The 115343-nt window shown below is 45.2% G+C and carries 94 protein-coding genes, 4 tRNA genes and 1 other RNA gene (2 of these 99 only partly in view); 24 read left to right on the forward strand and 75 right to left on the reverse strand.

The window, feature by feature from the left end:
* The 23 genes from CVV54_01130 to CVV54_01240 all read right to left on the reverse strand — a co-directional run.
* Nucleotides 1–609: the 5' portion of a phospho-N-acetylmuramoyl-pentapeptide-transferase gene (locus tag CVV54_01130; GenBank protein PKL05450.1), read on the reverse strand. The gene continues 357 nt to the left of window position 1, outside the view; 609 of the gene's 966 nt are visible here — the first part of the coding sequence; its start codon is at nt 607–609; its stop codon lies off the left edge, out of view.
* 1 nt (nt 610) lies between these two features.
* Nucleotides 611–2005 carry a UDP-N-acetylmuramoyl-tripeptide--D-alanyl-D-alanine ligase gene (locus CVV54_01135; protein ID PKL05451.1) on the reverse strand — a complete coding sequence of 465 codons (1395 nt, stop codon included), beginning with the start codon at nt 2003–2005 and terminating at the stop codon, nt 611–613.
* Nucleotides 2005–3510 carry a UDP-N-acetylmuramoyl-L-alanyl-D-glutamate--2,6-diaminopimelate ligase gene (locus CVV54_01140; protein ID PKL05452.1) on the reverse strand — a complete coding sequence of 502 codons (1506 nt, stop codon included), beginning with the start codon at nt 3508–3510 and terminating at the stop codon, nt 2005–2007. The genes CVV54_01135 and CVV54_01140 overlap by 1 nt, the downstream gene beginning before the upstream one ends.
* A 73-nt stretch (nt 3511–3583) precedes the next feature.
* Nucleotides 3584–5092, reverse strand: coding sequence for a UDP-N-acetylmuramoyl-L-alanyl-D-glutamate--2,6-diaminopimelate ligase (locus CVV54_01145; GenBank protein ID PKL05453.1), 1509 nt, complete (start codon nt 5090–5092; stop codon nt 3584–3586).
* Between the two features lie 94 nt (nt 5093–5186).
* Nucleotides 5187–6902, reverse strand: a complete 1716-nt coding sequence (locus tag CVV54_01150; protein ID PKL05454.1) for a penicillin-binding protein 2 — start codon at nt 6900–6902, stop codon at nt 5187–5189.
* On the reverse strand, nt 6889–7290 hold the full coding sequence (locus tag CVV54_01155) for a hypothetical protein (protein PKL05455.1): 402 nt from the start codon (nt 7288–7290) through the stop codon (nt 6889–6891). The genes CVV54_01150 and CVV54_01155 overlap by 14 nt, the downstream gene beginning before the upstream one ends.
* Nucleotides 7265–8224 (reverse strand): 16S rRNA (cytosine(1402)-N(4))-methyltransferase RsmH, encoded by a 960-nt coding sequence (locus CVV54_01160; GenBank protein ID PKL05456.1) that lies wholly within the window; start codon nt 8222–8224, stop codon nt 7265–7267. Before CVV54_01160 ends, CVV54_01155 begins: the two co-directional genes overlap by 26 nt.
* A complete protein-coding gene (mraZ, locus tag CVV54_01165; GenBank protein PKL05457.1) occupies nt 8221–8646 on the reverse strand; it encodes a division/cell wall cluster transcriptional repressor MraZ in 426 nt (141 codons plus the stop codon). Before mraZ ends, CVV54_01160 begins: the two co-directional genes overlap by 4 nt.
* A 296-nt stretch (nt 8647–8942) precedes the next feature.
* An RNA gene (gene rnpB, locus CVV54_01170) (RNase P RNA component class A) lies at nt 8943–9292 on the reverse strand.
* Between the two features lie 113 nt (nt 9293–9405).
* Nucleotides 9406–10032 carry a V-type ATP synthase subunit D gene (locus tag CVV54_01175; protein ID PKL05458.1) on the reverse strand — a complete coding sequence of 209 codons (627 nt, stop codon included), beginning with the start codon at nt 10030–10032 and terminating at the stop codon, nt 9406–9408.
* A 16-nt stretch (nt 10033–10048) separates the two neighbouring features.
* Nucleotides 10049–11467 carry a V-type ATP synthase subunit B gene (locus CVV54_01180; GenBank protein PKL05619.1) on the reverse strand — a complete coding sequence of 473 codons (1419 nt, stop codon included), beginning with the start codon at nt 11465–11467 and terminating at the stop codon, nt 10049–10051.
* On the reverse strand, nt 11457–13226 hold the full coding sequence (locus CVV54_01185) for a V-type ATP synthase subunit A (GenBank protein ID PKL05620.1): 1770 nt from the start codon (nt 13224–13226) through the stop codon (nt 11457–11459). Before CVV54_01185 ends, CVV54_01180 begins: the two co-directional genes overlap by 11 nt.
* 50 nt (nt 13227–13276) lie before the next feature.
* Nucleotides 13277–13618, reverse strand: coding sequence for a V-type ATP synthase subunit F (locus CVV54_01190; GenBank protein ID PKL05459.1), 342 nt, complete (start codon nt 13616–13618; stop codon nt 13277–13279).
* On the reverse strand, nt 13605–14621 hold the full coding sequence (locus CVV54_01195; protein PKL05460.1) for an ATPase: 1017 nt from the start codon (nt 14619–14621) through the stop codon (nt 13605–13607). The genes CVV54_01190 and CVV54_01195 overlap by 14 nt, the downstream gene beginning before the upstream one ends.
* Before the next feature lie 13 nt (nt 14622–14634).
* Nucleotides 14635–15225, reverse strand: coding sequence for a hypothetical protein (locus tag CVV54_01200; protein PKL05461.1), 591 nt, complete (start codon nt 15223–15225; stop codon nt 14635–14637).
* A gap of 18 nt (nt 15226–15243) precedes the next feature.
* Nucleotides 15244–15744 (reverse strand): permease, encoded by a 501-nt coding sequence (locus tag CVV54_01205; protein PKL05462.1) that lies wholly within the window; start codon nt 15742–15744, stop codon nt 15244–15246.
* A gap of 62 nt (nt 15745–15806) precedes the next feature.
* Entirely contained in the window at nt 15807–17816 is a 2010-nt protein-coding gene (locus CVV54_01210) for a V-type ATP synthase subunit I (protein ID PKL05463.1), read from the reverse strand.
* Nucleotides 17803–18129: a hypothetical protein gene (locus CVV54_01215; protein PKL05464.1), complete on the reverse strand. Its 327-nt coding sequence runs from the start codon at nt 18127–18129 to the stop codon at nt 17803–17805. The genes CVV54_01210 and CVV54_01215 overlap by 14 nt, the downstream gene beginning before the upstream one ends.
* A 173-nt stretch (nt 18130–18302) precedes the next feature.
* On the reverse strand, nt 18303–22043 hold the full coding sequence (locus CVV54_01220; protein ID PKL05465.1) for a hypothetical protein: 3741 nt from the start codon (nt 22041–22043) through the stop codon (nt 18303–18305).
* On the reverse strand, nt 21931–24804 hold the full coding sequence (locus tag CVV54_01225) for a hypothetical protein (protein ID PKL05466.1): 2874 nt from the start codon (nt 24802–24804) through the stop codon (nt 21931–21933). Before CVV54_01225 ends, CVV54_01220 begins: the two co-directional genes overlap by 113 nt.
* The gene (locus CVV54_01230) at nt 24791–25708 is read right to left on the reverse strand and encodes a hypothetical protein (protein ID PKL05467.1); all 918 of its coding nucleotides are present in this window, start codon (nt 25706–25708) and stop codon (nt 24791–24793) included. The genes CVV54_01225 and CVV54_01230 overlap by 14 nt, the downstream gene beginning before the upstream one ends.
* A gap of 91 nt (nt 25709–25799) precedes the next feature.
* Nucleotides 25800–26543 (reverse strand): ABC transporter, encoded by a 744-nt coding sequence (locus tag CVV54_01235; protein PKL05468.1) that lies wholly within the window; start codon nt 26541–26543, stop codon nt 25800–25802.
* A complete protein-coding gene (locus tag CVV54_01240; protein PKL05469.1) occupies nt 26540–27304 on the reverse strand; it encodes an ABC transporter permease in 765 nt (254 codons plus the stop codon). The genes CVV54_01235 and CVV54_01240 overlap by 4 nt, the downstream gene beginning before the upstream one ends.
* Before the next feature lie 152 nt (nt 27305–27456).
* Here CVV54_01240 and CVV54_01245 point away from each other — a divergent pair, with 152 nt between their 5' ends.
* Nucleotides 27457–28026, forward strand: a complete 570-nt coding sequence (locus CVV54_01245; GenBank protein PKL05621.1) for a flavin reductase family protein — start codon at nt 27457–27459, stop codon at nt 28024–28026.
* A 383-nt stretch (nt 28027–28409) separates the two neighbouring features.
* Here CVV54_01245 and CVV54_01250 read toward each other — a convergent pair whose 3' ends face one another.
* The 7 genes from CVV54_01250 to CVV54_01280 form a co-directional block, all read right to left on the reverse strand.
* On the reverse strand, nt 28410–29183 hold the full coding sequence (locus CVV54_01250) for a hypothetical protein (GenBank protein ID PKL05470.1): 774 nt from the start codon (nt 29181–29183) through the stop codon (nt 28410–28412).
* Nucleotides 29184–29502: 319 nt separating this feature from the next.
* Nucleotides 29503–30687 (reverse strand): acetyl-CoA C-acyltransferase, encoded by a 1185-nt coding sequence (locus CVV54_01255; GenBank protein ID PKL05471.1) that lies wholly within the window; start codon nt 30685–30687, stop codon nt 29503–29505.
* A 1-nt stretch (nt 30688) separates the two neighbouring features.
* Nucleotides 30689–31369 carry a succinyl-CoA--3-ketoacid-CoA transferase gene (locus CVV54_01260; protein PKL05472.1) on the reverse strand — a complete coding sequence of 227 codons (681 nt, stop codon included), beginning with the start codon at nt 31367–31369 and terminating at the stop codon, nt 30689–30691.
* Nucleotides 31353–32042, reverse strand: a complete 690-nt coding sequence (locus CVV54_01265) for a branched-chain amino acid dehydrogenase (GenBank protein PKL05622.1) — start codon at nt 32040–32042, stop codon at nt 31353–31355. The genes CVV54_01260 and CVV54_01265 overlap by 17 nt, the downstream gene beginning before the upstream one ends.
* The gene (locus tag CVV54_01270) at nt 32042–33976 is read right to left on the reverse strand and encodes a hypothetical protein (protein ID PKL05623.1); all 1935 of its coding nucleotides are present in this window, start codon (nt 33974–33976) and stop codon (nt 32042–32044) included. The genes CVV54_01265 and CVV54_01270 overlap by 1 nt, the downstream gene beginning before the upstream one ends.
* A gap of 122 nt (nt 33977–34098) precedes the next feature.
* Nucleotides 34099–35052, reverse strand: coding sequence for a TRAP transporter substrate-binding protein (locus CVV54_01275; protein ID PKL05473.1), 954 nt, complete (start codon nt 35050–35052; stop codon nt 34099–34101).
* A gap of 78 nt (nt 35053–35130) precedes the next feature.
* Nucleotides 35131–36465, reverse strand: a complete 1335-nt coding sequence (locus CVV54_01280; protein PKL05474.1) for an aspartate aminotransferase family protein — start codon at nt 36463–36465, stop codon at nt 35131–35133.
* Between the two features lie 357 nt (nt 36466–36822).
* Between CVV54_01280 and CVV54_01285 the strand changes: the two genes are divergently transcribed.
* Nucleotides 36823–37656, forward strand: a complete 834-nt coding sequence (locus CVV54_01285; GenBank protein ID PKL05475.1) for a hypothetical protein — start codon at nt 36823–36825, stop codon at nt 37654–37656.
* A gap of 34 nt (nt 37657–37690) precedes the next feature.
* Here CVV54_01285 and CVV54_01290 read toward each other — a convergent pair whose 3' ends face one another.
* Nucleotides 37691–41902 carry a 2-hydroxyglutaryl-CoA dehydratase gene (locus CVV54_01290; GenBank protein PKL05476.1) on the reverse strand — a complete coding sequence of 1404 codons (4212 nt, stop codon included), beginning with the start codon at nt 41900–41902 and terminating at the stop codon, nt 37691–37693.
* A 105-nt stretch (nt 41903–42007) separates the two neighbouring features.
* Nucleotides 42008–42364 (reverse strand): hypothetical protein, encoded by a 357-nt coding sequence (locus CVV54_01295; GenBank protein PKL05477.1) that lies wholly within the window; start codon nt 42362–42364, stop codon nt 42008–42010.
* A gap of 198 nt (nt 42365–42562) precedes the next feature.
* Between CVV54_01295 and CVV54_01300 the strand changes: the two genes are divergently transcribed.
* From CVV54_01300 to CVV54_01315, 4 genes are all read left to right on the forward strand, one after another.
* Nucleotides 42563–42919 (forward strand): cupin domain-containing protein, encoded by a 357-nt coding sequence (locus CVV54_01300; protein PKL05478.1) that lies wholly within the window; start codon nt 42563–42565, stop codon nt 42917–42919.
* Between the two features lie 16 nt (nt 42920–42935).
* Nucleotides 42936–43499: a hypothetical protein gene (locus CVV54_01305; protein PKL05479.1), complete on the forward strand. Its 564-nt coding sequence runs from the start codon at nt 42936–42938 to the stop codon at nt 43497–43499.
* Nucleotides 43500–44004: 505 nt separating this feature from the next.
* Nucleotides 44005–45126, forward strand: a complete 1122-nt coding sequence (locus CVV54_01310) for a cobalamin-binding protein (GenBank protein PKL05480.1) — start codon at nt 44005–44007, stop codon at nt 45124–45126.
* Nucleotides 45123–46169, forward strand: coding sequence for a hypothetical protein (locus CVV54_01315; protein ID PKL05481.1), 1047 nt, complete (start codon nt 45123–45125; stop codon nt 46167–46169). Before CVV54_01310 ends, CVV54_01315 begins: the two co-directional genes overlap by 4 nt.
* Before the next feature lie 255 nt (nt 46170–46424).
* Here CVV54_01315 and CVV54_01320 read toward each other — a convergent pair whose 3' ends face one another.
* The 8 genes from CVV54_01320 to CVV54_01355 form a co-directional block, all read right to left on the reverse strand.
* Entirely contained in the window at nt 46425–48716 is a 2292-nt protein-coding gene (locus CVV54_01320; GenBank protein PKL05482.1) for a hypothetical protein, read from the reverse strand.
* A gap of 478 nt (nt 48717–49194) precedes the next feature.
* The gene (locus tag CVV54_01325) at nt 49195–50070 is read right to left on the reverse strand and encodes a hypothetical protein (protein PKL05483.1); all 876 of its coding nucleotides are present in this window, start codon (nt 50068–50070) and stop codon (nt 49195–49197) included.
* Nucleotides 50071–50107: 37 nt separating this feature from the next.
* Nucleotides 50108–50995, reverse strand: a complete 888-nt coding sequence (locus CVV54_01330) for a hypothetical protein (protein PKL05484.1) — start codon at nt 50993–50995, stop codon at nt 50108–50110.
* A 230-nt stretch (nt 50996–51225) separates the two neighbouring features.
* Nucleotides 51226–52227 carry a 3-phosphoglycerate dehydrogenase gene (locus tag CVV54_01335; GenBank protein ID PKL05485.1) on the reverse strand — a complete coding sequence of 334 codons (1002 nt, stop codon included), beginning with the start codon at nt 52225–52227 and terminating at the stop codon, nt 51226–51228.
* Between the two features lie 225 nt (nt 52228–52452).
* A complete protein-coding gene (locus CVV54_01340; protein PKL05486.1) occupies nt 52453–53322 on the reverse strand; it encodes a hypothetical protein in 870 nt (289 codons plus the stop codon).
* Nucleotides 53323–53419: 97 nt separating this feature from the next.
* Nucleotides 53420–54616: a hypothetical protein gene (locus tag CVV54_01345; GenBank protein ID PKL05487.1), complete on the reverse strand. Its 1197-nt coding sequence runs from the start codon at nt 54614–54616 to the stop codon at nt 53420–53422.
* An 80-nt stretch (nt 54617–54696) separates the two neighbouring features.
* On the reverse strand, nt 54697–55503 hold the full coding sequence (locus CVV54_01350; GenBank protein ID PKL05488.1) for an NAD(P)-dependent oxidoreductase: 807 nt from the start codon (nt 55501–55503) through the stop codon (nt 54697–54699).
* Nucleotides 55504–55593: 90 nt separating this feature from the next.
* Nucleotides 55594–56703 carry an aldo/keto reductase gene (locus tag CVV54_01355; protein ID PKL05489.1) on the reverse strand — a complete coding sequence of 370 codons (1110 nt, stop codon included), beginning with the start codon at nt 56701–56703 and terminating at the stop codon, nt 55594–55596.
* 179 nt (nt 56704–56882) lie between these two features.
* Here CVV54_01355 and CVV54_01360 point away from each other — a divergent pair, with 179 nt between their 5' ends.
* Nucleotides 56883–57320, forward strand: coding sequence for a purine-nucleoside phosphorylase (locus CVV54_01360; GenBank protein ID PKL05490.1), 438 nt, complete (start codon nt 56883–56885; stop codon nt 57318–57320).
* A gap of 383 nt (nt 57321–57703) precedes the next feature.
* Here CVV54_01360 and CVV54_01365 read toward each other — a convergent pair whose 3' ends face one another.
* Entirely contained in the window at nt 57704–59005 is a 1302-nt protein-coding gene (locus tag CVV54_01365) for a peptidase dimerization protein (protein ID PKL05491.1), read from the reverse strand.
* Nucleotides 59006–59030: 25 nt separating this feature from the next.
* The gene (locus CVV54_01370; protein ID PKL05492.1) at nt 59031–60152 is read right to left on the reverse strand and encodes an ornithine cyclodeaminase; all 1122 of its coding nucleotides are present in this window, start codon (nt 60150–60152) and stop codon (nt 59031–59033) included.
* A gap of 377 nt (nt 60153–60529) precedes the next feature.
* Here CVV54_01370 and CVV54_01375 point away from each other — a divergent pair, with 377 nt between their 5' ends.
* From CVV54_01375 to CVV54_01385, 3 genes are all read left to right on the forward strand, one after another.
* Nucleotides 60530–61501: a hypothetical protein gene (locus CVV54_01375; protein ID PKL05493.1), complete on the forward strand. Its 972-nt coding sequence runs from the start codon at nt 60530–60532 to the stop codon at nt 61499–61501.
* A 161-nt stretch (nt 61502–61662) separates the two neighbouring features.
* Entirely contained in the window at nt 61663–63069 is a 1407-nt protein-coding gene (locus CVV54_01380; protein PKL05494.1) for a glycerate kinase, read from the forward strand.
* Between the two features lie 30 nt (nt 63070–63099).
* Entirely contained in the window at nt 63100–64371 is a 1272-nt protein-coding gene (locus tag CVV54_01385; protein ID PKL05495.1) for a phosphopyruvate hydratase, read from the forward strand.
* A gap of 59 nt (nt 64372–64430) precedes the next feature.
* Here CVV54_01385 and CVV54_01390 read toward each other — a convergent pair whose 3' ends face one another.
* The 6 genes from CVV54_01390 to CVV54_01415 all read right to left on the reverse strand — a co-directional run bounded on the left by CVV54_01390 (nt 64431) and on the right by CVV54_01415 (nt 70176).
* A complete protein-coding gene (locus tag CVV54_01390) occupies nt 64431–65132 on the reverse strand; it encodes a hypothetical protein (GenBank protein PKL05496.1) in 702 nt (233 codons plus the stop codon).
* A gap of 158 nt (nt 65133–65290) precedes the next feature.
* Nucleotides 65291–66583, reverse strand: a complete 1293-nt coding sequence (locus CVV54_01395) for a C4-dicarboxylate ABC transporter permease (GenBank protein ID PKL05497.1) — start codon at nt 66581–66583, stop codon at nt 65291–65293.
* Nucleotides 66583–67143, reverse strand: a complete 561-nt coding sequence (locus tag CVV54_01400; GenBank protein PKL05498.1) for a hypothetical protein — start codon at nt 67141–67143, stop codon at nt 66583–66585. The genes CVV54_01395 and CVV54_01400 overlap by 1 nt, the downstream gene beginning before the upstream one ends.
* Before the next feature lie 117 nt (nt 67144–67260).
* Nucleotides 67261–68289 (reverse strand): TRAP transporter substrate-binding protein DctP, encoded by a 1029-nt coding sequence (locus CVV54_01405; GenBank protein ID PKL05499.1) that lies wholly within the window; start codon nt 68287–68289, stop codon nt 67261–67263.
* A gap of 52 nt (nt 68290–68341) precedes the next feature.
* The gene (locus tag CVV54_01410; GenBank protein ID PKL05500.1) at nt 68342–69346 is read right to left on the reverse strand and encodes a C-terminal binding protein; all 1005 of its coding nucleotides are present in this window, start codon (nt 69344–69346) and stop codon (nt 68342–68344) included.
* Between the two features lie 38 nt (nt 69347–69384).
* Nucleotides 69385–70176 (reverse strand): carbon-nitrogen hydrolase, encoded by a 792-nt coding sequence (locus CVV54_01415; protein PKL05501.1) that lies wholly within the window; start codon nt 70174–70176, stop codon nt 69385–69387.
* A gap of 431 nt (nt 70177–70607) precedes the next feature.
* Between CVV54_01415 and CVV54_01420 the strand changes: the two genes are divergently transcribed.
* Both CVV54_01420 and CVV54_01425 read left to right on the forward strand, forming a co-directional pair.
* Nucleotides 70608–70805: a hypothetical protein gene (locus CVV54_01420; GenBank protein ID PKL05502.1), complete on the forward strand. Its 198-nt coding sequence runs from the start codon at nt 70608–70610 to the stop codon at nt 70803–70805.
* Between the two features lie 25 nt (nt 70806–70830).
* A complete protein-coding gene (locus CVV54_01425) occupies nt 70831–71178 on the forward strand; it encodes a hypothetical protein (GenBank protein PKL05503.1) in 348 nt (115 codons plus the stop codon).
* 72 nt (nt 71179–71250) lie between these two features.
* On the opposite strand, the gene CVV54_01430 is transcribed toward CVV54_01425, so the two are convergent.
* Nucleotides 71251–73284, reverse strand: coding sequence for a hypothetical protein (locus tag CVV54_01430; GenBank protein ID PKL05504.1), 2034 nt, complete (start codon nt 73282–73284; stop codon nt 71251–71253).
* Nucleotides 73285–73520: 236 nt separating this feature from the next.
* Here CVV54_01430 and CVV54_01435 point away from each other — a divergent pair, with 236 nt between their 5' ends.
* The 3 genes from CVV54_01435 to CVV54_01445 all read left to right on the forward strand — a co-directional run bounded on the left by CVV54_01435 (nt 73521) and on the right by CVV54_01445 (nt 75431).
* On the forward strand, nt 73521–74009 hold the full coding sequence (locus tag CVV54_01435) for a hypothetical protein (GenBank protein PKL05505.1): 489 nt from the start codon (nt 73521–73523) through the stop codon (nt 74007–74009).
* Between the two features lie 84 nt (nt 74010–74093).
* Complete coding sequence (locus CVV54_01440) at nt 74094–74720, forward strand: flavodoxin family protein (GenBank protein PKL05506.1); 627 nt, start codon at nt 74094–74096, stop codon at nt 74718–74720.
* Between the two features lie 36 nt (nt 74721–74756).
* The gene (locus CVV54_01445) at nt 74757–75431 is read left to right on the forward strand and encodes a class I SAM-dependent methyltransferase (protein PKL05507.1); all 675 of its coding nucleotides are present in this window, start codon (nt 74757–74759) and stop codon (nt 75429–75431) included.
* Between the two features lie 145 nt (nt 75432–75576).
* Here the strand turns inward: CVV54_01445 and CVV54_01450 are convergent, their stop codons facing one another.
* The 3 genes from CVV54_01450 to CVV54_01460 all read right to left on the reverse strand — a co-directional run bounded on the left by CVV54_01450 (nt 75577) and on the right by CVV54_01460 (nt 78326).
* A complete protein-coding gene (locus CVV54_01450; GenBank protein PKL05508.1) occupies nt 75577–76728 on the reverse strand; it encodes a saccharopine dehydrogenase in 1152 nt (383 codons plus the stop codon).
* A 65-nt stretch (nt 76729–76793) separates the two neighbouring features.
* On the reverse strand, nt 76794–77567 hold the full coding sequence (locus CVV54_01455; protein ID PKL05509.1) for a hypothetical protein: 774 nt from the start codon (nt 77565–77567) through the stop codon (nt 76794–76796).
* Between the two features lie 210 nt (nt 77568–77777).
* Nucleotides 77778–78326 (reverse strand): hypothetical protein, encoded by a 549-nt coding sequence (locus tag CVV54_01460; protein ID PKL05510.1) that lies wholly within the window; start codon nt 78324–78326, stop codon nt 77778–77780.
* 786 nt (nt 78327–79112) lie between these two features.
* Here CVV54_01460 and CVV54_01465 point away from each other — a divergent pair.
* Nucleotides 79113–79736, forward strand: coding sequence for a D-alanyl-D-alanine dipeptidase (locus CVV54_01465; GenBank protein ID PKL05624.1), 624 nt, complete (start codon nt 79113–79115; stop codon nt 79734–79736).
* Between the two features lie 39 nt (nt 79737–79775).
* Nucleotides 79776–79988, forward strand: coding sequence for a hypothetical protein (locus CVV54_01470; GenBank protein ID PKL05511.1), 213 nt, complete (start codon nt 79776–79778; stop codon nt 79986–79988).
* A gap of 103 nt (nt 79989–80091) precedes the next feature.
* Here CVV54_01470 and CVV54_01475 read toward each other — a convergent pair whose 3' ends face one another.
* Both CVV54_01475 and CVV54_01480 read right to left on the reverse strand, forming a co-directional pair.
* Nucleotides 80092–80391, reverse strand: coding sequence for a hypothetical protein (locus tag CVV54_01475; protein PKL05512.1), 300 nt, complete (start codon nt 80389–80391; stop codon nt 80092–80094).
* A 293-nt stretch (nt 80392–80684) separates the two neighbouring features.
* Nucleotides 80685–81707 carry a hypothetical protein gene (locus CVV54_01480; protein ID PKL05513.1) on the reverse strand — a complete coding sequence of 341 codons (1023 nt, stop codon included), beginning with the start codon at nt 81705–81707 and terminating at the stop codon, nt 80685–80687.
* 438 nt (nt 81708–82145) lie between these two features.
* Here CVV54_01480 and CVV54_01485 point away from each other — a divergent pair, with 438 nt between their 5' ends.
* The 4 genes from CVV54_01485 to CVV54_01500 all read left to right on the forward strand — a co-directional run bounded on the left by CVV54_01485 (nt 82146) and on the right by CVV54_01500 (nt 89434).
* The gene (locus tag CVV54_01485) at nt 82146–83780 is read left to right on the forward strand and encodes a hypothetical protein (protein PKL05514.1); all 1635 of its coding nucleotides are present in this window, start codon (nt 82146–82148) and stop codon (nt 83778–83780) included.
* An 89-nt stretch (nt 83781–83869) separates the two neighbouring features.
* Nucleotides 83870–86374 (forward strand): hypothetical protein, encoded by a 2505-nt coding sequence (locus CVV54_01490; GenBank protein PKL05515.1) that lies wholly within the window; start codon nt 83870–83872, stop codon nt 86372–86374.
* 776 nt (nt 86375–87150) lie between these two features.
* Nucleotides 87151–88287, forward strand: a complete 1137-nt coding sequence (locus CVV54_01495) for a hypothetical protein (protein ID PKL05516.1) — start codon at nt 87151–87153, stop codon at nt 88285–88287.
* Between the two features lie 103 nt (nt 88288–88390).
* Nucleotides 88391–89434 carry a hypothetical protein gene (locus CVV54_01500; protein ID PKL05517.1) on the forward strand — a complete coding sequence of 348 codons (1044 nt, stop codon included), beginning with the start codon at nt 88391–88393 and terminating at the stop codon, nt 89432–89434.
* Nucleotides 89435–89753: 319 nt separating this feature from the next.
* Here CVV54_01500 and CVV54_01505 read toward each other — a convergent pair whose 3' ends face one another.
* The 18 genes from CVV54_01505 to CVV54_01590 all read right to left on the reverse strand — a co-directional run bounded on the left by CVV54_01505 (nt 89754) and on the right by CVV54_01590 (nt 108511).
* Nucleotides 89754–90383 carry a hypothetical protein gene (locus tag CVV54_01505; protein PKL05518.1) on the reverse strand — a complete coding sequence of 210 codons (630 nt, stop codon included), beginning with the start codon at nt 90381–90383 and terminating at the stop codon, nt 89754–89756.
* Between the two features lie 196 nt (nt 90384–90579).
* Nucleotides 90580–91266: a DNA-binding response regulator gene (locus CVV54_01510; protein PKL05519.1), complete on the reverse strand. Its 687-nt coding sequence runs from the start codon at nt 91264–91266 to the stop codon at nt 90580–90582.
* Nucleotides 91259–92752: a sensor histidine kinase gene (locus tag CVV54_01515; protein PKL05520.1), complete on the reverse strand. Its 1494-nt coding sequence runs from the start codon at nt 92750–92752 to the stop codon at nt 91259–91261. The genes CVV54_01510 and CVV54_01515 overlap by 8 nt, the downstream gene beginning before the upstream one ends.
* On the reverse strand, nt 92749–94161 hold the full coding sequence (locus CVV54_01520) for a potassium transporter (GenBank protein PKL05625.1): 1413 nt from the start codon (nt 94159–94161) through the stop codon (nt 92749–92751). The genes CVV54_01515 and CVV54_01520 overlap by 4 nt, the downstream gene beginning before the upstream one ends.
* Before the next feature lie 67 nt (nt 94162–94228).
* Complete coding sequence (locus CVV54_01525) at nt 94229–94897, reverse strand: potassium transporter TrkA (protein ID PKL05521.1); 669 nt, start codon at nt 94895–94897, stop codon at nt 94229–94231.
* Entirely contained in the window at nt 94894–95331 is a 438-nt protein-coding gene (locus CVV54_01530; GenBank protein ID PKL05522.1) for a potassium transporter TrkA, read from the reverse strand. Before CVV54_01530 ends, CVV54_01525 begins: the two co-directional genes overlap by 4 nt.
* Nucleotides 95332–95969: 638 nt before the next feature.
* Nucleotides 95970–96046: transfer RNA gene (locus CVV54_01535), tRNA-Met, on the reverse strand.
* A 651-nt stretch (nt 96047–96697) separates the two neighbouring features.
* Nucleotides 96698–97291 carry a superoxide dismutase [Fe] gene (locus CVV54_01540; GenBank protein PKL05523.1) on the reverse strand — a complete coding sequence of 198 codons (594 nt, stop codon included), beginning with the start codon at nt 97289–97291 and terminating at the stop codon, nt 96698–96700.
* A 64-nt stretch (nt 97292–97355) separates the two neighbouring features.
* Nucleotides 97356–97556 (reverse strand): CsbD family protein, encoded by a 201-nt coding sequence (locus CVV54_01545; protein ID PKL05524.1) that lies wholly within the window; start codon nt 97554–97556, stop codon nt 97356–97358.
* A 241-nt stretch (nt 97557–97797) separates the two neighbouring features.
* Nucleotides 97798–98922 (reverse strand): hypothetical protein, encoded by a 1125-nt coding sequence (locus CVV54_01550; protein PKL05525.1) that lies wholly within the window; start codon nt 98920–98922, stop codon nt 97798–97800.
* Between the two features lie 2 nt (nt 98923–98924).
* On the reverse strand, nt 98925–101723 hold the full coding sequence (locus tag CVV54_01555; GenBank protein PKL05526.1) for a multidrug ABC transporter ATP-binding protein: 2799 nt from the start codon (nt 101721–101723) through the stop codon (nt 98925–98927).
* Nucleotides 101687–102790, reverse strand: coding sequence for a hemolysin D (locus CVV54_01560; GenBank protein PKL05527.1), 1104 nt, complete (start codon nt 102788–102790; stop codon nt 101687–101689). Before CVV54_01560 ends, CVV54_01555 begins: the two co-directional genes overlap by 37 nt.
* 43 nt (nt 102791–102833) lie before the next feature.
* Complete coding sequence (locus tag CVV54_01565; GenBank protein ID PKL05528.1) at nt 102834–104165, reverse strand: TolC family protein; 1332 nt, start codon at nt 104163–104165, stop codon at nt 102834–102836.
* A 383-nt stretch (nt 104166–104548) separates the two neighbouring features.
* Nucleotides 104549–104625: transfer RNA gene (locus CVV54_01570), tRNA-Met, on the reverse strand.
* Between the two features lie 19 nt (nt 104626–104644).
* Nucleotides 104645–104730 (reverse strand) — tRNA-Leu (locus CVV54_01575).
* A gap of 28 nt (nt 104731–104758) precedes the next feature.
* Nucleotides 104759–105436, reverse strand: coding sequence for a DNA lyase (locus tag CVV54_01580; GenBank protein ID PKL05529.1), 678 nt, complete (start codon nt 105434–105436; stop codon nt 104759–104761).
* On the reverse strand, nt 105433–107985 hold the full coding sequence (locus CVV54_01585) for an ATP-dependent protease (protein PKL05530.1): 2553 nt from the start codon (nt 107983–107985) through the stop codon (nt 105433–105435). Before CVV54_01585 ends, CVV54_01580 begins: the two co-directional genes overlap by 4 nt.
* A gap of 322 nt (nt 107986–108307) precedes the next feature.
* The gene (locus CVV54_01590; protein PKL05531.1) at nt 108308–108511 is read right to left on the reverse strand and encodes a cold-shock protein; all 204 of its coding nucleotides are present in this window, start codon (nt 108509–108511) and stop codon (nt 108308–108310) included.
* 333 nt (nt 108512–108844) lie between these two features.
* On the opposite strand from CVV54_01590, the gene clpB reads away from it, so the two are divergent.
* From clpB to CVV54_01605, 3 genes are all read left to right on the forward strand, one after another.
* Nucleotides 108845–111448: an ATP-dependent chaperone ClpB gene (clpB, locus tag CVV54_01595; GenBank protein PKL05532.1), complete on the forward strand. Its 2604-nt coding sequence runs from the start codon at nt 108845–108847 to the stop codon at nt 111446–111448.
* A 141-nt stretch (nt 111449–111589) separates the two neighbouring features.
* Nucleotides 111590–113470, forward strand: a complete 1881-nt coding sequence (locus CVV54_01600; protein PKL05533.1) for a molecular chaperone HtpG — start codon at nt 111590–111592, stop codon at nt 113468–113470.
* Nucleotides 113471–113621: 151 nt separating this feature from the next.
* Complete coding sequence (locus CVV54_01605; GenBank protein PKL05534.1) at nt 113622–114326, forward strand: hypothetical protein; 705 nt, start codon at nt 113622–113624, stop codon at nt 114324–114326.
* 106 nt (nt 114327–114432) lie between these two features.
* On the opposite strand, the gene CVV54_01610 is transcribed toward CVV54_01605, so the two are convergent.
* The 3 genes from CVV54_01610 to CVV54_01620 all read right to left on the reverse strand — a co-directional run.
* Nucleotides 114433–114509 (reverse strand) — tRNA-Met (locus CVV54_01610).
* Between the two features lie 7 nt (nt 114510–114516).
* Nucleotides 114517–114696 carry a ferredoxin gene (locus tag CVV54_01615; GenBank protein PKL05535.1) on the reverse strand — a complete coding sequence of 60 codons (180 nt, stop codon included), beginning with the start codon at nt 114694–114696 and terminating at the stop codon, nt 114517–114519.
* Between the two features lie 72 nt (nt 114697–114768).
* Nucleotides 114769–115343: the 3' portion of a pur operon repressor gene (locus CVV54_01620; GenBank protein ID PKL05536.1), read on the reverse strand. 226 nt of this gene lie beyond the right edge of the window; the window shows 575 of its 801 coding nt (coding positions 227–801); its start codon lies off the right edge, out of view — the gene reads right to left on this strand; it ends in the stop codon at nt 114769–114771.

Genomic DNA, 115343 nt, shown 5'->3' on the forward strand with positions numbered 1-115343 from the left:
TGCAGAACCGATCGAGATGATCACGGAGGGTTCACCACCCAGAAAAGAGAGTGCTCCAAGGAGCGAGATCAGTACAGATCCGGCAGCAAGTCCGTCAAGACCGTCGGTTACATTGACCGCGTTCTGAAGTCCAACACCCGTGAAGGTGATAAGCCCGATCCCCACATACCGGGGTATCAGGATCGTCGGAAAAAGCAGCATAGAGTCAGGTGTGACCCACACAGCCCATGGAATGGTCACTATTATCTGAAGGACAAGTTTTTCCATGCTTTTAAGACCGTCGCTTGATCTTCTGGAATATTTGATCCAGTCGTCCCAGAAACCTACCACTGCTGCTAGCACGGGATAAAGTGCTATTTTTGCAAGTGTATTCAGGTCAGCAAATGTGCTCAGAAAAGATCCTGCATATATGGAAACAAGGAAAACCGGAACAAAAATAATACCGCCCATTGTCGGAGTGCCAGTTTTGGTTTTTTCATGCCATGACGGTCCATAGAGCTTTGTTACCTGCTCTATTTTCAATCCGTGCATTTTCTTTATCCATAACTGCTGAAAAAATATTTCAGCAAAAAAGGACAAAGTGAAGACCATCACAAATTCAGTGTACATATTAACCCTCCGTTAATAGTGCCACAAGCCTCTTTAGTCCGTAAGAGTTTGAACCCTTTACCAAAATCACTGAATCAGGAAAGGATACTGTACGGGTGAGGTTTGTTATTTCTTCGAACGTCCTGTACCGTTGCGCGTTGACAGGCATTTCGACCGTTGGGTCAAACCATTCTTCTCCCAAAAGAATGACATTGCTGAACGCGGGGAGCGACCTGAGTATCTCCATATGCCATTGAGCCGAAGCCCCGCCAAGTTCTCTCATTCCGCCAAGTACGGCATATGCCGAAAGCCCTGAACTCTCTGCCACTTCTATGGTATTTTCGATCGCCGCCATCATTGAGCGGGGATTGGCATTGTATGCCTCATCTATTACCCATTGATTTTGGGGCAGTTTTTTACATATACCTCTACCTGATATTGGCAAGAATTTTAGAAGTATTTCTGTGGCTTCTGAAATTTCCACTCCAAAACTCTGTGCCGCAATGAAGGCATAACCAACATTATACGAATGCTGGGATCCGAAAAGTCCGGTCTTAAGTTCAAAGCGTTTTCCATCAAGATCATATGAAGATATTAGAAGAGCTCCTTCACCCGACAGTGAGATAACAGAATCAACGATTTTAAGTCCGCTTTGTTCTTTAATTCCAACTCCGATTTTCATAATGTTATTATAATTATAAGACAGTTTATTTTTAAGAAGCTCATTATCTGAGTTATATATTATCATTTCAAGTTTTTCCGAGGTACATATCTCCATTTTGGCACTTAGAACGCCTTCAATGTCCTTGAAGCCTTCCAGGTGTGCCGGAGCGACCTCAGTGATGATCGCCAGGTGAGGAGGAAAGAGTGATACCATATCCCTTATCTCGCCAAAATGGTTCGTCCCGAACTCAAGTATCAATATTTCCGTATCTTCAGGCATGGCAAGGATGGTCAGGCTGCATCCGATGACAGTGTTAAAGCTTCTGATAGCGCTGTGGACCTTTTTACCTGGCTGCAGAAGGCTCACTGTTAGCTCCCTGGTTGTCGTTTTCCCCACGCTGCCAGTTATTCCAATTACCTTGGGTGCCTGAACTTTTAGATATTCGCGGGCTATCTCTGCAAGTGCTTTTTCTGTATCGGGAACTGCTATAACTGCAATCCCTGCATATTCGAGCTCCAGAAGCATGAGTTCTTCTATCTTGTCCGAATTTACAAGCAGAAGCTTTGCTCCTCTTTCTACTGCTTTATGCACAAAATTATGCCCATCTGCATTCTCACCTTTTAATGCAACAAACGCATCTCCCGGACCTACTTCTCTGCTGTCATTCTTCCATGAACGGCACAACTGGATATCAGGCCCGTAATGTATTCCGCCTGACCATAAAACAGCATCTGAAACCCTGGACTGTGACATCAGATCACCTCTTTGCCTTTTTCCCTGCACCACTCCAGCATGACGTTTTTATCCAGGAACGGTATCGCCCCATCTTTCAGTATCTGGTATGGTTCAGGTCCCTTCCCCGCTATCAGGAGGATATCATCCGGGCCTGTCCTGCTAAGCCCTTCAAATATCGCTGATTTCCTGTCTACTATAATTGTGTATTCAAGAGAGTGTTTTTTCGCTCCCTCTTCTATTTCGGAAACTATGACGTCAGGATCTTCGCTTCTTGGGTTGTCCGAAGTAATGATGACGGAATCAGCAAGCCTTGCTGCTATCTCACCCATTATGGGACGTTTTGTCTTATCCCTGTCGCCCCCGGCACCGAAGACAACGAAGAGCTTCCCTTTGCAGACGCTTCTGAGGGACATAAGCACTTTTTCAAGGCTGTCCGGGCTGTGGGCAAAATCGATCACACATGTGCCAGAGCCTGATATTATGTAGCGTTCAAGCCTTCCGGGAACCTGTTTCATCAACAGCAGCCCCTCCATTGCAGTTTTGTCGCGTACTCCCAGTGACCAGCATATTGAAAGAGCTTGAAGAGCATTCATGATATTGTACTCTCCCAGCAAAGGAAGCCGTGAAGCAACCGGTATCTTTGAATCCGGTGTGCTTATTTCGACATCCATGCCTTCGATCGAAGTTCCCTTGACCTCAGCAAAGAATCTTGAGTCTTTTTCACTTGTGCCATAACTGATCGCCCTGCTGCCAAGGTCGCTTATGAGGCGCCTCCCATAGCTGTCATCACTGTTTACTGCAGCCATCCAGTTGTTTCGCATATATTTTTCAAAAAGGGTCTTTTTGGCCGTAAAGTAGGATTCCATGTCTTTATGGAAGTCAAGGTGGTCTACTGTCAGATTCGTAAAGCCTGCCCGGTCAAAGAAAACTCCTTCTATTCTTCCCTGAACTATCGCGTGGGAAGAGGTCTCCATTACACATGCGCTGCAGCCGTTATTGACCATCCTGCTGAGCCAGTACTGAAGATCGGAGCCTTCGGGGGTAGTATGTTCGGCATCCACAAATTGATCTCCGTCATCGTAGTATATAGTACCCAACAAGCCTGTTTTGATCCCTGCGTGATCAAGGATCGATTTTGTCATAAAAGTAGATGTAGTCTTTCCGTTTGTACCGGTCAGGGCGATCATCGTCAGTTTCTTTACCGGTTCGTCATAAAGGACCGATGCGACTATCCCCATGTTGCGCCTGATATTCTCAGAAATGATCTGCGGCACCTGGAGGTCGAGCTTCCGTTCGCACAGCAGTACAGAAGCTCCCGATGTGAAAGCTTTTTCAGCATAGTCATGCCCGTCGCTGTGGTCTCCCTTAACGCAGGCAAATATCGTCCCCGGAAGAACCTTTCTGCTGTCTGAAACCAATTGGGAAATTTCAGGGTCATTTTCCGAGCTCCGGTTCTCCGGCAGCCACAATCTGTATTTCAGATCGCTTTTTTCAAGTTTTGCAAGCAATTCTCTTATTTTCACAAAAACACCCCCGCTTACAGGTCAGTTTTCAAATTTTAATATTTAATGAGGAGAGTTGAAAATACAAATATTATCAGATATACTTTCTGCCCCTTTTACTGCACCAAGCATCCATTGCATTCTTATCAGAATATGGGACAGGCCCTTCCTTCAGTATCTGATAAGATTCGGGACCTTTGCCGGCAAGCAGCAGTATATCTCCGCTCTTCAGGTTTTCAAGGCCAAAATCAACTGCTTCGTTTCTGTCGATAATAACACTGCATTCAGCCGCATGTTTTTTGGCTCCCTCAAGTATCTCTGCGGCAATGGCTGCAGGGTCCTCGCTTTTGGGATTGTCAGAGCTTATGATCACTTGGTCAGCAATTCTGGATGCAGTCTCTCCCATAAGGGGGCGCTTACTTATATCGCTCTCTCCGCTTGCGCCGAAAACAACTGTCAGTTTCCCCTCGCATATTGTCCTCAGTGCAGTAAGGATCTTTTCAAGACCGTCCGGGTTATGCGCAAAATCTATTACACATGTTCCGCTCTCTTCAATAAGGTATCTTTCAAGGCGGCCCGGCACCTGCCTCATTTTGACAAGTCCCTCAAGCGCGGCTTCACATCCTATGCCAAGTGTCCAGGAAAGAGAGAGGGCCTGAAGAGCGTTCATAACATTGTAGACGCCAAGAAGCGGAAATTTTCTCTCTGTGGGGTTTTTCAGATCGGGTGTTTTTATCTCTACATCCATGCCTTCAACCGAAACTTTTTTCACACATGCGCAAAAATCCGCCTCGCTGTTCATAAGACTGTATCCAACGCAGCGTATTCCAAGTTCCCGGTGAAGACGATCTCCGTACGGGTCATCAAGGTTAACGGCCGCACGCCAGTCACCGCGCATGTAGTTTTTGAAGAGGCTGCTTTTTACTTCGAAGTAGGATTCCATGTCAAGGTGGTAATTGAGATGATCTACAGTCAGATTGGTAAAACCTGCCCTGTCATAGAGTACCCCGTCGATGCGTCCCTGACTTATGGCGTGGGATGAAGCCTCCATTACACAGGTACTGCATCCGTTTAAGACCATTTTGTGGAGCCAGGCCTGAAGGTCGGAGCCTTCCGGTGTCGTGTGCTCTGCATCTTCTTTCAGTATCCCGTCGTCACACCAGACTGTCCCAAGCAGGCCTGTCTTTATTCCTAAATTCTCCAAAATAGACTTTGTCATGAATGTAGAGGTAGTTTTGCCGTTGGTACCAGTTATCCCAATCATCTTAAGCCTGGAAACAGGTTCGTCATACAGTTTAGAGGCGACCCGGCCCATGTTTCTCCTGACGTCAGGACAGACCAGCTGTGGAATATCGATATCAATTAAGGGGTGTTCACAAAGCAGAGCTGCTGCACCTAAGGAAAGTGCCGCCTGCGCAAAGTCATGCCCGTCTGAATGCTCGCCTTCCACACATGCAAAAATAGAACCCTTTGTGACTTTCCTGCTGTCCGAGACCAAATTATCAACTTCAGTCAGCAAGAGATTTCCGGGATCTGAAGTACTGTGGATCCTGACATCTAGAGGGCTTTTTTTCAACAATGAAACCAGAGTGCTAAACTTCATACAAATACACCTCAATCAGACCCAAAGCGCAATTTTATTACCAATATATTCAAAGGGTCAAGAAATAAATTATCAGTTAATACTCACCGATCTTTCAGTTTAATTCGGTTTTCATAAGATCCTTTTCAGGAGGAGATACCTGCACAATGTCTTCAACAATCGCTTTGAATATAGGTGCCGCTATCTGGCCGCCGTAGTACCTGGCACCCTGCGGCTCACCGAGGCTGATTATCATCACATACTTTGGTTTTTCAGACGGCCAGAAACCCACAAAAGAAGCGACATAATGTCCTTTGGTATATTCGCCACCCGTTGCGATCTGGGCAGTCCCTGTTTTACCCGATATTGAAACTTTTTCCGTAAAAGCAAGTTTGCCTCCACCTTCACTTACAACCATTTTCATCGCGTTCCTCATAAACTCCGCGGTCTTGGGCGACATGACCTGATAGCGTACCCTGCGTCCGCCTTTATGTATTACCTTGCCATCACTGTCCTGTACCTCTGCTATCAGATAAGGTTTCAGCAGCGATCCGCCGTTGGCTATGCTGCCGATCGCCATGACCGCCTGCAGCGGAGTAATCGCGATTCCCTGTCCGATAAAAATATTTGCTGGAACAGTTCCAAGCCACTCTTCGGGGGATTTGATAAGCCCCGACTCCTCTCCCGCAAGCTCGATCTCTGTTTTTTCACCGAAACCGAACTGCCTGAGCATTCCGTATGCCTGATGCCTCGGTACTCCCATAGACATAATGCTCATTCCAATATTGCAGGAATTCATCAATACGTGAGTAAGATCCTGGAGTCCGTGCGCTCTTTTGTTGACTTCGCTCATGGACTTGTCTGCAAGCCTCATGGTGCCTCTGCAGTTATAAGTACTGTTCTTATTAGCAGCAGCTGTTTCGACCGCTATTGACATTGTAATAGGCTTAAAGATCGATCCGGGTTCGAACACTCTTCCTACTGCATTATTCCTTACTGCATTTTGATCTTTAAGATTTTTCCTGTCATTTGGATCCAACGAAGGATAACTTGCAAGAGCCATAACCTCTCCGGTATTAGGATCCACACAGACACCGGCGCCCCATGAAGCTTTTGCGGCTTTTGCCCCTTCGCTCAAACGCCACTCCATTATCTGCTGTATCCGTGAATCTATCGTCAGTCTTATCGAGCCGGAAGTGTTTTTCAGGACTCCTGATTTTCCACCCATGATATCCAATGTTTTTCCTTTGGAATCCCTTGTCATAAATCTTGTCCTGGGAGGCGAGAAAAGTATGTGGTTCCAGGCAAGCTCAACTCCGGCCTGTCCGTAATCATCAATATCACAATAACCAAGAACATGTGATGCTAGCTCTCCATGGGGATAGACTCTGATCCTCTCGCTTATCGTATAGAGTCCCGGAATCTCTTTTTTTAAAAATGCATCTGCTTTTTCTTTTGGAACATTCCTTATGACCCAATGGAATCGGCCCAGAAGATTTTTGGAGAATTTCTTTGCTATGTTTTCGCCGAATGGTTTTGAAAGCAGATCAGCGCTTTTAGGATCCCAATACTTTGGGTCTATAAAAAAACTTGTGGCAGGCACAGAGACTGCCAGCGGGATCCCGTTACGGTCATTTATTTCCCCTCTGGAGGCACTGACTGCCACGCTTGCCCAGTATTGTCTCTGCGACTGCCTTACTACTCTTGTGTCGGGGCTGAGCTGGATCCATGCCGTACCTGCCGCAAGGATTATCAGCACTAAATATACGGCCTTCCACACAGACTTTGACCGTCTGATGTTCTCAGGCTCATTCTTTTTAATTCTTGGCATGTGCCTTCCTTACAAAAGGATTGATGTAATCAAGAAAACCTGTTTTTTCTTCCATAGGATATACGACCGCCTGAGCCACCATGATGTCAGAATTATCTACTTTGACTGTCCTTATATCCTCAGCATTCACCATGCCAAGCTCTTCTCGGGCATAACTGTATATCCTTGCCGGTGAAAGCAGTTCCGAATATTTTTTCGACATGTCGAGATTGGATTCCCTGCATGCTTCGATCCTTCCTGCCGTCTCAGAAATGCGATGTTCAAGATACAAACCATAAAGACGCAGGGTCCCAAGCGCAGCTGCGCATATAAAAACAGATAAAAAGCAAATTACGAAAAGTGATGAATGCGGTCTTTCATTTTCATGTCGGCATTCTGTGTATTGCATCGGCTTTGTCACCTTTCCTGGAAATTTCTGTTTCTGATTCAAAAATCCTGAGTTTAGCGCTTCTTGATTTATGATTGTTTTCTATTTCGGTCTCTGAGGGAGTTATGGCTTTCCTTGGCTTTGCCCGGCCCAAACCTTCCTCCTGCCACTTTCTGAATCTGGTTTTAACTATTCTGTCCTCAAGCGAATGATAAGATATCGTTATGATCTTCCCGCCGGGGGCAAGTATCTTCAGTGATCCATCCAGAGCTTCTTCAAGAGCATTCATTTCATCGTTTACCGCTATCCTCAGCGCCTGAAAGATCTTTCTTGCGGGATGTCCTCCCATTTTTCTCTGGACCGGGGCGGGCAGTATCTTCCTTATCAGTTCGACAAGATCCCCTGTAGTGACGATGCTTTCTCCTGCTTCTCTATTTCTGACGATGCCTCTGGCGATCTGGTACGCATACTGCTCTTCTCCATATTTCCTGAAAACTTCTGTAAGCTCTTTTATTGACCAGCTGTCAAGTATTTCCTTCGCAGTCAGTTCGCTGTTCGTCTCCTCGGCTGCGTCCATTCTCATATCCAGCGGACCGTCCTCCTGAAAAGAAAAACCCCTGTCTGACTCTGTGATCTGCATGTTCGAGACCCCCAGATCGAACAGAACGACTGACGCACCTGTCCATCCCGGTCTCTCTTTTAGCTTTTCAATGTGCCTGAAGTTGTCAGCTTCAATTTCAAATCTTTCCGAAAACCGCGACAGATTGTCCTGAGCTATTATTCTTGCGTATGGATCCTGATCGAATCCTATTACATAGGCACCAGTACAGTTATTAAGAATGAATCCGGAATGCCCTCCCAGCCCCAATGTCGCATCTACCGTTATCCCGACATTTTCCCAGGGCATGAGTGCTTCAAGCACCTCATTCACCATTACCGGGACATGTTCTTTCATATTCCTTCAAGATCCTCAGCGAGATCACTGAAATCCATCAGGACTCCGCTGCGCTGTTCTTCCCATCTGATGCTATCCCATACCTCGAGATGATCTTCAAGGCCGATGAGTGTCACTTCCTGATCCACTCCTGCATACTCCCTGAGCCCTGAAGGTATCAAAACCCTCCCTGAACCGTCTATTTCCAATTCGGTGGCCATAGATAGCAATACTCTTCTGAAATCGCGGGTCTTTTTTTTGAAAGAAGAAAGATCTTTAAGCTTCAGTATCAGCTCTTCCCACCTGCTGACAGGATAAAGCGCTATGCAGCGGTCTATGCCGATAGTCGCAACTATGGAAGAACCCAGTTCTCCCCTGAAGCGAGCGGGCAATACAGTTCTGCCCTTACCATCAAGTTTATGGTTATAACTTCCCACCAGCATAGATAAATCACCCACTTTACTCCACTTTGTACCACTTTGTCCCACATTAAACCCAATGATATCACAATGCAAGACCTTAAAATTTAATCCTATAATCTAAATTAGTCCTATAGAATCAAAATCTTAAAATTGTTTGATTATGACAGGGTTTTGATAGCTTTTTTGTTATAAAAACGCGTATTGGTTCCTCTGTGTATGCATACAAAGAAAAATCATAAAACCTAATATTTTAAATTTATTGTACTTTTTACTTAAAAAAGAGTGGCGACAGGTTTTAAAACCTGTCGCCACTCTTTAAACGGGAGCACTCAATAAGCCGGGTTTTGTAAAGGACTAGGTCCTCTCCAGCCATTTATCTAATTCCGCCCTTGCAGACGGACTTAAGCGGTCGTACCCGGGAGTCAGCGGGCAGCTTCATACTCCCCTATTCGACCTTGCTCCGGATGGGGTTTGCCTGGCCCGAAGGTCACCCTTTCGGCCGGTGGGCTCTTACCCCACCTTTTCACCCTTACCCGCTTTCGCAGGCGGTATATTTCTGTGGCACTTTCCCTGAGTTCGCACCCGCAGGATTTTATCCTGCATCCCGCCCTGCGGAGCCCGGACTTTCCTCCCGCGCATAGCGCCGGCGGCTGGATCTTGTACTCCCAACACAAGTATAGCAGATTTTATCTGCACATAAGACCGACTGGCCCAAAATCAAAGTTAAACTTTGATTCAGGCCAGTCGATAGGGAATGTTGATTTTTAAAATGCAAGGCTGTTAGTGGGAACGGACGATCTCCTTTATGACCATCAGCCTCGAAAGGGTTGAGCGTTCCATTTCCTCGAGCTTCATTGAGATAGAGTGAATTGCTTCAACAAACGAAGGGATCATTACGTGCTCCAGTGCGTTTACCCTTCTCCTTGTCCTCTCTATCTCCAGAGCCATTGACCTGAGGGCTTTCTCTTCAGCGGCAAGTTTTACCAGCCTTGGCATAAGTTTCAAAAACTGCTCAAGTGCAATGTCAAGGCTTCCCGGTGAAGTGCCAAGTCCGTAGTTGAGCTCGACTTTCTGTTCAGGCAGCTCAAACGAAGGGGCGCGTACACTCATTATGTTTACAAAATGTACATTTACTCTCATGTTTCCGCCTGCGTTCATGAGGGTCTGTTCCAGCATTTCCGGCAGAGTCTGTGCTCTTGCAAGCAGGAAACCCGCATAGCAGGAACTGATCTCTTTTTCGATCTCCTGCCTGAGTTCCCAGACAAATTTCGCTTTCGCAAGAAAGGCCTTAACGAGTGCGTCCTGCTTATCTTTCAGCAGTTTGTGCCCCCTCTTGGCTACGACAAGCTGTCTTTTGAGCTTTGAAAGCTCCATCCGGTTGGGGTTGACGTTCAGTGCCTTCGCCATTAGAGGTCACCCCCTCCTATGCTTCTTTGATCTCAAGCGTCTCGTCTTTTTTTGCTTCGACCAGCGGCTTCAGATATTTATCGATATACTCGTCCCTCACACGCTTAAGTTCCTTGGTAGGAACGATGGTCAGGAGTTCCCATCCAAGAAGCAGGGTTTCCTCTACGGTCCTGTTCTCATATTCTCCCTGACGTACATATTTGTCTTCAAAGAGGTCTGCAAACTTGGCGAATGCCTTGTCTTCATCAGAAAGGGCTCCCTCTCCGAGGATGACTGCAAGTTCTTTGGCTTCCTTACCCCTTGAATACGCAGCAAAGAGCTGGTTCATCAGGTCCGCATGGTCCTCGCGGGTTTTGCCTTTTCCTATTCCCTTGTCCTTAAGACGGGAAAGGGAGGGCATGACATCAACAGGCGGATATATCCCTTTGCGGTGGAGTCCTCTTGCCAGAATGATCTGCCCCTCAGTGATGTATCCCGTAAGGTCCGGGATGGGGTGTGTCTTGTCGTCTTCAGGCATTGTGAGTATCGGTAGCTGCGTAATTGATCCCTCTTTGCCGCGAAGCCTTCCTGCCCTCTCGTACATTGTGGCAAGGTCAGTATATAGATAGCCTGGGTAGCCGCGGCGGCCCGGGACCTCTTTACGTGCAGCTGAGATCTCTCGCAGCGCTTCGCAGTAGTTCGTAAGGTCAGTAAGTATTACCAGTACGTGCATGCCCTGTTCAAAAGCAAGATATTCAGCTGCTGTAAGAGCAAGGCGCGGAGTTGAAATACGCTCGATCGCAGGGTCATCTGCAAGGTTTACAAACATTACCGTACGTTCGAGGGCTCCCGTCTTCCTGAAGTCTTCCATGAAGAAAGATGCTTCTTCAAAGGTGATGCCCATCGCTGCGAATACAACAGCAAAATTAGCGTGGCCGCTGATAACCGTAGCCTGGCGTGCTATCTGGGCTGCTATCTGGTTATGAGGCATACCGCTTCCGGAGAATATCGGCAGCTTTTGGCCCCTGACAAGGGGGTTCATTCCGTCGATCGTCGAGATGCCTGTCTGGATGAACTCTGACGGGAAGTCACGTGAGAACGGGTTGATAGGGTCTCCGTTGACATCAAGGTATGCTTCGGGAATTATAGGGGCACCGCCGTCTATGGGGTCTCCCCTTCCGTTGAATATTCGTCCAAGCATGTCCTTTGAGACAGGCAGCTTGAGGACATCGCCCAGAAACCTTATCTGGGTGGTGTTGACGTCTATGCCGGTGCTTCCTTCATAAACCTGAACAAGAGCTTTGGTCTCTGAAATCTCCAGTACCCTTCCGCGCCTGCGCTCACCATTGGCGAGACGGATCTCCGCCAGTTCGTCATAGCTGACATCTTCGATCTTTTCAACCACCATAAGCGGACCGGAGAGGTTGGAGATCGTTTTATACTCCTTAGGCAACATCATCAAGGCCACCTCCAGCAGCGCTCAGTTTCCCGAGTTCAGTCTTTATTGCAGTCTCAAGAACGTCTAAGTTCTCCAGATCACTCTCTTCAATGTATCTCATACGTGCGATATCTTCTCTGATAGGAAGGTCAATAACAGAGCGAAGCATTCCTCCGCGGACGAGTACCTGCATTCCAAGACAATGGAAAGTGAGGATGTTTCTGAGCATTTTGAACTGCTTGTCCATAGATGCGTAGGTGTCTATCTCGTGGAATGAGTTCTGGTGCAGAAAGTCCTCCCTTATTGATTTTGAAGTCTCAAGCACCATTCTTTCTTCCTTGGAAAGGGCATCCAGACCGACAAGGCGAACTATTTCCTTCAGCTTGTCCTCGTCTTCGAGCAGGCTCATCGCTTCAGTTCTGTATGTGCTCCATTCTCCGTCATATATGGCATCCCAGTATTCACCCAGAGTATGGGCGTAGAGGGAGTAACTCGAAAGCCAGTTGATAGCAGGGAAATGTCTCTGGTAAGCCAGCTGTGCGTCCAATCCCCAGAAAACCTTTGTAACGCGCAGAGTGTTCTGTGTGACAGGCTCCGAAAGGTCTCCTCCCGGAGGTGAGACCGCTCCGATAACAGAAATGGCCCCTTCTCTTCCGTCGCTTCCAAAACAGATAGCCCTTCCTGCTCTTTCGTAGAATGATGCAAGTCTTGTCCCGAGGTAAGCGGGGTAACCTTCTTCTCCTGGCATCTCTTCAAGACGTCCAGACATTTCACGCAGAGCCTCCGCCCAGCGCGATGTCGAGTCGGCCATCAGAGCTACAGAATAGCCCATGTCACGGAAATATTCCGCTATCGTGATACCCGTGTATATTGAAGCTTCACGGGCAGCGACAGGCATGTTGGAAGTATTTGCTATAAGAAGGGTCCTCTTCATAAGAGGCTGTCCCGAACGGGGATCCTCAAGTTCAGGGAATTCAAGGAGAACATCCGTCATCTCATTTCCGCGTTCTCCGCATCCGATGTAAACAACTATTTCTGCGTCAGCCCACTTTGCAAGCTGATGCTGTATAACAGTCTTTCCTGAACCGAAAGGTCCTGGCACGCATGCCGTTCCTCCCCTGGCTATCGGAAAAAATGTATCTACAACCCTCTGTCCGGTCGTAAGCGGTATTTCCGGCGGAAGTCTCTTTACTACAGGACGTGGTTTACGTACAGGCCATCTCTGCAGAAGTTTGATCTCGTGGTCATTACCCTTTGCGTCTGTAATGACAGCGATGGTCTCTTCTACTGTGAAATCTCCCTGTTTGATTTCTTTAACCTTTCCTTTGACTCCGTGCGGAACCATGACCTTGTGATCCACAAGGACGGTCTCCTGTACAGAACCAAGGAAATCTCCGACAGCAACTTCAGCTCCGGCTTCAACACATGGAACAAAACCCCATTTTTTAGTCCTGCTCACTGCGGGAACACTTATTCCGCGAAGTATGTACGGGCTGTTAGCCGTTTTTTCGATGCTTTCAAGCGGACGCTGGATGCCGTCGAAAAACTCTTCTATCAGTCCGGGTGCAAGTTCAACACTTAAAGGTTCCCCCGTGCTGACAACAGGCTCTCCGGGCTTCAGTCCGGAAGTTTCTTCATATACCTGAACAGAAGCCGTATCATCTTTCAGTTCAATAATTTCACCGACAAGGCCTGCGTCTCCGACTCTTACAACGTCGAACATGCAGGCTCCGGCCATGCCTTTAGCAATGACAAGCGGACCGGAGATCTTTGCGATGAATCCTGCTATGGCATTAGGAGTAGCCACTCACATCGCCTCCATTTTCATCATTTCACACCAAAGATATCCATGCCAACAGCACGCTCTACGTTGCGTCTGATAGAGCTGAGACCGACTCCCATGGATCCGCTTTGGTTGGGTACTGGAATTATGCACATATCTGTAGATTCGTTGACTTCATCAACAGCTTGCTGGTACTTGGAGAAAAGGGCTTCCTCAACAAAGAGGGCAGCGTATCCCTTAATGGCAAACCTGTTCATGATCTCCCCGATAGAATCCCTGTTCTCATCTGTTATTTCAACAACATCAAGTCCTATAGCCTTAAATGGAAGTATGCTGTCATAGCTTCCGACTGCTGCCATCGGTGAACCCTGATTAGACGTAGCCATGGCGCATAAGCCTCCTTAGATGGTCCTTGTCCCCTTTGTTTCTTTTGGAGACCGTGATCACCCTGATGTTTTTTATTTCCATTTCCTTGGCCCAAAGGTAGGCCGGAATGTTCTCAGGAGCAGAAGGGCTGTATCTTCCTGCGGCGATCTTCTCCATGTAACAGTCATCCAGAACCCTCTCCAGTGAAAGGATGAGGTCTGAATAACCGCCTGACGCATCAATACTCCCTATAATTTTTCCGAAATCGGAGAACTCAATTGCCCTGCCCCAGGTTTCAAACGGTTCAGATATAAGGGATGCCAGCATGCTGACATCAATGGTGCCGCCATCGTGAAGGAATGGAAGCGCTTTTGACGCATCGTAATTGAACCTTTTGAGCCTCAGCAGGGTCCGTATATTCTCTCCGTCAGTCCTTGTCCGGATCCAGCTTATTATCCCAGGCATATCCAGCTCATGAGCTTTTTCAAGCATCACTTCGAACATTCTCTTATCGATAAGTCTCTCAACCTCGAGAACGTCCCTGCTCTGTTCCCAGATCGTTATGCATTTGGGGATCAGAGTGTTGAGGCCGAATGGAAGAAGTCTGTATTCTTCCGATTCGACGTTCATGATGAGATCGTCCAAAGGATAAGATCCCAGCGATGTGAGCAGATCCCACCTCTTTTTACCTCCGGTCCTGACATTGAACATGCTTTTCAGCAGAACTTTCACATTATGGAAGTCATACTGCAGTCTCATAATATCAACCATTGCCTTGTCAGGGACGAAGGTACGAATCTCTTCATATATGCTGTGCAGGTCTGCTTCAAGAACTTTGTCAAAGTCAGACCCGTTTGTCTGGGAAGTAAGCGCGGAGGAATATGATGTCTCCCCAAGTATCTTGAGGATGGACGCAAAATCTTCGGCGTCGATCATTCTCTGCAAAACTCCGGAATCAAGAAGGCGATGCTCCATTGCGCGGATACGTGCAACAGCATAACCGTATGCCCCTTGACTTGACATCAGGCCACCTCCCTCATTCCGCTGATGACGGGAACAAACGTTTTACGACGTCGGATTCCTGCTTTTCCTGAGCTATCTGAATAAGCATGTCCCATGAGCAGTTTGTACTTATCTTTCCTCTCGTGAGTATGAATCCCCCGGCAATATCAGGCTTATCCTCGGAAAAGACAAGTTCGGTCCCATTTTCCTTATTGAAACCGTCAAGCCAGGCTTGATCCAGGTATTTTTCTTCACGTGAGATCTGTATCTCTTCTTTTTTAGTTGTTACTGCGCATTTAAGAAGCACTTCACAGAGTTTTACGTAATCATCCCTATCGATCATCCTCATTTTTCCAAGGGACAGGTCATAAACATCCTGTATCAGATTACGGCTGGATTGAAGCATCATCTTTTTGACATCCAGATTCGCGACTATTTCACGACGACGGAAAATCTCAGGACGCTCAACTTCAAAACGGCGAATAAAGCCAGATTTTATCGAGTCAATTTCCTCTTCCGCTCTCTGTGCTGTAAGCTCAGCCTTGGCCTTGGCCTTAGCCAGTATTTCATCGGCCTCGCGCTGGGCGTCGCTTCTGATCTTTTCTGTTATCTGGGCCAAAGACATGGTCTTCCCCCGTTCTTTTTAAAGCTTTATGCCATTGAGCATCAAAATACTGACAAGAAGCCCAAAGACTGCATATGTTTCACACATAGCCGGGAGGATAACAGCTTTGCCTATCTGCTCCGGACGCTTGGATATCATCAAGATCGAAGCGGCTGAAGATTTACCCTGCCAGATAGCAGAATAGAAACCGGAGATAGCGACAGGAAGGCATGCAAAACAAATACCAAGTCCCTGCCAGACAGTAAGGGTAACACCGCCTGCTCCGAGAAGCCCTGCCTTCTGAAGGGAGAGGACTGCAACAAGCAGACCGTATATACCCTGTGTTCCGGGAAGGGCAAGAAGGACGAGCGCATAACCGAATTTTTTTGGATCCTCAGTCATGACACCGGCGGCAGCTTCATTGGCTATGCCTATTCCCCATGCAGATCCTGAACCTGCAAAACCTACTGCCAGTGCTGCCCCAAGTATTACAAGCATCGGGCCAAGCTGTTCGGAAATCGTTGCGAGCATTGTTTCCATAGTGAACAATTACCTCCTCAGTTAATAAATACTATATTTTTTGTTTATATGCTTCAAAAAACCTATTGTTTTTCTTCTGTCAAGCGGGCAAACGTTGTCACATTGCGCAACGGAGTAAAATCTTTCCCGTTCGCGTCGTAAAACTTACCAAAGAACTCCACATACTGAAGCCTCAGTGAGTGGATGAAAGCCCCAAGAAGGTTGACAGCTATACTGAAAAGGTGCCCTATTACAAAAATCAGTATGGCCAGAGGTATTCCGACATAAGGTGTCCCGGCAACGAGATTTGCAAGCAGGTTTATTACCATTCCGACGGCTGCAGATCCGAGACCCAGGGCCAGCAGTCTGCTGTAGCTGAGCACATCTCCGAGATAGCCTGTTACGTTGTAGAGACTCAAAACACCGGAGAAGAGCTTGCCTGCAATGTTTGATTTTGTCCTTCCCTGCGTCGCAACAAGGACCAGCGCCCCGGCAATGGCAATGTATTTTGAGACGGAAGCCACTGTACCTGTCAGCATCCCGGAAGAACTGAGCCCTGTAAGCAGAAGGCCGCACAGGAACAATATCCATCCTCCGTGATCGGCCAGAGCTTCAAAGTGCTCTCCGTTGGTCCAGCTGTTCTTGAAGGCTATCAAAAGACCAAAGATGACCTGTATGAATCCCAGTCCCAGCGAGATCGCGAGCAGCGTCATGGGATCATTCATCGGATCCAGGAGCTGCAAAGCATCCTTAATTGGCACAAGTGAGCTGAGGAACGGGAATGCCGTAATGCTGTCACCGAACCAGGAGCCGGTAAAAGCCCCGAAAATGACGGAGACTATCATTCCAACAGTAAGCATGATAAAAAATTTGCGCAGTGTAGGTGAAAGTTGGTGTTTAATGATAAAGTACCCGAATATTCCGCTTAATACCAGACCGTATCCGGCATCGCCGAAACACATCCCAAGGAAAAGGAAGAAAAATGGCGCCATTAGAGACGTCGGATCAACTCCTCCATAAGTGGGGGTACCGTACATAAGGGTAAGAGGTTCCATCGAAGATGCCCAGCCCGGATTTTTGAGCAGCGTCGGGGGCAGCTCACCTTCATCAGGTTCTATAAGTGAAAATTCAGAGAGTGACTCATAGGGACGGACAGTTTTCTCTACCATGCCCCGGCAATCCCTGGGCATCCAGAAAGACCAGATAAAAACATCATCTGTCGGTACGCCCGAGATCATGGATTCTATCCTGTCACTGAGTATGCTCCAGTAATCCCCGTAGTAGCGTGCCATATCAAGACCTTCCTCCGCCTTTGATGCGATCTCCGCACAGAGTACTGCTTCTTCCTTCTCTGTTTTTTCTATTTCCGAAGTCAGCTTTACGCGTTCTTCTTCGGCAGTCAGCTCAAAATCTTTAGGTACGTCGAGCCTTCCTGCAGAAAATTCGGAAGCAATGGCCTGTATTTTTTCCAGGTCAGATTTTTTGAAAAGTACTGCAAATGTTGAAACAGGGTCTTTTTCATTTTCGGGGAGCTTCTGGTATTCAACAAAATCGCCAAGTTCTGATCCAAGCCCTGAGACAAACCCGGCAACAGATGACTTTGGTATTGTGTAAACAGCCCCGCCTATCATTTCTGTACCTGTTGTAAAAAATTCCAGAGGATATTTGATCGAATTAAGGAGCATTGACTGCGTAAGAAGACCCTTGAGCCTGGAAATTTCCGCTCTGGTCTCTGTTGCTTTCTTTTCTTTTTCCCGGAGTTCCGCAACAAATGCCCTGAATTTGCCTTCGTCAGCTTTTGCCGCAAGCTCAGAAAATCCAATGGTAGGAATATCGCCCAACATCCTGGCGATCGAACTGCCCTTGTTTACTTCAAATGGTTCAAGAAGGCGCACAGTAAATCTTACATCGCTGAGAAGCTCGTCTATCTGACGCTGCCTGGCCCGAAGCTGGAGCATTGCCGAGCTGTCTATCGCACCGCTGCCCTCTCCTGTAAACTCGCAGCAGCCCAGTGCCTGCAATTTTTCTACAAGCTCATCTGCAACAGATTTATGAACAGCTATCCGCGCCTTACTCATTTCAGCAAGAGCCATAAGTCGTCATCACCTCTTTCACCAGCCAATCGGCCACCTCTGCAGCGGAAGCCTTTCTATCCTCATAGCATTCCTGCGCTTCCTTCTGACCTTTTTCCAGTATCTCTCTGGCTTTCAGTTCTGCATCTTTTTCAGCATTTGCGACAGATTCGCGCCACTGCCTGTGACATTGCTGTTTAGTGTCCTTTATTGATTGTTCTGCCTCTGCCTGAGCCGACGCAATGGTCTTTGCCGCCTCAGCCTTAGCTTCAGCAATAATTGCCTTTGCCAGAGACTCTTGTTCACGTATTTCCTGTGCCAAATTCTCTGTCAACAAACTCACCTCCCCTCATAATATATGGGCCTTGCTTTAAGACAAATACCAAGTGATTTTAACCTCTGCAATTAATTGCGTCAATTTTCACACATTAGAATAAATTAAATACTTGGGCGATAATTTCGTTATAAATTAAATCGCTGCATCAATTTTATCAGTTTATAGTAATGCTAAACATGTTTTTTTGAACAAATATCCCCCCACGGACATCTTGAACAAAGTTCATATCTTGCCTCGAAAATATCCGAAAGTGCTGAGACAGCTGCTCCATGCACTTTTTCACCTGTGCTTGACAACGCTTCTCCGGACATTTCAATTATTTTCTTTTTTTGAGAAGGACTTCTGAGATAATTTATCCCTATCTCGATCATTTTCTCAGGAAGTCCCTTTTCTTTCCTGAAAACGTACATTGCATAGGCATAGAACTTCAGCTGTTCCACATAGTATTCTCCCGGAGCGGTCTCTTCAGTGGTTGTTTTCCAGTCCCTGAGGCATATGCGGTCAGCTTCTTCCCAGAAAATGTCCGTAGATCCCACCATCAGCAAACCGTCGTCGAGGACCCTAAAGGGAGTCTCTCTCCATAATCTGGTCTCTCCCTTCCGGGATAAAAACGCCGAGAGTCTTTTGCCTTCTTCACTCATTGCGTAATCACAGAGAATTTCTCTTATCTGCTTCCTTGAAAGGGCTGATCTGAATTCTTCCCTGACTTCGTACGGGACATTTTTCAGAACCTTTTCGTATGCGCTGTCATTCTCACCGCCAGGAAGCAAATCTGACAAAGTATCATTGGAAAAATCCCACTTTGAGAGCACCCAGTGAGCAAGGCTTCCGAACTCTGAACCTCCGGCTCCCTCGCCGCCCCTCAATGTCCACTGCATTGTCCTCCCTTGCCTGTAGGCTAACCTGTATGCTGTCGGGCACCATGAAAGCATCGCATAGGCGGAGGCCGACAATCTGGCAAGCTTTGCAGGAGATACTATTTTGGGACAGAGCATGTAAGCTGACCCTGTTGACCCGCCGCACGCTCTTTTTTTATTCCTATAAGAAGGGGCAATCTCCTCTTCGGAGCATAACGTCCATTTATCCCCGGCTTCCCGCGAACTGCTTATCATACCGAGGAAGCTCTCCTTTGCTGGGGGCAATTCTTCTCCGCTGCTGCTGTCGGTTTTTGTAAGACCGCAGATGATCAGTTTGTCTCTTGCCCTTGTAGATGCCACATACCAGAAACGCTCATCCTCTTCCAGCAGTGCCCTGGTTTCTCTTTCTTCGTGCCACATGCCGGCGACCGTCAGCACCTCTTTTTTTTCGGGATACTTAAGGAAATCAGGCATCTGTTTTGCGATCACGCCATATCTCACAGATGTGTCTACAGAGGGTGGACCTTTGGGCCGATCCTCAGCTCCGCCCAGCGCAACGACAGGATATTCCAGCCCTTTTGCTGAGTGTATGGTAAGGACATTGACCGCATCGTTATCTTCGTCCGTTATTTCGGGTTCCTCCTGCTGCTTTGATTCTTTGACAGAAAAACGCATATATTCTGCACACCCCGCGAGTGAACGGCCCTGTGAAACTTCGTACTCAGCGGCTATCTCTGCCATGTAAGAGATATTGGCTCTTACACGGCGTCTCTGCTCCGGTTCGTATGAGGTCAGAAATTCAGGTGAACAGAGCAGTTCCCTGATGATTGCAGAAACGCCCCTTAGTTCAGCTCTTTTTTTCATCTCTTCCAGATAAGAGATCAGTTCAGGATGTTCCTTCCTTATAATATCACTAAGCAAAAGGAGATCTCCGCTCTCCCTGCCGGCCTTTGACCTGGCAAGAAATTCTTCTGCGAGTCCGGGAGGCATCCCGCTCAGAGGAGAAGCCATCCAGCCCGCAAGATATGAAGGATCATCCGGTTCAGCAAGAAGCGAGATCAAATTCACCAGATCCGCGATCTCCCCTCTCGTGAAGTAATCCCTCCGTGTACAGAGGACGTATGGTATGCCCTCCGACTCGAAAGCATCTTCGATGGCCTCATAGAAGGTCCTTTTTGGAACGAGCAGAGCGAAATCGCTCCACTTTACAGGTCTGAACCTTTCTTCGTCACCTCTCTTCTTATCCCATATCAATTTTCCTGATCCGTGGATATCTTTGATCCTTGAAGCCAGTTCCTTGTAAAGCCTCACCCTTGTGTCAAATATTTTCTCTTCTTTGACATACTTTTTCTTCTCATCATCAAAGCTTCTTTTCTGCCTTGATATCAGTACCTCAAACTCCGGAGCTATCGGGTTGGCATTTCTCTCTTTCCACCATTCCTCGGATGAGGGAGAACTCAACGGCTCATATTCCATGGACGACCCTTTTTCAATTCCTTCAGCCCATACCGAACCAAAGATGGAGTTAATCTTTTCTACAAGTTTGTCCCTTGTCCTGAAGCTTTTGTGGAGCGTTATATATTTGCAGCAGCCTCCGTGAGGATGTCTGGCTTTATCTATGTATCCCTGGAATATCTTCAGGTTGGCGTGACGGAAACGGTAGATGGACTGCTTGATGTCGCCAACGATAAAAAGAGTGTTGACATCCTCTTTCCATATCTCTTTCAGCAGTTCATCCTGCAGACCGTCCGTATCCTGGAACTCGTCCACCAGTATGTGCTTGAATTTATTACCATAGTCAGGACTCTTCCTAAGCACCTCACCGGCATATTTAATGAGGTCGTTGTTTGTAAGGATCCCCTCTCTTTGCCTTTTGGACTCCCAGCACTGCCAGCCGAGGGCGCTTGTACGGCGTAGCAGCATCATCAGTTCTGTTTCCCTTTCCGAAGGAGGCAGAGCCATCGCAGCAGCCTTTTTCTTTTCATCCCGCCAGTCCTTCAAAGGCATACCAAGTGCCTCGTTGGCAGATGCTATTATTTTTCTGGGGCAGGACTGGAGGTTGGATATTCCCTCTTCAAGGAGGACAGAAGCAAACCGCCTGCACTTTTCCATGTCAGGCAGGACTCCGCGATACTCATACTCTATCTCGCTCAGTCTTGTCAGGCTTTTGCCGGGTTTTTCACTGAGCTCTTTCCTTATTGCGGGAAAGACTCTCTCCTGCCATGTCTCCCATATCTCGGCATATATCTGATCCCGGCTTTCAACATCTGAAAGCAGTTCGTCCATCGACTGGTCCCAAAGGTCGTCGGGGGTCCTTCCGAAGCTGCCTAGCTTCTCCGAGGCATTCCTGGATATTTCTGCCAGTTTTTCCGGACCGTAATGATTCACAAAGTCTTTGAAATGTTCCTCGCTGAAAAGGTTTTCAGCCCTCTCAGCCCATTTTTCTGTAACTGTCATCTTTACCCTGCGAAGCGAAAGCGTATCTATGATCTCGGAAAATGTTTTCCACCAGAGCTCTTCCACAGGTTTTGAAACTATTGAGGCTCCTGGGTCTATGTTGAGGACCAGTCCCGATTCCCTGATGATCTTCATTGCAAAAGAGTGAATGGTCGAAATATAAGCGTCATCGATCCTCTGTATCCTGTTTTTGAGATGAGAAAGTTCCTTTTCGGACCTGCTGTGCCATTGCACCAGTGTCTCTTTTATCCTCTCGTGCATTTCTCGTGCTGCTTTTTCGGTAAAAGTCAGGACCAGTATCTGATCCACCGTGCATTTTTCGTCTGTCGCCAAAAGCCATGCAAAGCGCTGGGAAAGGGTCTGGGTCTTACCCGTTCCCGCACCGGCGCTTACAACTGTGAGCGGGCTCATGCTCGTAACAGCCTCTATCTGTTCAGGCAGCCCCTTCAGGTTGCCGTACATGGTGGAAAGAGGATCTTCTCTATCAGGAATCATCCCCGTACCCCCTGACATCTTCATTCTCCGGATCGTCTCTGTATCCTTCCCTTTTCCGGCATATAACAAAGAATTCACAGAACCTGCACATGGCAGATTCATAGTTTGCAGGAAAGAGACCGGCTTTTAACGACTCAGCCATATCTTCCATAGTCTTTTCTGCAAGGTCAAGAAATTCTTCAATTCGCTTTCTCGGCTTTCTGGAGCGGTAGGCACTTCGCATTGTATCAGAGGCAAAATATCCATAAAAAGATGCGTCTTTGTGTCCTATCCACCCGTAGCCGAGAGGCCTTTCTCCCGTCGTTTTGCTTATTATTACAGAGTATGCCGCCAGCTGCAGTTCGTTTCGGTGGTCATATGATCTGTTGGACTTGTAGTCGATCACAACAAAACCATCATTGAAAAAATCCACCCTGTCAGCCCGCCCTTTGAATATGACACCATCTGCCGCGTATTCAGGAAGTTTGTATTCAAGCTCTGTTCCTGTCCGTTTTTTAAGCTCCTCAGAGCATTCGATACTATCCAGAAGTTCCGCGACAGAGCCCATCTGCTTCATCAGGCTGTCAGCATGCCTTTCCAGCCTCGGATCAGTCAGCAGCTCGGGATAATGGTCGGATGAAGCTTTTTTCCACTCTTCTTTTGAAAGCAGAGTAAAGCTCCGCGGTGATGAAAGGTACTCTCTCCAAGAACGCTCCCACACTGTATGAAGAAGGGAACCGGCCCTAAGCGGGTCAAATAGTTCAATGTCGTGGTCCTGAAGCTTTATGTTGATCCTGCACCAGTATCTGTAAGGGCATTCCTTCCATTCATCGATGTTGCTCAATGAGACAGCAAGAACGTCAGAGGCTGATCCCTCCCCCGTTCTGGGAAAATCGCCCCTCTCTTTTTTCCCGGCAGAAAGAGGAACTTCAGCTCCGCTGAACCAAAAACAGCCGTCAGGGGGGATTACATCAGAGGGGTTATATTCTATGCTTCCTACCCTCTCCCATCCGCCCGGTCCCTTTTGAGGAATGAAAAGAGGATCTATAAACTGTGATCCTCCAAGAGGGCGTCCGCTCTGATCAGTAAGGGAACGTGTTATGACAGTCCCTTCAAGGGAAGTTGCTATAAGCCTCCTGAAGAGGCCTTCCTTCTGCTCTCTTTCTTCATGCAGCTCGGGGATATGAGAAAGATGTTCTCCGGCCCCATCATCAGAAGGCTGGTTTTCATTGAACCTGATCTTGCTTTCGTTATCAAGGAGGGGGGATTCCCGGAGCTTCCCCGGCCATGTGCTGTAGTCTGCGTCCGTCATTATCCAGTACCTGTGAGTCGTAAGCACTGGAGGAAGCCCTGCGTATACCGTCAGGGAACGGCTTTGCGGCAGCCTTATCGGAAGGGTGGCATTCTTTCCCCACTCATGTATGTAGCTGACAGCTTCCAAGCCCTTCAGCAGCACCTTTGAAGCAGGCCCGATATCCTTGCTCATGTCTTCAAGTATTTCTATCTTTTGCTCAAGCTCTTTGATCGAGGATGATGTGTCTTTCAAAATTTCGTCCAGGCTTGGAGTGGTATCAATAAAGCTGCCTACTGCACTCTGGAGATCAAGGCCATTGATAAATTCAAGCCACATCTTCAGTATCTCGGGAGGGGTGCCTCCCGCTGAAAACTGCCTGCACAGCTTTTCAAGATTTTCAAATGTAAGCAGGGACCTTCCCCTGAGCAGAGCCTTCCACGCCCTGCTGCCTTCCGGGAAGGCTGAAAGGGCTGAAGAGAGGTCAAACTCGGGGGATCTTAACAGGGGGTTCGCAAGCAGGAATGCCGTACTCTCTCTTTCCCAGCCGGAGGCGAAGGCGTTCCATATTGCTTTGGGCAGTTCTCCTAATAGTGTATCTGCAACAGTACCCCTTAGCTGAACATTAAATGGAATTTTATACCTCTGAAGAGAATTTTCGATCAGTGAGAGGTGCTGCGTGGTCACCATTATTCCGATATCACCGAAATCATTTATAGATCCCAATGCCGAAAAGGCCCCTATGCCATGCGCCCAGAGGGCTGTCTCCCTTGCTGCCGCATCAAACTGCATCTGGCAGTCTCCCGCTTTCAGCTCAAATATCCTTGAGTGCCATTTAGGCCTCTCCCTATACTCTGCTCCAACCTGAACGATCGAATCATGCAATGAATCCAGACCGGTTTCGGGCAGTAAAAATATAGTTTTAGTAACTTCTTGAAGTTTTTTAATGAGTTTTGACTGGCTTCCGGTGAAAGTAAGAAAGCCTACCAGTACAAAGGTAAGATCTGAAACAGCCTTAACAGATGCTTCTCTGCACAAGCATTCTCTGATCAGCGAAGCCATCTGTGCACTGTCAGCAATGCTATTTTCCTTAAGGTATTCAAGATAATCGGAATAAAGCCTCAGAAGTATGTACCCGGGAGATGCTTCCGGCGGGCCGTTTTCCTGAAAAAGTCTTTCCCTGAGGTCGTCCGGTGATATACCCTCTGTCAGAAGTTCTCTTATGTTATTACCGAGCACCTCTGAAAATCCCCTGTGAAAGACTCCTTCGGGCAGGTCTTTTCTAAGGTCTCCCTCTTCTTCCAGAAATTTATATAAAATGTAAGAAATGATCAAGTCATGGTCTGGGGGGTCAATTACACGCTTTGGGATGAGCTGTGAGGACTGGTAGACCTCCCGGTAGAGGTCGCTCCATGTCCATACGACAGGCCTGGCCCCGAAAAATGAACCCCTGCGGGAAATAAGGTGCAGGATGGCGTCTTTGTCCAGCCCTGACGGGACTATAAAGACAGTCTTGCTTCCGCCGTCCTTATAGAGCCGGGAAAGCCTCTCTTCTTTCTCTGATATGTTGTAATAAGTTTCAACTATGGGCATTTCTTCTCACATAACCAAGATATCCGTCTACACTCTGACGCAGGAAAAAAGCCTCCCTTTCCCTATCCTTTTCGGGAAGCTTGCCGATCTGCGCAAGGGCCGGATCATGTTTAAGCAGCGCCTTGACTCCATCTTCCGTTCCTGCACCAGCAGGAAGTGCTGAAATAATGTCCTTCCAGAAAGCCATCTGTTCCTTAGCCATAACAAGCAGTCCCTTCGGATCGCGGCTGCAGCCCGAATGCGGATAGCATATGAGATCCGCGTCCCCAAGATCTATCAGCTTCTGGAGTGAACCCATCGCAGTTTCATAGAAAAATTTGTGCGGAGTCGCCGGCCTCATGAAGACAGACCCGTCCGGAAGCTCAAAATAACAGCCGGCAGCTTCTCCCGGGAAGAGTATCCTTACTCCGTCAAGGTCATAGAGGTATGAGCTGTGATGGGGAGCATGCCCAGGAGTATCAATTATCTTCAGTCCGTCCAGCTCAATATTTGGATTAGCAAGCGCCTCTTCAGGGAGGGGTATTGGCATTCCGTACACATCGCAGAGGTCCCCCAAATTCTCCCTGCTTCCCTGTATAAGCCTTTCCGGGTCCACAAGGTGGGGACGGCCTTTGAGCGGGGCGATGATCTTTGTGCCGGGGAATTTCTGATGGAACTGTCCTGCTCCTCCCGAATGGTCAAGATGGATATGCGTATAGAGAAGGTAATCAGGTTCGCCGGCATTCATCTGCTTCAGGTCCTCTATAAGCTGAGGAACGGAAGAAGCCGGTCCCGTCTCCATCAGGATCGACCTTCCTCTGGTTTTGTCGTCGATGTGCCATCCTATAATAAAAGATTCAAAACCGCCCCTTGGAACAGGCAGTATTATCTCCGTAAGTCCCTTGATGATTTCTTTTGTGTTCATTTGGATCTCCCCTTTTAAAGATTTCCTTGCCGTCAGAGAATTATCTTACGATGACCAGAGCAAAGAACCGTCCCCGGATTCGCCAGCCTTTTTACTCAGCGTCGTCGAGGGCCGACAGTACTTCATCAAGCAGGGTCTGGAAAGTTTCACAGTGACGGTCCCTTGGATATTCAAGCCCTATCGGGATGGAGGCCTCGATCTTTCCCTTTTTCAGGACGATAACACGTGTTCCGAGCCTGAGGGCCTCCCCTACGTCATGCGTCACCATGAGGAAGGTTTTGCCTCCCTCCAAATATATCCTTACAAGTTCACGCTGCAGTGCCCTTCTGGTAAAATAATCCAGTGCCCCTAGAGGTTCATCCAGAAGGACTATCTCAGGATCACACGACAGAGCCCTCCCTAGGGCGACCCTCTGTGCCATCCCTCCAGAAAGCTGGTGCGGCATCGCATTTCCATATTCCTCAAGTCCAAGCATCTTCAACAGGCCGGTTGCCTTTGAATGCAGATCTTTAGCCCTGTCTTCCGGATGAAAGGGAAAAAGGATATTGTTTTCGACAGAAAGCCAGGGAAGGAGGCGGGGCTCCTGAAAGACCATCCCTACGGGAAGCGGATGTTCCTGATCGCAGACTCTGCCTTTAAATAATATCCTGCCCTCTGTCTGCTGTTCAAGACCTGCCAGTATCCTGAGCAGTGTGGTCTTGCCAGAACCGCTCCTTCCTACTATTACAATGAAGCCGCCTTGATCTATTTCCAGATCGATACCACTTAGGGCATCTACATTCATATCTTCAAGTGAATATTTTTTTTTCAGGTCTTCAATGCTGAGCCAGGTCAAGCTTCGATACCTCTCTTGAGGTAGTGCTTCATTGCCCAGAGAAAACCATAGTCCAGGAAAGCTCCCAGAGCTCCGATCACAAATATGCCCATGAGGACAACGTCTGAACGGGAAAGCTGTTCAGCATCAAGTATCATATACCCCAGCCCTGAAGATGCCGCAACAAGCTCCGCAGCCACGAGTGAGCGCCAGCTGTAACCAAGGCCAAGTCTGAGTCCGGTAAGTATCGACGGTATCGCCGAAGGCAGTATGACAAACTTGAACTGATGCCACTTTTTGTAGCCAAATACCGTTGCTACCTCGATCAGTTTGGGATCGCAGTCCCTTATGCCCTGAAGTGCGTTCATGAACACAGGGAAAAATGTAGCAAGGATTATAAGAATTATCTTCGGAGCCTCTCCTATCCCAAACCAGAGGATAAGCATGGGAATAACCGACATGGGCGGTATATGCCTCAAAAATTCCAGTGTGGGCTCAAGCTGTACCAGCAAGGGCGGGAACCATGAGCAGAGAAGTGCAAGTGAAAGCGCAATGGACGCAGAGAGTCCGAATCCTTTTATGATCCTCTCAAGGCTGGCCCAGACGTGCTTTTGCAGCTCTCCGTTCTGAATCGACAGGACGAAAGAATCAATGACTTTTTCCGGGGAAGGGAGAAGAAAAGCATTCCACCAGCCTGCGTTTGAACCTGCCCACCAAAGGAATAATAACAGTACAGGCAATATCAGACCGCTTTCCAGCAAATTCTCTTTTTCGAATTTCATTCCCTCACGCTCCCGTTATATTGTACATTTTTTTAGCTGATAAGCACAGTAAATGAGCCTGATTTATGTTAATCTATTATTACGAAGATCAGCAGCACCAAAATATGATACTGCATACAGAACTCAGAAATCATCAGAAAGGGGCAGATAAATTGGGAAAAGTGACCTGGAAGCCTGGGACCATGCTTTATCCTATCCCGCCCGTCATGGTCTCGTGCGGTACGATGGAAAGACCCAATGTCATAACAGTAGCCTGGACCGGGATCGTAAATTCCGATCCGGCAATGACCTACATATCAGTCAGACCGGAGCGTTACTCGCACGAACTGATAACGGCTTCTTCAGAGTTTGTAATAAACCTCACTACGGAGGCGCTGATATGGACCGCCGATTACTGCGGTGTAAAGTCCGGAAGGGACATAGACAAATTTTCACTGCCGTCAATAACCGCGATCCCGGCTTCAGAAGTGAGTGCGCCCATGATAGAGGAAAGTCCGCTCAGCCTCGAATGCCGCGTAGATCGCATACTCAGGCTCGGCACTCATGACATGTTCCTTTCAAAAATTGTTGCGGTAAACGCAGATGAAAAGCTTATCGACAGCAATGGCAGACTTCACCTTGAAAAAGCCCGCTTAGTTGCAACAAGCCACGGGAAATATTTCTCACTAGGAAAACAGCTCGGTACTTTCGGCTACTCTGTTAAGAAAAAAAATAAAAAATGACTCCGGGATCATCTGATCCGCTTTAAAATTATTTTTATAATAAATCTGTTCATAAAGGGAGGAATAGAGATGCTGGTTTGCGCTATATGCGGAAAAGCGCTGAAAGAGTGCTGCGACCTTTTTCACGAGGCTGTCACGCCAGACGGTGACACAGTGGTCGTATGCAACGACTGTGCAATAGAAAACGATCTGCAGTTTGAGCCTGATATAAAAGAAAAGTAAAAAGTTAGAGATTGTTTATCATATCCCTCTGTGAGCCTGGAATAATGCTCTTTATGCCCCTTGCAGCAGAGAGCATATTCCCGATCTTTATAGTCTCAGTTCCGGCCGTCAGTTTAAGCGTGATCCTCTGCCGGAGTATCTTCTTTATAATAAAGCGATGGTCATGCCTTGAATTCTTCAAACTCCACAGCTCTGTACTGCTCCGCCGGCTTTCCCGGAACTACTATGGCATGGGCGGGGCAGAACGCCACACACCTCTGGCATGACTCACAGAGATTTTTGTTGATAAATGGATACTCCCCTTTCTTGTCGATAGCTCCTACAGGGCAGTTTTCCAGACACCTATTGCATTTCATGCACTTATCATTATCCACCGTTATCGGGAACATCCTGTAAAAGAACCTCAGTGATCTCCCGCTCGAGACCAGTTTGTACCACATCGACGGAATGAGAGGTATGCCGCGGTTCCAGGAGGCCTTTCCCTCTGAAAGCTTATCGGCAAACGACCTCGCTTTCTCAAGTGCCGCAGAGACCAATTTCTGATTTTTTTCAACAGGGATCACTCCGTTGTTGTAGTTGCCGGGCATCACAAACAATTCTGAGCCAATAGGCTTATAGCCTTTTTGCCTGACAAGCTTTCTGAACTTTCCCTCAGCACCGAGAGCGGAGCCGCCCATCGTAGCGGTCATGAATATCCTTCTCCCCTTCCCCTCAGGCAGTGAAGCAATAAATCTCAGAACAAGAGGATATGATGAGAAAAAAGCAATCGGGAATGCCAGGCCGATAACACTGTCACCAGACATCCTGAAGGAATTAAGCTTTCCTATCATATGGAAGTTGACCTCGTGTCCTTTTTCTTCAAGCCTCCTGCCGACTTCCTTTGCTATCGTAAGAGTATTGCCGGTTCCGGAAAAAACATAATATTCGACTTTCAATTTTTATTCCCTCCCACGCCAGAACAATTATACGAACAGCCATTTTCACATTATCATTATAGCCATTTACTCAGATATAATAACAGTATAAGCAGACATAGAAAAGTAAATATGCCCATACTGAGACCAATTAAGACAAATCAAAAGGCAACAGGTCCGGATTCTCTCCCTGAAGATCAAACTCTTTAATAGAGACCGCCCCTGCAGTTTCATGCGGCAGGGGCGGCCTCTTTTGCAATCATCCTTGCACTCAGCCGCAGTGATCATCAGCACGGCCTGTGCTATGACAGTTAATTCTTATCTCTCCGTTCTAAGCACCTCAGATGAGTCTTACCACCATTGCCACACCCTGGCCTCCGCCTATGCAGGCGCTGGCGATGCCTACACTTTTGCCCTGCTGCTTCAGTGCGTACACGAGGGTCGTCAGTATCTTGGCACCGCTTGCTCCGATGGGATGTCCAAGAGCTATCGCACCCCCGTGGACATTCAGTCGGCCCATATCAAAGGGCATCTTACGGTGACATGCTATTACCTGTGCCGCAAATGCTTCATTTATCTCGATCAGCTCCATGTCATCCATGGTCATACCTGCTTTTTTCAGCGCAATGTCCATTGCCTTTACAGGTGCTATCGGGAAATGTTCAGCGTCGACTGCTGCCGCCGAGTAACTTAATATTTCGGCGATAGGCCTGAGACCCTGCGCTTTGGCCCAATCATCGCCGGCGACCATTACAGCGCTTCCCGCATCACATAGTGCGGAGCTTGAGCCTGCTGTGATAGTACCATCCTTTTTGAAGATCACGGGCAGTTTTGCAAGTGATTCTATCGAGGTATCTTTTCTGGGGATCTCATCTGTGTCTAAGATAAGCTCTCCCTTCTTCCTGTCCTTCAGGATCACCTGCACTATCTCGTCCTTAAAAAGCCCTTTTTCTATGGCATCGACAGCTTTCATATGGCTGTGATAAGAGAATTCATCCTGTTCCTGGCGTGTGATCGAAAATTCCTGGATCACAACATCCTCTGTGATCTCACCCATGAGGCGGCCTGCCAGAGGGCAGATAAATCCATCTGCATGAAGAACGTCTTCGGCCTTTTTCTCACCCATCCTCATGCCCCATCTGGCATCCCTGAGTATGAAGGGAGTATTGGTCGCACTCTCCATTCCTCCTGCCAGTATCGTGTGAGCATCTCCCAGGCGAATCCTGTCAGCAGCGAGCATTATAGTGCGCAGCCCGGAACCGCAGCGGATATTTACAGTGAATGCCGGCACGGACTGGTCTATCCCCGCTTTGAACATGGCATTCCTGGCCGGGTTTGCTCCGACGCCTGCTTGCCAGCCATTTCCCATAATTACTTCTTCGACCGCATCAGCGGATGCGCCTGAACGGATAATAGTCTCTTTTAAGGCAGCTGCTCCAAGATCCACTGCAGAAAGTTTAGAGAACTGTCCTCCGAATTTTCCTCCTGCTGTCCTGCTGGCGCTCAATATTACTGCTTTAGCCATTTCATGCGACCTCCATTCCCTTTATCGGGTGGAGCGGATCAGCCACATCAAACTCAGCCTCGGTATGTTCCCTGATCTGCTCAAGTGTTACTTCGGGCGCTTTTTCGATCAGCGTCATTTTGCCGTCAGCTATTGAAAATACTGCGAATTCCGTCACTATCATACTCGCGACTCCTACTGCCGTAAGGGGAAGTCTGCATTGTTTCAGTATTTTTGCCCCACCCTTTTTAGTGGTGTGTGTCGTCGCTATGTACACTTTTTTTGCTCCTACGACTAGATCCATCGCTCCGCCCATCCCTGGAACGCTTTTGCCCGGAACGACCCAGTTCGCAATATCTCCTGTCTGATTTACCTCAAGCGTGCCAAGTACCGTTGCGTCGACATGCCCTCCTCTTATGAGCCCGAAACTTGTATCGCTTGCAAAAAAACTTCCTCCTGGAAGCATCGATATTATGCGCCCACCGGCTCCAATACATCTGAGATCTGGTTCCGCCGGAGCAGGGCCTATGCCGATAGCTCCGTTTTCAGCCTGAAAAATTATGTGGACACCTTCGGGAATATAATCTGAAACAAGTGTCGGTATGCCTATTCCAAGGTTCACTACCTGTCCTTCTGAAAATTCCAGTGCTATCCGTTTGGCTATTCTTTCCTTTATAATGCATTCATCAAGTTCTGGAAGCATAGTATGAACCTCCTTTCACAACTATCATGTCCACAAGGATCCCCTGTGTTATTATTTCATTCGGATCAAGCTCTCCCACGTCCACCACTGAGTCGACCTCAGCAATAACGATCTCCGCGGCAGTTGCCATAGCCGGGTTGAAGTTCTGGTTGGTGCCTTTGTATATGAGGTTGCCCATACGGTCAGCCTTGTACGCCCTCACCAGGGATACATCGGCCCTTAGGGGGAGCTCCAGGATGAATTTTCTTCCGTTTACTTCGAGCACCTGTTTGCCCTCTTCAACAATCGTTCCCACTCCTGTAGGAGTAAGAAAACCACCGAGGCCGAATCCGCCAGCTCTTATACGTTCAACGAAAGTCCCCTGAGGCGAGAGTTCAAGTTCCATTTTGCCTGAATTGAAATACTCGCCGGTTTTTTTGTTGAGACCGACATGGGATGCAATTACTTTCTTTATCCTGCCTGCGGCGACCAGTTTTCCATGCCCCACATTTTCATATGCGGTATCGTTAGCGATCATGGTCAGCTGATCTGTTCCGGCTTCAAATAGCGCGTCGACAAGCGTGTAGGGTATTCCTCCATAATTGAATCCCCCCACCATTATCGTGTCGCCCGGTTTGATGCATTTCACTGCTTCTTGCGCAGAGACAACCGGTTTGATAATTTTTTTAGTCATCATACGGTTCCTCCTTCAAGTTTATTTTTTTTCTTTCCGAAACCCTTTTGTTTCGCATATACCGCTCCGACAATCACTGCCCCTATTAGATTTGTGAGCATTGTGGGATAAATGATAAGGAAAGGTACCGCAAATAAAAGCAGCCTTTCAATTATGCTGATGTCATCAGCAAAATATCCCTGCACTGCAGCTGAGAGCCCTATGACTGCAATGAGTGCGGTCACGCTTGCAAAAACGATCTCAAAAATGCTCCCCTGCAGCAGAAGACCTGGATTGTATATGAACATATAGGGCACTATAAATCCTGCAGCTGCCACCAAAAGAGCTGTAAATCCAGTTTTCAGCGGTTCCGATTTGGCTATCCCGGCAGAGGCGTATGTAGCCAGCGCTACGGGAGGTGTTACGTCAGCAAGCACTCCGAAATACAGACAGAAAAGGTGGGCAGAGAACATCGGAACTCCCATCTGAGAAAGGGCCGGAGCTGCCAGTGTTGAGGTAATGATATATTGGGCAGTTGTAGGAACTCCCATACCAAGGATTATTGACCCTATCATTGTAAGTATAAGAGCAAAAGGAAGTATACCTTGAGACATGCTCAGAACAAAGGATGAAAAAGCCAGCCCAACTCCCGTAATAGCAATAATACCAATAACGATGCCTGAACAGGCACATGCTGCAGCAACGTCAACAGCTCCGGTACCTCCTGCTATCATGGCGTCAATGATCCTCCTGGGCGTCATGCGGTGCTCTTTGTCTCCGAGCCATGATGCAACAACGAGCGAAACAATGGACCAGAAGACCGCCATCGTCGGCGAATATCCGAAAGCAAGGAATACTACAAGTAAAACTATCGGAAGCAGAAGATGCCATCCCTGGCGTAAGACTTTTTTGACGTTAGGAAGCTGTTCTTCTGTAAGCCTCGGCATACGTTTTTTACCTGCCCTGAAATGGACCATTGCTCCGATGGAAATAAAATAGAGAGTTGCAGGAATGGCGGCACCAACGACTATTTCCCAATAGGATACTCCCAGAAACTGAGCCATTATGAAGGCAGCGGCTCCCATTACCGGCGGCATGACCTGTCCTCCTGTAGAAGCAGCAGCGACTATCGCTCCTGCAAATTCAGGAGAGTAACCTGACTGTTTCATAAGGGGGATCGTAAATGCTCCTGTAGTAACGGCATTGCCGCATGAGCTTCCAGAGACCATGCCCATGAATCCGCTGGCTGTTACCGCCGCTTTTCCTGGTCCTCCCTGACTCTTTCCTGCAAGTCCTACCGCAAGGTCGATAAAGAACTGACCTGCTCCGGACGTACTGAGAAAAGATCCAAAAAGGACAAAAAGGAAGATAAACGAGGCCGAGACGCCAAGCGGTACACCAAAGATACCGTCGGTGCGGAGATACATGAAGGGAGCCAGTTCTTCAAAAGAAAAACCTGCGTGACCAAGGATTCCCGGCATATAAGGACCAAACACGCCATAACACAGAGCAAGGATAGCCATTATCGGAAGCGGCCAGCCCATAGCTCTGCGTGCTCCTTCTATTACCAGTACTATCATTATTACGCCGAGGTAGATGTCAGAGGGGATCGCTGATCCTTCGCGTGCCGCGATTGCATCGTAATTCAGCAAAATGTTTGCACAGCCAATGATCATGAGTACCGCAGGTATCCAGTCCCAGATGTCTATCTTCATTTTGTTGCATTTTTTCTGTGATACTGGATAAATAAGAAATAGCAACGTTCCCATGAACATCCAGTGCCACGCTCTCTGTGTCATTGCTGCAAAAAGCCCGAAAGCCGCTGTATAAAGATGGAAACAGGAAGCTGTTATTGCTATCCCGGCAACAAGGTAAAACTGCCAGCCGGATAATCTCCGTTTTTTACTTTCATCAGGATCTTCAACTATCTCAGGGATAATATCAATCGTTTTCATGTTTTCTGCTGTATGCAGATCAAATTCATCAGCCATCAAACAAACCTCCTGTGATCTAACGCTTCTAAAGTCAACGGGGAGCAGATGCCCCCCGTTGAGATCCAACTATAAGCCGGGGTATCCTACTTAACTGTTATTCCCTGCTCCTTGAAGTACTTGATCGCTCCCGGGTGGAAAGGAATGATACCTACGGATGCCTTCTGAGGAACAAAGTTGACCGCATGCGGAGTTACTTTCATAAGTTCATCTTTTTTGTCAATGAAAGTCTTCAGACAGTCGTATGCAACTTTTTCTGTCATTTTTCCGTTAACTACGAGGAAGTTGGCGTCAGCCACAGTCTTACAGGGCTGATCCTGTTTTGTGTAGGTTCCCTTTTCGATGGTGTATTTCAGGAGGAACTGGTGCTTCTTGGTAACCTTATCGATAACGTCATCGGGAAGAGATATCATGACTACGTCACGAACAGCCGCGATCTCCATGATCGCTGATCCGGGAGCTGCAAAATTGAAGAAAGCTGCGTCGATATTCCCGTCCTTAAGGGCTGTTACTGCTTCGGGCTGAGTAAGCTGCTGCTTGTTGATATCCTTTTCAGGGTCCCAGCCTGCGGCCTCAAGGATCATCAGGGAAAGAAGCTGGTCTCCGCCGCCAGGGGCGCCGAGCGATATTTTCTTGCCCTTAAGGTCAGCGAATGTCTTAATGCCTGTTTTTGTTGTCGTTACAAGGTGCTGGGGAGCTGCATACATGTTCATTAGGGTGAGGAGCGGGAGTTTTCCGTCCTGCTGGAAAGCCTCAGTTCCCGTGTAGGCCTGATAGAGAGTAGAACCCATGGTCATACCTATCTGGGCCTTATTTGATGCTACAAGACGGCAATTCTCTTTGGATGCCGCTGTAGAGCGCGATGTTGCCTTGATGTCCATGCCGCCCTTGGTCAGCAGTTCAGCCATGACTCCGCCCAACGGGTAGTATGTTCCTCCGACTCCGCCTGATCCGATCGTGATGAAGGTCATTGCAGACGCGATCCCTGCAAAAAGCATAACTGTGATAATTCCGAGTGCGATAATATTCCTCTTCTTCATGAAACTTGTACCTCCTTAGAAAATAGTTTTGACGATATGTTATGAATTACCTGTCTTTGTGACAGTGAAGCCCAATTATCATACTAACTTTTTCGCTGCGGCATCGAGGCCTGCTGCAAGTTTTTCAAGCAGTTCGCCCACCTGTTGCTCGTTGATGATAAGAGGAGGAGCGACAATGAAATTGTCTCCCAAAAGTCCGTCCACCTGACCTGAACCGGGATAAATGATCAGTCCCCTGTCCACGCATTCCTTCGTGGCAACATTTGCTGCTCCGGTTTTTTCAAAGGGCTCTCTGGCAGCTTTGTCCTTCACCAGTTCGAATCCCCACATAAGGCCTTTGCCGCGTACATCGCCCACTATCGGGTTTCCTGCTGCTATCTTTTTTACTCCTGCCCCAAGTATCTCCCCCATTGCGGCAGCGTTCTCGACCAGCTTGTGTTCCTTCATGTACTTGAAAACTGCACATACAGCGGCAGCGCTTATCGGGTTTCCGTTATAGGTGTGGCCATGCATAAAAGATCCGCTTCCGTTTTTTATCTCTTCAACAAGACCGTTTCTTGCGATTATCCCGCCTGTAGGCACATAACCCGCGGCAAGCCCCTTCGCAGTCGCGATGATGTCAGGCACCACATTCCAGTGATCGACTGCAAAATTCTTTCCTGTCCTTCCGCACCCTGTCATTACTTCATCAGAAATAAGAAGAACGTCATATTTGGTGCAGATATCTCTTATCATGGGCCAATATTCATCCGGCGGCGTGATCGCACCGACTGTTGAACCCACAAGAGGCTCCGCTATGAAGGACGAAACATACTGGGGACCTATTATCTTTATCATTTTTTCAAGATGCTTTGCACACATCATTCCGCATGAGGGATATTCAGCCCCGAACTCACAGCGGTAACAATATGCGGCAGCTATTTTGGGAGATTCCCTGAACAGCGGCGAAAATACCCTGCGGCGCGCCATGGATCCGGCTATGGCCATAGTACCGATCGTGCTGCCATGGTAAGAATTCCAGCGGCCGATCGTCAGATGTTTGCTTGTGGCAGGTCCGTCCCTTTCAACAAAGTACTGTCTCGCCAATTTGACTGCGGACTCTATCGCTTCGCTGCCGCCGCTTACAAACCAGACCTGGTCCAGGTCACCGGGAGCTGTTTCTGCAACAGCAGATGCCGCCTCTTCAACTATTGAACAGCGCCAGCGTGAAGGATGGGCAAATTCGATCTTCCCATACTGCGCTTTAACTGCATCAATGACTTCCTTATTGCAGTGACCAAGGTTTGAGATCAGAGCTCCGCAGCATCCGTCAAGATACTTTTTGCCTTCGGTATCATATATATAGATACCCTCTCCATGATCCGCTTCGATGTAGTTTGTTTTGAAACTTCGAGGAAATGCGTGCTGTAACATCCTGCGTTCTACCTCCTGCCATAAAATTGAAGGAAATAAATCATAATGCTTTTAAATAGACAAGGTAAGCCAATGAAAAAATATCGGGTAAAAAATGAATAATGATTGCAATCACTTTAATTTCTCACAGTATTCACCTGCGATAACGTTTTTGCATATGAAGGATTTCCTTCAATTTTTTATACCTTATAACATTTTTTTTGTCAACCATTAATCAATTTTATATTTTTTGCTAAATCTGCACATCAACAGCATCAAATTCGGCATTTTTTGTGATAAAGTTAGGATGTTATATTTTCGGACCGGAATTATGACAGTTTATAATGTATAATCTTCAAAACTTTGGGGGGAACGATCATGGGCTGGAGAAACGTTGAGAATAACCTGGGCAGTCTTTCGCCTGCTCAGAGGAAGATCGCAGAATATATGTTAAAGAACAAACTGGAATCGATTTTTTTAACTGCGCTCCAGCTTGGTAAAAACGCGGGATCAAGCGAAGCTTCAGTTATACGGATGGCATCAAATCTGGGGTTTTCAAGTTTTCCCGATTTCATTAAGTCACTGCAGGAAGAGGCCAAAGATCAGCTTTCGACCCTTGGCCGTCTTCAGACACACAAACTTCAGCCTCAAACAGGGGGATTGATAGCCAGGATCATCAACAGCGACCTTGAACAGGCACGGGAATCCCTCTCAACTGTAGATGACGGATCCATAATAACCCTTGCCGAAAAAATATGCGCTTCGGACGCCATCTATATAATCGGACTCAGAAGCACCAGATCACTGGCAGTATATATGGAATATTATCTCTCCTGGTTTTTTTCAAATGTATTTCTCCCCACCACAGATACAATAGGGAACCACCTTGTGGCGGCTCCCCAAAACAGCATTGTCATAGGCATAAGCTATCCGCGTTATACAAGGCAGACCGTTGAATGCATTGCCCTGGCGAAAAAGAGGAAATTCCTTACCGCGGCTATAACAGACTCCCCGTTCAGCCCACTCGCCAAGGCAGCCGATCTGTGCATCGTATCTCCGTGTGCCCACATCGCGCACATAGACTCGCTTCTCATACCGATAGGGCTCATCAACACCCTGCTCATACAGGTTGCTGAGCAGCTTGGGCCGAAGGCGCTCAAGAGGCTTGAAGAGCTGGAGAGCAACTGGGCAGACAGCTCGGTCTACTGCTAGGGGCCTCTGTACAGGATTGCCTCAAAGCATCTTCTCAGGACATCAGCAGCCGGATCCTGTTCATCTGGTTTACGGAGCTTGTTCCTGAGTCGTAGTCCAGGGCAAGGAGACTAGTCCCGCTGTAGCGTCGCCTCAGTTCTTTTATCACGCCCTTTCCCGTAATGTGGTTTGGAAGGCATGCAAAAGGCTGGACACATATAATTTTTTTGACACCGCTCTCTATCAACGAGATCATTTCAGCAGTCAGAAGCCATCCTTCGCCTGCCTGGTTCGCACAGGAAACAACAGATGAAGCAGTATCGGCCATTGCGTATATGTCGTGGAGGCATCCGAACCTTGTCCCCCTTAGAGCGTCCCTGACAGGCCTCCGGATGATCTCAATCGCTGCGATGGCAGCTCTTCCCTTTACAGCGGAACAAAAACTTCCGGAGAGAGACCTGTACCTGTAGACCGGATCAAAAAGACAGTAAAGCAGGAATGAAGCCATGTCAGTCAGAACAGCCTCTCCCCCGCTTGACTCTATAAGATCAACAAGACGCTCGTTCGCGCCTGAGTGGTATTTGACCAGTATCTCACCAACTATTCCGACCTTTGGCTTTTCTATTTCACTTACCTGGATCCCGTTAAAATCGGACACAGTCTCACTCACAATCGAACTGAAGCCCGGTCCGCGGCCATTTGCGATCGCATGTTTATATTTGGATGACCATGCATTGTAGACTTTCGTTGCTTCTCCGGGCCTCAGTTCATATGGTCTGGTCCTCAACAGGAGCCTCATAAGCAGGTCACCGTAGACCATTGCTTTCGCGGTCCGAAATATCACCCTCGTGGGCAAATGGAAGCTTACTGAATTTTTGCCCTGTGAGTTGACTGCCAGCACCCTTACCTCTTCAAATCCTGCATCGTCAAGCGCCCTCCTCAAAAGCGGAACATAATTGCTCGCCCTGCAGGAACCGCCTGTCTGCGCATAGAAACAATCAGTCTTTTGGGGATCATATTGTCCGCTCTTGAGCGCATTCAGAAATTGCCCTACCACTATCATCGCGGGGTAACATGCATCGTTGTTGACATAATTCAGCCCCAGTTCTACCGATTCCCTGCCGCCCTCGGCCAGGACCCTGAAATCATGCCCCTCCGCTCTCATTATGGATTCAAGGAACTGGAAATGATACTGCGAAAGCGGCGGACAAAGTATCGTCCTCTTTCCGGAAGGACATCTGACATGAGTTGTGTTTGGAACTACAACTTTATCAGCCTCTTCACTGACATCATCTTTTGCTTTTACCGCAGCAAGAAGTGAGCGTATCCTTATCCTAACTGACCCGTTATTTTTGCTTTCATCTATCTTGAGGAGAGTGTGGAGTCGTCCCTCATTTTCAAGGATCTTCGCAGCCTGGTCTGCGCTTATTGCATCCAGTCCGCAGCCAAATGAGTTCAGCTGGACCATTTCGATCCTGCTGAAATCAGGATCGTTTGCCACCACATATGCAGTCCTATAAAGCCGCGAATGGTACACCCACTGATCGATTACTTTCAGCCCTTTGCCCGCTTCCGCGCCGATCGATCTCCCGGCGACTGAGTCCTCTGTAAGGACTGCGACGTTGTACCCGTTGATAAGTTCGGGTATGCCGTGATTTACTTCGGGGTCCAGGTGATAGGGGTGGCCGGCGAGGACTATACCTACAATCCCCTTCTCCTTAACGTATCTGACAGCCCTCTCACCCATCGCCCCGATATCTTTTTTAAATTCCTCCTGCGCCTTATATGCTTTTTTGAGAGCCTTCGCTGCTTCATCATGAGTCACGCCTTGACACCTGAACTCTTTTACTATGTGCCCGGCCATTTTCCCCGGTGAATCTATCGGAAAGAAGCTGTGGATATAGCTTACTTTACCTGAGCTTAACCCGTCGACATTTAGTCCGGCGACATCGGGATAGCCTGCCACCACGGGGCAGTTGAAGGAGTCGTCTGCGTCCCTGTACTCCTTTTTTTCCTGCTGTATACCCGGGTAAAAAATAATTTCAGCTCCCCTGTCTATCAGTTCCTGCAGGTGGCGGTGGACCAGCTTGGCAGGAAAACAAAGTGTCTGGGATGGAATAGTGTCAATCGCAAGCGACCCGTCAGGGCGCTCGGAAGAGAGTTCTACCCTGAAGCCCAGATTGGTAAAAAGGGTGAACCAGAAAGGGTAATTCTCATACATGTTAAGTACCCTTGGGATGCTGACGGTACCCCTTGGAGCATGCCCTTCCTCTATCGGCACATAATAATCAAAGAGCCGTTTATACTTTTCGCTGTAAAGATTAGGAGGAAGATCAGGCCTTGCCTGTCCTGCGTTCTCCCCTTTCGAGCACATGTTGCCAGTTACATGACTGCGCTCTCCGCTGAAGGTGGTCACGGTCAGAAGACAATTGTTCCCGCAGCCTGAGCAGCGCCTTGTCTCCGACTTCGAATCGAAGGATAGAAGGGCCTCTCTTGAAATTATCGAGCTTTTCGCGCCGCTTTCACGGTCTGTTGATACAAGCGCAGCCCCGTATGCACCCATGAACTCTGATATATCGGGCCTCAGCACATTGCGCCCGGTAATTTTCTCGAAAGCCCTCAAAAGGGCATTGTTCTTAAATGTTCCGCCCTGCACCACTATATGTTCGCCGATATCCTCCATCTTTCTGATCTTCAACACTTTATAGAGGGCATTGCGTACAACTGAATAGACGAGGCCTGCTGAAATATCCTCTATCGCTGCTCCCTCTTTTTGCGCCTGCCTCACCCTTGAGTTCATGAAGACCGTGCATCTTGAGCCGAGATCTACCGGAGAGCGGGATCTTTCCGCACTCGCCACGAACTCATCCATTCCCATACCCAGAGATTCGGCAAAATTCTGGAGGAATGAGCCGCATCCGGAAGAACAGGCTTCATTCAGAAATATCTGCCTGATGCTTCCCTTCTCTATCTTCAGGCATTTCATATCCTGTCCGCCGATGTCAATTATAAAATCCACATCCGGGTCGATTTGCTTTGCCGCCCGTGTATGGGCAACAGTCTCTATCTCTCCGATATCTATCCCGAATGCCGACTGGATCAGTTTTTCCCCGTAGCCTGTCACACAGCTGTTCTTTATGAAAAGCCCCTCCGGCATCAGAGAATAGAGATCAAGAATGATCTCCCTGACCGTATTTATCGGCTCACTTCCGCCACGCATCCTGTAATCGGAGAAAAGCAAATTTCCATCACCGTCTGTAAGCACGGCCTTAGTCGTAGTAGATCCCACGTCTATGCCAAGATAGGCAGGTCCTGAAGCCGATCCGATCGGCCTTCTTTCGGCAGAGGCATTGCTGTGCCGCTTCTCAAATTCAATTTTGTCCTCGAGGCCGGAAAAGAGCGGCGGGAGGTCAGAACCGCAAGCCATTTTCAATGGAGAGAAATAGGTCACAGACCTGCGGTCCAGTTCGGAGACCGTAACTTCATCATTCTTTTTTCCAAGCAATGCAGCGCCAAGGGCAACAAAGAGGTGAGAGTTTTCTGGTGATATGGACTGGATCGGCAATAACCTCAGCGTTTCTGAAAACCTTTTTCTCAGTTCCGGGAGAAAATAGAGAGGGCCTCCAAGGAATGCAACATTCCCTACGATCCTTCTTCCGCAGGCAAGGCCGCTTATAGTCTGATTTACAACAGCCTGGAATATCGAGGCTGCGATGTCGGCTCTTTCCGCCCCCTCTTTCATCAGGGACTGGACATCGGTCTTTGCAAAGACACCGCAGCGCGACGCAATCGGGTAGACCATCCTGGATCTCGCCGCAAGCTCGTTCAGCCCGGCGGGGTCCGTTCCCATAAGGAGGGCCATGTGGTCAAGAAAAGCGCCTGTTCCGCCTGCACAGGTTTCGTTCATCCTCTGGTCGGCTCCGCTTTCGTCAAAGTATGTAAGTTTGGCATCTTCTCCGCCAAGCTCTATGCAGACATTAGCCTGAGGGATAAACCTGTTCACTGATGCAGAACAGGCAATAAGTTCCTGAGTAAAAGGAAGTCTCATCTCCTCCGCGATCCCCATGCCTCCGGAACCAGCTATCTCCAGTGTTATCCTTGAATTTTTAAAACCATGCCTTATTTCGTTAAAAATTTCACAGACGGTTGTCCGGACATCTGAAAAATGCCGACAGTACCTGCTGTGGACGAGTCTGTCTCTTTCGTCCAATAGTACAGCTTTTGCCGTAGTTGAACCTATATCGAGCCCCATGTGCAAATGCGGCATCAGTTGCTTCCCCCTAACTTTCCTGTCAGAACAAGAGCTGTGCAAGACAGCCCTGACGTTTGAAACTTATCTGAAGTTTTGAAAGTTTAAAAAGGAGAAGTCGGTCTAAATCAGAAGAACAAGATCCAAAACAGGCAGGAAAAGGTGTTCCCTTTCCGCTGTAAGGTTGCCTTTATCAAGAATGTTGGGTAAGGAACGAAATGAGGAATAATCTAACAGATCTTTTTTTAATGTATAAAAGGACTGATTAGCGTTTAAAAGTGAATTCAGCGACCTGTAAAGCCTGGAAAGTGTCTGTCTGTGTGTCGGGTTTACTGCGGCAGAAGATGTTTCGATACTGTTCATCATAATCTTTGCGGAGCTCGGACCAAGGCTGTACCGGATATTGTGTCCGGACAAAACAACAACAGCCGTCTGGAAAATGATCAGAGACGTCAGAAGGATATATGCGTACTTTTTCATAATATTACTGAATCTATACAAACAATACCATCTCCGTTTGCGAAGATTATCACATCTCTGAAATAAATTCCATACCTAATTTTCAGTCAGTAAAATAAGACATGTGATTAAAGCTGATATAAAGATATAATTATGTAAAGGTAAAGTTATTCACCCAAATAGCATGTAATGATCAAACAATCACAAGGAGTGAGATAAATGGTCAGATACATCAAAAACATACCTGTGGAAGAAATTTTTACACTTGCAGATCAGGTGGAATACCTCCCCGGTCAGGTAGTCAGCAGGACTATTTCACAAAACGATGCCCAGAGCCTTACGATATTCGCTTTTGACAAGGGAGAGGAAATAAGCTCACATTCATCCCACGGAGACGCAATGATTACAGCCCTTGACGGAGAGGGCAGGGTAACAATAGACGGAAAGCCATTCGTGCTGCACAAGGGAGAGAGCGTTCTTATGCCCGCAGGCAAACCGCATGCTGTTTTCGCACTTGAAAAATTCAAAATGTTCCTAGTGGTGGTTTTCCCGCTCCCAATAACTCAAAATAAGTGAGAGGTGACCATCTCAGATGAAAATAATCAGGATGCTCTCAGGAGCCTTCACCAACGAGGAACAGATCAGGAATGAAGAGGAGGAAGGCATGAGAGTCCACCCGGCTGCTAAACACGTCATCACCCCATGCGGACATTTGATCTCAAACACTCCGGAAGAGCTTAAGTGCGGCTTTGTCATCGAAGAAAGCTACTTCGAAATGGGCGACCGGATCATCGATAAACATTACCTATTCCTCTATGAAGATGTCGATGAAAAGACTGTCAGGCTCACCTCGTATGATCTGCCGGAAGCTATCAGGACAGAAAATTTCACCGGAAGCAACGATTCGATCAGGTTGGATTTCAGGGATCTTAGGGTCTCTCCAAGGTTTGAGCCGCTGATCCTTGAAAAAAACAATGATGAATACTACGGAGAGAATGTCAGCAGCTTTGGACCCGGAAAGGTATTCCGTTTCAGCCTGAGGGTCTCCGAAAAGGGGTTCGAGGTCAAGGAGCTACTGGAAGCAGACGGCAAAAGATTCGCAGGTTATGATACCCCTGTTGTTTATAAAAGGACTGTGGCTGTAAAGCCACAGTGAGTTTAATGGCTGTGGCTTTTCAAGCCACGGAGAATTTGCGAGAAAAACACTCGCGGTGAATTTACAGCCTTTAGGCTGCGGAGAATTCGCTGAATGAATCCTTCAGCGGTGAATTGGTCCATAATTCATTGAAGATCTGGCCCCTCTTCGTCGTTCCCGAATGCTTAAATCGGGAATCCAGCGGCTTTTATTTTGGTTCTAAAAAGCAAGTAATAACCTGGATTTAGAGCCACTGGGCCCCGGCATCTCAAAGCGCATTCGAAATGGTTCGAGCACCAAGGTCAATTTAAAAAGTTTTCCTGACGGAAAACGGTGTTCTCCCGACAACACCATACAGGGGAGACGGAGAAATGGTTTTAGGTCCCAACAATCGATTTACCATTGATTACCAATTGATTTGCAATAAATTCCAGCGGTATGAATATCTCAGCTGTACCATACGACTGCTCGCCGATGCTTGCCAGTTTTTACAACTGATCAGCGTCATCTTCATGACCGGCTTTACATGAATATCTCGATTTCACGAAAGATGGTGAAAAAGATGTCCCTAATATTCCAGGATCTTCCTGAGAAAATTATCAGCCTTTCAAAAAAAATATATGAGAGGCATTTTGAAGCAGATCCGAAGCTTGCAGACGAGTACGACAACAGGCAGAAGAGAATGATGTACAACGACATCCTCTACAATCTGGGATACCTTGATGCCGCGGTAAGACTAGGGGATGAAAAGATATTCACTGAGTACTCGGTCTGGCTTTACAGGCTACTCTGCCATCTGATGAAAGGCCTCAGCAGGGAGAGGATCCGTGATCAGATGACCGGACACTTCTCCGTTATGAAGTCGGCTGTGCTGGAAGACCCTTTTTTTTATGAAAGGGAAAAGGCCGCAGGGTTCATCGACCTTGCTATAGAGGCCACTGTCAGGGACTGCGATGAGTATTCGGAGTCCGAAGACTTTAGCATGACTGAACACTTCGAGATAAAAAAGAAATACTTGGAAACACTGCTGGACAACGACACAAAGAAAGCGATGGACTATATCAGCGATACTCTGAAATCGGGCGCAAAGCTTGAAGAAATATACAAGATACTTGAAAGCGCAATGCACGACGTAGGCGAACTATGGCACAAAAACAAGATATCCGTGGACAAGGAACACTATATAACCTCAGCAACACAGACAGCCATGTCGCAATTCTATCCTTTAATATATTCGAAAACAGAAAAGAACGGATATCTTCTTCTCTCTTCTGCTGTGGGGAGCGAACTCCACGAGATGGGCGTAAGGATGATATCCGACCTCTTCGAATACCACGGCTGGGACACGATATATCTTGGCGCTGCTGTTCCCATGGGGAATATACTTAACTCAATAGAAGAAAACAGGCCAGACCTGATCGCACTCTCTGTGACCATGCCTCCCCATCTTGTGCTCTGCAAAGAAATAGTCGATTCCATCAGGGAGCTCTACCCGAAGGTTATGATCGCAGTCGGCGGGATGGCTTTCAAATCTACCGAAAAAATATGGGAAAAGTGGAATGTAGACGTATATGCAGAGGATGCCCAACAGCTTCTTGAGTGGGCTCAAAGGGCAATTGCGGAAAAGGCAGCAGGAAAAAGGATTTGATCAGCTTACTGGTATATACAGATACTGACGGGATCATCAATGAGATCAGGCTGAGCGAACCTCCCTATCTCATTTCAAGGCTCAATGTGCCTCTATCAGGAATATTCAATGATGCTGAAAAGGAGAGGTTCAATGACATTCTTACAGGGATCCGTGGGACGAATATAGAAGACCTCCCGATCTTCACACTGAAAGACAAGGGATTGCCCATCAGGCTCCACATATCGGCCGTCGGCAAGAGAAAGATAGTATTCGGGATCGATGATGATTCGTTCCTGCAGATCAGCGAAAATACAACAATGAAAAGACTTCTCCGCGACCTTGTCTCTGCCTTCAACATCAGCTCAGGGGAGATACAGATGCTCGACAAGGACATGGTCCAGATGAACTTCGAGCAGATCCAGATGCTAAACAACAGGCTTGTAAACACGGAGAGGGTCCTGCAAAGGGAACGGGCAAAGCTCCAGGTACTTAACAAGGAGCTAAACAACAGGCTGGTCAAGGATGCACTTACGGGTCTTGTAAGCCGTTACCAGTACCGTGCCGAGATCGAGCATACGATAGCATCGGCCCCAAATGAGAGGGGCATCTTCGTCTTCATCGACATCGACGATTTCAAAAAAGTCAACGACACACACGGACATCAGATAGGTGATATGTACCTGATCGAATTTGCAAACAGGCTTCAGGCGATACCCATAGAGGGCTCTGTCAAAATGAGGATATCTGGTGACGAATTCGGCTTCTTCGCTCACCGGATAACAGGGGACGTAAAAGATGAGATGGCACATATGTGGGAACTCATCAGAAGCCACATACTTTTTGGGCCTATCAAGACAGAAGGCGGCGACATACCTCTGTCAGTAAGCGCCGGCATGGCATGCTACGGCGAAGACACTACTGACATTTACGATCTCATAGAATATGCCGACTTCGCTATGTACATTGCTAAAAGGTCGGGCAAAAACCAATATGCTGTTTTCGATCTGGAAGACTACGAAAAAACAAAAGAAGAAAAAAATCAGGCTCTGGGTCGGATCTGATCTACTCTGGGGATTTGCAGTGTCAACGCTGCGGGGAATTCGCGACATTTATCGCTGGAGAATTGCCTGACTTAGTCAGGCGGTGAATGAAGCCCTTATGAACTGTCGTCCCCGAATGCTTATATCAGTGACGACAGTGTCTCTAGATTCTGGCTATGACTATATTTGTAGGTCTTAAATTCCAAGTCGATGGATTCCGGTTAAATAGCGTATCGGAACGACAAAGAGGTGGCAGATCATCAATGAATTTTGGTCCTATTCACCGCCGGATGGGGCTTCCGGCAAATTCTCCTTGGGTTGAAAAGCCATAGCATGTTCGGGGGCGAGAGGTCTGCTGAAGAAGTAGCCCTGGATGGTATCACAATCAGCACCCACAAGATAATCCCTCTGGGCCTCGACCTCCACCCCTTCAGCTATAACTTTGAGTCCAAGTTTATGTGCCATTGATATGATGTCGGGTATTATGAGTTCTTCTCTTTTATCGACAAGGATTTTGTCGATAAACTGTTTGTCGATCTTGACTATATCGACATTAAGATCGCGAAGTCTGGAAAGGGATGAGTATCCTGTCCCGAAATCGTCCACAGAAATATTTATCCCCATGCTCTTAAGCATACCCAGTTTTTCGTTCGCCATTATAAAGTCATCCATGAAAAGAGATTCTGTAATCTCGAACTCAAGGTCGCTTTTTTCGATGCCACAGACCTCTATCAGGACTTTCATGTCCTCGACAAAATCTGATCGCATCAGGTCTGCTCCAGAGATGTTGACAGCAACACGAACTCCACGGCAGGATCTCTCCTTCATCATCTTTACAAATAATGAGGTTTTTTTCACGATCAGCTTTGTCAAAGGTGTTATCAGTCTTTTTCTCTCCGCTACTTCTATAAATTCAACCGGGGATACGTTTCCCAGCGTATCTGACTTCATTCTTGCAAGCGTTTCAAAACCCGTTACTTTTCCTGTGCCCGCTTCGACCTGCGGCTGGAAGAGAACATAGATACTCCCCTCTTTGCCATCATTTTCATCGTTAATTGCACGGATGATCTCTTTTTCGATAAGGCTTTCTCTTTCGATAACTGCTTCCATCTCCGCGTTGAAATACTGGTAACTTACGCTTCCGTCTTCTTTCGCCCGGCTGATCGCAATAAGGGCTTTTTTGAGTATCCGTGACGGATCTTCCTCTTCTTCAGAAATTTTGGCTATGCCAATTTCTACCGGCATATAAATGTTCTGATCAGAAAAGGTATTTTTTTTAAAAAGATCCTTAACCCTCTCAAGTGAACGGTCCAAAGAATCATTAGTAATGAGATCTTCAGAGTATATGACCAGGCGGTCGCTTGCTATCCTGAATGTTATCCCGTCATCGTCAAAATTCTCTTTAACCTTTTCTGCTATTTCTGTGAAAACTTTGTCAGCGTATTCATAGCCGTAGAGAAGGGCCATATTTGCAAGATGGCTGAAGTTGAGCATAAAAATTGCTCCTCTCCACTTTTTCTGTCTCAAAAGATTATCGAGGAAATACTTGAGTGATTCCTGGTTGGGAAGCCCGGTGTTGGTGTCATAGTAAGCAAGCCTGAGATAATTCCGACCGTTTCTGTATATCATCAGCATTATCCCGCCGGTAGCAATAAAGACGGTTACCAACAGCCAAATACTATTTTTCAGTTCTTCTGCCGCAAAATAAGCTGCTTCTTTTTGCTGTGAGCTTACAAAAAGAGCGCCAACAACTGCGCCTTTATCAATAAGGGGAATAAAAGAGTTGTACAGTACTTCCTTCCCAGATCTGTCAACATAGCTTATCTCTTTTCCTTCGCTGATAGAAAGAGCCGCCTCGGGAATGTCAATTTTTGTGCCTTTCGATTCATGTTTTGAGCTCTCCACAATTATTTGATCCCTGTTGATCAAACTAACCTGGTCGATGTTTGGATCTTCGTTGAGTTCATCCAGCAATTTGCTTATTTCAAATCTGCCTAAGAATTTTTTGACATCTCCCGCGGAGATACCTATCTGGACGAATTCTCCTGACGGAAGTCTGTAATATGCATATTTGTAGTATTCTCCTGAAACCGTGTCTGCCCTTATCTCATCCATTGCTTCCTTTTTACCGCTCTTTATGAAATTATGTACAGGATGTCCTTCCTCGGCTTTCCAGCCAACATATCTGTCAATATTAGAGTACGTGATCACTCCATCTCTGTTATGGACAGATATTTGATCAACGTTCAGGGATGCTGCAAGAGCTTTTACCCCAGCCTGTGAAAACCGCCCATGATACAACATTACAGTTTTACTTGCTGCTATGAGTTTTTCTTCAAGAAGTTCATTTATGATCCTGCTTGCTGCCACTGATTTTTTCAGGCTGTAGGAATAATTTCGCGCAGCATCAATGGCATCCTCTTTGAAGCGATCATAGTTTTCATTTATCTTGCGTTCTACGGAAGAATACATCCCGATCGAAAAAAGAACAGAAATTACTAAAAATGGAATTATAAAAAACCATATGTTGATCTGTTTCAGAAGTTTTTTATCATTCATCATCAGCATCTCCCATTTCGATAGTTAGGGGCGGTCAAGCGATCGTTTAACAATTGTCAAATGATCGTGAGACCCAAAATCACCGTCGTCCCCGAGTGCTTAAATCGGGGATCCAGTGACTTTAAATTAAGTCTGTTACTAGTTTTTAAGGATCCTAAACCAAAGCTGCTGGATTCCCAATTAAGGCATTCGGGAACGACGGAATGGGGTCGATCCTCAGGTCCTCACAGCTGTTTGACAACGTTTGACGATCATTTGACCGCCCTGCAACTGCTTAGCAACCGCTCAGCAATTGCTTAGCAATGTCTTGAAAACAACCGTTTCACCATTGCTTCACTATTGTTTCACGCCGGCAATCTTCCGGCAGTCTCACAATTGTTCTATAAATACATTTTACTTCATAAAATAATAAAAATGACCGCCATTCAAACAGAGGCAGTCATTTTTGATATTTTTAATTTATTAATTTGATACTTTGCAGGACATCTCACCGTTTTGTCGGGATGAGAAGAACAGAAGAAAGGGCCTTTCTGGCAACATTTCCGCTTACGCTTCCAAGGAAAAATTCCTTGACGTATCCCCTGCCCTGGCTGCCCATAACAACAAGCTGTATGACCTGTTCTTCAACTGTTTTTATTATCTCTACAGCAGGGGAACCATATTTAACAAGGACATCGACTTCAATTTCTCCTCTTTCCTGAAGAAGTTTCTTCATCCCTTCAAGCCTTGCCGAATCTATCCTGTTGAATTCTTCAACTTTTTCATCAAGGTGCGGGCTTAGCTTCGCAGAATCCTGGACATGGAGGAGCGTGACTTTTTTAACCCTTCCTGGAGCCATTTCAAGTACCTTTGTAAAAGCTATGTCGGCATTGTTTGAAAAGTCCGTAGGGTATAGCAGATGTTTTGCGACTTCACACCCATCAATACTAATTCCCTCAACGTCGTTCCTCCTCGGCCTCATTATAAGCAGCGGCTTCGATACAGCGTGCATAAGGTCATTAGCCAGAGTACTGAAATAGAGTTCACCGGAGGAGGTCCGCCTCCGTGCTCCCACCACTATCAGAGAATAATCTTCTGCAACTGCTATCTTGTTGATCTCCGTTGCGGGATACCCTGCAAGCACCCTTGTTTCTACTTCAAAGCCCTCTTCGATAAGGTTTTGTTGGTTTTCTTTGAAGACCTCTTCGTATTTATGAAGAGGAAGGTTTGATTGTCCCCTTGTGTAGTCGATGACTTCGTCTACGGTCCTGTATTGGATCAGAAGACATTTTTGCGCATCGTAGGCTTTCAGCCTCCCTACACACCCCATGAGCTCAAGCGAGTCGTCAGACAGGTCAGTAGCTACAATGAACTTTTTAAACACAGCATTCTCCCTCCCTTTGTTAAATCAGCTGACCGGGTCAACGTCTGGTCGGTATCAGAAGCACTGAAGAAGGGCTGAGCCTGGCTATGTTCTGGCTTACGCTGCCAAGGAAAAACTCCTTCACGTAACCCCTGCCCTGGCTGCCCATCACAACAAGCTTAACATCCAGATCTTCGACAAGTCTAAGTATTTCAAGTGACGGTGATCCATATTTCACAACAGTTCCCACTTCGGCCTTGCCTTCCCGCTCAAGCATATCTTTCATACCTTTCAGCCTTGCCTCATCCAGCCTGTTGAACTCTTCGATCTTGCTCTCCAGATGAGGGCTGAGCCTCGATTTATCCTGTACGTGAAGGAGTGTGATCTTTTCTACGCTTCCGGCTGCCATCTCCTTTATATACCTGAACGCCATGTCAGCGTTATCGGAGAAATCTGTTGGATAGAGGATATGGCTGCTGATATCAAGCAAATTTCTTTCTGAGTCATCTTCCTCAGTAACTCCTGCAGGGTCTTCCGTCCTTATCTGCAGAACAGGGAACTGCGCCGAATGTGTCAGATCGTTTGCGATCCTTCCAAAAAATATCTCACTTGACGAGGAATATCTCCTTGACGCTATTACAGTCAGAGAGTAACCCTCTTCCTCACATATTCTGTTTATCTGCGCCGGAGAAAATCCGGGAAGGATCCTGGTCTCGACTTCAAATCCCTCTTTTTCAATCTCTCTCTTTTGTCTTGAAAGCGTCTTTTCATACTCGTAAAGAAGTTCGTTGGAGTATATACCGGAAAAATCGATTATTTCGTTCAGATCTCTGAACTGGACTAAAAGGCATTTCTTTGCTCCAAAAGGTTTCAGTCCGCCAATACATGACATGGAGATTGAAAAGTCTTTCGAGATATCTGTTGCAACAATAAATTTTTCAAACATCTGAATTCCTCCTTTCAGGAGTTGTTTGCCTGCCTAACCTTCTTTGTAATACATAAATGATGTCTCTTTACCCTGTTAGCGTAATTATACCTGTTTTAAACAAAATTGACTAATATATTAAATTGATTTAATGTCGTCATTATTACACAGGGATCAAAAAAACCGGCCCCTCTTATTCCTCATGGGAGGAGTGGGGAGCCGGTATGAATGTTGATTTCTGTCAAATATTATTACTTTTTGATATTTTTTACATACTCCGGGTTGAGCAGGCTGTCTGGAGCAAGCCCTTTAAGAATCTGTATTACGGAGTCCGATGTACCCTGGGTTTCCCTTGCAAGACATTCATTGGTCCATCCTGCCAGGTGAGGCGTACAGATAATGTTGTCCAGTGCAAAGAGGGGGTTGTCCCTTGATGTAGGTTCCACACTGTAAACATCTATCCCGGCTCCCGCGATCCGCTTTTCACGCAGAGCTTCCGCAAGGGCGGCCTCGTCGACCAATGCTCCTCTTGCAGTGTTTACAAGGAATGCGCTTTCCTTCATCTTTTTGAGTTTTTCACCATCAATGAACCCGCGTGTATCATCACAAAGCTGGCAGTGGAGCGAAACAACATCGCTCTGCTCAAGAAGGGTATCCATATCGACAGCCCTTGCTCCTGCCTGTGCGATCCTCTCCGGGTCAGCATAGGGGTCAAAGCAGAGAAGGTCGACATTGAAGGGCTTAAGCATTTCTGCAAGGCTTGAGCCGGCAGCTCCGAGACCTATTATGCCCACGGTCTTTCCGGTGAGCTCTGACGCCTGAAGGGATTCGCTCTTCCATCCGCCGGTCTTCTGTATCTCCGCCGACTTCGGCATAAGCTTGAGGAGGGCCATCATCAGTGTAAGGGCATGTTCGGCAACACTGACCTTGTTGGCGCCGGGGGTGTAGGTAACTGCGACTCCATACTCTGTCGCCGCATCCACATCTATATTGTTCGGAACAGAGCCGCACTTTGCGATTATTTTCAGGTTTTTCGAGGAAGCAATGACGTTCCTGGTGAACTTGCCTCTGGCTGTACATACTACCGCATCAGCATCACCTATCAACTCGATAAGTTCCTTTTCATCCGTGTAGTTGCATTTAGGATCGCCAAACCTGACGTTCCCAACTTCACTCATGAGCATATGGAGTTCACGGACTTCACACTCAACAACAACGATATCAAACATATAAAAACCTCCGGGATCATTCATCTACATTGATCTGAAAAAACTGCAGTAGAATTACACGGCGGTTTTTCAGACAATGCGGGTATATTATCCATCAAAAAGAGGTTCGATGCACATGCCCCCGGACAACTCTGCGGAATATTTATGCAATTGGACTTTGCAGTGAACATTTAAGGACAAATATAAAATAAGGGGAAGGCCCCTTTTCTTCAGGCTCTCCCCTACGGTCATTTTTCAATATTTTAAAAATTACTGTCTTATGACAGGGATAAGCAGTACAGGAACAGGTGACTCGCGCGCTATGTTGTGGCTGACGCTTCCGAGGAAAAATTCATTTACGAAACCCCGGCCCTGGCTTCCCATAATAACCAGCTGCGCAGAAAGTTCCTTTACGCTTTTCAGTATCTCCGAAGAGGGTGAGCCATATTTCAGGACAGTCTCAACATCGGGGCATCCATTATCCAGAAGCACCTTTTTCATTGCTTCGAGCCTACCTGAATCTATCCTGTTGAACTCTTCGATTTTATCGTCAAGGTAAGGCGTTATCCTGTATTCATCCTGGATGTGGATAAGTGATATCTTATTTTTTACCAAAGGTATCATCTCTATCAGATAATTGAACGCAACCTCAGAGTTCTTTGAGAAGTCTGTCGCAAAAAGGACATGGTCTGCGACGCCACCTGAAAGTTTTTGTTTATCATATTCTCCTGCTGATTTCCCGTCAGCAGACTTGAATATGTAGGTCGGTCTCTGGGCGTTGTGTATGAGTTCGTTTGCCATCGAGCTAAAAATATACCTGTCAGATCCCACGCTTATCAGTGAGTAGTTTTCATCCACCGCGATCTTGTTTACCTGAGATGCTGAAAGACCTTCCAGCACTCTGGTCTCAACTTTGAATCCCTGTTCCTCAAGTGTAGTTTTCTGTTTCTGAAGGTTTTTTTCGAAATCTTCGAAGACAGTAGGCTTGTAAAAGCTGTCTACTCCGAGGACATCAAGGGTACCCCAGAACTGAAGAAGCAATATCTCTGCCGTCCCAAATCCTTTCAGGCCTCCCGAAGTGTTGACTAACGCCATCGATTCCCTTGAAAAATCAGATGCGACAATCGCACGTTTAAACATTACGACTCCCCCCTTTTATCAATTTTAGCTCTCTGAAATACTCTTCTATAACATATAACATTGTTATCTGGTTAAAGCAAGAGCATGGATACTTAACCTATGCCAAGGCTTTCTTCATCTCATCAATTTTGGCAAGGATGGAGATAAGGTAAAGCAGCACTATTCCGTTCGCGGTAAGTACCACTCCAATTACCGGCCCGGGAATCAAATTATTTATCAGCATAGATACTCCGAAAACTATCGAAAGAATGTTCAGCGTCGACTGGGTGAGAAACAGCTTTTTTATTATTGAAGGAACATCTGCAGATCCTCTCCCCTTCTTCCCTGATCTTGAGTGGATCATTTTTACCAAGGGTATCACCCCTCCGCCTATGTTCAGCAGGGCGATGATCAAGGTCAGGCAGGGTACAAGTATTCCCGGAACAATGCATGAGATTATCCCCATTGATGCAAAGATGAGTCCCATAAATACCAGAGGCCATGTTCTTGTAAAGGACCTCAGTGGCGTATTTCCGAAGGCTATCATCTGTATGGACATGATCACTACAAGAAGTCCTAACTGTGCGCTGCCCGAAAAAGGCAGAAGGCCAATAGTAACCGGAATGAGCAATATCCCCAGCAGTACCATGAACACTCCCGTTATAAGGATCACCGCACGGTCATCTGAAAGCTGCACACCTGCGGATGGTCTCTCCGCCGCATCTGGATAAAGGGCATATATTTTAAAAAGCACAGCAGTCAACGTAAAAACAAGCACCCCGTAAAGGAGGACTGAAAAGGAGATAAGTCCACCGGAAATATAATTTTTATCGATCAGGAGAATCGATATGAATACCGAAAGGGAATAGACTGCGGTGCAATTGACTGCAAGCGTCATAAGTATCCCGCCCTTTTTCCTCCACAGCGGAAATTTGTCTTTTGAAAAAAACATCTGCAGCAAAAGAAGTATGCCTCCGGGGCCGAAACATATGAATAATATGAACCGTGGGATCCCTTTCAGAAGATCGGGGATAAAACATGTGATTATTCCAATGCAGGCAACAAAGATACCCAGGATAAGAACAGAGAGAGGTCTTTGAGGAACGTCCCCGAAAGGTGTCTTGCCAAGTACCGTGATCTGAAGTGCATATATGAATATCAGAAGTCCGAAAAGACCGTTTTCATAATACGACACTTTGCCTGCGTAAGAAGCAAAAAGCAAAAGCCCGGCGATGACCATGGTCAGGCCAGCAATCACCAGTATGACAAGGTCGATGGGTATATCAGCTTTTTTTGAAGACCATCCGCCAAACATATCCAAGCCTCCTCAGGATCGGATCCGGTTTAAACGATGCGCCGGGCTAACAAATCATCAATTTGAGCAAGTAAAAACTTTTAGCAGTAGGTACCCTTTGTACGGTAGTTTTCCCGTCTTTCATCCGCAAGTTGTTTCATTAACTTGTCGAAATCATCTCTCTTTTCCCTGTAAAGATAGTCAGCTCGCCTCACTGCTTCAGGGAATATGATCATGAGAGATCCTTTCTCGATCTCATCGAATATATATTCCACAGCCTCTTCTACGCTTACTGAATCAGCGGGAGGGTTTACCCCTGCGAATATAGGGGTACGGACATTTCCAGGGCAAAAAACGCTGAACTGCAGTCCATCGTTCTCCAGTTCGTACTGGAGACATTCTGTCATAGATATGACAGCGCTCTTGGTCGCCGCGTAAACAGCCTGATAAGGAATGGGGATCTTTCCGGCGATGGAGCCAGTATTGACAATGTGGCCGAATCCCTGCTCCCTCATTACTGGAATGGCAGTATAGGTCCCGTGGATCACTCCCATCAGGTTAAGGTCTATTATGAATTTCCATATGTCGAAGGTGATCTTTTCTGTCGGCAGGGTAAGGCCCATACCTGCGTTGTTGAAAAGAAAGTCAAGATGACCCGCATGTTTTTTTGCGTCAAATATTAGTTTTTGTACCTGGTCGAGTTTAGTGACATCCGTAAGTATGGGAAAAACTTTGCCGGGATATTGGATGTTCAGCCTATCTGATTCACGCTTGAGCCCTTCTTCATTGAAGTCTCCCATGAAGACTGCTTCAGCACCCCTTTTCAAAAGCTCTTCAGAGATTCCCAGGCCAAGGCCTGACGCCGCTCCTGTAACTGCTGCAACTTTGTGTTCAAAATATCCGCTCATGGCATTCTCCTTCCGAGGATCGTAAGATCCTGCTGCACCTACCACAATGATCTTGAATTACCCACGTTAAATCATTAAACGTAAAACGATTTAATTGAGAAGTTCCTCATGCGCTAAGGCAAGAAGTTCTCTTATCTTCAGCCCCTGCGGACAGTGAAGCTCGCACACGCCGCAGGATACACATCTGTCCGCGCCCCTGCCGGGTTTGAAGAAGACTTCTTTATAATGGTCTTTTACCGATGTGTCCATGGTATTGCGGTATTTGTTATAGAGGGCAAAGACAGCCGTTATCATTACCCCGTGCGAACAGGGCATGCAGTATTTGCAGTCTGTGCAGGGTATGATGACACTGCTCCCGTACTCCTTTGCGATCATGTCGATAAGATTTTTGTCTTCTTTGCTCATTACGCCCGGCGCCGAATCGCTGAAGATCCTCAAATTGTCCTCAAGCTGTTCCATATTGCTTGTGCCGCTTAAGACAACTGATACTTCCTGCTGGTCATAAAGCCACCTGAAACACCATTCTGCAAGGGATCGTTTTTCAAAATATTCCTCGACCAGATCCAGAACGGTCTTTGGAGCATCCTTCAGCAGGGAGCCTCCCCTCAGGGGTTCCATCACAGTTACAGGAAGTCCTTTCGATGAGGCATAACGAAGCCCTTCTACACCGCCGGCCTGATTCTTTTCATCAAGAATATTCAGCTGTATCTGCGTCATGTCCCAGGGATAGTAATCTATTATCTCTTTAAAGGCTTCGAAGCTGTTGTGAAGCGAGAACCCCTTATGGAGTATCTTCCCCTTTATTGCAGCTTTGTCGAGAAAGTCCGCTCCATCGTATTTTTTAACTTTTTCCCATACCGCGGGACTCAGGTTATGGAGCAGATATATGTCTGCATAATCTGTCTGAAGCCTCTTCAGCTGCTCGTCGAGATATCTTTCCATATCTTTCTGACATGAAGACATGGCAACCGGGCACTTTGTAACAAGGCATACTTTTTCCCTGTAACCATTCTTAAGCGCATTTCCGACTATTTGCTCACTCCCGGGATATGTGTATGCCGTATCAATGTAATTGACTCCGCTGTCGATTGCATGCCTGACCATTTGTATCGCTTCTTTTTCATCTGCCGGAAACCTCATACAGCCAAGGCCAAAGCGAGATACCCTTAACCCTGTTTTTCCAAAATCAACATACTCCATAAACATCACCCCAAGTTTGCGATATCCTTTCATTAGTCTTAATAGTATACACTCTAATAAATAAATGAACTGATGTGTTAATAGAAAGACGATTTGGAGGATCAATCCTAATGTTATACTTCTATTAAGACAAATGATAATGACCAATAATATAAAAAAACGGAAGGCTGGAGATCTATTTGAAAATTTTAGTCAGTGCGTGTCTGCTGGGTATAAATTCCAGATATTGCGGAGGAGGCTGCCTCAATGAAAAAATTGCCGCACTGATCGGAAACCACAACCTCATACCTGTATGCCCCGAACAGCTTGGCGGGCTGCCCACACCGAGAGAGCCGGATGAGATAAGGGAAGGAAGAGTCTTTGAGAAAAGCGGAAAAGAGAACACTGACAACTTCCAAAAAGGGGCTGAGGAAACGTTGAGACTTGCCCGGCTTCTTAAAGTTGACATGGCAATACTCAAGCAGAACAGCCCCTCGTGCGGATCTTCCATGATCTACGACGGAACTTTCAGCAGTAAAAAGATCCCCGGCTCAGGCATAACTGCATCTTTGCTTATCGAAAACGGCATCAGGGTGATCAGCGAGGAAGACATTACCGAGTTAAGAGAATTGTCTTAACAATCGTGAAGCGGCAGTGAAGCACTTGTGAAACGGTTGTAGGTGCTGGGAGTCAAGGGGAAGTTAATAGCAAATCTATTGGCAGTCCATACATTAGAACCTCGGAACAAGATCTTAATCGTCTCCTCCGAATGACCCAGCCGGAGATCCAGTGTCTTTAGGTTAAGCCTATGACTGATTTTTCAGGATATAAGCAAAAGCCGCTGGGGCTTAGACAGGGTCACTCAGGGAATACGTAATAGGTTCGCTTCTCAGGACTAAACTACCGCCTAAGACATACTTTCGTCGCACTTCAAGCCAGGATGTTTTTTACTGGTAAATTCACCGCGGCATGCTGTTTGCCGCAGTATTGATGTTTCGAGATCAGAGAATCATTTATTCTCTTACAGCTTAAATTCTTCTTTGCTTAGCTTTGATAAGTTGTTGTATATATGCACATAGCCCAAAAGAGCTTTTTCCATATAATCAATCCTGACCTTGTCCACCGGCCTGTGACAATAATACTCCTGCATCGGCGAATATCCGATCGAAGGAATTTTGTGATGCACTGCAGCTACAGGCAGATCAGTCCCAAAATCCCAGTAACCGAATTTAACTTCCTGACCTGCTTCTGCGAGTCCTTTTGCGCATGCTTTTGCGACAGCGTGTTCTTTCTCCAATTTCCATGCTTCCTTTTTGTTTTCCATTAGTTCTGACTTGCCCGTATATGAAGTTCTCATTACAGCACCGATCTTTACTTCAGCACGAAAGTTCTTGTCTTCTGCAGAAATTTCATCTATTACACGTTCTATCTGTTTTATACAGCTTTCAACAGTTTCATCAGGGGTGAAACGACGGTCATAGGTTATATGGCATCTGTCTGGGACTATGCACATCGATCCGGGTGTGCAGGAAATAACTGTGAGTGCAATGCTTGATTTACCAAGTTCCGGATCAGTGGATTTCTCTTTTTCAACGACCTGTTCTACCTTGTCTATGAATTTGGTGGCAGAATTTACGGCATTTACACCAAGCCATGGTGCGCTGCCATGGGAGGTTACACCCGAAACAGTAACCTGGATTTCGACTCTCCCCCTATGCCCAAGGTAAAGTTTTAAACTTGTTGCCTCACAAGAAATACATACATCGGGAGATATTCCTCTCTGTGGGAAAGTCTCATCAAAAAGTTTCAGCATGCCAAGCATTTCTGCCGGTTCTTCAAGAACAGTCATTGTAAATATTAACCTGCCTGCCAATTTGTATCCCTGTTTTTTTAAGGCAATTAGTGCTGCTCCGGCATAAACCATTGTCGCACCGCCGCCTTTTACATCAGATGCAGCACGTCCATGTATAACTTCTGCATCCTCGGTACCGTTCATATCCTGATTGAACATCCCGCAGACATCTATCTTGCCTCCGTAGGGGTCGTAACCTTCCCATTCACTTAAATCCCCGGTGTCTACATGGTCAAGATGCCCGTTGAACATAATGGAAGGACCGGACAGATCTCCGTTGATAATTCCTACAACATTGCCCCATTCATCTCTAAAAACATCGCTGTAGCCAAGTTTCTTCATTTCGGACAAATAAAGATCAGCTACTCCTTTTTCTTCGCCTGGGAGTGATGGGACTAGTATTAACCTCTGACAAAAATCTATCATTTCCGGTTTCAGCATAGCTGCAATTGCTTTTAGTTCATTCTCCATTTTGGTCCTCCTCATACAATTATATTTAGGAAAGTGCAGGTGCATCCCAAAGCAGCAGCTTCTGTCCTATTCCCTTTTCAAGAGCCCGCCTGTACAGCTCATAGCCCCAGGCAACGTCAAATACAGCCATTCCGCATGCCACAAAAACGATATTCTCTTCATCGTTGGTACGGCCTTCGCCGGCGCCAAGAATTACATGGCCCAGATCGACAGAATCTTTTAAATCAGGAAGTTTATTTTCATCGATCAAATTATAGATCGGACCTCCGATAACTCCGCTGTAATAATTTTTTCTATCTCCGGACACCACTGCTTCTTCTACATATGCTTCATGCAGTCCAATATGGTCATAGACTATTTTGCTCTCAAGCCAGAATTCATCATCTCCTCTGACCGGTCCTGACAGGAGTACCAACGCGCCTTTTTTAAGCCATTTTTTTTCTATGAAAAGCGGCTTTATGCGGGAAGCTGCAACAGTTACAATGTCAGCTTCGCCAAGAAGCACAGGCAGATCGGAAGAAACCTCTGTTTCTACCCCGTATTCTTTCTTTGCCCATTCTGCAATCTCCCTGGCCTTATCTTCAAACAGATCATAAAATATTACTTTCTTAATAGTTTTGGCCTGAGTCATAATGTTTCTATAGCAGGATTTATTAATTGGTCCGCAGCCAAGAAGTGCACAAACTTCCGAATCCTCTCTGCCCAGACGGCGCACCGCCACAGCAGGGATAGCGCCGGTCCTTGCAGCACTTAAAAGATTAGCAGACATGAGACAGAGAGGAGCTCCTGTATCCTTGTCGTTAAGCAAAACAGTAAGGATAGACCGTGGAAGGCCCTTGGAAGAATTGGCTGCATTCGAGCCATACCATTTATTTCCACACACATCAAATCTGCCGCCAAGATATGCCGGCATGGCAAAAAAACGCCTGTCCGGACCCGCAGTGGGCATATTGGGAAATTCAGATTCTTTCGGGAAAATTATGCCAATCCCATGGCTGTTATGGTTGGTACCTCCCATCAAGTAATCTCCCTGCGCAAGAAGTTTGAAAACTTCTTCGCAGACTTCAACACATTCTGAAGCATTATTGACTCCTACTTTGATAGTGTCCTGCTCCGACAGATATAAAAATTCAATTCTTGAGTCCATAAATAATCAGCACCCTTCCATAACTTGATTTGGGAAATCGACTTTTTAATGACCATTTTTCCTATATATGTATAATCTTACTGATCATAAATATCTATGCTTTTGTTAATCGTTTTTCTTGTTATATTAACAGTAATATTTTTTTGACCCTGACAGTAAGATCGTTATATTTTTGCTAAATTAAATTCACAGAAAATACTATTTACCTTGAATACTTGGTGCAGTTCAATAGCTGTAATATGTGACTTGCTGCTTAAATGGGCTTTTATCTATTCTGCAAAATACTTCTGAACAGATAAATAATCACAGGTCAATATAATGATATCGAACTTATAAGCCTTGCACATCATGTACTCTCAAAATATACCTATATATGCATGATAGAATTAAACAAGTGTGAAATAATTTGGACATACGGCAGAAAGGAAAGTGTTAACATGAAGTTTAGGCCGATATTTGTCGACAGCAATCTGCAGGAACTTACTGAGCATGGTACAGCTGATTTCCCGATGTCAATGGATGAACAGCAGGTCTCACTTGAGCACTGCGGTCAGGTTTTGCATTGGCATTATGAAATTCAGATAGCAGTAGTAACAAAAGGAAGTATTTTGTTTAAAACTTCGGATTCTGAATTCCTTGTGAGATGCGGACAGGGTATATTCTTCAATTCGGGCTGTCTGCATGAAGCCATTTCGACTGAAGATCAAAACAGCGTTTATGTCTGTGTAAATTTCAATCCTAAACTAATTTCGGGGCATTCAAATAGTGCTATTCAGCGTGATTACGTAGATCCACTGATATTTTCCACTAAAATGCAGGTTATACCTCTCTATTCTGCAGATTGGCATGAGGAAATCTGCCAATTTGTCCTTGAAATGGCACGAGTAAATGATGCTCAGCAATACGGATACGAGATAGAACTTAAGGTCCTGTTATGCCGTATTTGGATTAATTTGTTAAAAAATAACCGCCAGCTTATTGAAATTAAAGCAGCTGTGACTTTTTCAGAAAAACAGCGTTTGAAAACATTGCAGAATTTCATACATAAAAATTATATGGAACGCATATCTCTCATGGATATAGCAAATACTGTCCATATCAGCAGAGGAGAGTGCTGCAGGATATTTGCCCGTATACTGCACACGACACCTTTTCGTTATCTTATAAATTATCGAATTTCGCAGAGTCTGAAATTGCTGTCGACAACAGATTTAAGCGTCCTTGAGATTTCCGCACAAACAGGATTCGGAAGCAGCAGCTATTTTACAGAATGCTTTAAAAAGGAAATGCTTTGTACTCCTATTGAATATCGTAAACAGGCAAAACATACAAAAAAAATCTCCGGTTAATTTAATGTGCCCGTTCCGCCACCCAAAAGTTACATGCATATAATATTCTATCGTTATTTTACCCTTAAATATCAATATATTCTGTTTAAGTTGACTCTTCAACATTTAGAATAGTATACTGAAAATACTGTTGGAGACTATGAATATTAAGGGTGACAAAAATGAATATTAAGATCAAAAATCGTGATATATTGCTTTCCCATGGAGACATTGAATCAAAGCGTATCGTCCTTGATATTGCAGAAAACACACTCCAGCGACTTGACTCGTACAGACGGATAAAGAGCATCGCACATATGAAAGATGAAATTTTGCATATTGGCACAAAAAGCTGGGACCTCTCTAAAAAAAAGAATGTATATCTTATTGGGGCAGGAAAAGCCTGCAACGCGATGGCAATGGCAGTTGAAGAGATACTTGGAGATCATTTGACCAGAGGGATAGCCATTGTCAAAATCGCGGAAGAAACCGACATCTTTGATAAAACCGAGATATTTGTCGGAGGACATCCGCTTCCAAATGAAAATGGACTTCTTGCATGCAAAAAAATCATAGACCTTGTCGACAATGCAACAGCCGATGATCTGTTTATTGTAGTAATCAGCGGCGGCAGTTCTGCTTTGATGAGTTGTCCTATTGACGGCATCTCACTACAGGACGAAATCGACACAACTGATATTATGCTCAAATCAGGTGCAGATATTTATGAAATAAATTCGATCCGAAGGCATATCTCTCAATTAAACGGAGGTATGCTTGCAAAACGCATCCAAAAATCCGGGGCGGAGCTGATCGGCTTCGGAATAAGTGACGCGGTTGGCAGTCCCGCAACAACAAATATCGGGGAACCTTATCTCAAATACAGAGGAACGCCGATGGGACCCGATCAGACAACACTTGAAGATGCCCGGCGTGTCATTCAGGATTATGATGTCATTGGCAGACTTCCTGGATCGGTAGTAAGTTTTTTGATGACTTCAGGACCTGAAGCAGAGACACCCAAGGCCTTTCCTGATAATACATATTTTTTGATCAACACCTTGCCTGATTCATGCATCTATGCTAAAGAAGCCGCAGAAAAAATGGGGATACCTGCAATCATATTGTCATCGTTCTTAGAAGGAGAAAGCAGGGAAGCCGGAACCTTTTTTGCTGCTATTGCTAAAGAAATCCAGACCTATGGCAATCCTGTAAAGGCACCATGTGTCTTAATAAGCTCAGGAGAAACAACGACCCGGATCCTTGACAACAAGACTATATCGGGTCATGGAGGTCCCGGCCAGGAACTCACTGCCAGTTTTGCTATAGCAGCGGCAGGGGCTGAGGGATGCTGTATGCTTTCAATAGATTCAGAAGGTACAGACGGTACAACCGATGTGGCTGGAGGACTGACAGATTCACAGACATCCCGCCTCGCATCAGAAAAAGGGGTCGATCTTAATGCCTCTTTGCGCAGCCATGCCTGCTACGAGGCATTATATGAGATCGGAGACACAATTTTTACAGGAAATACCGGAACAAACTTATGCGATTTGAATATTTTGTATGTTCCGGAAAGAAAAAAATAGACAAAATCAGTTACAAACGGAGGCTAATTGATGTCAGATCATATTAAATCAGTAAAAGCCAGGCAGATGTTGGATTGCAAATGCCGTCCAATGGTTGAGGTAGATGTCATAACGAACAACGGTGCATTTGGCCGCGGAAGTGCCCCGACAGGTGTTTCTGTAGGACATTATGAGGCCTTTGTTCTTAGGGATAATGATCCGGGATCATACAACGGAATGAGTGTCCACAAGGCAGTCAATAACGTAAATCAGATAATTGCTCCGGCTATCATAGGATTAAACGTTGCTGACCAAAAGGCAATAGACCAGAGGATGATCGAATTAGATGGGACCACTGATAAAAGCAGCCTGGGAAGCAATTCTATTTACAGCACATCCATAGCGTGTTTTCGTGCGGCTGCTGATGCAAAAAAAATGCCCTTGTACGAATATATCGGTAATGATGTTAGCTCAGTACCTATCCCCTCTTTCAACATGATAAACGGAGGAAAATACGCAAACCTTACTCAGGCAGTAAATGAATTTATTGTCATGCCATACAAAGCTGATGACATAGATGAAGCGGTAGAAATTGCCGTTCGTGTATTTCAGCGCCTGGATCATGTAATAAAAAAGAACACGGGCGCGGAGCCAGGAATCGGGAGTTCTTATGGATGGATCGCCACCTCGGAAGACCCTGAAATAATTTTTTCTTTAATACAGGAAGCCATAGATGACTGTGGCTATACAAAGAAGTGTGCATTTGCCATTGACTGTGCGTCAAGCGAAATGTTCAACGACACGACCGGAACCTACTATATGAACGGGAATAACCTCTCCACAGCTGAAATGGTGCAATATATGAAAGGCCTGACAGAGAGATGGAATTTAATTTTTATTGAAGATATGCTGGATGAAAATGATTGGGATGGATATGCTCTGGCACATCAGCTTATCAAGAGGACTCTCCTCGTAGCTGATGATCTGACTGTCACAAATAAGGACCGGATAGAAAAGGCGTGTAAAACAAATTCGATCGACGGCTTTGTTCTCAAACCAAACCAGGTAGGTACTATTACCGAAGCTCTAGAAGCACACGAATTCGCAAAAGCAAGAGGACTCTTTTCCATTCCCTCGGGCAGATCAGGCGGCGTTATCGGCGATGTCGTAATGGACCTTGCTGTCGGCTTAAAGGTCGATTTCATCAAAAACGGATGCCCACGCTCAGGAGAACGCATAGACAAACTGAACTTTCTTATGCGAGTGTCAAATATGCACAATGGATGCAGGATGAGTGATATTTCGTCAAAAGTAAAATTCTAGAAAATATCCTAATTTATAAAAAATAATGATTCTAATAAATTATTTGATGCATTTATAATTTATGAATCATTATTTTTTTTATAATCATGTTTGGCTTTGTAAGCAGCAATAATGTTTGAGTGATGTCCATTTATACAGGAAAGAGCCCTTTCTAAATCACAATGCCAGAAAGCATCTATCAGCATTTTATGTTCCTCGATTATTGTGTCCGGCTGTCTTTTGGCATGTAATGCATAAATGGCTACGCGGGTCATTTCATCGCTGATTTTCTGCCACATTTGTGAAAGTTTATTTATTCCAAGGTAATTTATAATTGTGCTGTGGAAGACCATATCCTGTTTCATCAACTCAACATGAGAATTTTTTAAATTTTCCATTTCCTTGACTATTGGTACTAATATTCCTGCAAGCAGTTCAGGTTCTCCATGTTCTATGATTTTTTTTATTGCAAAAGGCTCTATCATCTCCCGCATTAAGAAAAGCTCAACCACGTCCTTTTCACTTATATCAGAAACAACAGCCCTTCTTCTTTCTTCCCAAAGGATCAATCCATCAAGGGAAAGCCTTTTCAGAGCCTCCCTTACTGGAGTGCGGCTGACACCAAAATCTACTGCTATTGCCCGTTCAAGCAACATAGTGTTAGGCGCAAGATCTCCCACAATTATCTTGTCCTTTATAGTCTCATATATCACTACAGAAAGATTTTGTTCTTTTTGTATGGCATTTTCCGATGGAAAAAGATTAAAAGACAAAAAAATCATCCTTTCCTTGTTCTAACGGTGCAGGAATATTAGTATTATATATTATTAATCAACAATTATTAAGGGAAATAGCAATTAAAATAAAAGAAAATTTACTATTTCCCTAATTGAACTCTTAGAAATTATTTTTTTAAGTTACTGAAAGTGTAATTTTCAGCCTATATCATCATACCTAAAGATTTCGGTATAAACAATGCAATCTGTGGAAAAGCTAAAGTCAGTATTATCGCAACCAGAAGCGCAGCAGCAAGAGGTATTGCCTCTTTTATCATTTTTTCAAACGGAGCCTTGCATATCCCCTGGGCAACATACAAATTTACACCAACAGGCGGTGTTATCATTCCAAGACATAGGTTCATTGTCATTACAACACCAAAAAGCACAGGACTATAGCCCAGTTCTATTACCATTGGCAGGAAAAGCGGAGTAAATAGAACTACATTCGATGTCGTATCAATAAACATACCTGTTATAAGAAGGAATCCCATAATTAACATCATAATTATTATTGGCGAGCTTGTAATCGATAACATAGCCGCAGCCAATGTCTGTGGAATTCTCTCCATTGTCATAAGTCTTCCGAATGTAGTCGCTCCGCCAAGTATAAACATTGAAAGGCAAGAAAGGAGCCCCGCTTCTACCATGGCATCATATACTTTTTTGAAAGTAAGCTGCTTGTAAATTACAGAACCGGTGAATAGGGCATAAACAACTCCCACGACAGCCGCTTCTGTAGGTGTGAATACCCCTCCGTAAATTCCGCCAAGTATCAGGATAGGCAGAAAAAGAGCCCATTTTGCCTTCCAACAACGGGCAAAAACCCATTTTGCTCCACCCTGGCGTTCCTTGCCAACATAACCACGCTTTTTTGAAGTGATATAGTTGACAATAATCAAAGACAAACCCATCAATATCCCAGGACCGATCCCTGCTGCAAACATGCTGACAACAGAAGTGCCTGCAATAACACTAAAAATTATCATTGGTATGCTTGGCGGTATAACCGGACCGATAGTAGCACCAGCGGCTACAAGCGACCCGGCGTATGCGCTGTCGTAACCACGCTCAACCATAGCCGGGACCAATATTACCCCCAGAGCGGCTACAACGGCCGGACCTGAGCCCGAAATTGCCGCAAAAATCATGCATGCTACGATCGTTGAAGTTCCGAGTCCTCCGGGACGGCTGCCTGTAAGAGCATCGCCAACGTTGATGATTTCTTCTGCCAGACCGGATCTCGACATGATAGTTCCAACAAGCATAAAAAACGGAATTGCCATTAGGGGAAATGAATCCGCTGTTGTTATCATTGCCTGGGCAAGAAGCTGGATCATACTTCCACCGCCATAGAAAAACATGAAAACCAAAGCGCATGCGCCTGCCATAGCTATTGCGACGGGAACTGAAAGGGCTAATCCCACAAGAAGGGAGATAAGCAATGTTGCAATCATTAACAATGCACCTCCTTGTCTTCGTGTTTAAAATCCTCATTAACAACTGCTTCATTGTTTCTTATATTCTCTGCATGGTCATGGCCGCGTTTTTCTGTAAAACTAGAATAAATATTTTGTGCTGTTCGAACTGAAAGTCCGAATAAACCGATTACTCCAGCAATGTACATTGACCAAGTCGGCAACCATGGGATTGAAGAAAAATACTGTTTTAATTCAAACTGCATAACTACTGTTTTTAAAATCAAGAATCCCATTCCGAAACCAAAAAAAATCGTAATGGTATTGGAAATGAAATTTACATATTTTGCTGTTTTTGGGAAAAACTGAGGCAAAGCATCGATTTTCAGATGCATACCTTTTTTTGCAGCAAGGCTTATTCCAACCATTGTCAGCCATACAAAGCCGATTCTTGATGCCTGTTCAGCCCAAGAGAAGCTGAAAGAGAGAACGTAACGGCAAAAAACCTGCGCTGTCAGTGTTATGAGCATAAATGTCATAAAAATTGCAAGAAGATATTCTTCCCACTTATCGAAATAATGAAAAACAGATTTTTTCAAGACAGAGCCTCCTTATTGCTTAAGCCTGAGGCCCCTGGGTGATGACGCCCTGGGGCCTGTTAGGCTTATTTTTATGCTAGATCCGATGCGTGGCGCTATTAATACTTTAATAACTGGTTATTTAAAATCTATCTTGCGTCCAAGCTGATGGTATATTTTTTCAAGGAGACCGTTTGTTGAAGGAGCATGCTTTTTGTAAAGGGGCAACAGCTTCGCGCGGAATGCATTCTTCTGTTCAGGTGTTAGAGTAACGATAGTACAGGTTTTACTCTTTACTATTCCATCACGAAGATCCTTATTGATCTTTTCCTGTGCTTCGCGCTCATAAATCTTGGTTTCATCAGCTGCTTCCTGAATCATTTTCTGCTGTTCAGGAGTAAGTTTATCCCATACTTTCTTTGAGAATACAAGCGGCAACGGACCATAAAGATGCCCTGTCTCAATAATAAATTTCTGTACTTTGTCAAAGCCAGACTGAACTATGTTCTGGTAAGGATTCTCCTGTGCATCAAGTACGCCCTGCTGAAGGCTTGTCAGAACTTCTGAAAATGCCATAGGGATAGCACTGGCTCCAAGGGTGTTCCATGCTTCTATATGAAGCGGATTATCCATTACACGGATCTTAAGTCCCTTGAGGTCTTCGGGTTTTACAAACTTGCGGTTAGATGTTGATTCACGGAATCCCTGTGACCACCATGATATGATCTTTACTCCAGATTTCTCAACAGACTTAGCTACAGACTTACCCACTTCTCCGTCAAGGACCTTTTCTGCCTCTTTGCGATCATTAAAGAGATAGAGGAGGTCAAAAACCTTTGTTGCATCTGTAAAACCACCAAGAGCTGGAAGTGCCGGCAGCCCCATATCAAGTGCACCTGCCTGCATTGATTCGATCATTTCGCGGTTCTGTCCCATCGAACCATTGGGGTATATTTCCACAATAATTTTCCCGCCTGATTTTTTCTCAAGAATTTCTTTTAACTTAAGGGATCCAAGATGTTCGCCGCCTTTTTCGGTTACAACATGGGCAATGCGAAGCGTGAGGGGTTTTTCACTTGCTGCAAAGGCAGGAATACATGCAAAAACTAAAAGAATAATTACGAGCGCTGATACTGCAAAATTAACGTGCTTTTTCATATCTGACATCTCCCTTTACTTAATTTGTGTTGCATGGAACATCTTTATTGCAAACTCGTGTTTAAAAATTAAATTTTTCAAGTACTGATTTATTCACTACATTCAGAGGTTTTTCACCGACAAGGAATCTGCGTATCTCGGAAGCCACCTTCACCCGCAGTTCAGGAATAGCATCTTCAGAATTCCAAGCTGCGTGAGGTGTTATGATAACATTCGAAAGCGATGCCAGTTTGGGCTTTTCAATAAACTTTGTATGACCTGCAGGAGGTTCCGCAATTGTTACATCAAGTGCTGCACCTGCAATTTTCTTCTGCTGGCAGGCATTATAAAGTGCTTCTTCATCCACCATAGGACCTCGGGCTGTATTGATCAGATAGGCTGTCGGTTTCATAAGAGAGAGAGTCCTTTCATTAACAAGATTGGTACTCTCCTGCGTTAGCGGCATATGAAGCGAGAGAAAATCTGCATCAGCAAAAAGTTTGTCCAGATCATCATATCTGATTATTCCATTCTTCTCAAAAACTTCTTCCGGAAGATACGGGTCATAACCTATCACTTTGATACCGAAAGGGTGCAGCCTGTTTGCAACCATTCTTCCAATGCCTCCGCATCCTGCCAGAGCAAAAACCTTATTGCGATAGCGAGGCACAGGGTCTGCTATTGACATATCCCACCCGCCCGCTCTTGTCTGATTTACGAGTTCTACGATCTTTCTGGTGATGTCGAGGAAGAGGGCTATCGTATGATCTGCTACCTCTTCCTGACAGTAATCTGGAACATTGCAGACAATAATGCCCATATCTGTTGCAGCATCAAGGTCTACACTATTAGTTCCAATTCCCGTCCGAAGAAGAATTTTGGCATTTTTAAAATATGACAGATTTTTACGGTTCATCGGAGTAAACAGGGCCATTATTGCATCCGCATCTTCACCCTGCATACAGATTTCTTCCGGGCTTCCTCCTTTTGACAGAATAACATCGGCATCAATTTCTTTCAAAATTGATTTTTCAATTTCAAGATCCGGCCAAGTTATATCTGTTGCAAAAACTTTAAATTTGGACATGGATAAATACTTCCTTCCTTATGTATAAAATTTGCTTATTATTCGATATAAAGTTCAGGGTGACGGACGTTGAAAACCTTCAAATGGTCCCGGATTTCCTGAACCTTTTCAGGGTTTATTTCAACAAATATACCTTCTTCTTTATCTGAACCTTCATAAAGAACTTCACCCCAGGGGTCAAGAACCAATGAATGTCCGCCGAAATCAGTACCTTTTGAATTCCCCACTCTATTGCATGCGACAACATACATCATGTTTTCAATAGCACGCGCTTTCAGGAGTGCGATCCAGTGGTCAATACGACAAGTCGGCCATTCAGCTGAGACAAAGAGCACTTTGGCTCCATGAAGAGCGTTGATCCTTAACCATTCGCAAAACCGGATGTCATAACATATAACACAGCCTGCTGTTACTCCTCCTACCTCAAAAAGACATTCCCGTTTTCCGCCGTTCAAATACTTATCTTCATCCATTAACGGAATAAGGTGGACCTTATCATAGTGATTTATATATTCGCCTTTTGGGTTTATTACCTGAGCTCTGTTAACTGAACCTTCCTGAGTTCCGGCAAGAACAGAACCGGCAGCAAACCATACATTGTACTTTTTAGCGAGTTCGCCCAAAAATTTTGCTGCCTGCAGGCCTTCGGGATCAGCATATTTTTCAGCTTCTTCAATTGCATACCCTACATCCCAAATCTCCGGCAGAACAATAAGTGTTTCTGTTTCAGACGGTTTGAAATATTTGCCCATCCATGTCTCAACATTTTTGTAATTTGCATTCCTATCACCGAGCTTGATATCTATTTGAGCAATTCCAACACGCAGCAACCTAATGCCCCCTCTTTAAATCCCCTCAAGTACTCAGGGATCAATCAATATTTTCATGTTGTTACTTTATTTGGTATTCCAAGTTATGTCAAGTACACTGAATACATAAAGAAATATTGTTTTATCTTTAGTACACATATGATAAAAAATTAACAGACTCACTCCTTTGAAGGAAGAGAGAGCCAAGGAATAGATTTCTAACTTGTCGTTATTTGGGAAACAATACTATTTACGATAGATTTACGCGACATGTTTTAGTCGCAGCTTCACACAGTTTGAAAAACCGCACTTCCGCCGGCACATTTCCGGCCGCTTCCTTTGCCACATTACATGCCACACAAAGTCAGTTATAATTTACAATGAATACTCGAACAGACCATTTAGTGTTTTCTTTGAAAATATGATAGGTTATTTTTTAAGGGGGTATGCTTATGATAGAGATTTTTAAAATATGCGGCGTGCTGGCAGGCATACTTATGACTATAGCCGGATTCACTGGTTTTTTCGGTCCCAGCCTTAGAAAAAAGATCAAAGGGCCGGCGGTACTGAGGGTCCACCGCTGGTGCGGGATAGGCGCGGTTGTTTTCGGATTGACGCACGTGATCATTTACTTGCTATATCTTGGATAAAAATACGTAAGGAGGAATTTTGACGATGCGTAAGATCGTGAAGTCACTTTTAACATTGATGATCGTGATCCTTATCTGCAGTCCTGTATTTGCACATCCCGCTGAAAAAATGGAGCTTAAATGGGATGAAACGGCATCTGCTCTGGATGTCTCGATCGTCCATCCGGTCAAAAATACTGTAAAACACTATATAAGCAAGATAGTGGTCTCTGTCGGTGGAAAGGTAATGGAAGAGAGGGTCCTCAAATCCCAGACCGATCCAAAAACAGAACAGGCAGTATTTGAGATCAAAGATCTTAAAAAAGGATCAAAGATAGAGGTAGAGGCGACCTGCAACGTATTTGGAAAACTTAAGGGAAGCATAGTGATCTAACCGCAAGTCATTCATATAAACCACAAAGCGGCTGCCTTCTCGGGCAGCCGCTTTTTTCTGCTGTAATTGCTCTTATTTTACGTTAACGGTGAACATGTCTCCGGGTTGTCCTATGCAGACAACATAGCTGCCTTCAGGCACATAGACCTCTCCATCGTCGGTAATGCTGTCGAAGAGAGCAAGCCTTTCTGACTCCTCTCTCAAAACCATTACCCTGTCCTTTTCGGGTTTTTCGAATGAAAGGATAGAACCGCTGCCTGTCCTGTACCATTCATTGTATCCCTTTTCACCTATCATCACCGAGTTCCGGCCACTCTTTAAAACCTTGGTCTTTTCGGCATCAGAGAAAAGAAATATTCCTGATTTGACCCATAAAGTACCATCGCTTTCGAATATCTCAAGTTCCGACTGGTCCCGGAAAAGAGGCGCAGCATATGTTGCACTGTGGTCATCCTCGACTCTTAGCGGGCTCATAAAGGTCAGGTATCCGGGCAACTCACTGTATGTATCTGAAGATACCATAGCTGTCTCCCTGTATAACTGGATCGAAGGCGTCAGATTTCTGATAAGCCATATTTTATCCTTCATATCCGCCAAAAGTTTCTTTGGTTCTTCCTCCTCTGATACTTTCTGGAACATTAAATTGTCAATTCCATAAAAGGGGTCTTTCTCGGCAATAAAGCATGAAGTATCCCGATTTCTTATAAAGTATCCTCGCAAATCTTTTTCAAACGAGTAGAAAGAGCCTCCGTTATAGACAAAGGACATCAGCACAGGCCCCTCTTTTCCCGCCGGGACTTCATCCCCTTCGGGCAGCAGCTGCAAAACCTCCATTTTCTTTCTCTCCTTGTTAAACCTGATCCTGACAAAGGATCCGCCGTTCGCATAGAGGCCCTGAAAGGCAGAAAGCTCGGACGGGATGATCTCCGGGTCAACGGGCTTTTCTTTTTTCCTCTCTTCGGGGACAGGAAGTCCCTTATCCTTCATAAGAGCATTCAGGACAGGTCTTGTGACTGCTTCGCCGTTCAGCTTTCCTGATATGCTTGCCGCAACAACAAGCCTCTGCTCAGGTAATACCTGCAGTCCGGTGGAGTAAGCTCCGGTGCCTCCGCCCTTTGAATATACTTTTATGCCGTTTTCCTCATATGACGGAAGCAAAGAATAGTCCCAGCCAAAAGAGTCCATTATTACCTGTCCGCGAAGCCCTGCTGAAAAAGGTGTCGGCTGGCTTTTGAGTATTTCTTCGATGGAGCTTTGGGATAGTATTTTTTTCCCTCCCGGGGAGAAGCTGTCGCCAAATCTGCAAAGATCCTCAGCAGTCGAAGAGAGGCCTCCTGCGGCGTGTACAAGGATCACTTCAGGAGGATATTTCTTCCCAGTTTCAGGATCATAAAAATTTGAGATGTTTCCCGCCGACTCACCTATGCTTGCACCGGTGTCCTTCATTCCAAGAGGCTGAAAGACCCTCTTTTCAAGGAAATTTAAAAATTTCTGGCCGGAGACCCTTTCGACGATCATCTCTGCAAGGGTGAATCCGTCATTGCAGTAGATCCCCACAGCGCCAGGGTCATGCTTCAGGTTCGATCTCTTCATCCTTTCAAGCAACATCTCGTAAGGTTCACCTTCAGGATCATATCCAAAGAGAAAAGTCGATCCCGGCAGGCCGGAAGAGTGGTTGAAGAGCATCCTTACAGTTATTTCCCTGTACCTCTGGTCCTTCATTTCAAATTCAGGGATGTATTTCACGACAGGATCGTCGAGGTTGACCTTTCCCTCGTCAACAAGCAGAAGAACAGAAACAGCAACAAACATTTTGCTTGTTGAGCCGATGTTGAACCGTGTTGATCTGTCTACGACTCTGCCTGCCTTTCTGTCAGCAGCACCAAACCCTTCAGAATAGACTATTTTTCCACCGTCCATCACTGCCACAGTTGCAGAACTTCCCTGTCCTGACGTGATGACTTTCCAGACTGCTTCGCGAGCTGCCTCTTTCGTATTTTGATAAGATGTTGATGAGGCCCCCGCTTGAGGTATGGTGATAACGAACATAAAAGTAAATATTAAAAATTCGATAACGATATTTTTAAATTTTGTCATCTTCAACATCTCCTTATATTGATTTACCTGGCAGGAATAATCAAATCTTATTTTTTCAACTTATTTACTATATCCCCTTTAATTTATACATCCTTTTTGCCAAAAATCAAGCTTCTAATTTTAATAAGCATATATTAAACTCTAGTTTCTGAACCTTTCTATTTCTTTATTTTATAGACGTGATATCATAATTTTATCGTTGACCGATCTTGAGACATTACCGGTAAGAAGGGGTGGAGCATCCAATGTCAACAACAGAAGAATTCATGGTCTATCTTACCGATCAACTGAGAGACGCCGGCATAATAACTTACAGGAAAATGTTCGGCGAATATGCTATTTACTGCGATTCCAAAGTTATTGGACTGGTCTGTGACGGGCAGTTTTTTCTTAAAAAAACAGATGCCGGACGTAGGCTTCTTAAAGAAGTATGCGAGGCTCCTGCGTATAATGGTGCAAAACCCTCATTTCTGATAACATCCACTGACGACAGGGAGTATCTGACAAAACTTGTCAGGGCGACCTGCAGTGAATTGCCTTTTCCCAAACAAAAAAAGAAAAAGGTAAAAAATAACTGTCACAACGTGGAGTATGTCTGCTACTGTTCAAAGGTAACAGAAAAAATGATCGCTGAAGCAGTCAGGGATGGAGCCGACTCGCCGGAAAAGGTGATTGCAGCTACAGGCGCTATGAAAAACAGCAACTGCAAAGTCAACAATCCTAAGGGTACCTGATGCTACGGTGAAATAGTCAGGGTGTTTGGAAAACACCTTATAAAACAGGAAGCAAATAAAAGCAAAGAATAAGGAGTGATAATGATGAAAGTAATTGCCCTGAACGGAAGCCCGAGAAAAGAGGGAAACACTGCTTACGCCATTAAGCTGATGGCAGAAGAGCTGAGAAAAGATGGTATAGAAACCGAGATAATAGAGATAGGTCATTTAGCAATTCATGGCTGCACAGGATGCGGCTACTGCACAAATTCAGAAAAGAACGAATGTGTTTTCAAAGATGATCCTGTCAACGAAACGGCTGCAAAGATACGCGGGGCCGACGGACTAATCCTGGCCTCCCCCACTTACTACGCCGGGATAGCCGGTACGATGAAATCATTCCTGGACAGGCTGTTCTATTCAAGTTCCAGACATTTCAAATACAAGGTTGCGACCGCGGTAACAGCCGTAAGGCGTACCGGAGGAATAGACACGCTGCACCAGCTCAACAACTATCTGAGCCTTGCACAGACTGTAACCCCGCCTTCCCAATACTGGACCGTCGTATACGGAAGATCGGAGGGAGAGATGATGCAGGATCTGGAGGGCATGCAGACCATCCGTAAAAATGCAGGGGCTATGGCATGGCTGATAAAGGTCATCAATGAGGGCAAAAAGACCATTCCTCTGCCTGCTGAGGAAAAGCGAGTCTTTACTAATTTCATCCGCTAGTCTTGTCATCCTGACTGCAGAATGGACAAAGATAAAATGAAGAATAACTATTATGCGCAAAGTCTAAACGCCAAAATGTTATGGCAGGTCTATGACACTGCGATACCAAGGATATCCCGGTACCTTGAACAAGAGATAGCCTTTGTACGTGACAGGCTAAAAAAAAATGACGACGTGCTTGAGCTGGCCGCCGGTTATGGCCGGATCATGAAGGAGCTCGCGCCATTTGTGAACAGTATTACCGGCATAGAGATATCCGGCAACAACGTAAGTTTTGGGGAGGAATATCTTAGTGGCATCCCAAATACAGAGTTACTGACGCTGGATGTCCACGATATTGACTACTGCAACCGTTTCGACGCTGTGCTATGCCTCCAGAACGGACTTTCCGCTGTAAGGGCAGATGTCCCGGAGGCTTTTGCAGTAAAAGTAATAAAGGCTCTGAAAAAAGGCGGCAAAGCCTATTTCAGCACTTATCACCCAAATTTCTGGGAACAGAGGGTCGCGTGGTTTCAGGAACAGTCAAGGAAAGGGCTGATCGGAGAGCTCGACATGGAGAAGACAAAAAATGGAGTCATCATTTGCAAAGACGGCTTCCGTGCCACCACACACTCCATAGCCGACCTTGAAAAAATCGGGCGCTCTACGAACTGTCACTGGCAGATATTTGAAGTGGACGATTCAAGCATATTCCTAGTCATTGAGAAATAGAGATGAAAATAGACATGAAAAATGGCTTCGATCAGCGTCGGAGCCATTTTTCATGTCTAACTGTATCTTTTGGTTGTTTCAGTGGTTTCTTTCTTTCAGGAACTGCTTTTTTTGATCCATTTCTTAGAAAGACCTTGGGTAGTTTTTACCTCTTGTTCTTTTGAATTTTAACGCTCTCTTCATAGTTGATTCCACGGCTTCTCTGTTCCGCCATAACAAAATCATAGAGTTCGTCGGAAGCGGCAAGCTTTTCGGGCGCAATAACGCCCTTTTCTTTTATCAGTCCCTTTACGATTGCCTGTGCGAATATCGAGCATGAAAAACCCGTGCAGCGTCCCATAGAGTTTTTCCAGCTCTTCTCGTCAAAGATATCCCAGAGATCCCACGTGTAGGTTACAAAATCCCTTCCTTTGTATCCGGAAACTTCGACCTGCATTATTGTAAGATCCCTGTCGCCCTTTTTCGGCTCCATTTTCCACATTGGAAACAGAAGGTCACAGGCAATATCACGCGGAATTACTTCAACCCCGCCGAGGTTCCGCTTTTCTTCGTCAAATAGTCCCATCTCGCGAAGAAGACGCATCTGTGCCACATGTCCCGGCCATCTCATCGTTCGTTCCTCCATGTTTTTCGCTTTAATGTTTTTTATCAGGGAACGGAGCCCGTCAGTGATGAATGTCTCTAGGAGTCCCGCTTTGGGAAATTCCTTCTCGTAAAGCTCTCCCATCGCCTCGCATACTACAGGGCGGTGGTCCTTTACGTATCTTGCAGGGCGGGTATATTCCTCTATAACATCCGCAGCGGACCAAGTGATCTGATAATTGAAAGGCGGAACAGGTTTATGAGGAATCCCTCCCACGTATATCACTGCATTTTCCACTTCATCCAGAAGATGAGTTCCCCTCCCGATGAGAAAGTTGGACATGCCCGGCGCGACTCCCATATCGGGAACCACAGTGACTCCGTGTTCCTTTGCCAGTCCGTCAAGCTCTTCGAAATCCTCCGGCATAAAGGAGATGTCAGCCATATTTTTACCCGACTTTATGACGATCTCCATCATTTTTCTCCCGAATTTTCCTGGAACTCCGGCAGTCACGATATCCGCATCCCTGACTAACTGGGAAAGGCAAACTGAATCTGTACAGGAACAGACAGCTGTTGTGATTTCAGGGTGATCCTCTCTTATCGATGAAAGCGTGTTTTCGTTAAGATCAACTACAGTTACATCGAAACTCCTGCCCATGTCAGCGGCAATAATACTGCCTACCAGTCCTGCTCCGATCTGAACTGCTTTCATAAGAACACCTCCGCCTGCAGAATATTAACTTTATTTAAGTCTGAATCAGCACCGTAAGTCCCCTGTCATGATCTGCTGTAGTTCCATACGTTTGAATCTTTGAGTGGCTGGGGGTTCCCGGTTATTACTATCCTGTCGTCTTTAAAATCTATTTTTGATATTCTTACAGGGAAAGGGATCCTCTCCCTTTCTATTAGCGGGTTTATTCTTTGAAGAAGCTGTGAAGTCAAGTATTCAGGCTGTTTGACTCCCGCAACGAAGAGCGTGGTGTCTGTTAGACAAAGGCCCTTCTCGTTAAAGGAGAGTTTGGAAAGGACCTCCATCCTTATGTTGAATGTAAAAAGGAATGTTGCAACGTACGATCCTGAGACACGTATGCCGTTCTTTGAAAAATCGCATTCAAGGTTTTTGAATCCCTTAATGTCTTCCATCTCTTTACTCGTGTACTCGGTAAAATCTTTTTCAAGGAGCACGACTTCCCCCCTTGAGTAATGGATCAGGTCTGCAAGCTTGTACTTATGGTTTTCATCATTTTCATTAATTTCGTTTGGAGGCTCTTTCATCATTGCATAGAGTGAAACGCTCTCTATCCTTACACCTTTGATAACTATCCCCGTCGCCTTGGCATAAAGGAAGCTCCCTCCCCCTGTCGCCTGGACTGTAAGTTTTTCAGGGTCGAACTCTTTTACCAGAAGCTTCCCAACTTTTTCTTCTATGCGCTCCTGCGCACCTGATATTGATGGAAAAATAAACAATGCTGCAATGACGAACAAAAAAACAAAAAGGTACGTTGAACGAGCTTTTAAAAGGTCAGCAGAAACGTGCATTATGTCTATCAATCCTCTCTGCAGTCGGCATCTTCGAACATTCTACCACCCAGGAAATACTTCAAATTGGTATTATGTGCAAGAACCATCTCGTAATATTCCATATTTTATTTCTCTGAAGAATCTACATAAAAGTCCATCCAAATGTATATTCTACTCTGAAAATCATCCATTTTATTATTGCTCGTTCAAGTTTTTATGTTTTGATATAGAAACTTTCCTTTACTTAATGATCATGACTTTCATCGACACTCTGATGTAGTTCTCCTTCAATTCTGTCAGATCCGCGTTTTTGAGCCTTATACAGCCCTCTGTGACGTTTTTCCCGATCGAATCCGGATCATGTGTACCATGGATACCTATGCCTTTCCATGGAGTTTTTAATCGGATGAACCAAGGACCGTATGCCCCCTTTATCATGCCCTTGCCATCCCTGAAGTCATGTTTCCAACCTCTTGAATTCTGTATCTGAAATACTTCAAAACTGCCCTCAGGAGTCCTCTTGTCCCCGGGACGCTCTTTCTGTCCCGAATTGTTTCCAACTGCAACAGGGTACTTCCTGATCGTTTCATCGCCCTTCATAACATATAAGGTGTGTTCTCCCTTGACTATCTTCAGCCACAGGGTATCGTTTTTGCAGGAAAGGCCGGGGGATACGCTTTCGGGAGCAGCATGAAGTATCTCATGCCCTGATGAGAGAATGATGAAAATTGAGAGAGGGATCAGGCAAATAAGTTTGAGTAATCTCAAGGTGCTTTTATTGTTATCCATGGGATCTTCCTGTACTCCTCTACTATGAAAACATAAAAGCCGTGGCCTTTTTCACCCCTGTCCCGGGCAGCCTCTGCAGAATGATCGCCTGCATCATGCGCAGAGATCAAAAGCCTTGGGTCGGTTATGGCAGACACATGCTTAGCTCCCCTATGAAGCTGTCTTTCTGATCTTGATTACCGATCTGTTTGCAATGGACTCCCAAGGCACCTTCTTAACCGATGACTTCTATGACAATTTTAACATCTCCACTGCCCCTTGTTTTAAAGGGATCGCCTGATAAAGTTAATTCACCGATGTAAAGAGGTGTCGTGTGAGGTAAAATATTATATATGCAAAGGTCACGAAATGGAGGGCAGCATTATGTACAAGTTCAAAGCACGGTTTATTAAGAGTTTAATTTTTACGCTGGCTTCACTCGTCATCCTTGGGGTCCCATTACCATCACATTCTGAGATCCTACAGAGCAGATCATTGCTTGGCATGTATATTTCAGGTCAGGAAAGGCTGATAGTAAGAGAGAACAATGGAATACTTGAGGTCCTCTGCGATACTGAGAAGGAAGAGGAAAAAATGTTTAGTACATATACAAGTTTTCCGCTCATACAAACAGGGGGAAATAAGTACTTATTATTGAACAACAGTCCGATGAAAAATGAACGGCTGAAAACCGAGTTCACCATAGATGCAGGTGGCAATGGATCTTCTCTGCTTGTCGCCGGAAAAGAATTCCAGAGAAAATTTTTCGACGTTGAAAGGGGCAGGACATTCAAGATCAAGCCCCTCATGGGAGAAGAGGTGCTTAGGAAACGCGCACTGGCTGCCGAGCCTCCTGCTGAGCCCGGAGAATTTTTTAAACCGGACCTCATCGAGCTGATAAGCATAGACCCCACAATAAAAACAGATATCCGTTACGCAACAGAGAATAACTTCATGGGTATCCGCCTCTATGATCAGCCGCGTGCTTTTCTTCAAAGGGAAGCTGCAGCTGCCTTGGTAATGGCAAACAGCAAATTTTCTAAATATGGTTACGGACTGATCGTCTACGACGCATACAGACCCTGGTACGTGACAAAGATGTTTTATGATGCCACACCTGACCACCAAAAGGATTTTGTGGCAAACCCGTCACAGGGTTCAAGACACAACCGAGGAGGCGCTGTGGACGTTGGACTCTACGAGCTCAAAACTGGCAAAACGCTTGATATGGGAAGCGGATATGATGAATTTTCAATTCGAGCCCACCCTGATTATCCGGGAGGAACATCTGAGCAACGAGAGCTGCGGGATAAGCTTCGTGTAATAATGGAAGGAGAGGGTTTCAAGGTCTTTCACAACGAATGGTGGCATTTCGACTACCGGAAGTGGAAGAAATATCCGATCATGAACCTGAGATTCGAGGAAATATGAATTATTTCCGGTTCATAATTGCACTAAGGAGGGATGAGCATGTTTGAATTCATCGACAGGATCATCAAAGCGGCCAACAGGTATACGTTCTGGGACTACTTCTTCCTTAAAACTACGGTCCTTGTTTTTGGTATATTGATAGGCACATATTTCGCAAGCTTTTTTATTGACCACACGCTCTTCCTGTGGCTGGTATTTCTTGTGACATATGTTTACATAATGTACAGGACTTTTATCAAGCACATGAAATGATGATCAGTCCAGAAAGTAATGGCAAACTAAAGAGGCACCCCAAAGGGGATGCCTCTTTAGTTAATAATTTAGGATCAAAAGCATATATTTCTTTTGTTTATGATCAGTCTTCTATTCCGGCGTACTCTTTGGCTTTTTCCAAAGCCTTGAGCAACTGCTTTTCATACTTGGCCGGCACATCAAAACTTTTGAGCTTTTCCATATTGAAGATCTGCGCCTGATCCATGCTGCCAGCGGAAAATCTGCCTCCACCGCCACCACCTTTTGACCTTTTGCGGATTTTTTCAAGCTCGGAATTCAGAGCCCTCAATACCTCTTTTGCCATAGTTCTTGAAGGGTGCTTCGAGTCTTTGCACAGTTCTCTTATCTCTTCGTTGATCCTTTTTGCTTCATCGTACAGCATAATATATTCTCCTGTTCTCAACAGGGAAAAGCCAGTTGTTTTTGCCTTCTGCCTAAACCCCTTATCGTTCCAGCTTAATTTTTTCAACCTATCTATTATAAACTTCCTTGATGTAAAAATGGAGTACCGTCTTTTTAGGATACCATATTTCTCTTACTTTTTCATTTTTATCGGACAATATCTGAAAATTCAGGGTAAAAAAAGATGAGAGATCTATTATAAGACCTCCCATCCTTATACGTTCCTGTCCGTTTTTATTTTATAAAAAACGGGCAACCAGCGCGCCTTAATTTTTAAAGCTGGATCTCAAATCTTTTCTCTGCTCCGTTTCTGGAGATCGATAATGTTATCAATGACTTTGACTGGTGTCTGTTTGAAATGTAGTCCATGAACCAGACTGGATCGAAGTTTCTGGTTTCATATACATCCACCTTCAGCAATACATCTCCCGGCCTTATGCCGGCATAGTATGCCGCAGTCCCCTTGCCGACTTCCCTGATGATCATATGTCCGGAAGGGCTTCGCATCGTTCTTTCAAGTTCAAACCCGGCATATTGCAGGGTATCTCCCTGATCAGATACGATAATCGCAGCAGGAGTATAGCTTGGGGCTACAGGTACCTGACGGATTCCCTCCGAAGGAGCCGGTATTGCCTGGCCTGCGGGCCCGGAATAATAATCGCTCTCCTCCGCTGAAAGTGAATATTCCGGAACTGATATGCGGACATATACCTTTCTGTTCTCAGGAAGGAAAGTATAAGAGATCTGACTGCCATCATATAAACCCGTGACTTTTAATACCTGCAGTCCACTCCTTTTGTCAATATTTGTCCTCTTTCCCTCTCCATCCCAGGTTTTCGCAATAAGTGCAGCAGCCTGTTCTGCTCCAAACTCTGAAGCCATTTTTGAAGCACGGTCTGCCTCTGTTTTTGCGTTTTCACTTATTCTTGTCTTAATGTCGCTTATCTGTCTTTCACGCTCATAACTGTTGGAATAGGAATAGTCGTTCCTGCTTGGGTTTGAAAATGGGGCATTCGCAGACGGGGAATACTGCGGGGTCCTGTTCATGTTTGAAACCATTGCTCCTATGAGCAATCCTGCTCCAAGACTGATCCATATGTCATTGTTATTGTAGTACCTATAGTTCCTGTAGCGGGGATAGTCGTAATATCCCGGCCGAAAGTAAGGACGGAATATCGGTCTTGGCGGAGGTCCCGGGTGATGCCCTGGCCTGTGTCCGGAATAAGGTGCCGCCTGTGCCGCAGGTACAGCAAACAGACATATCATCACTGCGATAGAAATTATTCGTGACTTCATCTTCAAAACACCCCTTTGCAGCAAAGCCATAAAATGGCATAGACAATTAAAATCAACATGCCACTCTTCGAATATATCTCACTGTTATCTATATATTTTATGACAGAAATGTGTGATTTTTGTGTGGATTTTGTGTTAGCGTTTCAAAAAATATAAATATCTGTTTTTCTGCAAAAACCCGCTGCAGCTCCTGTTCTTTTTTATAGATCATTGAGGCCTTTTACAACAAAACAGCGATGCTTACTTTAAAACATATTATTGTTTTTTGTAATGTCTTTTTCTTTAGAAAAGATAAAAGTATTACTACGACTATTATTTATATCATTAACTGATCATATTTTATTTTTTAAGCGGTGTTTACTGTTGACGTTGTTCTTCAAGTACTGTAATTTATAATAAATAACTTCACGGCTGCAAAAAAAGGAAGATAAATATATTATGAATCGCAATCTGCATGACCGGCACAAAGAAAACTCCTTTGTCAATTCAGCCTATGACTCTATGTTCCACTTTACAGAAGAGGCCATAGCCTTATTTGATACTGACCTTAACATTGTCAGATCAAACAAACATTTTGATGACCTTGCGCTCCTCTATTCAGCGGCACAAAAACAAGGAAGTATTTTTGACCTGATAACAGACAAAGATGACAACAGAAGCTTTTTATCAGTATTTGATGATAAGATTCTGAATAAGGAGATCACTCTAAAAAGCCCCCAGGGAGAAGATATTCGTATTCTTCAGGTAAGAATGGGCCCGATAAAAGATAACGGAAAAATTATCGGAGGTTATTCAATATTTATTGACATTACCGAGTTCAGAAACAGAGAAAACCTGCTCAATAAGCGCTATATACTAATATGTAACCTGGTCGATAATGCCAACCTCGGGATCGTAATCATCGGACAGGATCACAAAGTGATAGAATCCAACGATCGTTTTTGTGAAATGATCGGATACTCACAAAACGAGATAACTGATCTCCATTCATGGGATTGGGAATATCTTATTGATGAAAATACGATAAGGCAGGGGTTCGCCGACCTCTCAGAGATCCACTCCACTTTTGATACTATCCACAAAAGAAAAGACGGTACAACCTATCATGCTGCTGTCTCCGCCTCCGGCTCAGATGTTTTTGGTGACGGAAAGGACGTTATAATGTGCATCAGTGAAGATATCAGCGCAAAAAAAGAAATGGAAGAAAAACTGAGACTCAGCGAGACAAAATTCAGAACCTACATAGAAAATGCTGCAGATATGATCCTGACTGTGGACAGTGACGAAAAGATCAGTTATATCTCTCCTAACTGTGAAAAAATATGCGGTTTCAAACCAGAGGACCTCACTCACAAAAACATTTTTGAATTTTTCATGGCTAAAAAGAATGAGTCTGACGAAGACAAAAATCCATTCAGCTCAGCCTTCAAGAGCGATAAGATCGAATATCGTACTTTTAAAATAAAGCACAGTGACGGCTTTTTACACTGGTACGGAGTAACTATTTCCAAGACAAGCGATGTTAACGGCAAGGATATTCTTATCTGCAACACCAGGAATATCGACCAAAGCATAGAAAAAGAAAAGAAACTTGTACATTTAAGTCTCTATGATCATCTTACAGGTATTCCTAACAGGGCCTTTTTCGATGCTATGTTGGAAAGATCTCAGGTGAGCCGCCATAGACCTTTGTCGCTTCTCATGTGCGACCTTGATTATCTGAAAACGATAAACGACACTTATGGTCATGCAAAGGGAGATGAAGTACTCCAAAAAACTGCACAGCTCCTCCAGTCATCTTTGCGCAAAGAAGATTTTATCGCAAGGATAGGCGGAGACGAATTTGCTGTCATTCTCCCGGGAGCAGACAACAAAGAAGCGCTGGTTGTTATCGAAAGAATATCCGAGACTTTCAACGATTACAATTCAGACAAGAGCGGTTTAGCAATCAACATATCGATCGGTTTTTCAACTGTAAAAGACACCGAAACTTCATTAGAGGATGCCCTATGCAAAGCAGACATGAAAATGTACAGTCGCAAACAGGTGAATAAATCACTCGCCGAGCTTTGACGCACTATTCACAAGCTCCTTTTTGTAATATAATTTAACGGTTTCTTCAATATATCACCATCCTGCAAACAACTTGGGTGATTTTATTTATGTTTAAAAAGACGGTAGGATCTATGCGCCTGAACAACAGTGCTTTTAATAAATATTTTTTGGCGGCTTCATTGATATTTTTTATTTTTGCAGCTAACCACATCTACAGCACCTGGAAAGAATACATGGCCAGGGAGTTGTCTTATGCCGTAATACTGGCGAAATCAACAGGAGCTTTTATATCTCAGGACCAGATCTCTTCCCTATATCAAACAAACGACCTTGAACATAATGACCGGTACATATTTTTAAAAAAGAGCTTACAAAAGCTGGAGAACTCTGTTCCCCAAGTTTCATCCGCATACCTTCTTACAAAAAAAGACGGTAAGTTACACTACCTTGTTGATTCTGGAAACAGGGAAGAGATGAACAACGCTGCGGATACAACTATCTTCCCTGATGAAAAAGAAGAGCACATTCTGCAGTTCTTTGAAGGAGAGACTCCCTCTCCCGCTGCTTCTGTCCACAATGACGGGGAAATAACCAGCGTATATGCCCCTTTACTGGATGACATAGAAGGTGATGCCGCAGCCGTTATTGGCATAGATTATTACACTAAAAATCTCAGGGCAGAGGCAATGAAGAGGGTCTTAAGTTCAACTATGACTGTCCTGGTACTCTTTATACTCCTTCTCGCTGGTTACATGATCATCATCAAAAATGTCTGTATACAGTCTATCGGTGAAAAACTGCAGGAAAGCGAGTACCTTCTGAAAAATGTCTTCCAGAGGATACCTGTTGGTATAGCAGCAGGTAACAGGTTCGGGAATTTCTCTGAGATAAACCCAACCTTTGAGAAGATAATCGGATGGTCAAAGGAGCAACTTAAAGGCTGTGACTGGAAAAAAATTACACATCCGGATGACCTGTCCCGAAATATCGAAAAATACGAAAAGTTCACTAAAGGAGAGCTCAGCGAATACTCTATTGAAAAAAGAGTTATGAGATCTGACGGCTCATACTCCTGGATTAGCTTCGAAGTAGCGGCTCTTGCCGAAGCCGGGGAAGATGACCGGCTGTACATGTGGATCATCCAGGACATAAATGAGAGAAAGATAGCAAAAGAGGCCCTGGAAGAAAGTGAAAGGAGCAAATCTGTGCTTCTTTCAAACCTGCCCGGAATGGCTTACAGATGCCTTTATGACAGAAAGTGGACTCTGCTTTTCGTTTCAGAAGGATGCTATGAACTAACAGGATACAGACCGGAAAACCTGGTAAACAGCAAAGACCTATCCTTTAATGACCTTATCAAAGAAGAGTACAGGGAGATGCTCTGGCTTGAATGGGGAAGGATCCTCGCACAGCACAGCACCTTCAGGAGCGAATACTTCATAACAACTGCGTCAGGAGAGAGCAAATGGGTGCTTGAAACAGGACAGGGCGTTTATGGCCGCGACGGAAGCGTAGAAGCAATAGAAGGGATAATCATCGATATATCAAACCTCAAGAAAAAAGAGGAAGAGATCCAGTACATAAATGATCACGATCATCTTACAGACTTGTACAACAGACAGTATTTTGAGAAAAAACTGTCTGATATGAACAGAAAAGAATACCTGCCTCTCTCTGTCCTGATAGCCGACATAAACGGACTTCACCTAATAAATGAGGCTTTCGGACAGTATGAGGGTGACCTGGTAATAACAAAATCAGCAAGGATCATCCAGAGCTGCAGCAGGAAAAAGGATATCACCGCCAGGATAGGCGGAGATGAATTTGGGATCATAATGCCGCAGACCGGTAACGCGGAAGCTCACAAACTGCTCGACATAATTAAAGAGGCATGTGTCAGATACAATGAGAACAACAGATCTAAATCGCCGGAAATAAATATATCTATGGGTTACTCCACAATAGAGGAAGAGCTCGTGCTTGTCGAAGAAATGTTAAAAACTGCCAATGAATATTTGAGAAACAGAAAACTTTTTTCACAGCAGAGCTCTTACAGCGACATAATCTCATCCATCATGACAACAGTTTACGAAAAATCACAGGAGACTGAAAAGCACGCAGAGCGACTTGCAGAACTCTCCACAAGGACCGGCAGGATGCTCAACCTCATGGAGAAGGACCTTGGAGAGCTCCAGCTTTTGGGAATGCTCCACGATATTGGCAAGATCGGAATTGATGATAAGATCCTGAACAAACCCGGAAAGCTGACCGAAGAAGAATGGATCGTTATGAAAAAACATCCTGAAATAGGCTATCGAATTGCAAGGGCATCACATAAGCTGTCAAGAATTGCCGATTACATCCTTTCGCATCACGAAAGGTGGGATGGAATGGGATATCCGAGAGGGTTGAAGGGCGAGGATATACCTCTCCTTTCCAGGATACTTTCTGTCGCTGACGCTTACGACGCCATGACTGAAGACAGAATATACCGCAAAGCACTGTCCAAAGAAGAGGCCATAGAAGAAATCAGGCGAAACTCAGGAAGCCAGTTTGATCCTATTATCGCGAACATATTCATCGAGAGCGTCCTTGGGGAAGAAAAAAACTGATCCCAGGGAAAAATTGAATTTAGCTTCACTTCACTCTTTCCGAAAAACATCAAGGACTCTTCTAAACAGCGTTGCACAATTATTGGTGAGTATTATAACTGCTGCAAGCTGTTATGCTGATAATGGACGCACGAACCGACTGCACATAAATTGAAGTATTAATATAAAAGTTATTAACCATATCATGACTTTGATATGTTCTCAAATGAGATTTCGGGTGATACTAACAATGGCCAACAACACATGCCAATCAATGTTAATATGCCTTGACAAAAATATAATGCAAAATTACAATAACACCCAATTAGCTAAATGATCAATAGGTTCACTCAAAATAATTATTAAATTAAGATTTAATTAGTTGGAGGTGGATTCAGTGAGATACGACTTATGCTTGATTTTTACAGTTTGCTGGTTTTATTATTTTAATATCCACGGCGGAATCCCCTCTGATTATGACGGTTAAAATACCTCAATTTGTAGTCAGTACGGGCTCTGCCGTTTTTTATACGGCGGGGCCTTTTTTTATGCATAAATACGATCTTGCACTGCTAAAAACAGCAAACATCGCTTTTGCTAACTGAAATTTGATATTTGACTAATCCTATCAGAAAGAATAGCTCTGTCTGCTATGTGTAAAATTCTGGCTAATTGTGAATGGTTTGTATCTTAGGGAGGGATTTATAGAAACAGAATGGAGCAACATTTTTAGACCGCAGCGGATAACACGCTTTCAATTCCAATTTAATTTCAAAAGCAGAGAGGAAGTTAAACTAATGGCAAATGAAAATAAAATCAATATTCTTACGTTCTTTATGAATTACGACTGGTACAAAAAATATCTGCTGCCTGGATTCATTGCCCAGTCCGTGCTGGTGGCCGGAGGATACGGCACGGGGCGTGAATTGGTCGAATACTTTGTACAATACGGCCCGACAGGCGGACTTATGGGAATGGGGCTGACCGCTGTTTTATGGGCAGTGCTTTTTGCATTGAGTTTTGAATTTGCACGCGTCTTTAAAGCCTACGATTATCGCACTTTTTTTGAGAAGCTTATAGGCAAGGGCTGGGTTATTTATGAGGCATCGTTTATAGTCCTCCTTTTCCTGATAATGGGTGTAGTCGGCGCAGCCTCCGGCAGTATTCTAAGAGATACTTTCAACCTTCCGCCCATAATAGGATCGGGGATATTTCTGATAATGGTCGCTTACCTTACTTACAGCGGAAGCAAACTTATAGAAATAGTGATGTCTTGGTGGTCATATTTGCTGTATGCAGTTTATTTTTGTCTTTTATTTATAACCATCACGAAATTCGGCGGTTCAATTTCGGCAAACTTTGCAGCAGATATAGTAAAACCGGGTTGGCAGATGGGCGGATTCAAATACGCTTTTTATAATATCGCGGTCGTATCAACGATACTTTTTTCACTTAACTATATTAAAACAAGACGCGAAGCAATAATATCAGGCGTAGTAGCATCATTGATCTGCATTGCACCCGCACTTATGTTTCACATGGTCATGTCCGGCTTCTATCCTGATGTCTTGGGCATGGAAATTCCGATAAACGGTATCGTTGCAAAGCTGGGGGTTAAGTTTTTGCTTGCTGCATGGCTGATCACTCTTTTCGGGACAATGATAGAAACAGGCGTCGGGTTCTTCCATTCTATAAACGAACGGATAAATTCAACGCTTGTTGCCAAAAGAGGCACGGGGATGAGTAATCTGGCCCGAGGCGCGGTAGGCACGGTTCTGGCAGCAATTGGGCTGATAATCTCAAATTTCGGTCTTATTGCCCTTATAGCAAAGGGCTACGGCACTATAAGCTGGATATTCTTTATTCTTCAGGGTGTAGCACTCTGCACAATTGGAGTCTACAAAATATACGAACACGGCAAGGCTTCTAAGTAAAATAAATGCCTCAGGCATTCATTTAATATGAAATGGGGTGCTTCTCATCTGGAAACCAAAATTCTCGGAAACACTAATTGAAGCGGAACAGCGCAGCTATGCTATGAGTGACCCTGTCAGGTACCCTGAGGACCTACAAATAATAGACTGTTCGCTTGGCACAAACCCCTTGGGTGCCCCAAAGTGCCTTAAGAGTCTTATTCTTTCACCGGACTTCTGTAATCTCTGCGATTACCCTGACCCTGAGCCATACGACTTGAAAAATGAAATATCCTGTGCACATCAGGCATGGAAACTCAGTACAGACCAAATACTTATCGGAGGAGGGTCAATGGGGATCTTAGTGACACTCGCACGTCTGTTGATCTCTAAAGGTACGTTTTTATCCGGAATCTCCCCGCAGTTTACAGATGCGGTCGTACAGTGCCTCTGCAACGGAGCAGCCTATCATCCGGTGCAGCTTGAAGCACCTGACTACAGGATCAGCATTGAACCGCTGCTGGAAATAATGAAAGAAAACCAGTGTGTCATCTACCTGGACAGACCAAACAACCCAACTGGACAGGTAACAGCGCTGAAAGATGTAGAAAAGCTCGCTGCGGCAGGAATGGAGAACAGTTCATGGATAATTTCGGATGAAGCCTACGGTGATTATCTCTCTGATGAAGAATCAACAATCATGCTGAATTACCCAAATCTGATTACCTGCAGGTCTTTTTCCAAGGGGCTTGGCGCAGCAGGTCTGCGCATAGGATACGCGGTTTCAAATGACAGTATGCTGTCTGCTCTTTTCAGAAAAGCACAGCCTCCGTTTGTTTTAGGCACAGCAGATGCCCTGATGGGAATCAGCGTTGTTCGCGAGAGGGAATTCCTCGATAAAACACGCAGCTACGTCCAGCTTGCAAAGACAGCCGTAATGAATGTACTTAAGGAAAAAGACGGATTTAGTGTCGCGGATACTGATATTCGTGTACCAATACTGCTTCTTTCCCAAAAAAGCGGTAATCTCGCCGTCCGGCTCGCATCAGTCGGTATTTCGTGCGAAGCCGGCAGCGGTTTTTTCAGCCTGGACGACACTTCGGTACGGCTCAGGGTCCCATCACCAGATAAACTTGAAACTTTTCTTGACAGAATAAGAACTCTTTAACCTTCAGGCAGGACAGATCGATTATCATATCTATCGTTGACGATCGTTCTGTCCTGCTGCCTGAACGGCCTCTCCTCAAAATTCGGGTCTCTTATAATAGGCTTGAAACATTGTCACCCCGCCTTGATACTACTATTTCTTTGCTTCAAAGCTTGAGTAATTTTTAAAGCTTCGTTTCCACTTTTTCAGTACAGGCAAAAGTAAAGAAACCACCTGGACATTAAAATTCGCCGCTAAAATGATCTGTGCTGTCAAATCCATTTTAGCGGCGCAATCAATTATCTCTTCAAACAAAAGCGAAAACGGTCTGTTGTTTGACCTATCTTACTGTCACTGAACAGATGTGGTATCTAACGGGCGCGACAGATCCTTCCCAGGACCTCCTGTAAGCAAGGAGAAGGTCTGATTTCCCTGTGGCAAGCGCGTTGAACTTCCATATTTCGTTTCCTGAACTTCCTTTCGCGTGCCCTCCCACTTCGCTTTTTTCATCCTGCTGCTCCATTATTTTTTCGTTGAAAGAAAGAATATCTTCCCGGCCCGTTACTATAACTGTCCAGGAATAACCGGTCGAAGGGTTGGAAGGAATCCTTACAATGTAATCTGATCCTGGTGATGTCTTCGCAAATTCGGCTGTCAGCGAAAGGTTTTCATTCTCAGGAAACTTAAGACCCCCCATGCGGACTGTTTCGGAATTAGATTTCGTCATGCGTACTGCAAAAAAAGTTCCCGGAGCAATACCTGAAACATAAAATTTACCCTCCCGGTTAGAAACAGCCTGTCTTAAGGTTTTGCCGTCCCATATATTGACATCGACACCTGCTGCCGGGGCTCCGTTTTGATCGGTGACCATGCCTTCCAATCTGTTCTCTGAAGCTTCAGCAATATTTATTACACCCACTGCAAGTACCAGCAATAACAAAGAAATTACAGCAACGTGTCCAACCTTCATAAAAACACCTCCAGTTCTTTTCTTTTGGCCTTTTCATAAATACAGTAGGATGATTGGTTTCATCAATGTCCTGATTATATTTTAACTATCTGATATGCCGCATCTCTATTATTACATAGGGAAAGATAAGCATTTGCAGCAAAGATCTGTTTTTTTTTGATGTATCTGTGCCGGTTATTATTTTGTCAATTCATTCTTATCCGGCATTTTCACTGAATTTATAGCCAACTCCTACTTCTGTCGTTATTAGTCGACGCCCCGGCCCATCGTTATCGATCTTTCTTCTTATGTTTGCCATAAAAACTCTGAGCGTTTGGTAATCATCAGTAGTTGCCGTTCCCCAGACTTCTTTTTGTATGTGCCTGTGGGTAAGCACTTTTCCAGAATTTTCAACCAGGAGCGAGAGTATTTTATACTCGATCGGAGTCAAGTGCACCTGTGCTTCGTTAACAAAAATTTCTCTGCATTCGAAATCAATTTTCAGCTGGCCGGATTCAAACACCTTTTTTGATTCCAATTCATTTTTTTTGTGTCTTAATGCCACCCTTATTCTTGCAAGAAGTTCGTTGATATAAAATGGTTTTGTAATATAATCATCTGCTCCCATGTCAAGTGCTTTAACCTTTTCTCCTTCTTCTCCTCTGGCTGAAACAATTATTACAGGAACTTCCGATGTGTCGCGTATCTGTTTAAGAACTTCTGCTCCATCTATGTCCGGTAAACCAAGATCTAAAATCACAAGAGATGGCCTTTCAGAAAGAAAGACTGAAATACCTGAAAGCCCGTTTGGGGCTATTGAACATGCGTAACCATGTGTTCTGAGCGCAACTTTGAGAAAGTTTTGAATACTTTTATCGTCCTCAATGATAAGGATGTCAATCATTTTCTTTCACCCCTTCACAAGGAAGCCAAAAAGAGAAAACCGTGCCGCCAGAGGGGCGATTCTTAACGCTTATAGTGCCTCCGTGAGCTTCAACTATGGATTTTGCAATAGAAAGCCCGAGTCCGGTTCCCCTTGCCATATCCCCACTGCCGGCATTTCCTGTCACAAAATTATCAAATATGTTTTCCTTCAGATCTTTCGGTATGCCAGGTCCATCATCAATAACGTCAAAGACCGCTTTGTTTTTTCTTGCTTTAACTCTGACAATTATCGAACTTTCCGGATCAGTGTGTTTCAGTGCATTGTCCAAAAGATTTACAAGAACCTGTGTTATCAATTGACCGTCCATCGGGACAAGCATGATGTCTTTGGGTTTTTCAACTGAAAGACGGTGTGAACCCAAATGCTTGCTGGAATGTTCAACTGCCGCATTGATAACATCATCAACGACCTCATTGCTCCTTTTTATTGGAATCTTTCCGTCCTGGATCCTGGTGAGGTTTAGTAAATTTGATACCATGTCGTTTAGCCATGAAGCATCTCTCTCTATATCACAAAGGAGTGATTTTGTACTTTCTTTATCTAGCGTTTCAAAGCTATCTGCGAGAAATGAGGCACTTCCGGCTATTGATGTCAGCGGCGTCCTTATGTCATGCGAAACGCTTCTTAACAGATTGCTCCTGAGTTTTTCTTTTTCTATCTCCAAACGGTTTTCCTCTTCTGTCTGTCTCATAATATTATGTTCAAGGGCAAGTGCGGTTTGGCTCATGGCGGTATGTAAACACAATGCCTCTTCTTTTGAAAGTTCCTTCCCTTCCATTTGAATTTCCAACACACCTACTGTGTTGTGGCTGCTTTTAATTGGCAGCCACCTTTTATCACTACTGCGAAACTTAACTTCGCGAAATCCGCAAGGGATAGAATTTCCGAAACACCAGCGTAATTCCTCAAAAGACTCTTTTGCTTCTTCAGCCAGATATATCCTGCATTTCTTAGAGACAAGACCAGTTATGCAATTTTGACTATACCTCACCAGTTCATCTTTATCTGAAAGATTAAGATAGCCGCTTGCCATTTTATATAGTTTGTTTGTCATTTCCTCATTTTTACGGGAAATTTCAACCTGGTTTTTAAGTTTGGTGGTAAGAGTACTGACCAAAAAGGCTGCAGCAAGAAATATTGCAAGGGAAGCGTAGTGGTTTGCATCATCCATCATCAATGTGTAACGAGGTTCCGTAAAGAAAAAATTAAACAATAGCAAACATAAGACTGCGGACAGGACTCCCCAAAGCAGTTTTTGTGTTTCGGTCACTATTATTAGAATAGAAACTGCGTATATCATGAGAATATTCTCAACACGGAGCCCTATGTCGTAAAGTGTTGAAGAAATCAGAGTGGCGAGGATTATTATTGTCAAAGACTTTAACAAGTCATTAACATGGGGATCTTCGCTAAATTGCACATCGTTGAGTCTCGTCATATTCATCTCCTGAATGGTTTTTTTATTCCGCTTTTTATCCTTATCGCTGCCATAAGTATCACGAAAATTTCCAATCTGCCTAAGATCATTCCAATCGTTGATGTCCAAAGAACGACCTGCGGCGCAGACGAAGAAGCAAGACCGGCAGAAAATCCGACTGTACCAAGCGCAGAAGCGAATTCGAACATAGAATCGCCAATGCTATGGCCACAAAGCATCAAAACAAAAGATCCTAAAAGAAAAATTAATAAATATATGACTACAAAAACATTGACCTCATTAAGATATTCCGGACTAATTATTTCTCTGACTCCCATACGTTCAATTTTATTAATTCTTACTATGTGTCTGTCTCCGAATTTTAACTGAATATTCCACCATATTTGTTTCATCATTATCCAGATCCTGAACTGTTTAATACCGCCTGCAGTAGATCCGGCTCCCCCACCAATAAGCATCAGCAGAGTAAACATAAACATCAATGGCGGGCTTGTATTTTCAAAAGAAGAGACCGTTTGAAACCCCGTAGTGGTCAAAGCTGAAATGACCTGGAATAACGATTGCCTGACGGCAAAAGACAGATTGCCTGAAAATTCTTCAAGCATAAGAAAAGCACAAACCGGTGTACACAAAGATATCAAAAGGATAGTCAGCATGATTTCACAATGCTTGAATAGTACCCTGAATTTTCCTTTCAACAGCAGGAGGTGGACAAGAAATCCGGTTGCACCCAAAATCATCAGTATTTCAGTTACAAGCTCTATTTTCGGATTGTCATAATATCCTATGCTTGCTGACTTAGTCGAAAAACCCCCAGTCGATATCGCTGACATTGAGTGGTTCAGCGAATCAAAAAATCCCATTCCACACAGATAATATAGCACTGTACCGGCTGTTGCGTAACCGACATAGATCAAAATTACAGTACGCACAGAGTTTGCCAGATTTGGCATCATAAGATCTGTATGTCCTTCAGCCGTATATAGGCGCATACTGTAAATATCAGGCAAAATACTTGTGACTACAAGGATCAGCCCAATTCCACCAAAAAAGAGCATGATACTGCGATACATAAGGAATATTTTTGGAGCATTATCAACATTTACAACAGAAAGCCCTGTGGTACTAAAACCGCTTGCCGCCTCAAATACCGACTGTGATAATGAATAATCTCCTGATAAGACAAATGGCAGAGATCCTGCAAAAATTACTGACAGCCAACCTAAAAAAACAATTACTGCCTCATCATTTTTTTTGAGTCGTTCTCTCCTCTTTTGGGACAAAAGCAAATTGGTCAAATAACCGATCAATATTGTCATTACTCCCGGTACTATAAAACAGTTTGCCATATTGAATTCTTCAGGAAAGAAAAAAAGCGTGAACAAAGGCAGCAAAATAACGAAACCAGCTAACATCCACAATTTACCTATGATGCCGAGTATTGTTTTTAATGAAAATGTTCTGTCAATGTAATTCAAGTTGTCACTTTCTTCCGGACAAAGCAAGCTCAGAAGCTTCTGCTGCCTTAGACGAAGATAACATTATCAGCTTATCTCCTGGCAGGATCATAGTATTACCCTTTGGTATAATTATTCCTGAATCCCTTATAACACATGATATTATGCTGTCTTCGGGTATTTCCTTGATTTCTTTAACATATTTGTTAGCAGCAGGACTCTCCTGACTTACAATGATCTCGCCTAAAACTATTTTCCCTTCTTCTATTGGCAAGGCTTGGATCATGTTTTCAAGAACGGCTGCATTTTTCAGCATTTCTGCAATCAGGTAAGCTGAACTTACTACATGATCAACGCCAAGTTTTGCAAAAATTTGTACATTTTTAGGATTTGTAACAGAACACAAATTTTTTTCAATGCCAAGCATTTTCTTCCCCATCTGGCATATAGAAAGATTGTCGGCATCTTCACTGCAAAGAGAGATCATTATGTCAAATCTTTCTATCTCAGCTTCAAATAATACAGACAGATTTCTTGGGTCGCCTATTATTACCATTAGCTCCTTAAATTTAGAGGCCATTAAATCGCAAAAGTTTTTGTCTTCATTTATAAGCACTGTTGTGTGGCCTTTTCGGATCAGCATTTCAGCGAGAAATTCTGATTCTGTAGCCCCTCCTGCTATTACAATTTTCATTTATGTTCTTCCTCCCTTGAAACCCCACTTTTCTTCCAAAAATCTTCCAGAGAAAGTTCGAACGGACAAATAGGAACAATATTGTGACCCAGAATAAGATCTACTTTATCCTTTTCACCTAAACGGGCGAAGACTCTTTTGACATTGAAAATCCTGCTGGCGATCTGCGCTATGAGGCTGTTAACATTATCGTTGTTAGTACAGGCGATCAACATGCTTGCCCTCTCGATCCCTGCTGTACGAAGGACATCAATGTCTGCTGCGTCTCCGACTGATTGAAATCCGCCGTACGATGATGAGAGGTGGCTAAAAGATTTTTCGTCTTTGTCTATAACAGTTACATCAAATCCACTGAGAGAGAGCGAATCAGCTATCGCGGAACCAAAACGCCCCGAACCTGTTACTATGATGTATTCGCTCTTTTTAAAAAACATCACAAATCCTCCTGTATATTAATCTCTTTTAAGATAATACAAATAACCGTATAAATATTGTGTAATGATTTTCTCTTTTTGTATAAAAATAAGATAAATATGATTGGTTTTTAAAAATAATTAATAGTGCAGAATTTAGTTCTCAATAAGGTACCCTTCATGCGCAACATCCTGATGAATGGCCCGCATCATGCAAAGAAAGCATTTGCTGTATAGATCAATTCAGTATTAAGGACTCCAAATGGAAAAGAGGCTCGTTTTGGGACCCATAGTCAAATATTTAATTATCTAGGCGTGTAAGGATGATTGGGGTACTTCACAAAAGTAATCCATACATACGACAGGCACCGTTTGACGCTTACGATCCACAATAGATAACAGACCATCTATTCCCTTGCTCATATCCGTAGAGCCGCATATGAGATAAATCTGCTTGCCTCGGTGATCAAACATAAAAAATCTCACCCTTATGGTAACTTGCTGGAGAGACTTTAGGTGAAGAATATTATTACTCACAGGTACGGATGGTTTGACGCTTACCTTACGACGCTTACGGTCTTTCACCGTCTAGTCTGCGCACATGTCGGGCGCACCACTAAAAAAACCTCCGAACAATATCGGAGGTTTTTATTTAAAATTGGTGGCGCTGACTGGATTTGAACCGGTGACCTGTCGGGTATGAACCGAATGCTCTAGCCAGCTGAGCTACAGCGCCAAAAATGTTAGCGGGATCAAAATCTTTTCAACATTAACATAGTCCGTAGGCTCCATGACTTCATCAAGCTACCCGTTAGTCAGTCCTCTTGAGCAAGAGTTCTGATCTCCCGATTTATGCCTGTAAGCAGAATGTATAAACAACGATTGCCAATCGATTTTTGCACTGTAGAGTACATTTTTAAAGTTCGATCAGCTTTCAGGCCTAGTTACAATTCTTGCCCCTGTTTAAACCCGCCTGTCAAAAAATACGGTTTATGTGCGTTTTCCCGCGTCACGCAGAAGATTTTAACTCAGTTTCCTGAATAAAGCAACACCCAGAAATAACTGTGTGTTGTTGATCAGCGATATTGTCATGGTGTAACTCGTCAGGGAAAATGTCATCCCCTCTAATAAAGATAAAATGAGAGGATGAAAATAAAAATGAGCAACCCTTCGACTGGCCTCGCTGCTCTGAATGAGAATATTCAAGAGTCTATAGAGCTTAAACAAGTAGACGCTGTCCACTCGTTGTGCCCGATACTAACTGAAACAACCTTATTACGTTTATCTTTGTAAGACGAAACACATAAATTCTCGCAAAAAAACATCAGAAAGTTGCTTTTAGTCTTACATTTCTGATTATCTTAGAAACCTCGATTTACTATTTCATTCAAGCAATCAGGTTAGCGTTCACAAAATCCCAGTTTATCAGGTTTTTGATAAATGAATCCAGATAATCTGCGCGTTTGTTCTGGTAATCCAGATAATATGCGTGCTCCCATACGTCTACCGTTAAAAGGGGCTTAACGTCTTTGGCGATAGGTGTGTCTGCGTTGGAAGTCTTGATGATTTCCAGTTTGCCATCTTTTTGAACAAGCCAGGCCCAACCGCTTCCAAACTGACCTAGAGCCGTATCCTTAAATTTTTTGGCGAATATCTCGTAGCTTCCAAAATCCAGATTAATCTTCTCCCCCAAGGGACCGTAAGGAATACCGCCTCCTGCAGGCTTGATCGAATTCCAGTAGAAGGTATGGTTCCAAACCTGTGCGGCATTGTTGAAAACAGCCGTTTTGTCATCTCTGCCTGAAGTATTTTTTATTATGTTTTCAAGTGTTTCTTGCGAAAATTCAGTGCCTTCAATGAGTTTGTTCAGATTCTCAACATAGGTATTATGGTGCTTGCCGTAATGAAAATCCATAGTTTTGGAACTGATATGGGGTTCCAGCGCATCGTTTCCGTATGGGAGTTTGGGCAGCATAATCATTTTATCAGACCATCCTTTTTTGTTTTGTATTTTAATTATAATTTAAATTGAAACACTCTAAATACTATTTGTGGCTGTTAATAAAATCGTCTAACTCTTTATTGGCTTTTTCTTTTGCGTAGCCATACTTTGTCTGAAGAAGACCCACAAGTTTTTCACTTTCTCCGTCTATCACCATCACTTCATCATCAGTAAACCTACCCCAGGTCTTTTTGACATCTCCCTGAATCTCATGCCATTTCCCTTTGAGAACATCTTCATTCATGATCCATACACCAACCCTTCATTTAGCGACGCATATGTAACACTGCTAACATATTTTCATATTATAACAACAATGTAAAATATAGTCAAAAAATTGTAAATAAAAATCAAAATATTCAAAAAATTTGTCAATTGCAAAATTTACTTCATCACTAACATAGACTCAATAACCGAATATACCTAAATCTGACAGGACTGCTGTTAAATGTTTAATTGTTGGATATCAGAGATAGAAGTATCCACTAAGCCATCAGGCTGATGGTTTTACGGAATCTATTCAGCGCGATCATGAAGAATACAGCCGCTATCACCGCCATAGCAAGAAAATTTATCCATACATCCTCAATACCCGCACCCCGGAAAAGGATCCCCTGCCCGGCAGCAACGAAGTGTGTGCTTGGCGCGGCCAACATAATTTTCTGAACAAACTCCGGCATGCTCTCCCGTGGGGTCTGGCCTCCTGAAAGCAGCTCCAACGGCAGCAGTACCAACAGAGAAAGCATCCCGAACTGGGGCATTGAGCGCGCCACAGTGGCCATAAAAATACCCATTGAAGTCGTGGCAACAACGCAAAGCGCTGCTGCACATAAGAAGAGCAAAACAGAGCCTTGGACAGGAATTTTTAAAAGACCCTGTACAACGACTGTCAGCGATATTCCTGCGCTGATTATAACGACCAGGCCCATGGACCAAATCTTGGACAGCATTATTTCAATCGGCGTAACAGGCATTACAAGCAGATGTTCGATCGTGCCGTGTTCACGTTCACGGATAAGGGCGGCTCCGGCAAGTATGATTGAGAGCATGGTGAGGCCGTTGATAATTTCAGACAAAGCTCCGAACCAGGACTGTTCAAGATTAGGATTGTAACGCATGCGAAGTGCCAGGCTTACCTTTGGTTCTGTGCTTATTCTGTAACCCTGAACAAACTCACTGACCTCTCCGAAGATCACCTGCTGGATATAACCGCTGCCTGTAAATGCCTGAGTCATACGGGTTGCATCCACGTTAAGCTGAATTGCCGGTGATTTTCCTGCAATAAGGTCGTTCTGAAAATCCGGAGGGATATCCAGTACAAATGTGTATTCGCCGGCATCCAGTCCGGGATCTACCGCTGAAAGGGGGATCAGCACAGGAGAAATAAATTGCGGTGGGTAGAAGGCGGAAATGATGCGGTTTGAAAGCGCGGAATCATCCTCATCGACAAAGGCAATAGAAACATTGTTCAGTGTCTCTGGCATCAGAGTCGCAGCGATGTATATCTGACCGGTAAACATGAAGATGATCAGAAACAGCATCATTGGGTCACGCGCGAGGCTCCAAAGTTCTTTAATCCCCAGACGATAAATATGTTTCAGACTTGGCATTTTCAGGACTCCTGTTTCTTAAGAAGCAATATCGAAAGGGTCATTATGACCGGTACAGAGATTAAAATATAAAACAAATAGGGATACAGGCTGGAGAAACCCAAAGCTTTATTGAACACTCCCCTGCAAATGCTAATGTAGTAGGTCGCCGGATAGATGTGTCCGACATAAAATCCTATCCCATCAAGGGAGGAGACAGGATTTATCATTCCTGCATACTGGATAGCCGGGATCATGGTAATAATTATTGACATGAACATAGCTGCGATCTGGCTCTTCGTTAACGTTGAAGAAAAGAGGCCAATGCCTGTGGAAAATGTGACAAAAAAGAGTGTTCCTATTGTCATTGCCATCAGGCTGCCCTTTATCGGAACGTTAAATACCGTTACAGCCAGCAGAGTCATCATTACGAAGTTAAGCATTGCTATGGCTATATACGGCAGCTGTTTTCCTATGAGGAATTCGGCACGGCTTACAGGTGTCACATAAAGGTTGAGAATTGATCCCATCTCTTTCTCTCTTACGACCGACAGCGCTGTGAGCATTGCAGGGATCATAAGGAGCAGCATTGGAATGACAGCCGGTATCATTGACGGAAGGCTCTTTACGTCGGGATTGTAGCGAAACCTGGTTTCGATCACTGCTGAATGCCCTCCCGCTGTCTGCAGGGGCTGTCTCATTGCCGTCTCCTCCAGCCAATTCTGGTGCATGCCCTGTACATAACCTCCTACTGTCTCTGCACGCATAGGCATGGCTCCATCCACCCATGCCCCTATCTGTACATTTTTTCCATGTTTCACATCGCGGGAAAAATTAGGAGGTATTTCAATGGCCATGTTGAGTTCTCCTGATCTCATGCGCCGTTCCAGTTCCTCGTAATTTGCTATAGGGGGATACTCTATGAAGTATCCTGATCCTGAAAGGTTCAGTGAATAATTCTGGCTCAGCACCGTCTGGTCACGGTCAAGAACCGCGTAAGTTAAGTTTTCTACATCCAGGCTTATGCCGTATCCGATGACAAACATGAGGATAATAGTTCCAAACAGTGCCATAACTCCACGTACAGGATCACGCATTATTTCAAGTGATTCGCGAATACAGTAGCTCCAGGCACGTTTCCAGTTGAACCATTTATTATTTCCCGGGCCGCTGTCATTATGGTCAGGATTTTTAGCCGGTCGCTTTTTTGTGACAGAGGCAGAAAGAACAGCCTCGTCATCTGAATCAGCTTCTTTCAGGTAACTGATAAAAGCCTCTTCCAGGGTCGCAGCACTTCGCTTCCGTATGAGGTCAGCAGGTACGTCAGTGACAAGGACCTTTCCCGAGTGCATGAGGGATATCCGGTCACATCGTTCTGCTTCATTCATAAAATGTGTGGAGACAAATATCGTGACATGGTCGTTTCTTGAAAGGTCTATCATTAATTGCCACATAGTGTCGCGTGCGATCGGATCGACCCCTGAGGTAGGTTCGTCAAGGATAAGCAGTTCAGGTTTATGCACCATTGCCACAGCAAGTGAAAGACGCTGGCGGATCCCCAGGGGCAGATTATCCGGCATCGCATCGAGAACTTCTCCCAGACCAAAGCGCTTTACCATTTCGTCTACCCGGCCGGGGATCTTATCTTTCTGAACTTTAAAAAGTCTTGCATGAAGTATAAGGTTCTGGCGAACGGATAGTTCTGTATAGAGGGAAAAGAGCTGGGACATGTAACCTACGCGGCGCCGAGTATCTATGTTTTTCGCACTGACTTTGTGTCCAAAAAGAGAGGCCCGACCTTCTGAAGGCTGCAGCAATCCGGTGAGCATTTTCATAGTGGTCGTTTTGCCGCAGCCGTTTGAGCCAAGGAATCCGAATATTTCCCCGCGGGTGATCTTCAGGCTTACGTGATCAACGGCAACGAACTTGCCAAAGCGCATTGTGAGACCGACTGCGTCAATGGCAGTTCCAGAATTTTCGTCCATGACAAAAGGCGGAATGACGATCTCGCTGTAGCCCTTGCGTTTTTCCTCGGGGAGCAGGGCAATGAAGGCTTCGTCCAGCGAACGGGATTTAGTTCGCTCGAGAAGCTCGTCAGGCGTGCCTGTTGCAAGGATCTTCCCGGAATCCATAGCAATAAGCCAGTCAAAGCGCTGGGCCTCGTCCATATATGCAGTTGCAACGATCACGCTCATTCCGTGGCTGTCGCCCCGTATGCGGTTAATTAGGTCCCAGAACTGCGAACGTGCAAGGGGATCGACGCCGGTAGTCGGTTCATCCAGAATAAGAAAGTCGGGATCATGTATCAGTGCACAGCAAAGTCCGAGCTTCTGCTTCATTCCACCGGACAACTTACCTGCCGGGCGATCCATAAAGTCAGTAAGACCGGTGCTTCGGCACAATTCATCTATGCGGCGGCGGCGTTCATCTGCGCCATGACCAAACAGCCTGCCAAAAAACTGAAGATTCTCCTCAACAGACAGAGTCGGAGCAAGGTTTTTTCCGAGTCCCTGCGGCATGTACGCAATGCGGTTGCATACGTCATGACGATGACGCTTGCTTGCCATATCGCCTTCAAGCACCATTATCTGCCCCTGCTGAATTACCCTCGCGCCCGAAATAAGCGACAGCATCGTGGACTTGCCTACCCCGTCAGGTCCTATCAGTCCAACCATGCAGCCTGCCGGAATGTTTAATGAAACATTATCCAGCGCAAGTTTTTTTCCGTAACTCTGCGAAATATCAGTCAGGGTCGCAACAGTGGAAGAGGCCTTCAGCTCAGGGATCATTCTTTCACCTTGATTCCCAGATCTGCCGGCCATTCATCCTCGGAATTTAATTTGATCCACGCTACACCCGGAAGTCCGGTTTTCACCATTGTTAAGTGTTTATTCAGTAATTCAGGAGAAATTCTTGCTTTGACTCTGAACATCAGCTTCTGCCTTTCACTGGCTGTCTCCACCGTTTTTGGGGTGAACTGTGCCACGCTGGCGACAAAGGAGACCTGAGCAGGGATGACTTTATCTGGTGCCGCATCCAGTATTATTCGGACGTCGCTCCCAAGTACGACCTGACCTGCCACTGTTTCAGGAAGGAAAAAGGTCATATATACATCACTGAGGTCAACCAGGCTGAGTACGGTCCCTCCTGCAGGCAGTACTTCTCCGGGCTGGGCAACGCGAAATTGTATGCGGCCGTCACGCGGAGCCTTCAAATGGCAGTCTTCTATATCAGCCTCTATACGGGCAACTGTTGCCTGCACGGCAGCAACACCGGATCTGGCGTTGACGACCTGCGCCTCTGCTGCATTTACTGCTGCCCTGGCAGCTATGACCTGGGACTGGGCAGAAACAAGCTGAGCCTTTTGTCCCTCAAATTCTGAGGTTATATTGTCAAATTCCTGTACAGATATCACATTTTCATCCATCAGGACTTTAGAACGCTCATAACGTTTCTGAACTCCGTCCAGTTCGCTTTTGCGCTGTCGGACAACAGCCCCTGCAGTAGCAACGTCACTTTTTCGCACGGCGACCTGGGCTTCGGCTCCGACGACCGCAGCTATAGCTTGCGCCTTTTGGGCTAGAGCTTCATTGCGCTGTGCTTCAAGCACCTCGACCTGCATCTTTGCCAACAGCTGCCCGCTTTTTACAAAATCACCTTCGTTTGCCATTATCTCTACCACTCGTCCTCCAAGTTTTGTCGCTATGTTGATTTCAGTTGCCTCAATGCGGCCATTGCCGCTGACAAATCCTTCACGATTATTTGAGGGCTTCAGGATCATCCAGCCCGCTGCTGCTGCTGCCAGCGCAACAGCTGCAATGGCACCGAGGATAAAGATATTTCTTTTCCTTTTGGGCTGTATTGCATTTTGTAATTCAGGCTTTGGCATTTAGAGTTTTTCTCCCCTCAGCAGTGAAAATTCAATTTTATTCTTAAAATTCACCCATGGCATAGAGCAGGTCAGCGTAGGCAGTCCTGGCTTCCGCTACTGCATTTGTCCTTGCGTTTCTCGTATCTGTCATAGCAAGACGGGCATCCAGGACGTCAATGTTTGTCCCCATCTGATTCTGATAGCGCTTCATGGCTATACGGTAGTCCTCCTCTGACTGGACTACCGAATCTTCAGCGACTTTTACCATCTGTATAGCTGAATCAAGGTTTACGCTTGCCTTGGATACATCAAGCCCGATCTCGCGCTTCAAATCTTCAATTCGATATAATAATTCTTCAGCTGTTGCCTTTGCCTCTACGATCTGTCCATGTACTTTCCCGGAATCGAACAGCCTGAGTTCAGCAAAAATTCCTATTCTCCATTCGTCCTCTGCTGACGGAAATATCTCATCATCAGCAATAAGGGCCTGTGCAGAAAGTTTGACCTGCGGCATCATCTGTCCCTTGACTGCCTTAACTGTCTGGAGTGCAGCATTTCTGGCCGCATCAAGCCCTTTCAGTTCCGGTCTCATGTCCAAAGCTCTCCTCAGAGGATCTTCAGGCACAGCAAAGTTCTCTAGATCGAAATCTCCTGCAGCAACTGTGTAATTTTCCTCAAGTGACTGACCTGTTATTCTTTCAAGCTGCTTCCAAGCGACCTTGACCTTGCTTTCTGCACGAATTAAGTCAAGCTTTGACGAAGAAACCGAGACCCTTACCCTTAAAACTTCGTTCTTGGCAACCGCACCAGTGCGGTAAAAAATCTCAACCTGCCTGAGATGTTCTTTGGCAAGGTCCAGGGCTTCCGCCGCAACCTGAGCGCCTGAAATCGATTTTTGCAGCTCGTAAAAGGCTCTTCGGACTCCATTTCCAACTTGCTGGACAGTACGATCCAGCTCTGTCGTTCTGGCAGTAACAAGAAATTTTTCTGCTTTTGTACGGGCTGGAAGTGTCCCGCCGCTGTAAAGTACCTGGGTCAGTTTCAGCGCAACCCGGTATGTTTCTTCGTATCCCATGGGCACTATACCGATCTGAGTTATTCCGTTATTAGCAAAGGCGGGGGCATAAGGCGCATCGTTCAGCTTTTCGTAGCCAAAGGATCCGTAGATCTGAGGCATCTGGTCTGACCGTGTCGTTACCAGGCGTCCCTCTTGCTGACGGACACGTGCATTGGCAGCGAGAATGAGTGGATTGGCTTCGCGCGAAATTACCAATAATTTTTCAAGAGTAAGTATTTCAGCACAATCTGCTTCGGAGGCCATAAGTCCCACAGTAAATACCGCCGCACAAACAACAGTTAAATATGTTTTGATCAACCGGTAATTGAGCTTCATTAGGCACCTTCTCTTTATAAAATTACATTACAAATAAAACTTTCCCTCCTATGAAATAAACCTGGATATTGGAGAATAAACATATGACCGATCACTGAAAATCAAAGAGTAAATTATTAATGCTAACATTGTAACTCTTTATTGTATAAGTAAATTAGATCAATGCAAGGTATAATGGCCTAAGTAATTCAGTAAGTAATTATTATTATCTTAAGCTTCAAATATCACTGATTACTGGACGATATCCAGGTCCGGGATGTTTGATGCTTATCTTAGTGTCAGGGTTTGAAGGAGTTTTGACAGAATGAAAAGAGAAAAAAGAACGGATCAGCATTTTCTGCCGATCCGGTCATAATTAGGGTTTGTCCCTTAAATGTTTAAATTGGTTGCGGGGACAGGATTTGAACCTGTGACCTTCGGGTTATGAGCCCGACGAGCTGCCGTACTGCTCCACCCCGCGATTTGAATTGGTGCGTTACTGGTGCCGAGAGCGGGATTCGAACCCGCACGAACTTGCGTTCGCAGGATTTTAAGTCCCGTGCGTCTACCATTCCGCCATCCCGGCAAACAGAAGCTATTATACCAAGAAATGTTCATCCGTCAAGGCTTTTCGTGAATTGGCACCATTTTTCTGCGTAGCAGTTTTTACAGTCCGGTTTTCTGGCTGAACATATACCTCTGCCGTGTTCGATAATGTTTAAATGAGCCCCTCTGAAACGTTCGGGAGGAAGTGTGCTTTCAAGATATTCCTGTATCTTGTCCGGTGCCATTTTTTCCGGTGCCCATCCAAGCCTGCGGCTTATCCTTGCTACATGAGTGTCAACCGGGAAAGCGGGCATATCAAGATCAAAGACCAGAACGCAGGCCGCCGTCTTCACTCCGACTCCGGGAAGAGATACCAGGAAATCCCTGGCTTCATTTGCTTTCCATTTTTGCAGATCGCTGATGGAATGCCTTCCAAATTTATCTTTCAAAACAGCAAGTATCTGCTTCATACGCGTGGCTTTTGTGTCACCGAGACCGGCTACCCTTATGAGGTCGACTACTTTTTCAATAGGCGCCTCTGCTACGAGGTCCCACTTCGGATATTCGGTTTTGAGTTTTTCAAAAGCCTTGTCCCGGTTTTTATCGTTGGTGTTTTGTGACAGCAACGTCAGCATAAGACCGTCAAGCGGTTCTTCGTGCTTCAGTTCGGGAGAAGGCCTGCCCTCGTTACCCCAGTGCCTTTCAAAGGCATCCAGGATCTCTTTTGCATGGTGGGGTTTCTTCACTGATCGGATTCCTCAAATTTATTGCGTTTCTTTTTGCCTTTTGACTTCTTCTTGTCTTCCGGCGGATCTACTTTATCCTGCATTTTCTTTTTGTGTTTGAAGGAGCGCTCTATCCATGCCTCAAGGCAGGTTTTTACCTTAGCGTGTATCGTATCTGCCTGAAATTCACCATTCGCGTCAGAAGTACCGGCCTTTACGTTTGTCAGTATCTCTATTCCCTCATCGATGGTCTTTACGCTCCATATATGGAACTTGCCTTTTCTGACCGCATCAAGTACTTCGTGGCTGAGCATCAGATGCTGCTCGTTCTGATGCGGTATCATTACACCCTGCTCGCCTGTCAATCCAAAAACCTTACAGTAACTGAAGAATCCTTCAATTTTCTCATTCACTCCGCCTATCGGCTGTATATTGCCAAACTGGTCAACAGATCCTGTTACGGCAATACTCTGCTTCAAAGGGATACCTGAGAGTGCAGAAAGCATGCAGTATAGTTCCGTTGAGGAAGCGCTGTCTCCCTCGACACCCCCGTAGGTCTGTTCAAATGCAATTCTCGCGGTCATAGAAAGAGGGAAGTCCTGCGCATATTTGCGGCCCAGGTAGCTTGAAAGTATGAGAAGGCCCTTGTTGTGTATTGGACCCGTCATGTTGACCTCACGCTCAATGTTTACTATGCCCTCCTGCCCCATGAATACGTTGGCTGTTATCCTGACAGGTGAACCGAAGCTATGATCTACAAGCTGGGCTACTGTCAGACCATTTATCTGTCCGACGACGGAGCCTTTTGTATCTATTTTTATCACACCTTCGTTGTAAGCTTCGCGAATTTTATCTTCGAGAAGGTTGGAACGGAAGGTCTTTTCTTCCAGTGCTTTTCTGACGTGTGACAGCCCGACCTGTTTCTTGCCGTCCATTCTTGCCCATGCAGTTGCCTCAACAAGTATCTCAGCTATTTTGTTGAACTGGGTACAAAGTTTGTTCTGGTTCTCGACCAGACGTGATGACCATTCTATAACTTCGCCAACAGCGGAGACAGTAAAATTAAGCTTCCCTTCATGCTCAACAAATCCCGCAATGAACTGAGCAAGCTGCATTTCTGACTCTTTTGTTCTAGGCATATCTGTGTCAAAGTCCGCCTTTATCTTGAAGATCTTCTGAAACTCAGGATCATAGATGTTCAGCAGGTAATAGAGGTATGGAGTGCCTACTACTACTACTTTCATGTCAATGGGGATCGGTTCCGGTCTGAGTGATGACACAGGTATATACCCAAGCTGCTCACCAAGGTTTTCAATAAAGAGCTCCCTGCAGCGGAGAACGCGTTTTAAGGCATCCCATGACATGAACTGTCTTAAAAGTTCCTCAGCCTCAAGAAGCAGGAACCCACCGTTAGCTTTATGCATTGCCCCGGGGGTGATCCTTCTGAAGTCGGTGTAGAGATTCCCCTGGCGGCTTTCATACTCGACCTTTCCAACCAGGTTGTAATAGATGGGGTTTGTCTCCCTGATGACCGGAGCTCCCTCATTTGGGTTATTGGAAACGAATGAATTGACTTCATATCGGGTGAAATCTACTTCTGCTGCTTCGTCGCGTGCTGCAGCAAGGAAGGCATTGAAGTTCGCAACGAGATCTTCTGTAAAATCGTCGAACCATTCCTCAAGTTTTTTATTAGGTGCATATTTAGCCCTTAACTCCGAAAGGATAGGGCCTATCGCATTCCTGCATATCTGGCCTTCAAGCTCTTTGATCTTCTCTTTGAGGTCTTTCTCCCGCTCCCTAATGGATCTCAGTGTCTCAAGAGTTTTTTGGGATATCTCTTCTGATGCTTTTTGCAGCCTTTCCTGTTCCTCTTCAGAAAGACCCTCGAATTCTTCCTGCTGCATTTCCCTCAGGACAGGCTCCACATTTTTGGTTTCTGCCTCTTCTGTTGCTTCTGGGGTGTTATCTGTTTTTGCTGCCTTTTCATCAGTTTCTTTAACAGGAGGAGCAAATATCATCGGAAGGTTTACAAAACCCTGAGGAGTGCGCTTTATTGCAAAATGTTTCTCTTCTGCCCATTTGCGAAGCTCTTCCATATACTTGTTTACTTCTTCCTGGAACGACTTTACAAGCTGGGCTTTGTTATCCTCAAATTCATTGTTGTCAAAAGCCTTTGCAAGAACAGACTTGAGATCTTCAACTGCGTTTTCTGCGTCTTTTGAAAGTTCTTTTCCTTTGCCGGCAGGCAGACTGACCGCAAGCGGCGTGCCGGGCTCGTCAAAGTTATATACATAGACCCAGTCGTCAGGTGCAGGCATAGTCGCAGCACAGTTTGTGAGTTCCTTCATTGCGTAAGTTGTCCTGCCGCTTCCAGGTTCACCTACCATGAAAATATTATAGCCCTTGCTCTGCACCGACAGGCCAAAGCTTACAGCGTGCACTGCCCGTTCCTGTCCGACAAGGCCTTCAAGCCTGCCGATCGATTTGGTCGTCCTAAAACCAAGGGACTCAATATCAGCCGTTCTTCTGAGCTTTTCCACAGACAACTTTTTATCTTTTAAAAGGGACATGGTACAGCCTCCTCGAAAAATTCTAATTTTAAAACGCTTCGATCAAAACACCAGTCAACAATAGACGAAATGGTATGTTTTCTGCAAGGGGTAATTTACACAAAAGAGAAGCCGCAAAAAATTTGCAGTTTCTCTTTTCTCGCAAATATACTCATTCTAGCCTATAACAAAAGTCAGATCGTTTATAAGGGGTTCTTTATAGTGACATTGTAAAGATCTTTGTAAAAACCAGGCAATAAAAAGGAAGACAACGAGTTTCCTCGCTGTCTTCCTCCAATAGTTTATTTCCTTATTAATAAAGAAATACTCTATCTAGCCTAGGCTAGATCTTCTCGACGTCAGAAGCCTGAGGACCTTTGCTGCCCTGTGTGATCTCGAAGGATACCTTCTGACCTTCATCAAGGGTTTTAAAGCCGTCGCCCTGGATGGCGCTGAAATGTACAAAGACATCATTGCCTTCATCTGTGGTGATAAATCCGTAACCCTTAGTTGCGTTGAACCATTTTACTGTACCGTTGCTTTTCAATGTGTTGCCTCCCAACAGGAAATATTGTAATCGGATCTACTCCGACCATGCAACTTTAAACTTATATTTGCCACTTGTCAAGCACATTTGACTAAATATTTCCTAAATATTGCCTATTTTGCTGAAATATCAGCGTTTTTTTTGAACCATAATAACATTTTACGTAAATTTAAGTAATCATTCGAAATATTTAGACAACAGGTCATTAATCTAAATATTTGTTTGTAATCGACTGTAGTTTTTCTATTTAGGTGTTGTTTGATTTTGTCTGACCTATATAATATCAAAGAATGGTCAGCAATGGTTAATATGTTTCATACTGGAGGAATCATCATGAATATGAATAAAATGACACAGAAATCACAGGAAGCATTCTACGATGCTCAGAACATTGCAATAAAACATGGTCACCAGGAGGTCGACAGCGAACATCTGGCGCTTGCGCTTATAAGCCAGGAGAACGGCCTCATCCCAAAACTTATTGGCAAGATGGGGCTCCCGGTTGAAAATATCAGGAACGCTTTGGAGATAGACCTCCGGAAAAGGCCGAGAGTCTCCGGCGCAGGCCAGGAGGCAGGCAAGATATTCGTATCACAGAGACTTTCGCAGTTGATCGTAAATGCCGGTGAAGAAGCTGAGAAGCTCAGGGACGAGTACATCTCCGTGGAACATATTTTCCTCGCGATGCTTTCAGAGGGAACTTCTTCCCCGTCAACAAAGGTTTTTGCGACCTTTGGACTTACTAAGGACGGATTTTTGAAAACTTTGTGTGAGGTCAGAGGCAACCAGAGGGTAACTACAGACAATCCCGAGGACACTTATGAAGTCTTGGAAAAATATGGAAGAGACCTTGTAAAGGCCGCCAGGGACAATAAGCTTGATCCTGTGATCGGCCGTGACGAAGAGATCAGAAGAGTAATAAGGATACTAAGCAGAAAAACAAAAAACAACCCTGTCCTGATAGGAGAACCCGGAGTGGGCAAGACAGCTATCGTTGAAGGTCTGGCAATGAGGATCCACAGGGGAGATGTCCCTGAGGGTCTGAAGGATCGCTCAATTTTTGCACTTGATATGGGTTCGTTGCTTGCAGGTGCAAAATACAGGGGTGAATTCGAAGAAAGGCTTAAGGCTGTCCTGAATGAAGTAAAAAAGAGCGAAGGACAAGTCATCCTTTTCATCGACGAACTCCATACAATAGTAGGAGCAGGAAAGGCTGAAGGTGCTATTGACGCTGGCAACATGCTCAAGCCAATGCTTGCTCGCGGGGAGCTCCACTGCATAGGCGCAACGACGTTGGAAGAATACAGAAACTATATTGAGAAGGACGCTGCGCTTGAAAGAAGGTTCCAGCCCGTACTGGTCGAGGCTCCTGACGTTGAGGATACTATCTCGATACTGAGAGGCCTCAAAGAACGCTTCCAGCTCCATCACGGGGTCAGGATACAGGACAACGCACTTGTAGCCGCAGCTGTTCTTTCAAACCGGTACATTTCTGACAGATTTCTTCCGGACAAGGCCATAGACCTTGTTGACGAAGCATGTGCAATGATAAGGACTGACATCGATTCCATGCCGGCAGAGCTGGACGATGTATCACGTCGTGTAATGCAGTTGGAAATCGAAGAGGCCGCGTTGAAAAATGAGAAGGACAAGGCCAGCAAAGACCGCCTTGAAGCTCTGCAGAAGGAACTTGCAGATCTCAAGGAAAAGGCGAACACTCTTCGCGCTCAGTATGAGACTGAAAAGGAAAATATTTCAAAGGTCAGAGCCATGCGTGAAGAAATTGAAAAAGTCAGACATGAGATAGAAAAGGCGGAAAGGGAATATGACCTTAACAAGGCTGCCCAGCTTCGCCACGGAACTCTCCCCGGCCTTGAAAAAAAAATCGAAGAGGAAGAAAAAGCACTCACTTCCGGCGGTACTCGCCTGCTGAGGGAAGAGGTAACAGACGAAGAGATAGCTCAGATAACAGCTAAATGGACAGGCATACCTGTAACTAAGCTGCTGGAGGGAGAAAAAGAAAAACTGCTTCATCTTGATTCCGAACTGCACCAGAGGATCATAGGCCAAAATGAGGCTGTAGAGCTCGTAGCTGACGCTGTGTTAAGGGCCCGTTCTGGAATAAAGGATCCCAAAAGACCGATAGGTTCTTTTATCTTTCTCGGACCTACAGGGGTAGGAAAGACAGAGCTTGCCAGGGCGCTTGCGGAATCGCTCTTTGACTCCGAGGAGAATATCATAAGGATAGACATGTCTGAGTACATGGAAAAACATTCTGTTTCCAGATTGGTAGGAGCCCCCCCCGGATATGTCGGTTATGATGAGGGAGGCCAGCTTACCGAAGCTGTAAGAAGACATCCATATTCTGTGGTGCTTTTTGATGAAATAGAAAAAGCACATCCGGACGTTTTCAACATACTGCTGCAGATTCTAGACGACGGACGTGCTACGGACAGCCACGGTAGGACTGTAAACTTTAAAAACTGTGTAATAATAATGACAAGCAACATCGGAGCACAGGATCTGATCAACGGTATGGACGCATCAACGGGCGATATATCCGAAAGTGCAAGGTCCGAGGTAATGTCTGCACTGAGGAGCAAATTCAGGCCGGAATTCCTGAACAGGGTCGACGAGATAATCTTCTTCAAGCCGCTGAGGATGGAAGAGATAACCGAGATAGTGAAGCTCCTGCTTAAGCATCTTGAAGACCGCCTTAAAGAAAGGAACATCGTTCTTGAAGTTGCGCCGGAAGCGCTGAACATCGCAGCCAGAAGCGGCTATGATCCGATCTACGGAGCAAGACCTCTGAAAAGGTATCTGCAGAAAAAGCTTGAGACACAGATCGCGCGCCTTATAATAAGCGGTGAAGCTGCAGACGGTTCAAGGATAAAAGTAGAAAATCAGGGGAACGACCTTGTGATCCATGTTGAATAATCTCTAATTTCATGAAGGTTCGTTCGATGATCCAGGCCGGCAAATAATGTGAAATTTCCGGGACTGCAGCCGATTCAGCAATATGTTGCTGCCCCGGATAACCTTTCTTAAATCAAACGACAAGATCAGGGAGGATATTGAATGTCACAGAATATTGAGAAACATGAATTTCAAAGCGAAGCAAAGCAAGTCCTTGAGTTGATGATAAACTCCGTCTACTCCAACCCGGATATTTTTTTGCGGGAACTTATATCCAATGCTTCAGACGCGCTGGATAAACTGAGGATCGAAAGCCTGAGCAACACAGATCTTTCAGATCTGGCAAAAGACGGCGAAATCAGGATCGAGATAGACAAAGATTCAAAAACCCTGACAGTAAGCGACAACGGCATTGGGATGGAACGGGAGGACCTGGTCTCATACCTTGGCACTATCGCAAGAAGCGGTACTAAGGAATTCGTAAAAGCTATGCAGGAAGCCGCGTCTTCAAAGAACGGCGATCTGATAGGACAGTTTGGTGTGGGCTTTTATTCCAGTTTCATTGCCGCTGACAAAGTCACCGTCGAAACAAGAAAGGCCGGCTCTGACAAGAGCTGGACATGGGAATCTGAAGGCGAAGGCACATATACAATAATCGAAGGAAGCCGCGGATCGAACGGTACGACAATAACCCTCCACATGAAAGAAAGAGATAAGGACAACGAAGCCTCAAAAGACTATCTTTCAGAATGGACCCTGAGAGGAATAATCAAACAGTATTCTGATTTTGTCACCTACCCCATCTATCTTGAAGACAAATCAGAAGAGAAAAAAGAAGATACAAAGAACGAGCCGGTAAACTCTATGAAGGCTCTGTGGACAAGGCCGGAGAATGAGGTAAGCGAGGACGAGTACAAAGAATTCTACCGTCACATGACTCATGACTGGGAAGACCCGATTGATCGCATCAGCTACAAAGCAGAAGGTTCCAGTGAATTCCGCGCTCTGCTCTATATACCATCCCGTCCTCCCGTGGATCTTTTCTTCCAGGAAGGAAAGCACGGAGTTCAGCTCTACATACGCCGGGTCTTTATAATGAGCGACTGCCGTGAGCTGATCCCGGAGTACCTGCGTTTTATCAAGGGCGTTGTAGATTCCGAAGACCTTTCTCTGAACATCTCCCGCGAAATACTCCAGCAGGACAGGCAGACAGCGATGATAAAGAGCAGCATTACACGCAAGGTGCTTGACGCGCTCAAAAAAATGAAATCAGACCGCCTTGACGAGTATAAAAAATTCTGGCAGATATTCGGCATGGTCCTCAAGGAAGGAATAATATCAGACACAAAAAACCGTGAGCAGATAATGAAGCTCTGCCTTCTTGACAGTTCCAGAGGCGAAAAGACCACTCTTGAAGAGTATGTTTCAAGGATGGCGGACGGGCAGAAAAATATTTACTACATCACTGGGGGCCCGATAAAAAACCTTGAGATTTCACCAAAGATCGAGGGATTTAAAAAGAAAAATATAGAAGTCCTTCTGCTCGGAGATGCTGTTGACGAGATCTGGGTGAACCATGCCAGAAAATTCGATGAATATGAATTCGTGTCAGTATCACAGGAGGACATTGCACTGCCGGAGGGAAGCGAGTTCGATAACTCAGAGGGAAAAGAGGAGCTCGAAAAGACGGGATTCATCTCAAAACTCAAGGAATCTCTCGCCAATATGGTGGAAGATGTAAAAATATCCACAAGACTGGTCGACTCCCCTGCCTGCTTCGTACAGAAGGGAGAACCCATATCTCCTCAGATGAGAAACTTCTTCCGCAGCATGGGACAGGAGGTACCTGAGGAAAAGAAGGTACTTGAGATCAACCCTTCACATCCCCTTATCAAGAAAATAGCTTCTGAGACGAAAAACGGAAATGCCGACGTCGCAGAGTGGGCAAATATCCTTATTGGCCTTGCCGCTATTTGCGAGGGAGAGCCGGTTGAGGACGGAAAGAAATTCACAAGACTCATAACAAAACTTCTGGATAAATAAGATTTTCCGAAATGACCAGGTGTGCCCGATCCTTACCGGACACACCTTTTTTGTGGTTTTTTGCCTCCTGCAATTCCTCAGTTATTTCCTTTTTCTGCCTCTCACAGCACAAATCCTTTATAGAGGATTTGTGTTATGTTACACTTATGCGATGAGAAAAATATTATTGACCTTGCTCCTGATTTTTTTATATGTCGCAAGTCCGGCGGCTGCTTTTGAAAAAGCTGCGCCTATGGATTTTATTTTTAAAGGCGGGGACTACCGGGAAAGGATCACTATGGTGATAGAAGCCCCCATTACAGCGAGGATCAAGGGTCCGGAAGGATCCCATTTCTACATTGATTTCGCCGGGAGAAGCGAACTTCAGAACACTGAGACTGATGATAACGGAATAGAGACGTATTCTGCAATTCCAGAGGCTGTTTCCATAAGGTCCGACAGGAATGACATCGATTCGAGGAAATTTTCTGCAGGATTGATCTATGAACCGGTCACTTCTTCCCTTGCCTGGTTTTTACGCTCGTCCGGCCACGGTCATCCTGATGAGAAATGGACGAAAGAACTTTCCGAACGCGAATATCCGTTTATCGGATTCCAGACAACAATAACAGCAGATGTAGGGACGAATGCTATCCTGGTCCAGTATGCAGGGATCGTTCCCGATACAAATGAAATAGTACTTGAAATTACAGATGCTGACGCCCCTGATACTCTGACAAGAAAGATTATTAACCCTACGGAGGTCTCCGGCTACTTCCAGATGCCCGGAGGCGGGATCCTGGGCATCGACAGGATAGAAACTGAGGAAGGAATCCCTATGCTCCATTATGAATGGGCGAAGGAACCGCCGCTCTAGTGATCAGGTCAAAGATAACAATGCCATTAACATCAAAAGCCCTGCTAAGTTAGCAGGGCTTTTGATCACTATGAACAGCCTCATATTTAAGGGCTGATATTTTTGATGGTGGGCCCATCAGGAATCGAACCTGAAACCATCCGGTTATGAGCCGGGAGCTCTAACCAATTGAGCTATGGGCCCGCGTATGTTACTCGATAGTTATTGCTGATACGGGACAGCTGTCTGAAGCCTCTTTGGCACAGTCAGTAATTTCCTGAGAAATAACCATGCCCTTTCCTTCGTCTTCATCAAGCTTAAAAATTTCCGGGCAAAGCTGCGCGCAAACTCCGCATCCAATACACTCATCAAGGTTGATCTTGATCCCCATGGCATGGTCACCTCCCTTCCGGCGTAAGATTCTACGCCAAGAATGGAATTACGTCAAATGAAATTTTTAATTTTATTTTTCCGGGGTCACAAAAAGCGTCGCTTTCCCGTCCCTGTGGGAAAGGGTCAGTAATGACCTGTAGGCAGGGACCGCTTTATTTTCAGGTTCTTCTGAAGCAATAAAGATGCCCACGCCAACGACCTCAGCATCAAATTGCTTCGCCATTAGAAGCATTCCAGCAGCTGTACTTCCGCCTCTCATGAAGTCATCAACAACAAGCACCCGGCATCCTCTCTTCAACTGCCTTGTGCCGATGTACATGGTTTTGACATCACCGTTGGCGGTCGGATAATGGACACCTACAGCGGATCCGTCGCTTGGCCTGTTTCTGAAGCGGCAGACTGCAAGAGGAACTCCCATTGCGTATGCTGCAAACATTGCGATCGGTATTCCTTTTACCTCCGAAGTCATTACCACATCGGGGCGGGATCCTGCAAAGAGCGAAGACATCGCGTACCCAAGGGATAGAGCTATTTCAGGATTAAAGATGAGATCGCTGTAATAGATAAGTCCTCCAGGCAGATACCTGTCTTTGTCTGCAAGTGTTTCCGCTATCCCCTGAAGCATCTTTGTCCTGTATTCCCCTG

This window comes from Synergistetes bacterium HGW-Synergistetes-1 (assembly GCA_002839185.1).
Lineage (GTDB): Bacteria > Synergistota > Synergistia > Synergistales > Synergistaceae > Caenicola.

Coding starts and splice junctions, on each gene's coding strand:
- CVV54_01135 (PKL05451.1), bottom strand. CDS start 2,005: ATGTCACAGTCCAGGGTTTCAGATGCTGTTTTATGGTCAGGCGGAATA.
- CVV54_01145 (PKL05453.1), bottom strand. CDS start 5,092: ATGAAGTTTAGCACTCTGGTTTCATTGTTGAAAAAAAGCCCTCTAGAT.
- CVV54_01150 (PKL05454.1), bottom strand. CDS start 6,902: ATGCCAAGAATTAAAAAGAATGAGCCTGAGAACATCAGACGGTCAAAG.
- CVV54_01155 (PKL05455.1), bottom strand. CDS start 7,290: ATGCAATACACAGAATGCCGACATGAAAATGAAAGACCGCATTCATCA.
- CVV54_01160 (PKL05456.1), bottom strand. CDS start 8,224: ATGAAAGAACATGTCCCGGTAATGGTGAATGAGGTGCTTGAAGCACTC.
- mraZ (PKL05457.1), bottom strand. CDS start 8,646: ATGCTGGTGGGAAGTTATAACCATAAACTTGATGGTAAGGGCAGAACT.
- CVV54_01175 (PKL05458.1), bottom strand. CDS start 10,032: ATGGCGAAGGCACTGAACGTCAACCCCAACCGGATGGAGCTTTCAAAG.
- CVV54_01180 (PKL05619.1), bottom strand. CDS start 11,467: ATGTTGCCTAAGGAGTATAAAACGATCTCCAACCTCTCCGGTCCGCTT.
- CVV54_01190 (PKL05459.1), bottom strand. CDS start 13,618: ATGGCTACGTCTAATCAGGGTTCACCGATGGCAGCAGTCGGAAGCTAT.
- CVV54_01195 (PKL05460.1), bottom strand. CDS start 14,621: ATGTCAAGTCAAGGGGCATACGGTTATGCTGTTGCACGTATCCGCGCA.
- CVV54_01200 (PKL05461.1), bottom strand. CDS start 15,225: ATGTCTTTGGCCCAGATAACAGAAAAGATCAGAAGCGACGCCCAGCGC.
- CVV54_01205 (PKL05462.1), bottom strand. CDS start 15,744: ATGGAAACAATGCTCGCAACGATTTCCGAACAGCTTGGCCCGATGCTT.
- CVV54_01210 (PKL05463.1), bottom strand. CDS start 17,816: ATGGCTCTTGCTGAAATGAGTAAGGCGCGGATAGCTGTTCATAAATCT.
- CVV54_01220 (PKL05465.1), bottom strand. CDS start 22,043: ATGAATCTGCCATGTGCAGGTTCTGTGAATTCTTTGTTATATGCCGGA.
- CVV54_01225 (PKL05466.1), bottom strand. CDS start 24,804: ATGCCCATAGTTGAAACTTATTACAACATATCAGAGAAAGAAGAGAGG.
- CVV54_01230 (PKL05467.1), bottom strand. CDS start 25,708: ATGAACACAAAAGAAATCATCAAGGGACTTACGGAGATAATACTGCCT.
- CVV54_01240 (PKL05469.1), bottom strand. CDS start 27,304: ATGAAATTCGAAAAAGAGAATTTGCTGGAAAGCGGTCTGATATTGCCT.
- CVV54_01255 (PKL05471.1), bottom strand. CDS start 30,687: ATGGCTAAAGCAGTAATATTGAGCGCCAGCAGGACAGCAGGAGGAAAA.
- CVV54_01260 (PKL05472.1), bottom strand. CDS start 31,369: ATGCTTCCAGAACTTGATGAATGCATTATAAAGGAAAGAATAGCCAAA.
- CVV54_01265 (PKL05622.1), bottom strand. CDS start 32,042: ATGACTAAAAAAATTATCAAACCGGTTGTCTCTGCGCAAGAAGCAGTG.
- CVV54_01270 (PKL05623.1), bottom strand. CDS start 33,976: ATGAAAACGATTGATATTATCCCTGAGATAGTTGAAGATCCTGATGAA.
- CVV54_01275 (PKL05473.1), bottom strand. CDS start 35,052: ATGAAGAAGAGGAATATTATCGCACTCGGAATTATCACAGTTATGCTT.
- CVV54_01280 (PKL05474.1), bottom strand. CDS start 36,465: ATGTTACAGCACGCATTTCCTCGAAGTTTCAAAACAAACTACATCGAA.
- CVV54_01285 (PKL05475.1), top strand. CDS start 36,823: ATGGGCTGGAGAAACGTTGAGAATAACCTGGGCAGTCTTTCGCCTGCT.
- CVV54_01290 (PKL05476.1), bottom strand. CDS start 41,902: ATGCCGCATTTGCACATGGGGCTCGATATAGGTTCAACTACGGCAAAA.
- CVV54_01295 (PKL05477.1), bottom strand. CDS start 42,364: ATGAAAAAGTACGCATATATCCTTCTGACGTCTCTGATCATTTTCCAG.
- CVV54_01300 (PKL05478.1), top strand. CDS start 42,563: ATGGTCAGATACATCAAAAACATACCTGTGGAAGAAATTTTTACACTT.
- CVV54_01305 (PKL05479.1), top strand. CDS start 42,936: ATGAAAATAATCAGGATGCTCTCAGGAGCCTTCACCAACGAGGAACAG.
- CVV54_01310 (PKL05480.1), top strand. CDS start 44,005: ATGAATATCTCGATTTCACGAAAGATGGTGAAAAAGATGTCCCTAATA.
- CVV54_01320 (PKL05482.1), bottom strand. CDS start 48,716: ATGCTGATGATGAATGATAAAAAACTTCTGAAACAGATCAACATATGG.
- CVV54_01330 (PKL05484.1), bottom strand. CDS start 50,995: ATGTTTGAAAAATTTATTGTTGCAACAGATATCTCGAAAGACTTTTCA.
- CVV54_01335 (PKL05485.1), bottom strand. CDS start 52,227: ATGAATGATCCCGGAGGTTTTTATATGTTTGATATCGTTGTTGTTGAG.
- CVV54_01340 (PKL05486.1), bottom strand. CDS start 53,322: ATGTTTAAACGTGCGATTGTCGCATCTGATTTTTCAAGGGAATCGATG.
- CVV54_01345 (PKL05487.1), bottom strand. CDS start 54,616: ATGTTTGGCGGATGGTCTTCAAAAAAAGCTGATATACCCATCGACCTT.
- CVV54_01350 (PKL05488.1), bottom strand. CDS start 55,503: ATGAGCGGATATTTTGAACACAAAGTTGCAGCAGTTACAGGAGCGGCG.
- CVV54_01355 (PKL05489.1), bottom strand. CDS start 56,703: ATGGAGTATGTTGATTTTGGAAAAACAGGGTTAAGGGTATCTCGCTTT.
- CVV54_01365 (PKL05491.1), bottom strand. CDS start 59,005: ATGGAGAATGAACTAAAAGCAATTGCAGCTATGCTGAAACCGGAAATG.
- CVV54_01370 (PKL05492.1), bottom strand. CDS start 60,152: ATGGACTCAAGAATTGAATTTTTATATCTGTCGGAGCAGGACACTATC.
- CVV54_01375 (PKL05493.1), top strand. CDS start 60,530: ATGATAGAATTAAACAAGTGTGAAATAATTTGGACATACGGCAGAAAG.
- CVV54_01380 (PKL05494.1), top strand. CDS start 61,663: ATGAATATTAAGATCAAAAATCGTGATATATTGCTTTCCCATGGAGAC.
- CVV54_01385 (PKL05495.1), top strand. CDS start 63,100: ATGTCAGATCATATTAAATCAGTAAAAGCCAGGCAGATGTTGGATTGC.
- CVV54_01390 (PKL05496.1), bottom strand. CDS start 65,132: ATGATTTTTTTGTCTTTTAATCTTTTTCCATCGGAAAATGCCATACAA.
- CVV54_01395 (PKL05497.1), bottom strand. CDS start 66,583: ATGATTGCAACATTGCTTATCTCCCTTCTTGTGGGATTAGCCCTTTCA.
- CVV54_01405 (PKL05499.1), bottom strand. CDS start 68,289: ATGTCAGATATGAAAAAGCACGTTAATTTTGCAGTATCAGCGCTCGTA.
- CVV54_01410 (PKL05500.1), bottom strand. CDS start 69,346: ATGTCCAAATTTAAAGTTTTTGCAACAGATATAACTTGGCCGGATCTT.
- CVV54_01420 (PKL05502.1), top strand. CDS start 70,608: ATGATAGAGATTTTTAAAATATGCGGCGTGCTGGCAGGCATACTTATG.
- CVV54_01425 (PKL05503.1), top strand. CDS start 70,831: ATGCGTAAGATCGTGAAGTCACTTTTAACATTGATGATCGTGATCCTT.
- CVV54_01430 (PKL05504.1), bottom strand. CDS start 73,284: ATGTTGAAGATGACAAAATTTAAAAATATCGTTATCGAATTTTTAATA.
- CVV54_01435 (PKL05505.1), top strand. CDS start 73,521: ATGTCAACAACAGAAGAATTCATGGTCTATCTTACCGATCAACTGAGA.
- CVV54_01440 (PKL05506.1), top strand. CDS start 74,094: ATGAAAGTAATTGCCCTGAACGGAAGCCCGAGAAAAGAGGGAAACACT.
- CVV54_01445 (PKL05507.1), top strand. CDS start 74,757: ATGAAGAATAACTATTATGCGCAAAGTCTAAACGCCAAAATGTTATGG.
- CVV54_01450 (PKL05508.1), bottom strand. CDS start 76,728: ATGAAAGCAGTTCAGATCGGAGCAGGACTGGTAGGCAGTATTATTGCC.
- CVV54_01460 (PKL05510.1), bottom strand. CDS start 78,326: ATGGATAACAATAAAAGCACCTTGAGATTACTCAAACTTATTTGCCTG.
- CVV54_01465 (PKL05624.1), top strand. CDS start 79,113: ATGGGAGAAGAGGTGCTTAGGAAACGCGCACTGGCTGCCGAGCCTCCT.
- CVV54_01470 (PKL05511.1), top strand. CDS start 79,776: ATGTTTGAATTCATCGACAGGATCATCAAAGCGGCCAACAGGTATACG.
- CVV54_01475 (PKL05512.1), bottom strand. CDS start 80,391: ATGCTGTACGATGAAGCAAAAAGGATCAACGAAGAGATAAGAGAACTG.
- CVV54_01480 (PKL05513.1), bottom strand. CDS start 81,707: ATGAAGTCACGAATAATTTCTATCGCAGTGATGATATGTCTGTTTGCT.
- CVV54_01485 (PKL05514.1), top strand. CDS start 82,146: ATGAATCGCAATCTGCATGACCGGCACAAAGAAAACTCCTTTGTCAAT.
- CVV54_01490 (PKL05515.1), top strand. CDS start 83,870: ATGTTTAAAAAGACGGTAGGATCTATGCGCCTGAACAACAGTGCTTTT.
- CVV54_01495 (PKL05516.1), top strand. CDS start 87,151: ATGGCAAATGAAAATAAAATCAATATTCTTACGTTCTTTATGAATTAC.
- CVV54_01500 (PKL05517.1), top strand. CDS start 88,391: ATGAGTGACCCTGTCAGGTACCCTGAGGACCTACAAATAATAGACTGT.
- CVV54_01505 (PKL05518.1), bottom strand. CDS start 90,383: ATGAAGGTTGGACACGTTGCTGTAATTTCTTTGTTATTGCTGGTACTT.
- CVV54_01510 (PKL05519.1), bottom strand. CDS start 91,266: ATGATTGACATCCTTATCATTGAGGACGATAAAAGTATTCAAAACTTT.
- CVV54_01515 (PKL05520.1), bottom strand. CDS start 92,752: ATGAATATGACGAGACTCAACGATGTGCAATTTAGCGAAGATCCCCAT.
- CVV54_01520 (PKL05625.1), bottom strand. CDS start 94,161: ATGTTAGCTGGTTTCGTTATTTTGCTGCCTTTGTTCACGCTTTTTTTC.
- CVV54_01525 (PKL05521.1), bottom strand. CDS start 94,897: ATGAAAATTGTAATAGCAGGAGGGGCTACAGAATCAGAATTTCTCGCT.
- CVV54_01530 (PKL05522.1), bottom strand. CDS start 95,331: ATGTTTTTTAAAAAGAGCGAATACATCATAGTAACAGGTTCGGGGCGT.
- CVV54_01540 (PKL05523.1), bottom strand. CDS start 97,291: ATGATTATGCTGCCCAAACTCCCATACGGAAACGATGCGCTGGAACCC.
- CVV54_01545 (PKL05524.1), bottom strand. CDS start 97,556: ATGAATGAAGATGTTCTCAAAGGGAAATGGCATGAGATTCAGGGAGAT.
- CVV54_01550 (PKL05525.1), bottom strand. CDS start 98,922: ATGCCAAGTCTGAAACATATTTATCGTCTGGGGATTAAAGAACTTTGG.
- CVV54_01555 (PKL05526.1), bottom strand. CDS start 101,723: ATGGCCGGCAGATCTGGGAATCAAGGTGAAAGAATGATCCCTGAGCTG.
- CVV54_01560 (PKL05527.1), bottom strand. CDS start 102,790: ATGCCAAAGCCTGAATTACAAAATGCAATACAGCCCAAAAGGAAAAGA.
- CVV54_01565 (PKL05528.1), bottom strand. CDS start 104,165: ATGAAGCTCAATTACCGGTTGATCAAAACATATTTAACTGTTGTTTGT.
- CVV54_01585 (PKL05530.1), bottom strand. CDS start 107,985: ATGTCCCTTTTAAAAGATAAAAAGTTGTCTGTGGAAAAGCTCAGAAGA.
- clpB (PKL05532.1), top strand. CDS start 108,845: ATGAATATGAATAAAATGACACAGAAATCACAGGAAGCATTCTACGAT.
- CVV54_01600 (PKL05533.1), top strand. CDS start 111,590: ATGTCACAGAATATTGAGAAACATGAATTTCAAAGCGAAGCAAAGCAA.
- CVV54_01605 (PKL05534.1), top strand. CDS start 113,622: ATGAGAAAAATATTATTGACCTTGCTCCTGATTTTTTTATATGTCGCA.
- CVV54_01615 (PKL05535.1), bottom strand. CDS start 114,696: ATGGGGATCAAGATCAACCTTGATGAGTGTATTGGATGCGGAGTTTGC.